The 115,343-nt window shown below is 56.7% G+C and carries 98 protein-coding genes, 3 pseudogenes and 1 riboswitch (2 of these 102 only partly in view); of the genes and pseudogenes, 40 read left to right on the forward strand and 61 right to left on the reverse strand.

The genetic code is table 11. The features are described 5' to 3' along the window. The 16 genes from wcaJ to MX657_RS15055 form a co-directional block, all read right to left on the reverse strand. On the reverse strand, positions 1-362 hold the beginning of the coding sequence (wcaJ, locus tag MX657_RS14980; RefSeq protein WP_080329669.1) for an undecaprenyl-phosphate glucose phosphotransferase. The gene continues 1,033 nt to the left of window position 1, outside the view; the window shows 362 of its 1,395 coding nt (coding positions 1-362); the start codon lies at positions 360-362; its stop codon lies off the left edge, out of view. Positions 363-460: 98 nt separating this feature from the next. Continuing rightward, positions 461-1,831: a phosphomannomutase/phosphoglucomutase gene (gene cpsG / locus MX657_RS14985; RefSeq protein ID WP_218726877.1), complete on the reverse strand. Its 1,371-nt coding sequence runs from the start codon at positions 1,829-1,831 to the stop codon at positions 461-463. Positions 1,832-1,940: 109 nt separating this feature from the next. Then, positions 1,941-3,377 carry a mannose-1-phosphate guanyltransferase gene (gene cpsB, locus MX657_RS14990; protein WP_346806080.1) on the reverse strand — a complete coding sequence of 479 codons (1,437 nt, stop codon included), beginning with the start codon at positions 3,375-3,377 and terminating at the stop codon, positions 1,941-1,943. 3 nt (positions 3,378-3,380) lie between these two features. Continuing rightward, a complete protein-coding gene (wcaI, locus tag MX657_RS14995) occupies positions 3,381-4,604 on the reverse strand; it encodes a colanic acid biosynthesis fucosyltransferase WcaI (RefSeq protein ID WP_346806081.1) in 1,224 nt (407 codons plus the stop codon). Next, entirely contained in the window at positions 4,601-5,080 is a 480-nt protein-coding gene (locus MX657_RS15000; RefSeq protein WP_119917000.1) for a GDP-mannose mannosyl hydrolase, read from the reverse strand. Before MX657_RS15000 ends, wcaI begins: the two co-directional genes overlap by 4 nt. Positions 5,081-5,082: 2 nt before the next feature. After that, positions 5,083-6,048 (reverse strand): GDP-L-fucose synthase, encoded by a 966-nt coding sequence (gene fcl / locus MX657_RS15005; protein ID WP_013097874.1) that lies wholly within the window; start codon positions 6,046-6,048, stop codon positions 5,083-5,085. 2 nt (positions 6,049-6,050) lie between these two features. Beyond that, positions 6,051-7,172 (reverse strand): GDP-mannose 4,6-dehydratase, encoded by a 1,122-nt coding sequence (gene gmd / locus MX657_RS15010; RefSeq protein WP_003863514.1) that lies wholly within the window; start codon positions 7,170-7,172, stop codon positions 6,051-6,053. Positions 7,173-7,193: 21 nt separating this feature from the next. Then, the gene (gene wcaF / locus MX657_RS15015) at positions 7,194-7,748 is read right to left on the reverse strand and encodes a colanic acid biosynthesis acetyltransferase WcaF (protein ID WP_119916968.1); all 555 of its coding nucleotides are present in this window, start codon (positions 7,746-7,748) and stop codon (positions 7,194-7,196) included. Positions 7,749-7,763: 15 nt separating this feature from the next. After that, positions 7,764-8,510: a colanic acid biosynthesis glycosyltransferase WcaE gene (gene wcaE, locus MX657_RS15020; protein ID WP_039263104.1), complete on the reverse strand. Its 747-nt coding sequence runs from the start codon at positions 8,508-8,510 to the stop codon at positions 7,764-7,766. 16 nt (positions 8,511-8,526) lie between these two features. Continuing rightward, positions 8,527-9,747 (reverse strand): colanic acid polymerase WcaD, encoded by a 1,221-nt coding sequence (gene wcaD / locus MX657_RS15025; protein ID WP_029742034.1) that lies wholly within the window; start codon positions 9,745-9,747, stop codon positions 8,527-8,529. Continuing rightward, on the reverse strand, positions 9,722-10,939 hold the full coding sequence (wcaC, locus tag MX657_RS15030) for a colanic acid biosynthesis glycosyltransferase WcaC (RefSeq protein ID WP_346806082.1): 1,218 nt from the start codon (positions 10,937-10,939) through the stop codon (positions 9,722-9,724). The genes wcaD and wcaC overlap by 26 nt, the downstream gene beginning before the upstream one ends. Further along, the gene (gene wcaB, locus MX657_RS15035) at positions 10,936-11,427 is read right to left on the reverse strand and encodes a colanic acid biosynthesis acetyltransferase WcaB (protein ID WP_080329677.1); all 492 of its coding nucleotides are present in this window, start codon (positions 11,425-11,427) and stop codon (positions 10,936-10,938) included. Before wcaB ends, wcaC begins: the two co-directional genes overlap by 4 nt. Then, a complete protein-coding gene (gene wcaA / locus MX657_RS15040) occupies positions 11,427-12,269 on the reverse strand; it encodes a colanic acid biosynthesis glycosyltransferase WcaA (RefSeq protein ID WP_045908626.1) in 843 nt (280 codons plus the stop codon). The genes wcaB and wcaA overlap by 1 nt, the downstream gene beginning before the upstream one ends. 66 nt (positions 12,270-12,335) lie before the next feature. Next, a complete protein-coding gene (gene wzc / locus MX657_RS15045) occupies positions 12,336-14,498 on the reverse strand; it encodes a tyrosine-protein kinase Wzc (RefSeq protein WP_346806083.1) in 2,163 nt (720 codons plus the stop codon). Positions 14,499-14,500: 2 nt separating this feature from the next. Continuing rightward, complete coding sequence (gene wzb, locus MX657_RS15050) at positions 14,501-14,944, reverse strand: low molecular weight protein-tyrosine-phosphatase Wzb (protein ID WP_061097666.1); 444 nt, start codon at positions 14,942-14,944, stop codon at positions 14,501-14,503. Positions 14,945-14,950: 6 nt separating this feature from the next. Next, complete coding sequence (locus tag MX657_RS15055) at positions 14,951-16,090, reverse strand: polysaccharide export protein (RefSeq protein ID WP_014170829.1); 1,140 nt, start codon at positions 16,088-16,090, stop codon at positions 14,951-14,953. 692 nt (positions 16,091-16,782) lie between these two features. On the opposite strand from MX657_RS15055, the gene MX657_RS15060 reads away from it, so the two are divergent. After that, positions 16,783-18,366: a TerC family protein gene (locus MX657_RS15060; protein ID WP_080329680.1), complete on the forward strand. Its 1,584-nt coding sequence runs from the start codon at positions 16,783-16,785 to the stop codon at positions 18,364-18,366. A gap of 55 nt (positions 18,367-18,421) precedes the next feature. Here MX657_RS15060 and asmA read toward each other — a convergent pair whose 3' ends face one another. The 3 genes from asmA to udk all read right to left on the reverse strand — a co-directional run bounded on the left by asmA (position 18,422) and on the right by udk (position 21,609). After that, the gene (asmA, locus tag MX657_RS15065) at positions 18,422-20,272 is read right to left on the reverse strand and encodes an outer membrane assembly protein AsmA (protein WP_346806084.1); all 1,851 of its coding nucleotides are present in this window, start codon (positions 20,270-20,272) and stop codon (positions 18,422-18,424) included. Positions 20,273-20,294: 22 nt separating this feature from the next. After that, the gene (dcd, locus tag MX657_RS15070) at positions 20,295-20,876 is read right to left on the reverse strand and encodes a dCTP deaminase (protein ID WP_020883257.1); all 582 of its coding nucleotides are present in this window, start codon (positions 20,874-20,876) and stop codon (positions 20,295-20,297) included. A 91-nt stretch (positions 20,877-20,967) separates the two neighbouring features. Further along, on the reverse strand, positions 20,968-21,609 hold the full coding sequence (gene udk / locus MX657_RS15075; RefSeq protein ID WP_008500855.1) for a uridine kinase: 642 nt from the start codon (positions 21,607-21,609) through the stop codon (positions 20,968-20,970). 343 nt (positions 21,610-21,952) lie between these two features. Between udk and MX657_RS15080 the strand changes: the two genes are divergently transcribed. Continuing rightward, positions 21,953-25,282 carry a diguanylate cyclase gene (locus tag MX657_RS15080; protein ID WP_346806085.1) on the forward strand — a complete coding sequence of 1,110 codons (3,330 nt, stop codon included), beginning with the start codon at positions 21,953-21,955 and terminating at the stop codon, positions 25,280-25,282. On the opposite strand, the gene alkA is transcribed toward MX657_RS15080, so the two are convergent. Beyond that, positions 25,247-26,119 (reverse strand): DNA-3-methyladenine glycosylase 2, encoded by an 873-nt coding sequence (gene alkA / locus MX657_RS15085; RefSeq protein ID WP_119916962.1) that lies wholly within the window; start codon positions 26,117-26,119, stop codon positions 25,247-25,249. The genes MX657_RS15080 and alkA overlap by 36 nt on opposite strands. Before the next feature lie 130 nt (positions 26,120-26,249). On the opposite strand from alkA, the gene yegD reads away from it, so the two are divergent. The 8 genes from yegD to yegQ all read left to right on the forward strand — a co-directional run bounded on the left by yegD (position 26,250) and on the right by yegQ (position 40,271). Next, the gene (gene yegD / locus MX657_RS15090) at positions 26,250-27,602 is read left to right on the forward strand and encodes a molecular chaperone (RefSeq protein ID WP_119916961.1); all 1,353 of its coding nucleotides are present in this window, start codon (positions 26,250-26,252) and stop codon (positions 27,600-27,602) included. A gap of 160 nt (positions 27,603-27,762) precedes the next feature. After that, entirely contained in the window at positions 27,763-28,965 is a 1,203-nt protein-coding gene (locus MX657_RS15095) for an MdtA/MuxA family multidrug efflux RND transporter periplasmic adaptor subunit (protein WP_119916960.1), read from the forward strand. Next, positions 28,965-32,087 (forward strand): MdtB/MuxB family multidrug efflux RND transporter permease subunit, encoded by a 3,123-nt coding sequence (locus tag MX657_RS15100; protein WP_346806086.1) that lies wholly within the window; start codon positions 28,965-28,967, stop codon positions 32,085-32,087. The genes MX657_RS15095 and MX657_RS15100 overlap by 1 nt, the downstream gene beginning before the upstream one ends. Continuing rightward, positions 32,088-35,165 (forward strand): multidrug efflux RND transporter permease subunit MdtC, encoded by a 3,078-nt coding sequence (gene mdtC, locus MX657_RS15105; RefSeq protein WP_346806087.1) that lies wholly within the window; start codon positions 32,088-32,090, stop codon positions 35,163-35,165. Then, positions 35,166-36,581 carry an MFS transporter gene (locus tag MX657_RS15110; protein ID WP_080329688.1) on the forward strand — a complete coding sequence of 472 codons (1,416 nt, stop codon included), beginning with the start codon at positions 35,166-35,168 and terminating at the stop codon, positions 36,579-36,581. Next, the gene (gene baeS, locus MX657_RS15115; protein ID WP_346806088.1) at positions 36,578-37,981 is read left to right on the forward strand and encodes a two-component system sensor histidine kinase BaeS; all 1,404 of its coding nucleotides are present in this window, start codon (positions 36,578-36,580) and stop codon (positions 37,979-37,981) included. Before MX657_RS15110 ends, baeS begins: the two co-directional genes overlap by 4 nt. Beyond that, entirely contained in the window at positions 37,978-38,700 is a 723-nt protein-coding gene (gene baeR, locus MX657_RS15120; protein ID WP_346806089.1) for a two-component system response regulator BaeR, read from the forward strand. The genes baeS and baeR overlap by 4 nt, the downstream gene beginning before the upstream one ends. A gap of 209 nt (positions 38,701-38,909) precedes the next feature. Beyond that, entirely contained in the window at positions 38,910-40,271 is a 1,362-nt protein-coding gene (yegQ, locus tag MX657_RS15125; RefSeq protein ID WP_032652696.1) for a tRNA 5-hydroxyuridine modification protein YegQ, read from the forward strand. 161 nt (positions 40,272-40,432) lie between these two features. Here the strand turns inward: yegQ and MX657_RS15130 are convergent, their stop codons facing one another. Further along, positions 40,433-40,933 carry a DUF523 domain-containing protein gene (locus tag MX657_RS15130; protein WP_119916955.1) on the reverse strand — a complete coding sequence of 167 codons (501 nt, stop codon included), beginning with the start codon at positions 40,931-40,933 and terminating at the stop codon, positions 40,433-40,435. 141 nt (positions 40,934-41,074) lie between these two features. Here MX657_RS15130 and yegS point away from each other — a divergent pair, with 141 nt between their 5' ends. Next, positions 41,075-41,974 carry a lipid kinase YegS gene (gene yegS, locus MX657_RS15135; RefSeq protein WP_346806090.1) on the forward strand — a complete coding sequence of 300 codons (900 nt, stop codon included), beginning with the start codon at positions 41,075-41,077 and terminating at the stop codon, positions 41,972-41,974. Between the two features lie 68 nt (positions 41,975-42,042). Here yegS and fbaB read toward each other — a convergent pair whose 3' ends face one another. Further along, entirely contained in the window at positions 42,043-43,095 is a 1,053-nt protein-coding gene (gene fbaB, locus MX657_RS15140) for a class I fructose-bisphosphate aldolase (protein WP_346806091.1), read from the reverse strand. 250 nt (positions 43,096-43,345) lie between these two features. On the opposite strand from fbaB, the gene MX657_RS15145 reads away from it, so the two are divergent. The 3 genes from MX657_RS15145 to MX657_RS15155 are packed head-to-tail and all read left to right on the forward strand — an operon-like array spanning position 43,346 to position 46,574. Continuing rightward, positions 43,346-44,623 (forward strand): nucleoside permease, encoded by a 1,278-nt coding sequence (locus MX657_RS15145; RefSeq protein ID WP_346806092.1) that lies wholly within the window; start codon positions 43,346-43,348, stop codon positions 44,621-44,623. Continuing rightward, a complete protein-coding gene (locus MX657_RS15150) occupies positions 44,620-45,624 on the forward strand; it encodes an ADP-ribosylglycohydrolase family protein (RefSeq protein WP_346806093.1) in 1,005 nt (334 codons plus the stop codon). The genes MX657_RS15145 and MX657_RS15150 overlap by 4 nt, the downstream gene beginning before the upstream one ends. After that, positions 45,621-46,574, forward strand: a complete 954-nt coding sequence (locus tag MX657_RS15155; RefSeq protein WP_346806094.1) for a PfkB family carbohydrate kinase — start codon at positions 45,621-45,623, stop codon at positions 46,572-46,574. The genes MX657_RS15150 and MX657_RS15155 overlap by 4 nt, the downstream gene beginning before the upstream one ends. On the opposite strand, the gene MX657_RS15160 is transcribed toward MX657_RS15155, so the two are convergent. The 3 genes from MX657_RS15160 to thiM are packed head-to-tail and all read right to left on the reverse strand — an operon-like array spanning position 46,548 to position 48,904. Further along, complete coding sequence (locus tag MX657_RS15160) at positions 46,548-47,294, reverse strand: GntR family transcriptional regulator (protein WP_119916950.1); 747 nt, start codon at positions 47,292-47,294, stop codon at positions 46,548-46,550. The genes MX657_RS15155 and MX657_RS15160 overlap by 27 nt on opposite strands. A gap of 42 nt (positions 47,295-47,336) precedes the next feature. Then, positions 47,337-48,137 (reverse strand): bifunctional hydroxymethylpyrimidine kinase/phosphomethylpyrimidine kinase, encoded by an 801-nt coding sequence (gene thiD / locus MX657_RS15165; protein ID WP_346806095.1) that lies wholly within the window; start codon positions 48,135-48,137, stop codon positions 47,337-47,339. Then, on the reverse strand, positions 48,134-48,904 hold the full coding sequence (gene thiM / locus MX657_RS15170; RefSeq protein WP_346806096.1) for a hydroxyethylthiazole kinase: 771 nt from the start codon (positions 48,902-48,904) through the stop codon (positions 48,134-48,136). The genes thiD and thiM overlap by 4 nt, the downstream gene beginning before the upstream one ends. A gap of 35 nt (positions 48,905-48,939) precedes the next feature. After that, positions 48,940-49,036, reverse strand: a riboswitch (TPP riboswitch). A gap of 645 nt (positions 49,037-49,681) precedes the next feature. On the opposite strand from thiM, the gene MX657_RS15175 reads away from it, so the two are divergent. Next, complete coding sequence (locus tag MX657_RS15175) at positions 49,682-50,701, forward strand: YadA C-terminal domain-containing protein (protein WP_346806097.1); 1,020 nt, start codon at positions 49,682-49,684, stop codon at positions 50,699-50,701. 157 nt (positions 50,702-50,858) lie between these two features. Beyond that, a complete protein-coding gene (locus MX657_RS15180; RefSeq protein ID WP_346806098.1) occupies positions 50,859-51,329 on the forward strand; it encodes a hypothetical protein in 471 nt (156 codons plus the stop codon). 49 nt (positions 51,330-51,378) lie between these two features. Here MX657_RS15180 and MX657_RS15185 read toward each other — a convergent pair whose 3' ends face one another. Both MX657_RS15185 and MX657_RS15190 read right to left on the reverse strand, forming a co-directional pair. After that, complete coding sequence (locus MX657_RS15185) at positions 51,379-52,812, reverse strand: glycoside hydrolase family 32 protein (protein ID WP_346806099.1); 1,434 nt, start codon at positions 52,810-52,812, stop codon at positions 51,379-51,381. Between the two features lie 17 nt (positions 52,813-52,829). Next, entirely contained in the window at positions 52,830-54,071 is a 1,242-nt protein-coding gene (locus MX657_RS15190) for an MFS transporter (RefSeq protein WP_119915512.1), read from the reverse strand. A gap of 236 nt (positions 54,072-54,307) precedes the next feature. Between MX657_RS15190 and MX657_RS15195 the strand changes: the two genes are divergently transcribed. The 3 genes from MX657_RS15195 (at position 54,308) to MX657_RS15205 (ending at position 58,521) form a co-directional block, all read left to right on the forward strand. After that, a complete protein-coding gene (locus MX657_RS15195; RefSeq protein ID WP_080328642.1) occupies positions 54,308-55,315 on the forward strand; it encodes a LacI family DNA-binding transcriptional regulator in 1,008 nt (335 codons plus the stop codon). Between the two features lie 344 nt (positions 55,316-55,659). Beyond that, entirely contained in the window at positions 55,660-57,036 is a 1,377-nt protein-coding gene (locus MX657_RS15200) for a diaminobutyrate--2-oxoglutarate transaminase (protein ID WP_014884533.1), read from the forward strand. A gap of 18 nt (positions 57,037-57,054) precedes the next feature. Next, positions 57,055-58,521 carry a pyridoxal phosphate-dependent decarboxylase family protein gene (locus tag MX657_RS15205; protein ID WP_080328641.1) on the forward strand — a complete coding sequence of 489 codons (1,467 nt, stop codon included), beginning with the start codon at positions 57,055-57,057 and terminating at the stop codon, positions 58,519-58,521. A gap of 36 nt (positions 58,522-58,557) precedes the next feature. Here the strand turns inward: MX657_RS15205 and MX657_RS15210 are convergent, their stop codons facing one another. From MX657_RS15210 to MX657_RS15230, 6 genes and pseudogenes are all read right to left on the reverse strand, one after another. Continuing rightward, entirely contained in the window at positions 58,558-59,073 is a 516-nt protein-coding gene (locus tag MX657_RS15210) for a protein disulfide oxidoreductase (protein ID WP_119915509.1), read from the reverse strand. A 76-nt stretch (positions 59,074-59,149) separates the two neighbouring features. Then, positions 59,150-59,350, reverse strand: a complete 201-nt coding sequence (locus MX657_RS15215) for a hypothetical protein (protein WP_133300903.1) — start codon at positions 59,348-59,350, stop codon at positions 59,150-59,152. Beyond that, complete coding sequence (locus MX657_RS15220) at positions 59,304-59,564, reverse strand: hypothetical protein (RefSeq protein ID WP_346806100.1); 261 nt, start codon at positions 59,562-59,564, stop codon at positions 59,304-59,306. The genes MX657_RS15215 and MX657_RS15220 overlap by 47 nt, the downstream gene beginning before the upstream one ends. A 192-nt stretch (positions 59,565-59,756) precedes the next feature. Next, a pseudogene (locus tag MX657_RS23720) lies at positions 59,757-59,990 on the reverse strand (protein-tyrosine kinase); the annotation flags it as partial. 73 nt (positions 59,991-60,063) lie between these two features. Then, positions 60,064-60,512, reverse strand: a pseudogene (locus tag MX657_RS15225) (protein tyrosine phosphatase). Then, positions 60,512-61,509: pseudogene (locus MX657_RS15230) on the reverse strand (polysaccharide biosynthesis/export family protein). Before MX657_RS15230 ends, MX657_RS15225 begins: the two co-directional pseudogenes overlap by 1 nt. A gap of 485 nt (positions 61,510-61,994) precedes the next feature. Here MX657_RS15230 and MX657_RS15235 point away from each other — a divergent pair. After that, positions 61,995-62,327 (forward strand): RcnB family protein, encoded by a 333-nt coding sequence (locus MX657_RS15235; RefSeq protein ID WP_008500887.1) that lies wholly within the window; start codon positions 61,995-61,997, stop codon positions 62,325-62,327. Further along, positions 62,278-62,757, forward strand: a complete 480-nt coding sequence (locus tag MX657_RS15240) for a GNAT family N-acetyltransferase (RefSeq protein ID WP_217479010.1) — start codon at positions 62,278-62,280, stop codon at positions 62,755-62,757. Before MX657_RS15235 ends, MX657_RS15240 begins: the two co-directional genes overlap by 50 nt. Positions 62,758-62,850: 93 nt before the next feature. On the opposite strand, the gene apbC is transcribed toward MX657_RS15240, so the two are convergent. Next, positions 62,851-63,960 (reverse strand): iron-sulfur cluster carrier protein ApbC, encoded by a 1,110-nt coding sequence (gene apbC / locus MX657_RS15245; protein ID WP_346806101.1) that lies wholly within the window; start codon positions 63,958-63,960, stop codon positions 62,851-62,853. A gap of 137 nt (positions 63,961-64,097) precedes the next feature. Here apbC and metG point away from each other — a divergent pair, with 137 nt between their 5' ends. Further along, positions 64,098-66,131: a methionine--tRNA ligase gene (gene metG, locus MX657_RS15250; RefSeq protein WP_346806102.1), complete on the forward strand. Its 2,034-nt coding sequence runs from the start codon at positions 64,098-64,100 to the stop codon at positions 66,129-66,131. Between the two features lie 141 nt (positions 66,132-66,272). Beyond that, the gene (locus tag MX657_RS15255; protein WP_429844099.1) at positions 66,273-67,415 is read left to right on the forward strand and encodes an IS481 family transposase; all 1,143 of its coding nucleotides are present in this window, start codon (positions 66,273-66,275) and stop codon (positions 67,413-67,415) included. A 100-nt stretch (positions 67,416-67,515) separates the two neighbouring features. Here the strand turns inward: MX657_RS15255 and MX657_RS15260 are convergent, their stop codons facing one another. Genes MX657_RS15260 through MX657_RS15270 form a run of 3 tightly spaced genes read right to left on the reverse strand, consistent with a single transcriptional unit; the run spans position 67,516 to position 70,431 of the window. Further along, positions 67,516-67,986 (reverse strand): DUF1456 family protein, encoded by a 471-nt coding sequence (locus tag MX657_RS15260; RefSeq protein WP_080328633.1) that lies wholly within the window; start codon positions 67,984-67,986, stop codon positions 67,516-67,518. A 46-nt stretch (positions 67,987-68,032) separates the two neighbouring features. Continuing rightward, positions 68,033-68,752, reverse strand: coding sequence for a two-component system response regulator BtsR (btsR, locus tag MX657_RS15265; protein WP_024908144.1), 720 nt, complete (start codon positions 68,750-68,752; stop codon positions 68,033-68,035). Then, positions 68,746-70,431: a sensor histidine kinase gene (locus tag MX657_RS15270; RefSeq protein ID WP_119915505.1), complete on the reverse strand. Its 1,686-nt coding sequence runs from the start codon at positions 70,429-70,431 to the stop codon at positions 68,746-68,748. Before MX657_RS15270 ends, btsR begins: the two co-directional genes overlap by 7 nt. Positions 70,432-70,648: 217 nt before the next feature. On the opposite strand from MX657_RS15270, the gene mlrA reads away from it, so the two are divergent. Then, positions 70,649-71,389, forward strand: coding sequence for an HTH-type transcriptional regulator MlrA (gene mlrA, locus MX657_RS15275; RefSeq protein ID WP_217479013.1), 741 nt, complete (start codon positions 70,649-70,651; stop codon positions 71,387-71,389). 69 nt (positions 71,390-71,458) lie between these two features. Continuing rightward, positions 71,459-71,572, forward strand: a complete 114-nt coding sequence (locus MX657_RS15280; protein WP_008500895.1) for a protein YohO — start codon at positions 71,459-71,461, stop codon at positions 71,570-71,572. Here MX657_RS15280 and MX657_RS15285 read toward each other — a convergent pair. The 5 genes from MX657_RS15285 to bglX form a co-directional block, all read right to left on the reverse strand. Continuing rightward, a complete protein-coding gene (locus tag MX657_RS15285; RefSeq protein ID WP_080328630.1) occupies positions 71,547-72,284 on the reverse strand; it encodes an ABC transporter permease in 738 nt (245 codons plus the stop codon). The genes MX657_RS15280 and MX657_RS15285 overlap by 26 nt on opposite strands. Further along, positions 72,268-73,218 (reverse strand): ABC transporter ATP-binding protein, encoded by a 951-nt coding sequence (locus tag MX657_RS15290; RefSeq protein ID WP_346806103.1) that lies wholly within the window; start codon positions 73,216-73,218, stop codon positions 72,268-72,270. Before MX657_RS15290 ends, MX657_RS15285 begins: the two co-directional genes overlap by 17 nt. Beyond that, positions 73,211-74,368 (reverse strand): ABC transporter permease, encoded by a 1,158-nt coding sequence (locus MX657_RS15295; RefSeq protein WP_346806104.1) that lies wholly within the window; start codon positions 74,366-74,368, stop codon positions 73,211-73,213. Before MX657_RS15295 ends, MX657_RS15290 begins: the two co-directional genes overlap by 8 nt. A 12-nt stretch (positions 74,369-74,380) precedes the next feature. Beyond that, positions 74,381-75,298, reverse strand: coding sequence for a glycine betaine ABC transporter substrate-binding protein OsmF (osmF, locus tag MX657_RS15300; RefSeq protein ID WP_080328627.1), 918 nt, complete (start codon positions 75,296-75,298; stop codon positions 74,381-74,383). 146 nt (positions 75,299-75,444) lie between these two features. Next, positions 75,445-77,742: a beta-glucosidase BglX gene (bglX, locus tag MX657_RS15305; RefSeq protein ID WP_252002036.1), complete on the reverse strand. Its 2,298-nt coding sequence runs from the start codon at positions 77,740-77,742 to the stop codon at positions 75,445-75,447. A 189-nt stretch (positions 77,743-77,931) separates the two neighbouring features. Here bglX and dld point away from each other — a divergent pair, with 189 nt between their 5' ends. Further along, positions 77,932-79,680 (forward strand): D-lactate dehydrogenase, encoded by a 1,749-nt coding sequence (dld, locus tag MX657_RS15310; protein WP_346806105.1) that lies wholly within the window; start codon positions 77,932-77,934, stop codon positions 79,678-79,680. Between the two features lie 112 nt (positions 79,681-79,792). Beyond that, entirely contained in the window at positions 79,793-80,347 is a 555-nt protein-coding gene (locus MX657_RS15315; RefSeq protein WP_119915498.1) for a GNAT family N-acetyltransferase, read from the forward strand. Between the two features lie 93 nt (positions 80,348-80,440). On the opposite strand, the gene pbpG is transcribed toward MX657_RS15315, so the two are convergent. Together pbpG and MX657_RS15325 are read right to left on the reverse strand one after the other, a co-directional pair. After that, positions 80,441-81,364, reverse strand: coding sequence for a D-alanyl-D-alanine endopeptidase (gene pbpG, locus MX657_RS15320; protein WP_080328623.1), 924 nt, complete (start codon positions 81,362-81,364; stop codon positions 80,441-80,443). A 167-nt stretch (positions 81,365-81,531) separates the two neighbouring features. Next, complete coding sequence (locus MX657_RS15325; RefSeq protein WP_080328622.1) at positions 81,532-82,119, reverse strand: Yip1 family protein; 588 nt, start codon at positions 82,117-82,119, stop codon at positions 81,532-81,534. A gap of 157 nt (positions 82,120-82,276) precedes the next feature. Between MX657_RS15325 and MX657_RS15330 the strand changes: the two genes are divergently transcribed. Continuing rightward, positions 82,277-82,849, forward strand: coding sequence for a DedA family protein (locus MX657_RS15330; RefSeq protein ID WP_119915496.1), 573 nt, complete (start codon positions 82,277-82,279; stop codon positions 82,847-82,849). A gap of 54 nt (positions 82,850-82,903) precedes the next feature. On the opposite strand, the gene MX657_RS15335 is transcribed toward MX657_RS15330, so the two are convergent. The 3 genes from MX657_RS15335 to dusC all read right to left on the reverse strand — a co-directional run bounded on the left by MX657_RS15335 (position 82,904) and on the right by dusC (position 86,222). Further along, a complete protein-coding gene (locus tag MX657_RS15335; RefSeq protein ID WP_346806106.1) occupies positions 82,904-83,668 on the reverse strand; it encodes an SDR family oxidoreductase in 765 nt (254 codons plus the stop codon). A gap of 50 nt (positions 83,669-83,718) precedes the next feature. Further along, positions 83,719-85,137 carry a multidrug resistance outer membrane protein MdtQ gene (mdtQ, locus tag MX657_RS15340; RefSeq protein ID WP_346806107.1) on the reverse strand — a complete coding sequence of 473 codons (1,419 nt, stop codon included), beginning with the start codon at positions 85,135-85,137 and terminating at the stop codon, positions 83,719-83,721. Positions 85,138-85,289: 152 nt separating this feature from the next. Next, the gene (gene dusC / locus MX657_RS15345; protein WP_346806108.1) at positions 85,290-86,222 is read right to left on the reverse strand and encodes a tRNA dihydrouridine(16) synthase DusC; all 933 of its coding nucleotides are present in this window, start codon (positions 86,220-86,222) and stop codon (positions 85,290-85,292) included. A 168-nt stretch (positions 86,223-86,390) separates the two neighbouring features. On the opposite strand from dusC, the gene MX657_RS15350 reads away from it, so the two are divergent. The 4 genes from MX657_RS15350 (at position 86,391) to sanA (ending at position 89,329) form a co-directional block, all read left to right on the forward strand. Further along, positions 86,391-86,786 (forward strand): CidA/LrgA family protein, encoded by a 396-nt coding sequence (locus MX657_RS15350; protein WP_346806109.1) that lies wholly within the window; start codon positions 86,391-86,393, stop codon positions 86,784-86,786. After that, positions 86,783-87,478, forward strand: a complete 696-nt coding sequence (locus tag MX657_RS15355; RefSeq protein WP_041909023.1) for a CidB/LrgB family autolysis modulator — start codon at positions 86,783-86,785, stop codon at positions 87,476-87,478. Before MX657_RS15350 ends, MX657_RS15355 begins: the two co-directional genes overlap by 4 nt. A gap of 129 nt (positions 87,479-87,607) precedes the next feature. Continuing rightward, positions 87,608-88,492, forward strand: a complete 885-nt coding sequence (cdd, locus tag MX657_RS15360) for a cytidine deaminase (RefSeq protein ID WP_346806110.1) — start codon at positions 87,608-87,610, stop codon at positions 88,490-88,492. 126 nt (positions 88,493-88,618) lie between these two features. Beyond that, positions 88,619-89,329 carry an outer membrane permeability protein SanA gene (sanA, locus tag MX657_RS15365; protein WP_080328614.1) on the forward strand — a complete coding sequence of 237 codons (711 nt, stop codon included), beginning with the start codon at positions 88,619-88,621 and terminating at the stop codon, positions 89,327-89,329. Positions 89,330-89,452: 123 nt separating this feature from the next. Here sanA and mglC read toward each other — a convergent pair whose 3' ends face one another. The 7 genes from mglC to MX657_RS15400 all read right to left on the reverse strand — a co-directional run bounded on the left by mglC (position 89,453) and on the right by MX657_RS15400 (position 97,645). After that, positions 89,453-90,463 (reverse strand): galactose/methyl galactoside ABC transporter permease MglC, encoded by a 1,011-nt coding sequence (gene mglC, locus MX657_RS15370; protein ID WP_013097952.1) that lies wholly within the window; start codon positions 90,461-90,463, stop codon positions 89,453-89,455. A gap of 15 nt (positions 90,464-90,478) precedes the next feature. Beyond that, positions 90,479-91,999, reverse strand: coding sequence for a galactose/methyl galactoside ABC transporter ATP-binding protein MglA (gene mglA, locus MX657_RS15375; RefSeq protein WP_119915489.1), 1,521 nt, complete (start codon positions 91,997-91,999; stop codon positions 90,479-90,481). A 79-nt stretch (positions 92,000-92,078) separates the two neighbouring features. Next, on the reverse strand, positions 92,079-93,077 hold the full coding sequence (mglB, locus tag MX657_RS15380; protein WP_014884564.1) for a galactose/glucose ABC transporter substrate-binding protein MglB: 999 nt from the start codon (positions 93,075-93,077) through the stop codon (positions 92,079-92,081). A gap of 294 nt (positions 93,078-93,371) precedes the next feature. Continuing rightward, entirely contained in the window at positions 93,372-94,394 is a 1,023-nt protein-coding gene (galS, locus tag MX657_RS15385) for an HTH-type transcriptional regulator GalS (protein ID WP_346806111.1), read from the reverse strand. Positions 94,395-94,549: 155 nt separating this feature from the next. Beyond that, the gene (gene yeiB, locus MX657_RS15390; RefSeq protein WP_346806112.1) at positions 94,550-95,707 is read right to left on the reverse strand and encodes a DUF418 domain-containing protein YeiB; all 1,158 of its coding nucleotides are present in this window, start codon (positions 95,705-95,707) and stop codon (positions 94,550-94,552) included. Positions 95,708-95,725: 18 nt separating this feature from the next. After that, positions 95,726-96,394: a GTP cyclohydrolase I FolE gene (gene folE, locus MX657_RS15395; protein WP_023330924.1), complete on the reverse strand. Its 669-nt coding sequence runs from the start codon at positions 96,392-96,394 to the stop codon at positions 95,726-95,728. Positions 96,395-96,496: 102 nt separating this feature from the next. Continuing rightward, entirely contained in the window at positions 96,497-97,645 is a 1,149-nt protein-coding gene (locus MX657_RS15400; protein ID WP_080328610.1) for a YbfB/YjiJ family MFS transporter, read from the reverse strand. Positions 97,646-97,783: 138 nt separating this feature from the next. Here MX657_RS15400 and fghA point away from each other — a divergent pair, with 138 nt between their 5' ends. Both fghA and MX657_RS15410 read left to right on the forward strand, forming a co-directional pair. Beyond that, positions 97,784-98,611, forward strand: coding sequence for an S-formylglutathione hydrolase (gene fghA, locus MX657_RS15405; RefSeq protein WP_217479028.1), 828 nt, complete (start codon positions 97,784-97,786; stop codon positions 98,609-98,611). Between the two features lie 269 nt (positions 98,612-98,880). Next, entirely contained in the window at positions 98,881-100,866 is a 1,986-nt protein-coding gene (locus MX657_RS15410) for a ligand-gated channel protein (protein ID WP_346806113.1), read from the forward strand. A 54-nt stretch (positions 100,867-100,920) separates the two neighbouring features. Here the strand turns inward: MX657_RS15410 and MX657_RS15415 are convergent, their stop codons facing one another. Both MX657_RS15415 and yieE read right to left on the reverse strand, forming a co-directional pair. Beyond that, positions 100,921-102,390, reverse strand: a complete 1,470-nt coding sequence (locus MX657_RS15415) for an amino acid permease (RefSeq protein ID WP_061097614.1) — start codon at positions 102,388-102,390, stop codon at positions 100,921-100,923. 156 nt (positions 102,391-102,546) lie between these two features. Beyond that, the gene (gene yieE, locus MX657_RS15420; protein WP_219366285.1) at positions 102,547-103,413 is read right to left on the reverse strand and encodes a DNA-binding transcriptional regulator YeiE; all 867 of its coding nucleotides are present in this window, start codon (positions 103,411-103,413) and stop codon (positions 102,547-102,549) included. Positions 103,414-103,510: 97 nt separating this feature from the next. On the opposite strand from yieE, the gene MX657_RS15425 reads away from it, so the two are divergent. Both MX657_RS15425 and nfo read left to right on the forward strand, forming a co-directional pair. Then, positions 103,511-104,557 (forward strand): YeiH family protein, encoded by a 1,047-nt coding sequence (locus tag MX657_RS15425; protein ID WP_346806114.1) that lies wholly within the window; start codon positions 103,511-103,513, stop codon positions 104,555-104,557. 64 nt (positions 104,558-104,621) lie between these two features. Beyond that, entirely contained in the window at positions 104,622-105,479 is an 858-nt protein-coding gene (nfo, locus tag MX657_RS15430; RefSeq protein ID WP_080328605.1) for a deoxyribonuclease IV, read from the forward strand. A 46-nt stretch (positions 105,480-105,525) separates the two neighbouring features. Here the strand turns inward: nfo and fruA are convergent, their stop codons facing one another. From fruA to fruB, 3 genes are read right to left on the reverse strand one after another with little or no spacing between them, the layout of a single operon-like run. Beyond that, complete coding sequence (gene fruA, locus MX657_RS15435; protein ID WP_028013869.1) at positions 105,526-107,211, reverse strand: PTS fructose transporter subunit IIBC; 1,686 nt, start codon at positions 107,209-107,211, stop codon at positions 105,526-105,528. Between the two features lie 16 nt (positions 107,212-107,227). Next, a complete protein-coding gene (gene fruK, locus MX657_RS15440) occupies positions 107,228-108,166 on the reverse strand; it encodes a 1-phosphofructokinase (protein WP_010433510.1) in 939 nt (312 codons plus the stop codon). After that, positions 108,166-109,296, reverse strand: coding sequence for a fused PTS fructose transporter subunit IIA/HPr protein (fruB, locus tag MX657_RS15445; protein WP_346806115.1), 1,131 nt, complete (start codon positions 109,294-109,296; stop codon positions 108,166-108,168). The genes fruK and fruB overlap by 1 nt, the downstream gene beginning before the upstream one ends. A gap of 361 nt (positions 109,297-109,657) precedes the next feature. Here fruB and setB point away from each other — a divergent pair, with 361 nt between their 5' ends. After that, positions 109,658-110,839 (forward strand): sugar efflux transporter SetB, encoded by a 1,182-nt coding sequence (gene setB, locus MX657_RS15450; protein ID WP_346806116.1) that lies wholly within the window; start codon positions 109,658-109,660, stop codon positions 110,837-110,839. Here setB and MX657_RS15455 read toward each other — a convergent pair. After that, positions 110,836-111,090, reverse strand: a complete 255-nt coding sequence (locus tag MX657_RS15455; protein WP_080328602.1) for a YkgJ family cysteine cluster protein — start codon at positions 111,088-111,090, stop codon at positions 110,836-110,838. The genes setB and MX657_RS15455 overlap by 4 nt on opposite strands. Positions 111,091-111,252: 162 nt before the next feature. Between MX657_RS15455 and yeiP the strand changes: the two genes are divergently transcribed. Further along, positions 111,253-111,825 (forward strand): elongation factor P-like protein YeiP, encoded by a 573-nt coding sequence (gene yeiP / locus MX657_RS15460; RefSeq protein ID WP_008500940.1) that lies wholly within the window; start codon positions 111,253-111,255, stop codon positions 111,823-111,825. A 117-nt stretch (positions 111,826-111,942) separates the two neighbouring features. On the opposite strand, the gene uxuA is transcribed toward yeiP, so the two are convergent. Continuing rightward, positions 111,943-113,133: a mannonate dehydratase gene (gene uxuA, locus MX657_RS15465; RefSeq protein WP_346806117.1), complete on the reverse strand. Its 1,191-nt coding sequence runs from the start codon at positions 113,131-113,133 to the stop codon at positions 111,943-111,945. A gap of 205 nt (positions 113,134-113,338) precedes the next feature. Between uxuA and MX657_RS15470 the strand changes: the two genes are divergently transcribed. Together MX657_RS15470 and MX657_RS15475 are read left to right on the forward strand one after the other, a co-directional pair. After that, the gene (locus MX657_RS15470; RefSeq protein WP_346806118.1) at positions 113,339-114,805 is read left to right on the forward strand and encodes a mannitol dehydrogenase family protein; all 1,467 of its coding nucleotides are present in this window, start codon (positions 113,339-113,341) and stop codon (positions 114,803-114,805) included. A gap of 123 nt (positions 114,806-114,928) precedes the next feature. Then, positions 114,929-115,343, forward strand: partial view of a CobW family GTP-binding protein gene (locus MX657_RS15475; RefSeq protein ID WP_346806119.1) — the start only. 572 nt of this gene lie beyond the right edge of the window; only the first 415 of its 987 coding nucleotides appear in the window; its start codon is at positions 114,929-114,931; the stop codon falls past the right edge of the window.

Consider the following 115,343-nt stretch of genomic DNA (forward strand, 5'->3'; position numbering starts at 1 on the left):
ACGCTGGTTAACAGGTACCAGCAGAGATAAGTCACGAAGCGGTTGTCAAAATCATGGCTGAACGCCACCAGGCCTGCGCTGAAGATCAGGCTCAGGGTCCAGTTCTGTAGCAGCAGCATCAGTTCGGTGGTCATTTTCACGCCGCGCCACGAGCGGTAGAAATCGGTCATCCCGCCGATCATCTGAAACACGACCAGCGCAATCAGTGCCATCAGCAGATGCATGTATAAGAACGGCAGCCCGCTGATCCGACACACCGCCCACAATCCACCGACCATGATGGTGATATCAGAAAAACGCTGCACCATAGAGATTAACGATGCATTCGTTCTCGCTCGTTCGCGTTTTTTTAGATTCGTCATCGTTGTTCCTTTATTCAACCAAAACCTTACCCCTCACCCTAACTCTCTCCCCCTCTGGGGAGAGGGCCGGGGTGAGGGGCAGACTTCAGGTTTTCGTATTACTGATTCAACAGCGCCAGAATGTCCTTCGTTCGGGCTTCCATCAGCGCCGTGTCGGCGCGGGATTCCACGTTCAGGCGCACCACCGGCTCGGTGTTGGACGAGCGCAGGTTAAAGCGCCACTGCGGGAACGCCATGCTGATGCCGTCGGTACGGTCAATTTCCAGCGCGTGAATGGCAAAGTGCTGCTCCACGCGGGCAATGGCCTCGGCCGGCTGCGCCAGCTTGCTGTTGATCTCCCCGCTCGCCGGGAATGCCGCCATGCGGTCGCGCACCAGCTCGCCCAGGGTCTGCCCCTTCAGGCACAGCAGCTCGGTGACCAGCAGCCACGGGATCATCCCGCTGTCGCAGTAGGCAAAATCGCGGAAGTAGTGGTGGGCGCTCATCTCACCGCCGTAAATGGCGTCTTCTTCGCGCATGCGCTCTTTGATGAAGGCGTGGCCGGTTTTGGACATCACCGGCGTGCCGCCCGCCGCGGACACTACGTCAACCGTGTTCCAGGAAAGGCGCGGGTCGTGAATAATCTTCGCGCCCGGGTTTTTCTCGAGGAATGCTTCCGCCAGCAGGCCGACGATGTAGTACCCCTCGATGAACTGCCCTTTCTCGTCGAACAGGAAGCAGCGGTCGAAATCGCCATCAAAGGCGATGCCCATATCGGCACCGTGCTCAATCACCGCGTTGCGGGTGTCGTCGCGGCACTCCGGCAGCAGCGGGTTAGGAATACCGTTCGGGAAGTTGCCGTCCGGGGTGTTGTGTACTTTGATGAAGGTCACCGGCACGTTCAGCGCCTTAAAGCGCGCTTCAAGGGCATCAACAACCGGGCCAGCGGCGCCGTTACCGGAGTTAATTACCAGCTTCAGCGGCTTGAGGTTCGCCACGTTGATGTAGCCCAGCAGGTGGTCGATGTACTCTTTTTGAAGGTTGATCTGCTTATAGCTGCCGCGCTTCGCCTCGTTCACCGGCGGGAAGTCGTTGGCTTCCGCGAGGCGTTGCACGTCGCGCAGGCCGGTGTCGCCGCTGATCGGACGGGCACCCTTGCGCACCAGCTTCATGCCGTTGTAGTCCATCGGGTTATGGCTGGCGGTGACTTCGATACCGCCGTCCACGCCGAGGTGGAAGGTGGCAAAATAGATCTCTTCGGTCCCGGACAGGCCGATATCCAGCACGTCCACGCCCGCGTCCTGCAGCCCTTTTGCCAGCGCCAGCTTCAGGGACTCGCTGGTCAGACGCACGTCGCCGCCCAGCACGATAGTCTTAGGTTTTAAATATTCGCCGTACGCGCGGCCAATACGCCACGCGATGTCTTCATTCAGCTCTTCGCCCAGCTTGCCGCGAATATCGTAGGCTTTAAAACAGGTTAACTTTTCCATGATGACCCCTTTTTCAGGCAACAGTTGGCCCTGACCACTTAATGGCCAAATTTATTTTTGTCATTCGTAGGCCCGGTAAGCGCAGCGCCACCGGGCATGAAGCAAAGGTTTACACTCGCCCGTAACGGTCCTGGAAGCGGATAATGTCATCCTCTTCCAGATACGAGCCGGAGCGCACCTCAATTAAATCGAGCGGAATTTTCCCCGGGTTTTCCAGACAATGTGTGGCGCCCAGCGGAATATAAATGGACTCGTTTTCTCCGAGCAGTTTGACTTCACCGTCGATAGTGACTTTAGCGGTACCCGCCACCACCACCCAGTGTTCGGCGCGGTGATGGTGCATCTGTACCGACAGCCCCTCGCCCGGCTTCACGGTGATGCGTTTCACCTGATAGCGGTCACCGGAGTCAATGGAGTCATATTTCCCCCACGGACGGTAGACTTCGCGGTGAATATGGTGCTCGTGGCGACCGTCCGCCTTGATCTTCTCCACCACTTTTTTAACGTCCTGCACGGCATTACGGTCGGCAATCAGCACCGCGTCTTTGGTCTGGACAACCACCAGATCCTTCACCCCGACGGTGGTCACCAGGCCGGACTCGGCGTAAACGTAGCTGTTTTCCGTTTTGTGACTAATCACATCGCCGTGATGGACGTTACCCTCCGGGGTATGGGCGCTGATCTCCCACAGGGAGGACCAGGAGCCCACATCGCTCCAGCCCGCATCCATCGGTACCACGACGGCATCTGCCGTACGTTCCATCACCGCGTAGTCAATGGACTCTTCCGGGCAGGCGAGGAACGCCTCTTCATCCACGCGGATGAAGTCGAGATCCGGGTCCACCACCGCCATCGCTTTTTCGCAGGCGTTAAGAATATCCGGGCGGTATTTGCGCAGCTCTTCAAGATAGCGTCCGGCGCGGAACAGGAACATCCCGCTGTTCCAGTAATATTCACCGCTGGCAACGTAGGCCTGCGCGGTTTCGAGATTCGGTTTTTCAACAAACTGCGCCACGTCAAACGCCACGCTGTCGCCTTCACCCGGCGTCACGCTGCCGCGCCGGATGTAGCCATAGCCAGTTTCCGGCAGATCCGGCACGATGCCGAAGGTCACCAACTTGCCGATCTCGGCGTAAGGAATGGCCGCACGCACCGCGTCGCGGAACGCGTCTTCCTGCTGGATAACGTGGTCTGCCGCCAGGACCAGCATCAGCGGGTCACAGTCAGGGCTGCTGCGTTTTGCCGCCAGCGCCGCCAGGGCGATCGCAGGCGCGGTATTACGGCCGGCAGGTTCCAGGATGATGTTTTCGGTGAGTTTGTTCAGCTGGCGCAGCTGCTCGGCAACGATAAATCGGTGCTGTTCGTTACAAATCACCACCGGGCTTTCACACTCCACGCCGTGCAGACGGTTTACCGTCGTCTGCAGCATGGTGAGATCCCCTTTCAGGCAGAGGAACTGTTTTGGATAGAGCACGCGGGACAGCGGCCACAACCGGCTACCAGAGCCACCAGCCATCACAACCGGATACAAAGTGGTTTGACTCATGATTTATCCCCGTATATCTGCAATAAATTGGCTCAGCACGTTCTCTTTCTCGAGCGTGCGTTCGGCATATTCACGTGCCACCGTGTTCACTTTTGGCATGGCTAGCGCCTGTTCAATGCCGGTGACCAGCGCCGGGACCGATTCCGGCTCCACGCACACTGCAATCCCCGGATAGCTGTCACACAGCTGGCCTAATTCTGTTTCGGCTTCTGCCGTAATCACCGCGTTACCGCCCACTGCCAGAATGTTGGTCAGCTTGGACGGCAGCACCGCATCCGCCGCGCCGCGCTTTTGCACCACAAGATGGCAGTCGCCCATCTTCAGCAGCGCAGGCAGCGCGTCGTAAGACTGCAGCGGGAAAAACTTCACGTTGGTCAGGCCGCGTTCGCTTGCCATCTTCTCCAGCCGCGCTTTTCCCCCTCCCTGCCCGACAATCACAAACGTCCACGGCTGTTCTCTCAGCTGCTGGGCCGCTTCAATCACGCTCTCCAGCCCCTGCTTTTCGCCGATGTTGCCTGAGTAAAGAATGATTTTTTGGTCTTCAGGCAAACCAAGCTGGTCGCGGAGCGTCTGAGCGTCTTGCTCTGTCACATCGCGAAAACGCGCCACTTCGGACCAGTTCGGGAAGAAAATGACTTTCTCCGCCGGGACGCCCTTCTCCTGCGCCTTGTTCATCATCGAGCGCGAGATGGTCGAAACGTAATCCACGTTATGCAGGCCACTGCGCTCAAAGGCGCTGGCGAGCTTCGCCACTTTGCCGCCCTTGCCTTTGCCTGCCATCCCCAGGCCCAGCATCGCGTCGACTTCGTAATCCTGAATGTGCAGCAACGTGCGCGCGCCGGAGAGTTTGCCCAGCAGGCGCATGCCCGGCGTGCAGAACAGCGTCGGCACCACGCCGATGATGCGATCCGGCTTCCAGCGACGCTGCGCCATCAGCGGGAAAAAACTGCTCAGGGCAAAGCTGCCCAGATGAAGTAAGCGTTTCAGCGTCGAGGGCTGCTTAGGGACATACAGCGGGCAGCGCCAGACGGTCGCTGTACCCTCTTCGCGACGGTAGCGCCAGCTTGAGTAGCGCTCCCCGACTTTCCACTCCGGGTAGTACGGCGGCGCTGTAATGACCCGCACGTCATGTCCCTGGCTCGCCATCCACTCCACCATCTCGCCGGTGTATTTCCCGATGCCGGTTAGCTCCGGCGAGTAGTTAATTCCGTATACGAGGATCTTCATAAGCCCGGCACCCCGGCCTGACGATCGGCCAGGAAATAGGCACGGCTGTTGTCGTGCACATTGTCGCTGGCCAGCAACGCCTCTGGCGTCTGCCAGCGGTAGTCGTCATGCTGAGAATCAGGCAGACGCAGGTCTGCCTCACTCACCTTCAGGCGGAACCCCAGCACGATGTAGTGTGTGGAGAACCCGGTACCTGAAAAGTTATCGTCATAGAAGTGCTGCCAGACCCCGTAAAACTGGCCTGCTGCCATTGGCAGCTGCAGACCCAGTTCCGCCAGAGTGAGACGCTCAAACGCATCATGAAGCGTCTCATCCTTCTGCACGCGCCCGCCGGGCACGAACCAGAAGCCCTGTGCAGGACGGTTGGTTCGTTTCCCCAGCAAGAACTCGCCGCGTTCGTTCTCCACGATCAAATCAATTGAGATGAGCGGAGTGGAACGCACTACCGTGGCAAAATCTTCCTGACTTAAAAACATCATTACCCCCGGAAGCGGTGCTGGTTTTCCAGGAACCACTGATAGGTGCTGGCGAGCCCCTGCTCCAGTGACACCTCGTGATACCAACCCAGCTGATGCAGACGGGTCACGTCCAGCAGCTTGCGCGGCGTGCCGTCCGGTTTAGTCGCGTCAAACACCACGCGGCCCTTGTAGCCCACCACCTGCGCGATGGTTTGCGCCAGCTCGCGAATGGTGCAGTCCACGCCGGTCCCGACGTTGATGTGCGACAGCATCGGCTCGGTGTTCTCCTGCCACACCTCGCGATCCAGCTCCATCACGTGAATGCTGGCGGCAGCCATGTCGTCCACGTGCAGGAACTCGCGCATCGGCGTCCCGCTGCCCCACACCACCACGTCCGGCGCGTTCTCGGCGGTTGCCTCGTGGAAGCGACGCAGCAGCGCCGGGATCACGTGCGAATTGCTCGGGTGGAAGTTGTCGTGCGGTCCGTACAGGTTGGTCGGCATCACCGAGCGATAGTCGCGGTTATACTGACGGTTGTAGGACTCGCACAGCTTGATCCCGGCAATCTTGGCAATCGCGTACGGCTCGTTGGTGGCTTCAAGCGTGCCCTGCAGCAGCTCGCTCTCGGCGATCGGCTGCTTCGCCATTTTCGGGTAGATACAGGATGAACCGAGGAACAGCAGCTTGTTCACGTTGTGCAGATGTGCCGCGTGAATGATGTTGCTCTCGATCATCATGTTCTCGTAGATGAAATCCGCCGGGTAGGTGTTGTTAGCGACAATGCCGCCCACCTTCGCCGCCGCCAGATACACCTGGTCAATGCGTTCGTTCGCAAAGAAGTCCTGTACCGCACGGCTGTCGAGCAGGTTCAGCTCGTCGCGGGTGCGGACAACCACCTCAACGTCACCGCGCTGTTCGAGCTGGCGAACAATCGCGGAACCCACCATTCCGCGATGGCCGGCGACAAAAATACGTTGTTTTGTCATTCTCAGGACTCCAGCGCGATGGCAACCTCGTAGCCATGAGACTTGAGCAGGGAGTGTTTTTTCGCTGCTTCAAGATCTTTGGCCACCATCTCGGAAACCATCTCCTGCAGAGTGGTCTCTGGTTTCCAGCCCAGCTTCTCGTGCGCTTTGGTTGGGTCGCCCAGCAGGGTTTCCACTTCAGCAGGACGGAAGTAGCGCGGGTCAACCTGCACAATTACGTCGCCTGGCTTGACGCCCGGCGCGTCGTGGCCGGTCACGGAAACAACGATACCCTTCTCTTCCACGCCGGTGCCTTCAAAGCGCAGTTTGATGCCCAGCTGCGCCGCAGCCATTTCAACGAACTGACGAACGGAGTACTGCACGCCGGTCGCGATCACGAAGTCTTCTGGCTGTTCCTGCTGCAGCATCATCCACTGCATTTTCACGTAGTCTTTCGCATGGCCCCAGTCACGCAGGGAGTCCATGTTGCCGAGGTGCAGGCAAGATTCCAGACCCTGAGCAATGTTGGCGATAGCGCGGGTAATTTTGCGGGTCACGAAGGTTTCGCCGCGGCGCGGGGATTCGTGGTTGAACAGAATGCCGTTACAGGCGTACATGCCATAGGATTCACGGTAGTTAACGGTGATCCAGTAGGCGTACAGTTTTGCTACCGCATACGGAGAACGCGGGTAGAACGGCGTGGTCTCTTTCTGTGGAATTTCCTGCACCAGGCCGTACAGCTCGGAGGTCGATGCCTGGTAGAAGCGGGTTTTCTTCTCAAGACCGAGGAAGCGAATCGCTTCCAGCAGACGCAGGGTACCCATGGCGTCAACGTCAGCGGTGTATTCCGGGGACTCGAAGGAGACCGCTACGTGGCTCATCGCGCCCAGGTTGTACACTTCATCCGGCTGCACTTCCTGCAGGATACGTGTCAGGTTGGAGGTATCGGTCAGGTCGCCGTAGTGCAGGTGGAATTTCGGGTTCGCGGCATGGGGATCCTGATAGATATGGTCCACACGTTCGGTGTTGAATGAAGAGGCACGACGTTTAATACCGTGAACTTCATAACCTTTTTCCAGCAGCAATTCTGCCAGGTAAGAACCATCCTGTCCGGTAACGCCGGTGATGAGAGCGACTTTAGACATGTTTATATTCCTCTGTACTTATCAAAGTTTTTCAGTTTCAACGCGTTCGCGTATCACCACTGCGGGATTGCCACGGCAAATTTTATTTGCCGGTAGCGATTTAAAAACGCTGCTGCGGGCACCGACTACCGTGCCATCGCCAACAGAAACACCAGGTGCAACAAAAACATCCGTTGCCAGCCAGCATTTTTCGCCGATCACAATTGGCGAAGCGGTAATATCAAAATGCTGACTCATAAAATCGTGGCTGCCGGTGCACAAATAACACTTCTGTGAAACTACCGAATTTGCGCCTATCGTAATCTCGCCCAGGGTATATAACACCGCGTCATCCCCTACCCAGGCGTAATCCCCGAGGGTTAATTTCCAGGGGTAGGTAATTTTTACCGACGGACGAATAACTACGTTTTTTCCGATTTTTGCGCCAAACAGGCGCAATAAAAAGGCACGCCAGCGGTACAATATTTGCGGTGACCAGGCAAATAATGTTGCCTGAACCGCCCACCATAACTGCACCTTAATACCACTCCCGCCCCGAAAACCTTTCGGCACGGAGAAACCGTTCAGATCCTGCATTGCGTTTCCTTATATTCAGGCTTTGTTATATAAGGTTTTCGTTTTACCTGTGGTACGCAGGCGTAATAAATAAGATAATTCCGCCCAGAACCCCGGCACGCGTAATATTTTACGCTGCACGTTTTTGGCATCCTGACACAATTCCAGATTATTCGACGTTGACACACCGCCCATCGAGAATTCCGATACCAGTCCTTTAATTCGACGGAACGGGTAGCCAGATTTATACAGGCTGGCGGCCAGCGCATAATCCGAAGACACTTTATACTGCAAATCGTAAGGCTGTTTTTTCAGACCCTTTACCGGGAAGAAAATGGCCTGATGGCTGGCCGGCAGGCTGTGGTAGATATACCAGCCCGGTTTCGCGCTGCGGCACACTTTATGTCCGTCGCCAAAATCGAGCAGCGCATCGCCAATATACATGGCATCCTCTTTCTGGCGCGCCAGCTGACGGGCAAACAGCGCCACGTCATCGTGGAAAATATCACCGGAATTGAGGAAGATGGCATAACGGCCCTGGGCCATATTAATGCCCTTGTTCATCGCATCGTAGATGCCTTTATCTTTCTCGCTGATGTAGCGTAAGTTGAACTCACCGTTGAGTTTTTCCAGAAACTCCGCCGTGCCATCGTTCGAGCCGCCGTCGACCACAATCCACTCAAAGGTGAGGCTTGGATCGCGCGCCAGGTTGCGCAGCGAGCGCCAGGTTTTTACCACCCCTTCGTAATTACGAAAAGCGACAGTAATGACGCTAAGAAACATAAATCACCTCATTTCGTCATACGTTCGTAATATTAAGCGCCTTGCGCAAAATAAACGGACAGACAATCAAGAAAGCATATTCCGGGCTAAATATTGACCCGGTAAAAAACAGCGACACCGGCGTAAAAAGATAAAGCTGCACGCGAAAGTTCTGGTTATCACCAAACGCGTTGATCATCATTTTGAATACTTTAAACAGATACCACAGCGTCAACAGTACGGCGAACCATGAAAAATAAATAATTAACAGATACAGACCATTGTCTATGGTTTTACCGACATCCGCACCGTTAAAGATTCCGAATGATGCAACATATTCGTAAAGTGAGCCGAATCTTACTACACCATCAATATGGGTTAAGGAATAACCCACCATCACCAGCGGACCAATGATGCGATAATAGGACGATGACCCTTCCGTTCCCAAATCACCCAGACGTTCTGAGATGTACGGGAAGGCAAATATCACGCCGACCATAAATACCGTCAGGGAGATAATCGCCAGCGGCAGTTTTTTCTTAATCGCATCTTTGTTCAGGTACTGGAACGCCCACTCCAGCAGGTAAAACAGGATAAATGTCATTACCCCTGAGAACGACCCGGACAGAACAATTCCTGCAAGAATCATAGCATCGGTCTTAGGCGTTTTGATACCAAACTGTTTGATGCTGAGCCAAATTGAGATTAACGCCAGAGCGAAAAACGCCGGTTCAAAATAGAGCGCCGTGGTACGCTTCCCGCCAAACTTAATGAAGTTCAGTACATAGCTGTTGCTGTATATGAGATATTTCGAAATTATCTCCATCAAGCTACTGCCACCGGTCAAAATAATTTGCGCCATTTCCAGTGCGGCAAGCATAACAATTAACGCAACGGCAATATAAAAGAACCTGAGGATTTTCCGATAATTGTGCGGAGATATTGTTTTAAAGCGAATACTCCAGACCATTCCGATAATAATGACAATATAAACAAACAGCATGGTTGACGTGACGTATTTACTGGCATCCAGCGACTGGCCAAAGATGTAGTTAAACAGCGTCAGGCCCGTGCCCAGCCCCAGGGCAATCATCAGCTTCTTCAGGTTGATTTTATCGACATACAGCAGAAGCAGAACGGGCAGAAAAGTCACGATGGTTATCGGGAAGCTTTCGCCAAGCTGGGCAATTTTGACGTTGACCAGCAGGTAGATTAGCGGCAGCAGCAGATAACTACAGATTCTGATAGAACGAGACATACTCCTCCAGCATCTGTTGTCCACTGTAGGCCTTGCGGCTGCGGTTGCGGAACGATTCCAGGTCAGTGCCAAAAACGGCCTCGGCGATCTGCGCCTTCGGCAGCTGCACCAGCGGCAGAACCTCCTGCTCCACGAAGGTTTTCCCGCCGGATTTTTCCAGCACCTCATGTGCCGCATCGCTGTGGGTGGCAATCACCGGCACGCCGATGGAGAGCGCTTCGCAGAGGATTAGCGGGTAGTTATCCACGCGGGAGCTGAACACCAGCGCGTCCATACCGTTCAGGGCGCTCATCAGCTTGCGCTTGTCGGTTTCAAACCCGTGGTTCACCACGTTGGCCCCTTCGAACGGGGAAAACTTGCCGAAGGTGTGAAGCTCAATCTTGTCACCCAGCGCCATCATGTCGCGCACCAGCTGCTGGTTGGTTTTTCCGTCGTAGCGAAGGTCATGCGCAACGATGGCGATTTTCGGTTTGCCCGCGGTTTCCGCCACCGGCGTCAGTTCGGCCAGAATGGCTTCCGTCGCCACGTCGATACCGTTGTTGATAATCTGACAGCGCCCTGCCCCATACAGGCTGTTAAAGGCATCGGCCACGTGCTGGCTCGGGGAGATAAACGTGCAGCCGAGCGAGAGCATGTCGCGGAACAACTGGCGTTTGCCGTCTACCAGCTGATGCGCGCGATCCACCTTCACCGGCGGGTAGTTGCTTAACGTCGGGCATTTCTGGCAGTTATCTTTCCAGCCTTCGCAGCCGTCGGTAAAGGCGCAGCGTCCGGTCACGCTCCAGTGGTCATGCAGCGTCCAGACGAAACGGGTGTCGGGCTTGTGGGCCTGCACCTTCTGACAAAACGCCACCACCTCTTCCAGGTTCAGCCAGTAGCTGTGCAGCACGTGAAAATGCAGCACAACCGGGCCGGTCGTGCGGGTCACGGTGCGATAAAGATTGTTCAGGTTGCCAAACAGATCGCGGTTAAACAGGCGGAACAGCGCAATGTTGGCAATCGAGGTCAGACGCGGCGTGTGCTTGTGCACCTGCGGGAAGTTATCGTGGCTAACGCTTTTCTTGCCGCCTTTGCCGTAGCCGTAAATAAAACGAGACTGGAGTCCTTTTTGCAGCGCGCGCTGGTGCAAATCCAGCGCTACGCCTGCCGCTCCGCCTTCTGCGAGGCGTACGTTAAATTGCAGAATGTTCATTTAATCACCTTCACGCGGGCTTTTTCTCCCACCACCAGCGCGTTATCGGGAACGCTGTCCAGCACCACGCTGCCCGCCCCGATCGTCACGTTGTTACCGATCGTGATGTCACCGATGACCACCACGTTGGCGCCCAGCTCGACGTTATTGCCGATGACCGGGCAGGCCAGGCTGTCAGGCCCGCGGTTGCCAATGGTGACCGCGTGGCGGATGGTGAAATCATCACCCGCGACCACGAACTTGTTGATCACCACCGCATAGCCGTGATGGATGGTGAAGCGGCGGCCAATGGTGGCAGCGGCCTGAATCTCATAACCAAAAAAGCATTCGGTGATGATGCGGTACAGCACCAGCACGGGTGCCGCCCAGATATTGTTCAGTACGTTTTTCTTGCGCCACACCGAGCAAAAGTGCGCGATGCGGTACGCCAGAACCATGCAGCACGGGCGCAGGCTCCAGCTGTTTGCGCGGCAATCTTCCAGAAACATTATTTCCCCCGAAGCCCGTCAGCCAGACGTTTGCCGTTACGCACGGACAGCAGCGTCAGCAGGGTGCGCCAGTTCATGCGCTTGTTGCGGATCTGATACAGGGTAAAGAGCTGATACTTCCGGCTGGCACGGTCAAACTTGTCCTTGTGCTTGCGGTAAAAATGGAAATAGCCCGAGAACTTCTTCGGAGAGGAGGTGATCTGCATCTCCCCGTGGTTGATGTGCAGGATCTGCGTGGCCTCTTCCACTTTCCACGGCTCGCCGTACTCCACCACCATCCGCAGGAAGATGTCGTAATCCTGCGCGGCCTTCAGTTCGGTATCGAACAGGCACTCCTTAAAGCGCCACGCCCAGGTAAAGACCTGATTACCAATAATATTGCGCTTGTAGAACAGGCGACGGGAGTACGGTGATTTCGGGTACAGCGGCAGGCTGGCAGGCTGCGAATACACCTCGCCCTGGCAGACATAGTCGTTGGCATAGAGAAACGCGTGCGTGACCAGCTGCTCTTTATGCGACAGGAAGACGGACAGGCGGTTCGGCGTCCATTCGTCATCGTCGTCGATGCCGGTCAGATACTGCCCTTTGGCCTGCATAATCGCCTGATTACGTACTGCACACGCCCCGGAGTTAATCGCGTTATGCGTATAGACCACCCGCGGGTCGTTGAGGTCAGTCACAAACTTTTGCAGCTGTTCATACGAGGAAGAACAGTCATCCACGATGATCAGTTCCCAGTTATCGTAATCCTGACGTAAGACCGACTTAATTGCGCGGATCGCCAGCTGCTGACGGTTCCATGTCGGCATATAGATAGAAATCAAAGGGCGTTGTGTGGTCATATTTTCCCCTCACCCCTCACCCCGGCCCTCTCCCCGAGGGGAGAGGGTTAGGGTGAGAGATCTTTTTTATTTAGAGTCAGATTTGTATTCGTACTCGTAGTAACCGTAATCCTGGTACCCGGTCGCGCGGCGGAAGATGGAGTTCAGAATGACCCCCTTCACCTCAATACCGTTCTGCTCGAAGCGGCTCAGGCTGGTTTCCACCTCTTTCAGCGTGTTCACCGCATAGCGCGCGACCATCAGGGTGGTGCCCGCATGGCGGCCCACTACGGCGGCGTCGGTCACGGCCAGAATCGGCGGCGTATCGATCAGCACCAGGTCATAGTGTTTGCTCGCCCATTCGATCAGCTGGGTGAAGCGCTCGCTCATCAGCAGTTCAGACGGGTTCGGCGGCACCTGACCACGCGGGATCAGGTCAAACTGTGGAATCGAGGTCGGCTTGGCGCTCTCGCTGATTTCCCCTTTACCCAGCAGGATTTCCGACAGACCGTTCACGTTGTTGGTTCCCAGCAGTTCGTGGGTGTAACCCTTACGCATATCGCAGTCGATCAGCAGCACGCGCTTGTTGGTCTGGCTCACCACCGCCGCCAGGTTGGCACAGACGAAGGTCTTACCGATTGACGGGCTGACGCCGGTTAACATCAGGACGTTGTTTTTGGCCTGCATCATGGCGAAGTGCAGGCTGGTACGCAGGCTGCGGATGGCTTCAATCGCCAGGTCGGTTGGGTTACCCACGGCCAGCAGCTGGCTCTGTTTGTAACGCTTAACGCCCTTGATGGTCTTGACACTGTCACGGGATTTTTGCCACTCAGACAGCGGGATGCTGGCATAGACGTTAATACCACTCTCTTCCAGCACCTGCGGGCTTTCGATGCCGCGGTTGAACAGCGAACGCAGCAGCACGCCGACGATGGAGAGCATCAGGCCAAGAATAATGCTGCCGAGAATAATCAGCGCTTTCTTCGGCTTCAGCACGCCGGGCTGAGTAATGGCCGGGTCGACGATGCGCACATCACCCACGGTGCTGGCCTCGGTGATTTTCAGCTCCTGCTGCTTGTTCAGCAGCTGCATGTAAACCTGCTGTCCGGACTCCACGTCACGGGTCAGACGCACGATCTCCTGCTGCGTTTTCGGCATCGCGGTCACGCGGTCGTTCAGCTTCGCCTTCTCCTCTTCGAGGGTGCGGCGTTTTTCCAGCAGCGTGCGGTAGGCCGGGTGGCGTTTGGTGTAAAGCTTGGAAATCTCCGCCTCTTTGAAGGTCAGCTCGTTGAGCTGCGCATCAATATTCACCATCGAGTCGAGAACCGATTTGGCCTCCAGCGGCAGGTCAACGGAGTCTTTATCCTGACGGAAGGCGTTCAGCTTGTTCTCGGCATCGTCCAGACGGGCACGCACTTCCGGGAGTTGTTTAGAGAGGAACGCCAGGCTTTTCGCCGCTTCCGCCGACTTGCGCTCGACGTTCTGCTCAAGGTAGTTGCGGGTAATGCTGTTCAGGATGTCGCGGATTTGATCCTTATCTTCACCGGTAAAGGTCATGCTCAGCACGCCGGTGTCCTTACCGTTTTCGGTGACAGTCAGGTTGTTCTGCAGATTGTTGATCATTCCCAGCGTGGAGAATTTGGTCACGGTGAATTCACCGCCCTCCTGGGCGTGAATCGCGCTAACCATCATGCTGACGCCGTCTTTGTTCAGCATCTGCCCCACTTCGCCGCGTGCGCTAAAGCCCGCATCACTGGTCAGCTGGTACTGTTTCAGACCCAGCACCGTCAGGGTAAAGGTTTGATCCCCCGCCCCTTTCGGCAGCACAAAGTCAGTGACCTTGACGGTGTCATTGCTGCGCCCCATCAGACGGTCCCAGCCCGCACCGAAGATTGGGAACGTATTTTTGGTAACGGAGATGTCGAGGCCGAGATCGTGAACCGTTTTACCCAGCACCAGACGCGACTGGATCAGCTGAATTTCAGCGTCGGATGCCGGCGGCTTGTTCGCCAGCGCCGAGCCGATATCCTGCACCAGCGAGTTACCGGTATTCTGTTCAATCTGCACCAGCGCGTCGGCGCTGTAGATAGGCGTGGCGAACAGCGTATACACGACGGCCGCCGCGGCGAACACGGCGGTAATGCCAACTACCCACCACTTTGCTTCGATAACTGTGCCGACCAGGCGACCAATATCAATTTCATCACTGCCCGAAGTCGGGGCGGCAGAAGGTTTTGTTTTTTCTGTCATTGTTATCCCTGCTGAGCTTTCAGTGCCTGCGCCCACTGTTGGGCAGACTGGTCAAGTAAGGTGTAAACCGCCTCGAAGGCCTCATGGCTTTTGCGATACGGATCGGGGATTTCGCGCTCGTTGTCCCAGTGACCAAACAGCATCACCTTGCCGCGCATCTCCGGTGCGATATCGCACAGCGCATGAATATGACGTTTTTCCATTGCCAGAATCAGGTCATACTCCCGGCACATGCGGCCGGTAACCTGGCGGGCGATATGCCCGTCAAGAGAGAGGTTGTGATCGCGGGCCACGCTCGTTGCGCGCTCATCGGCACTTTTACCCACCAGCGCGCCCAGCCCTGCGGACTCGACCGTTAACTCGGGCTGGTACTGTTTCAACAGCCGTTCAGCCGTGGGGGAACGGCAAATGTTCCCCACGCATACCACCAGAATTTTGTTAAACATCGCGAATTACCAGGTATGAATGTCGCGCGCCGTATCCGTCATGTAGCGAACGCCACTGATGGTTGGCAGCAACTGATTGATCAGACGGTTCCAGCGGGCAACCGGCGCGGTGGTGACATACACCACATCGTATGGCTGGAGACGGAACTCCGTCGCCATCACCAGAGATGTCGCATCGGACATATCCAGCTGGTAGATGTTGGCAATCTTGCCTTTCGCACTGCCTTCACCTTTCAGCGGACGGATGACGAAGATACCGGTCGCGTTGGAGGTGGTCAGATCGATACCTTCAGCATTGCCCAGCGCTTCGGTCAGGGTCATGCCGCTGAAGTCCATTTTGAGGGTGCTCTGTTTCTTCACTTCACCCATCACGAAGACTTTCAGATCGTCGTTGCGCGGCACGTAGAGAATATCGCCCGGATAGAGCAGACGGTTCTGGGTCAGGTCGCCGTTTTGCATCAGCGCCTGCAGCGAAATGCGCTGCTCTTTGCCGTTGTGGGTCAACACGACGTTGCGCCAGTCGGCGCCGTCGGTTAAGCCTCCTGCGGCGTTAATGGCATCCAGAACGGTGAGCGGAACGTTGGTGATGGCCTGCTGGCCGGATTTGTTCACCTGGCCGGAGATATAGGCTTTTTGCGAGCGGAATGCGGCGATATTAACGTCCACCTGCGGGTCGGCGATGTACTGCGCTAAGCGGCCGGTAATATCACTACGGATCTCGGCAAGCGTTTTCCCGGCAACATGGACTTTACCAATGTACGGATAGAACATGGTGCCGTCTGACTGCACCCAGTTCCCGGTGTCGCTTGAGCTACGGTACTGGCCCGCTGGGGTGGTCAGTTCAGGGTGATCCCAGACGGTCACGTTAATCACGTCACCCGGTCCCACGCGATACTGGTAGGAGGCAATTTCCTGGTCCAGAGACATATTCGGCTGGGCAACATTTGGGCGTGGACGTAATTGTTCGACCAGACGTGGCGTAAGTGGATAAACATTCACCATTTTGTCGAGATCAAAATCGGCATCCTGTTGCTTGATCACATCCTTACCCATTGTTGACATATTGCTGCCGGGAAAGACCGTACAACCACTCATCAAGGTCACAGACACCAATAATGGCATCAATTTCATTTTGGATTTCATCATTGATTATTTATCACTTTGGCAGAGTAATTATCCTGTGCAATTTAAATAAGCTTGAGACGTATTGGGTTTCAGCATGCAGTTAATCAAATAGAAATATAACTGGCATCAGTCCTAAAAAAAGCTTATTCATCCATTGGCTATTGACAGAATAATCGAGGCTGATTCACACGCTTTCAGGCACGCTACCGCCCTTGGCTTTCAGTTACCAATCCACTGACTAAACAATGTGTTATGGATAGACACCCTCTTGAACAAGGTCTTCTGGAAATATATCAGCCGTTTGCAACACCCAACGGATAATGAATAACCATCCCGAAGACCAAAACAATAATAGCAACAACAAGATTTAACATTTGATGCTGGGAGAATTGTTGCAGCTAACCTAATAGCAGGCAAGGAGACAACTGTCCTAATATCTGTTTTTAAGATTAATATTAAGAGCAAAGTTTTACCCTTTTAGGATTTTCTTTATATTGACAAAGAGAGAGTAAAAACCATTATCTGCGATATATCCTAAAGTGCCCGCCTTGTAATTAAATATACGTATTTCGCTTATTTACACCCTTTTGAGAATGCTCTCTTTTTTACGCGTTGTATTAAGAGAAATCTCAGCCCGACATTGCATTTTTCCCCGGTTTTATCCATGATCGAAGTGTGACATTCGTCATATAACAGAAGGTATTGCTATTACTATGGAATGGATTGCCGATCCATCAATCTGGGCCGGGCTGGTGACGCTGGTGGTCATTGAGCTCGTGCTCGGGATTGATAATCTGGTGTTTATCGCCATCCTCGCTGAAAAACTGCCCCCTTCCCAGCGCGACCGCGCGCGCGTGACGGGCCTGCTGCTGGCGATGGTGATGCGGTTACTGCTGCTGGCCTCTATCTCCTGGATGGTCACGCTGACTCAGCCTCTGTTCACCGTTCACGGTCTGAGTTTTAGCGCCCGCGATCTCATCATGCTCTTCGGCGGGTTGTTCCTGTTGTTCAAAGCCACGGTGGAGCTTAACGAAAGGCTCGAAGGAAAAGACAGCGAAAACCCGACCCAGCGCCGCGGGGCGAAATTCTGGCCGGTGGTGGCGCAAATTGTGGTTCTGGATGCGGTCTTCTCCCTTGATTCAGTCATCACCGCCGTCGGGATGGTGGACCACCTTGCGGTGATGATGGCCGCGGTGATCATCGCCATCACGCTGATGGTGATGGCAAGCAAGGCGCTGACCCGCTTTGTGAACAGCCACCCGACCATCGTGATCCTGTGCCTGAGCTTCCTGCTGATGATTGGCTTTAGCCTGGTTGCCGATGGTTTCGGCTTCCACATTCCGAAGGGCTATCTGTACGCTGCCATCGGCTTCTCCGTCATGATTGAAGCGCTTAACCAGCTGGCAATATTTAACCGCCGCCGGTTTCTCTCCGCTAATCAGACGCTGCGCCAGCGCACGGCAGACACCGTCATGCGCCTGCTGAGCGGCAGGAAAGAGGATGCCGAGCTGGACGCCGAATCCTCTGCCCTGCTGGCCGATCACAGCGACGGGCAGATCTTTAACCCGCAGGAGCGGCTGATGATCGAGCGCGTGCTCAACCTGAATCAGCGCACGGTCAGCAGCATCATGACCTCGCGGCACGATATTGAGCATATTGACCTCACGGCACCGGAAGAGCAGATCCGCGCCCTGCTGGATAAAAACCAGCATACCCGCGTGGTGGTCACCGGCGGCGACGAAGAAGAGGAACTCCTGGGCGTAGTGCACGTAATTGACCTGCTCCAGCAGCAGCTGCACGGCGAGGCGCTCAACCTGCGCGCGCTGGTGCGTCAGCCGCTGGTCTTCCCGGAAGCGCTTCCGCTGCTCTCCGCGCTGGAGCAGTTCCGCAACGCGCGCACCCACTTTGCCTTCGTAGTGGATGAGTTTGGTTCGGTGGAAGGGCTGGTCACGCTCAGCGACGTGATGGAAACCATCGCAGGTAATTTGCCTAACGAGGTGGATGAGATTGATGCCCGCCACGACATCCAGAAAAACGCAGACGGTTCGTGGACGGCTAACGGCCATATGCCGCTTGAAGACCTGGTGCAATTTGTGCCACTGCCGCTGGATGAAAAGCGGGAATACCATACCATCGCCGGTCTGCTGATGGAGTATTTGCAGCGCATCCCGCAGCCGGGAGAAGAGGTTCAGGTGGGAGACTATCTGCTAAAAACGCTGCAGATTGAAAACCATCGCGTGCAGAAAGTGCAGCTTATTCCATTGAAGGATGAGGAAGAGCTGGATTTTGAGGTGTAAAAAGCCTGACACCGTAGGCCGGGTAAGGCGAAGCCGCCACCCGGCACTACGACCGTCAAAGCTTATCCAGCAGCTTCTTCACATCCTTGCCGTTCTGGGAATCTTTATTACGATCCGCCCAGCTGTTGAGCCGACGTTTCGCTTCATCCTGCAGATGCTTACGCAGGATCTGATCCACCTGAAGGCTGTAATTCAGCGCCTGCCATTTGCCATATACGCTAAGCGGAACGGGCGTCTCTTTCAGGAAATCAATCAGCTTGCTTTCGCCCTGCCAGCCGGAAAGTACCCGGACGTTAAAGCGCGTGTCCGCCGTCTCTTTGACCAGATCCAGCGAGCCTTCCCCGGTTAACGACAGCATGGATGAGGTTCCCTGCATCCCGGCCAGCGTCAGTACCCCGTTATCCAGCGTCAGGTCAGTGGTGAAGCTGTCGAGGCGCGTTGCGCTGTCGTAGTTTTCCTGGGCTTTAACATCGCTGCTGCGCTCCACCGCCTGCTGAACCAGCTGCTGGAAGTTAAGCCCTTCCATACGCGAATCTTTCAGGTCAACATGCGCCTCGCCCTGCCACTCTCGGCGGAAAGCGTCGGCATCAATTTTGGTGCCTGAAAAATCCCCCGCCAGCGTCAACTGCCCCGTCAGGGATATCGGATAGTTAAAGGCTTTCAGGATGCTGCCAATCTCAACGTTGTCGAGACGCGGCTGGAATTCGGCGCTGGCAATGTCCTTACGCACGTCCAGCGTGCCTGGCAGCGAAAGATGCCCTGCCCCCATTTTGCCGCTCAACTCAGAGATCGCCAGCAACCCGTTATGGTTGAACAGCTTGCTGCTCACGTCGGTAAAATCAATGCCGCGCCAGCGCACACTGTTGGCTTTCAGCGCAACATCCGCCGTGAAGCCGCGCAAAACGTTATAGTCAGGCTGGTCAAGGTTGGACGAAATGACCGGGCGCGACACCGGAGACTGGCTTTGCCCGGTCTGGGTCGCATCGCTGTCCGTTGCGCTAGCCGGCAGCGGTGGCAGGAGGTTTTCCAGGTTGAGCTTGTCAAACTGCAGGTTCAAAACCCACTTCGGTTTCTCTTCGAGCGTGACGCTCGCCTGCCCTTTCAGGCTGCTGTCGTTGGCCTGCAGATTGAGGTTATCCAGCGCCAGCTGTTTTTGTTCTTCGCGCCATACGGCCTGCAGCGTTCCCTGCCCGGTTATCCCCTGGGTAGGGAGATCCGCCCCCGTCAGCTGCCAGTTAAGCTGCTGGATGTCGGCCGTGAGCTGGTGCGGGTAGTCCGAGGCATTCACGCCGGCGTTCAGCGACAGCGTCAGATCGCGCTGATCGCGATTTACCCGTCCGCTAAACTCCAGCGACGCAAGATGGTGTTCATCCTGCTCCATCTGCAGGTTGATGTTGCGGACGGTGACCTGCTCTGCATCCTCATGCTGGAACACCAGCACGCTATCAGCAACTTTCAGTTTGCCAATATCAAATGACCAGCCCGTATCGGACGGTTCATCCGGTAAGGTATTCTCGCGCGGCGCGACAGGCGCATTCGCGTCGCGCACGGCTTCGGTTTGCGGGGTAAGCTGAATGACCGCGCCTTTCAGCATCACCTGATTAACCTGCAGCTGATGGGAGATAAGCGGGATCAGCGCCACATCGAGACGCATGTTGTCCGCAGAGACCAGCGGCTGTGCCGCGCCCGGTGCGGTTAACGACATGCGGCCAGAGAGAATGCTGAGCTGCGGCCAGACGTGCCAGCGCAGCGGCCCGTCAAGCTTCAGTTGGTAACCACTGCGTGCCTCGACCTGCCGCACCATGTAAGCGCGGAAATCATTCGGGTTAACCAGCAGAACCAACGCCGAAAGGCCAGCAACCAGCACCACCAGCAAAATCATCAGCGTTGTCAGAACTCTTCTCATGGCATCCTCAATGGACTAACGATCAGTCTTTATCAATACGGCTGGCAACCGCACCCTGCTGGTCGCGGTATTTTGCGTCCTGACGGCGGTTATAAGGCCTGTCTGCCGGGCCGGTGAGTGGTTCAAAGCTTAACGCACCGATCATCATTCCCGGACGCAGCGCCAGCGGCAGTTTACCGGCATTGAAAAACTCCAGCACAATCCGGCCCGACCAGCCAGGGTCGATACGGTGCGCGGTCACGTGAACCATCAGCCCCAGACGCGCCAGAGAAGAACGGCCATCGAGCCAGCCTACGAGGTCCGCAGGCAGAGTCACGGATTCATACGTCACCGCCAGCGCCAGTTCACCCGGATGCAAATAAAACGCTTCGCCTTCGTCAATGACGATTTCGTCACTCATCACGCGATCGAGCGCGGCGCTGACTTCATCCTTCGGCCCGCTGAGGTCGATGAACGGCGCAGTATGACCGCTAAAGGTACGGAATTTATTCCCCAACCGTACATCAACGGTCACCCCATTGATACGCTCCACGGGAGGACGTGGGGTAATAGACAAGCGGCCTTCATCCAGCCAGGCTTCAATATCACGATCGCAAAGACGCATGGCACTTTCTCCTTTCATGCATCGTACCCTGAGCCGTTGAACGCTCAGGGTAAAACCAGGTTATCTCTGAACGGTACACAATTCGCGCGGCTTATTCAAAAAACTGGCTGATTTTCGCTTTTAAGATATCAATAGCAATGCGGTTTTTGCCCCCGCGCGGCACGATGATATCGGCGTATTGTTTGGAAGGTTCAATAAATTGCAGGAACATCGGGCGGACCGTTTTCTGGTACTGCGCCATGACCGAGTCCATCGAACGGCCGCGCTCGTTAACGTCACGCTTGATGCGGCGCATCAGGCAGATATCCAGCGGGGTATCAACGAAAATGGAGAAGTTCATGGATTCACGCAGGCGAGCGTCGGTCAGAAGCAGGATGCCTTCAAGGATAATCACCTTCTTCGGCTCAATGCGGATCGTTTCCTGAGTGCGGGTGTGTTCTACGTAACTGTAAACGGGCAGTTCGATCGCCTGACCGCTCTTAAGCGCTTCTAAATGCTGGAACAGGAGACTGTGATCCATTGCATTCGGGTGGTCATAGTTGGTTTTTACACGCTCTTCCATCGACAGATGGGATTGATCTTTGTAATAACTGTCTTCGGGAATGACGCCGATATGCTCATCACCTACCTGTTCACGCAGTTCGCGATAAAGCGTACTGGCAATTAGACTTTTACCTGAAGCCGATGCGCCGGCGATGCCTATAATGACGCACTGATGAGACTTATCAGTCATAAATTTAGCGACCTGATTAACCTGGATGTGAAGGAAGGACGACGCCGGAGCGTCAAACGCGGCAATTATAGGGATTTCGCGGGCGTGATACCAGTCGAATGCGCAGGTTATGCGAGACAGCCTGAAAAGTGACGCATTGTTCCCTGAGTGAAATTTTAATGGCCGTTTTTTCAGCGCTAAACATGAATTTTTTAGCGAGTAACTATTTAATAAGTCTATGATGTCAAATTATGAGCAGTCGCCATATGAATTGTAAATTGTTTGTACTAGCATAAACCAAATTATCAAATTCACTCGTGCGGACTTCTCTCCTGACGGCATGGCGTCTCTGGATAAAGCGGTAATGAATAAACAATACCAGCGGGTTTTGGTTACTACCCCACATCCTTTATTGCGACTTGTCTGTCTGGGCCTGGTCACCTTTATCTTTACCTTATTTTCGCTGGAGCTCACCCGCTTCGGCACCCTGCTGGCCCCGCTCTGGTTCCCCACCGCGATTATGATGGTGGCGTTTTACCGCCATGCCGGGAAAATGTGGCCCGGTATTGCCCTGGCCTGTTCGTTCGGCAATATTCTGGCCTCGTGGATGCTGTTCTCCTGGGGGGAGATAAGCCTCGCCTTTACCTCAATAAACGTTATTGAGGCCTTCATTGGTGCAGTGTTACTGCGTAAGCTGCTCCCGTGGTATAACCCGCTGCAAAATTTAAATGACTGGATCCGCCTCGCCATTGGCAGCGCGCTGGTACCGCCGCTGGTGGGCGGCGTTCTGGTCTATTTGCTGGTCCCCGCTCCCGAACCGCTGCGTAATTTTATCGTCTGGGTGCTCTCTGAATCCATCGGCGCGCTGGCCCTGGTGCCGCTGGGATTGCTGTTCAAACCTCACTATCTGCTGCGCCACCGTGACCCGAGACTACTGCTGGAAACGCTGGTCACCATGGCCGTCACGCTGGCTCTTAGCTGGGCCTCCATTACCTGGCTGCCGTGGCCCTTTACCTGCGTGATCGTTCTGCTGATGTGGAGCGCCGTGCGCCTGCCGCGAATGGAAGCCTTCATGGTATTTCTGGTCACTGTTATGGTCGTGTCATTGATGATTGCCCGGAACCCGGCGGCGCTGACCACCCAACATGTGGGACCCATGCTGAACGCGCCGTGGCTGCCGTTCCTGATGCTGCTTCTCCCCGCTAACGTGATGACCATGGTGATGTATGCCTTCCGCGCCGAACGCAAACACATCACCGAAAGCGAAGAGCGTTTTCGCAATGCGATGGAGTATTCCGCCATCGGCATGGCACTGGTCAGCATTGAGGGCCAGTGGCTTCAGGCCAACAAGGCATTGTGCAATTTCCTCGGTTACAGCCAGACGGAACTGCAGTTGCTCACCTTCCAGCAGCTCACCTGGCCGGAAGATCTGCATACCGATCTGGAACAGCTGGAGCAGCTGGTTAACGGCGACATTAACACCTACACCCTTGAGAAGCGCTACTACACACGCAACGGCGAGGTCGTCTGGGCGCTTCTGGCCGTGTCCGTCGTGCGCCATGCCGACGGCTCACCGCTCTATTTCATCGCCCAGATTGAAGATATTAACGACCTGAAGCAGACCGAGTGGGTCAACAAACGCCTGATGGAGCGCATTACGCTGGCCAACGAAGCCGGCGGCATCGGCATCTGGGAGTGGGATCTGGAGCCAGACATCATCAGCTGGGATAAGCGGATGTTCGAGCTGTATGAAATCCCGCCGCACATTAAGCCCACCTGGCAGCTCTGGCACGACGCCATGCTGCCGGAAGATCGCGCGCATGCTGAAAAAGTGCTGCGAGATTCCCTGGTTTCCCGTCTGCCGTTTAAGCTGGAATTCCGTATCCGCGTGAAGGAAGGCGTGCGCCATATTCGCTCCCTGGCAAACCGGGTGCTGAATAAAGAGGGTGAAGTCGAACGCTTGCTCGGCATCAATATGGACATGACCGAGGTGAAGCAGCTTAACGAGGCGCTGTTCCAGGAAAAAGAGCGTCTGCACATCACCCTCGACTCCATCGGCGAAGCGGTGCTCTGTACCGATATTGATATGAACGTCACCTTTATGAACCCGGTCGCCGAGAAGATGAGCGGCTGGCTGCAGACCGAGGCCATCGGCCAGCCGATCCTGAAGGTGTTACATATCACCTTTGGTGAGCAAGGTCCGCTGATGGAAAACATTCACAGTGGTGATATGTCCCGTTCGGATATCGACCAGGACGTGGTGCTGAACTGCCGCACCGGGGGATCGTTCGATATCCATTACAGCATTACGCCGCTCAGCACGCTCGAGGGGAAAAGTATTGGCTCGGTTATCGTTATTCAGGATGTTACTGAATCGCGCAAAATGCTGCGCCAGCTGAGCTATAGCGCCTCACACGATGCCCTGACCCACCTGGCAAACCGCGTCAGCTTTGAAAACCATCTCAAACGGCTTCTGCAAACCGTACGTGAGACGCGTCAGCGTCATGCGCTGGTCTTTATCGATCTGGACCGCTTCAAAGCCGTCAACGATAGCGCTGGCCATGCGGCGGGGGATGCCCTGTTGCGGGAACTCTCTTCCATGATGTTAACCCTGCTCCGCTCCAGCGACGTGCTGGCGCGTCTGGGCGGAGACGAGTTCGGGCTGCTGCTGCCGGACTGCAATATTGAGAGCGCGCGCTATATCACCGGTCGCCTGATCCACACCATTAATGACTATCACTTTATGTGGGAAGGCCGCCTGCACAGGATTGGTGCCAGCGCAGGGATCACGTTGATTGATGAAAATAACTACCAGGCGTCAGACGTGATGTCGCAGGCGGATATTGCCTGTTATGCCTCGAAAAACAGCGGGCGCGGCATCGTGACGGTTTACGAACCCCAGCAGGAGCGGGACCGCAGCACGCGCAGCATGCTGTCGCTGGACGAGCAGTGGCACATGATCAAAGACAATCATTTGTTGATGATAGCCCGCAGCGTCGCCTCCCCACGCATACCGGAGAGCTGTAACTTCTGGCTGATTTCGCTGCGCCTGTGGACCAGCCAGGGCGAGGTGCAGGAGGAACATGCTTTCCGCGCGGGTCTGGCGGAGCCTGAGCTGCTGCATGCCCTTGACAGACGCATCTTCAGCGAGTTTTTCCGTAACTACGCGGCCCAGGTTGCCAGCAAGGGGATGGGCGTGGCGCTGCCGCTTTCTGCGGCCGGTTTAGCCAGCGTGACGCTGGTGGATGAACTGCTCGATCTTCTGGATAACAGCTCCCTGCCGGGCCGTCTGCTGCATCTGGTTATCACCGCCGACGTGGTGTGTCACCCGGATGAGAATCTGCAGCGGGGTTTGCAAAAGCTTCGTCAGGCGGGCTGCCGCGTGATCTTCAGCCAGACAGGACGCGACATGAACGTCTTCACCCACCTGAGCCCGAACATGGCCGATTATCTGATGCTGGATGCAGAAGTGGTGAGCAACGTATATGGCAATCTGATGGACGAGATGATGGTGACCATCGTCCAGGGCCACGCCCAGCGTCTGGGGATGAAGACCATCGCGGGTCCGTGTAATCAGCCCATCATGATGGATACGCTGTCCGGCATTGGCATCGATTTTATTTATGGCGATACCATCGCTGAACCGCAGCCGCTTGATCTACTGCTTAACACCAGTTATTTCGCCATCAACTGACGGTGCCCAGCCGTCGGTATACCAGATGTGCAGCAGCGCGTAAGAACGCCACGGCTGCCAGCGCTCGGCGTAACGACGAATCTGCGCGGGCGTCATCCCGGCAAAGCGTTGCTTAATCAGATAATCATCCGGCAGGAACACATCTTTCGCCTGCCAGCCGCGCAGGGCCAGGTAGTTTGCCGTCCAGCGTCCGATCCCTGGCCGCTGCTGTAGCGCCTTCATGCCCGCCTCAACGTCTTCAGGCGGCGTCAGCGGAAAGGTTCCGTCGACGACCGACTGCGCCAGATGAATCAGCGACTCCGCGCGTTTTACCGGCATCCCGAGCGCCTTGAGCGCCAGCGGATCGGCAACCGCCAGCGCTTGCGGGGAGGGAAAGCAGACATAACCCGGTGCATCTTTTACCGGCTCTCCGCACAGGGCGACAACGCGGGAAGCCAGTTTCGCCGCCATCGCCACGCTGACCAGCTGGCCGAGAATGGCCCGGACGCCCTGCTCGTACGCATCCATCGCCCCCGGCAAACGCAGGCCGGGCCGGGTAGCGCCGAGATCCCCCAGGGTATCCGCGATGTGCTGCGGGTTGCAGGCGAGATCGAACAGGCGCGCGATGCGTTCAAGACACGTCTGCGCAACCGGAATTAATCCCGGGCTGAGGGTCACATTCAGCGTATGGGTGGCGATATCCGGCGTTACGCGAAAAATCCCCTGATGGCCCTCGCAGGCAAAGCTGCGCTCGTAATAATCGCTCGTGACGGTTTCAATGCCCGTCACCGCACGGGCGCCGAGAAAGCCAAACATCCACTGCCAGTCGTAAGGGGGTTGCCACGTCAGGGTATACATCGCTGCTCCTTTTTTATTCCTCTCAGGATAAACGGAAAAGCGGTGTTTCGCCTTGCTTTCATATTCCTGTTGTCGCCATGCAGACATTTCGTTAAAGTCTCGCCCCTTCTCACCGGCATGGGGATTCATTGTGTTTATCGGATTTGACTACGGTACGGCAAACTGCTCGGTTGCGATCATGCAAAACGGACAACCGCAGCTTCTTAAAATGGAAAAAGAGAGCACGCTGCTGCCGTCAATGCTCTGCGCGCCTACGCGTGAAGCGGTGAGCGAGTGGCTGTTCCGCCACCATCAGGTTCCGGCTACCGCAGCGGAAACCCAGGCGCTGCTGCGCCGTGCGGTCAGCTTTAACCGCGAGGAAGACATCGACGTTACCCCGTCCAGCGTGCAGTTCGGCCTCTCTTCGCTCGGGCACTACATTGAAGACCCGGAAGAGGTTTACTTTGTTAAGTCACCGAAGTCCTTCCTCGGTGCCAGCGGCCTGAAGCCGCAGCAGGTGGCGATGTTTGAAGACCTGGTGTGCGCGATGATGCTGCATATCCGTAATCAGGCGCAGACGCAGGTCTCTGAGGAGATTACCCAGGCGGTGATTGGCCGCCCGATCAACTTCCAGGGGCTGGGCGGCGACGAGGCCAACCAGCAGGCGCAGGGGATCCTTGAACGCGCCGCACATCGCGCAGGCTTCCGCGACGTGGTGTTTCAGTACGAGCCGGTTGCGGCGGGGCTGGATTTTGAAGCCACGCTGACGGAAGAGAAGCGCGTGCTGGTCGTCGACATCGGGGGCGGTACAACGGACTGCTCCCTGCTGCTGATGGGCCCGCAGTGGCATAGCCGTCGCGACCGCGAAAACAGCCTGCTCGGGCACAGCGGCTGCCGCGTAGGCGGTAACGATCTCGATATCGCCCTGGCATTCAAGAGCCTGATGCCGCTGCTGGGCATGGGTGGGCAAACGGAAAAAGGCATCGCTCTGCCGATCCTGCCGTGGTGGAACGCCATTGCCATCAACGACGTTCCGGCGCAGAGTGATTTTTACAGCACCGCGAACGGGCGCTTCCTCAACGATCTGGTGCGCGATGCGCAGGACGCCGAGAAGGTCGCCCTGCTGTATAAAGTGTGGCGTCAGCGCCTGAGCTACCGCGTGGTGCGCACCGCCGAAGAGAGCAAAATTGCGCTGTCGGATCGTCCTGAACATGCGGTTTCGCTGCCCTTCATCAGCGACGATCTGGCCACGGCGATCTCTCAGGAGGGGCTGGAGACGGCGCTTGCTCAGCCGCTGCAGCGTATTCTGGAGCAGGTGCAGCTGGCGCTGGAGAACGGTAAAGAGAAGCCGGATGTGATCTATCTGACCGGCGGTAGCGCCCGTTCGCCGCTGATCAAGAAAGCGCTGGCGGAACAGCTGCCGGGCATTCCCATTGCCGGTGGAGATGACTTTGGCTCCGTTACAGCAGGGCTGGCGCGCTGGGCGCAGGTGATGTTTAGCTAATGCGGTTGTGCCGGGTGGCGGCTTCGCCTTACCCGGCTAAAACGATCGCCACACTCAGACCATTCCTGACAGTCTTCCATATTTCCTCCATTTTTCCGCTGTGTTAGCTGACTAAACTAGTATCATTCCCCGAAGTGTTTCAGGATGAGAACGTATAACGATGAAAGGCAGTAACAAATCCCGCTGGGCAATCGCCGCTGGCATCATTGTGGTGGCCGTTGCCGCCGCCTGGTACTGGCACAGCCAATCCGCAAATTCCGCAGCCCCCGCTGGTGCCAATAACGCATCGCAGCGCCCGGCAGGCGGTGGCCGTCACGGCATGCGTGGCGGCGCGCTGGCACCGGTACAGGCTGCCACGGCGATGAGTAAAGCCGTTCCGCGTTATCTGACCGGTCTCGGCACGATTACCGCCGCGAACACCGCGACGGTGCGCAGCCGCGTTGACGGCCAGCTCATCGCGATCCACTTCCAGGAAGGGCAGCAGGTCAAAGCCGGCGATCTGCTGGCCGAAATCGACCCGAGCCAGTTTAAGGTCGCCCTCGCCCAGGCGCAGGGGCAGCTCGCGAAAGACAAAGCCACCCTCGCCAACGCCCGTCGCGATTTAGCGCGCTACCAGCAGCTGGTGAAAACCAACCTCGTGTCACGTCAGGAGCTGGACACCCAGCAGTCGCTGGTCAGCGAAACGCAGGGCACCATCAAAGCCGACGAAGCTGCCGTAGCAAGCGCACAGCTGCAGCTGGACTGGAGCCGCATCACCGCGCCGATTGACGGGCGCGTCGGCCTGAAGCAGGTCGATATCGGCAACCAGATCTCCAGCGGCGACACCACGGGCATCGTGGTGATCACCCAAACCCACCCGATTAATTTAGTCTTCACCCTGCCGGAAAGCGATATCGCAACCGTCATGCAGGCGCAGAAAGCCGGTAAAGGCCTGGTGGTGGAAGCCTGGGACCGCACCAACAAGCAGAAGCTGAGCGAGGGTACTCTGCTCAGCCTGGACAACCAGATCGACACCACCACCGGCACCATCAAGCTGAAGGCGCGCTTTGATAACCAGGACGATGCCCTTTTCCCGAACCAGTTCGTCAATGCGCGAATGCTGGTTGCGACCGAAGATAACGCTGTGGTGATCCCAACGGCTGCGCTGCAGATGGGTAACGAAGGTAGCTTCGTCTGGGTACTTAACAGCGACAATAAGGTCAGCAAGCACCTGGTGAAAACCGGGATTCAGGACAGCCAGACGGTGGTCATCGCCGCCGGCCTTTCCGCGGGCGACCGCGTAGTCACCGACGGCATTGACCGTCTGACCGAAGGGGCCAAAGTGGAAGTGGTTGAACCTGCGAAACAGGGAGAGAAATCCTGATGCAGGTCATGCCGCCAGGCTCTACAGGTGGGCCGTCACGCCTGTTTATCCTCCGTCCTGTCGCCACCACGCTGCTGATGGTGGCGATCCTGCTCGCCGGGATTATCGGCTATCGCTTCCTGCCCGTGTCGGCGCTGCCGGAGGTGGATTACCCCACCATTCAGGTGGTGACGCTCTACCCTGGCGCCAGTCCGGACGTGGTGACGTCCGCCATTACCGCTCCGCTGGAGCGCCAGTTCGGCCAGATGTCCGGGTTAAAACAGATGTCCTCCCAGAGTTCCGGGGGGGCATCCGTCGTGACGCTGCAGTTCCAGCTGACGCTGTCGCTGGACGTCGCCGAGCAGGAGGTGCAGGCCGCCATCAACGCCGCCACCAACCTGCTGCCGTCGGACCTGCCTAACCCACCGGTCTACAGCAAGGTGAACCCGGCGGATCCGCCGATCATGACCCTCGCCGTCACCTCCTCCGCCATGCCGATGACGCAGGTGGAAGACATGGTCGAAACCCGCGTGGCGCAGAAAATTTCTCAGGTCTCCGGCGTCGGCCTCGTCACCCTGGCGGGCGGCCAGCGTCCGGCGGTACGCGTGAAGCTGAACGCGCAGGCCATCGCCGCGCTGGGCCTGACCAGCGAAACCATCCGCAGCGCCATCAGCAATGCTAACGTCAACTCGGCAAAAGGCTCGCTGGACGGCCCGACCCGCGCGGTCACCCTCTCGGCGAACGACCAGATGCAGTCCGCCGACGAATACCGTCAGCTGATTGTGGCCTACCAGAACGGCGCGCCGATCCGCCTGGGCGACATCGCCACCGTGGAACAAGGCGCGGAAAACAGCTGGCTCGGCGCGTGGGCCAACAAGCAGCAGGCGATCGTGATGAACGTGCAGCGTCAACCGGGCGCCAACATCATCGAAACCGCCGACAGCATCCGCACCATGCTCCCGCAGCTGATTGAAAGCCTGCCAAAATCGGTCAGCGTGAAGGTGCTTTCTGACCGCACCACCAACATTCGCGCGTCGGTCACCGACACCCAGTTTGAGCTGATGCTGGCGATTGCGCTGGTGGTGATGATCATCTACCTGTTCCTGCGCAACGTCCCGGCAACCATTATCCCCGCCGTCGCCGTACCGCTCTCGCTGGTCGGCACCTTCGCGGTGATGGTGTTCCTCGATTTTTCGATTAATAACCTGACGCTGATGGCGCTGACCATCGCCACCGGGTTCGTGGTGGATGACGCCATCGTCGTTATTGAGAACATTTCGCGCTATATCGAGAAAGGCGAAAAACCGCTGGCCGCCGCGCTGAAGGGCGCGGGGGAAATCGGCTTTACCATTATCTCACTCACCTTCTCGCTGATTGCGGTGCTGATCCCGCTGCTGTTTATGGGCGATATTGTCGGGCGGCTGTTCCGCGAGTTTGCCGTGACGCTGGCGGTCGCCATTTTGATCTCCGCCGTGGTGTCGCTGACCCTGACCCCGATGATGTGCGCCCGCATGCTGAGCCACGAGTCCCTGCGCAAGCAAAACCGCTTCTCCCGCGCCTCCGAGCGAATGTTCGAGCGGATTATTGCCGCCTACGGTCGCGTGCTGGCGAAAGTGCTGAACCATCCGTGGGCCACGCTCGGCGTGGCGCTGGGAACCCTGGCGCTCAGCGTGATGCTGTGGATTTTTATTCCGAAAGGTTTCTTCCCCATTCAGGACAACGGCATTATTCAGGGCACGCTTCAGGCTCCGCAGTCGGTCTCCTTCGCGAACATGGCCCAGCGCCAGCAGCAGGTGTCTGACATCATCATGAAGGATCCTGCGGTGGAGAGCCTGACCTCCTACGTGGGCGTCGACGGCACTAACCCGTCGCTCAACAGCGCGCGTCTGCAGATCAACCTCAAGCCGCTGGACGAACGCGACGATCGCGTCAACGCCGTCATTGAGCGTCTGCAAAACGCCGTCGCGCGCGTGCCGGGCGTTGAGCTTTACCTGCAGCCGATTCAGGATTTGACCATTGATACCCAGGTCAGCCGCACGCAGTACCAGTTCACGCTGCAGGCCACGTCGCTTGACGCCCTCAGCACCTGGGTGCCGCAGCTGGTGGAAAAACTTAACACCCTGCCGCAGCTCGCCGACGTCAGCAGCGACTGGCAGGACAAAGGGCTGGCGGCCTACGTGAACGTCAACCGCGATACCGCCAGCCGTCTGGGCATTACCATGGCAGACGTGGATAATGCCCTGTACAACGCCTTCGGTCAGCGCCTTATCTCCACCATCTACACCCAGGCAAACCAGTATCGCGTGGTGCTGGAGCACAACACGGAAAACACGCCCGGCCTGGCCGCGCTGGATTCGGTGCGCCTGACCAGTAAAGACGGCGGTATTGTGCCGCTGAGCGCTATCGCCACGGTGGAAGAGCGCTATACCCCGCTGTCGATTAACCATCTGGATCAGTTCCCGTCCACCACCATTTCATTTAACGTGCCGGACGGTTACTCGCTGGGCGAAGCGGTGGAGGCCATTCAGAGCGCTGAAAAAGCGGTAAGCTTCCCGTCCGATATTCAGACCCAGTTCCAGGGCAGCACGCTGGCGTTTCAGGCCGCGCTGGGCAACACCGTCTGGCTGATCGTCGCGGCGGTCGTGGCGATGTACATCGTGCTTGGCGTGCTGTACGAAAGCTTTATCCACCCGATCACCATCCTCTCTACCCTGCCGACGGCGGGCGTGGGGGCGCTGCTGGCATTGATGCTGGCGGGCAGCGAGCTGGACGTCATAGCCATCATCGGCATTATCCTGCTTATCGGGATCGTGAAGAAAAACGCCATCATGATGATCGATTTTGCCCTGGCCGCCGAGCGCGAGCAGGGCATGTCGCCGCGCGATGCCATCTTCCAGGCCTGCCTGCTGCGTTTCCGCCCGATCCTGATGACCACGCTGGCCGCCCTGCTGGGGGCGCTGCCGCTGATGCTCAGCACCGGCGTCGGCGCGGAGCTGCGCCGCCCGCTGGGTATCGGTATGGTCGGGGGCCTGCTGGTGAGCCAGGTGCTGACCCTGTTTACCACGCCGGTGATCTATCTGCTGTTTGACCGTCTGGCGCTGTGGGCCAAAAGCCGCTTCCCGAAACGTGAAGAGGAGGCGTAAGTGAAGTTTTTCGCCCTCTTCATTTACCGTCCGGTGGCGACGATTTTACTCTCCGTCGCCATCACCCTTTGCGGCGTTCTGGGCTTCCGGCTGCTGCCCGTCGCCCCGCTGCCGCAGGTGGATTTCCCGGTGATCATGGTCAGCGCCTCGCTGCCGGGTGCGTCGCCGGAAACCATGGCGTCGTCGGTCGCCACGCCGCTGGAGCGTTCCCTTGGGCGGATTGCGGGGGTCAACGAGATGACCTCCAGCAGCTCGCTGGGCAGTACGCGCATCATTCTGGAATTTAGCTTTGACCGGGATATTAACGGCGCGGCGCGCGACGTGCAGGCGGCGATCAACGCCGCGCAAAGCCTGCTGCCGAGCGGGATGCCGAGCCGTCCGACCTACCGCAAGGCCAACCCGTCCGATGCGCCGATCATGATCCTGACGCTGACCTCGGACACCTATTCTCAGGGGCAGCTCTACGACTTTGCGTCGACCCAGCTGGCGCAGACGATCTCACAAATCAACGGCGTGGGCGACGTGAGCGTCGGCGGCAGTTCCCTGCCCGCCGTGCGCGTGGGGCTGAACCCGCAGGCGCTGTTTAACCAGGGCGTGTCGCTGGACGACGTGCGATCCGCCATCAGCAACGCCAACGTGCGTAAACCGCAGGGGGCGATTGAGGACGGCAGCCATCGCTGGCAGATCCACACCAATGACGAGCTAAAAACCGCCGCGGAATACCAGCCGCTGATTATTCACTACAACAACGGCGCGGCGGTACGCCTGAGCGACGTTGCCAGCGTCACCGACTCGGTGCAGGACGTTCGCAACGCCGGGATGACCAACGCCAAACCGGCCATCCTGCTGATGATCCGCAAGCTGCCGGAGGCGAACATTATTGAGACGGTGAACAGCATTCGCGCCCGCCTCCCGGAACTACAGGAGACCATCCCGGCGGCAATCGATCTGCAGATTGCCCAGGATCGCTCCCCAACCATTCGCGCCTCGCTTGAGGAGGTGGAGCAGACGCTGATTATCTCCGTCGCGCTGGTGATCCTGGTGGTGTTCCTGTTCCTGCGCTCCGGCCGCGCGACGCTGATCCCTGCGGTGGCCGTGCCGGTGTCGCTGATTGGGACCTTTGCCGCCATGTACCTGTGCGGCTTTAGCCTTAACAACCTGTCGCTGATGGCCCTGACGATCGCCACGGGCTTCGTGGTGGATGACGCCATCGTGGTGCTGGAGAACATTTCCCGCCACCTTGAAGCGGGCGTGAAGCCGCTGCAGGCCGCGCTGCAGGGCACGCGCGAGGTGGGCTTTACGGTGCTCTCCATGAGCCTGTCGCTGGTGGCGGTGTTCCTGCCGCTGCTGCTGATGGGCGGGCTGCCGGGGCGGCTGCTGAGGGAATTTGCCGTCACCCTTTCCGTCGCTATCGGGATTTCGCTGGTGATTTCCCTGACGCTCACGCCGATGATGTGCGGCTGGATGCTCAAGCGCAGCAAACCCCATTCGCAGCCGCGCCGCAAAGGCTTTGGTCGTTTTCTGATGGCGATGCAGGAAGGCTACGGCAAATCGCTGAAGTGGGTGCTGAACCATACGCGGCTGGTCGGCCTGGTGCTGATCGCCACCATTGGGCTCAACGTCTGGATGTATATCACCATCCCGAAAACCTTCTTCCCGGAGCAGGACACCGGCGTGCTGATGGGCGGTATTCAGGCGGACCAGAGCATTTCATTCCAGGCTATGCGCGGCAAGCTGCAGGACTTTATGAAGATCATTCGTGAAGACAACGCCGTGGATAACGTGACCGGCTTTACCGGCGGGTCGCGCGTTAACAGCGGGATGATGTTTATTACCCTGAAACCGCGCGGCGAGCGCAACGAAACCGCCCAGCAGGTGATTGACCGCCTGAGGGTGAAGCTCGCCAAAGAGCCGGGCGCAAACCTGTTTTTGATGGCCGTTCAGGATATCCGCGTCGGCGGACGACAGGCGAACGCCAGTTACCAGTACACGTTGCTCTCGGACGATTTAGCCGCCCTGCGCGAGTGGGAGCCGAAGATCCGCAAGGCGCTGGCCGCCCTGCCCCAGCTGGCGGACGTGAACTCCGATCAGCAGGACAACGGTGCGGAGATGGCGCTCACCTACGACCGCGAAACCATGTCGCGGCTGGGCATTAACGTTGAAGCCGCCAATAGCCTGCTGAACAACGCCTTCGGCCAGCGCGAGATCTCCACCATCTATCAGCCGATGAACCAGTACAAGGTGGTGATGGAGGTGGATCCGCGCTACACCCAGGACATCAGCGCGCTGGATAAAATGTTTGTGATTAACAGCGACGGCAAGGCGATACCGCTCTCCTACTTTGCCAGCTGGCGGCCGGCCAACGCGCCGCTGTCGGTAAACCATCAGGGGCTGTCGGCGGCGTCGACCATCTCCTTTAACCTGCCCGCCGGTTCGTCGCTTTCCGAGGCCAGCGACGCGATCAACCGCGCGATGACGCAGCTTGGCGTGCCGTCCACCGTGCGCGGCAGCTTTGCCGGGACCGCGCAGGTGTTCCAGGAGACGATGAACTCGCAGGTGATTTTGATTCTGGCGGCGATTGCCACGGTTTATATTGTGCTGGGCGTGCTGTACGAAAGTTACGTTCACCCGCTGACCATTCTCTCGACGCTGCCGTCGGCGGGCGTGGGGGCGCTGCTGGCGCTGGAGCTGTTCGGCGCGCCGTTCAGCCTGATCGCGCTTATCGGGATCATGCTATTAATCGGCATCGTGAAGAAAAACGCCATCATGATGGTGGACTTCGCCCTGGACGCCCAGCGCAACGGCAACCTGACGCCGGAGGAGGCGATCTTCCAGGCCTGCCTGCTGCGTTTTCGTCCGATCATGATGACCACCCTGGCGGCGCTCTTTGGCGCGCTGCCGCTGGTGATTTCCGGCGGCGACGGCTCAGAGCTGCGCCAGCCGCTGGGGATCACCATTGTCGGCGGTCTGGTGATGAGCCAGCTGCTGACGCTGTACACCACGCCGGTGGTCTATCTGTTCTTTGACCGCCTGCGGCTGCGCTTTTCGCGTAAAAACAGAACCACGGTGACCGGGTAAATGACTGAACTTCCCAGCAACGTTCGCTGGCAATTGTGGATAGTCGCCTTCGGCTTCTTTATGCAGTCGCTGGATACGACCATCGTCAACACCGCCCTCCCTTCGATGGCGAAAAGTCTGGGGGAGAGCCCGCTACATATGCATATGGTGATTGTCGCCTACGTGCTGACGGTTGCTGTGATGTTGCCTGCCAGCGGCTGGCTGGCGGATAAAGTAGGCGTGCGGAATATCTTCTTTACCGCCATCGTGCTGTTTACCACCGGCTCGCTGTTTTGCGCCCAGGCCAACACCCTCGACCAGCTGGTGATGGCGCGCGTGCTGCAGGGCGTCGGCGGGGCGATGATGGTGCCCGTCGGGCGGCTAACGGTGATGAAGATTGTGCCGCGCGAGCAATACATGGCGGCGATGACCTTCGTCACCCTGCCCGGTCAGGTGGGGCCGCTGCTGGGCCCGGCGCTGGGCGGCATTCTGGTGGAGTACGCCTCCTGGCACTGGATCTTCTTAATCAATCTTCCTGTTGGCATCATCGGCGCTATTGCCACCCTGACGCTGATGCCGAATTACAAAATGCAGACGCGGCGCTTTGATTTCTTTGGTTTTATTCTGCTGGCGGCGGGCATGGCGACGCTGACCCTGGCGCTCGACGGGCAAAAGGGGCTGGGCATTTCGTCCCTGACGCTGGGCGTTCTGGTTGCCCTCGGCCTTACCGCCATTGGATGGTATTTGCGGCACGCTCGCGGTAATGACAAGGCGCTGTTCAGCCTGAACTTGTTTAAAAACCCCACCTACCGTCTTGGCCTGTTCGGCAGCTTCGCCGGACGTATCGGCAGCGGCATGTTGCCGTTTATGACGCCCGTGTTTCTGCAAATTGGGATGGGATTTTCGCCGTTTCATGCGGGCCTGATGATGATCCCGATGGTGCTCGGCAGCATGGGAATGAAGCGCATCGTGGTGCAGGTGGTGAACCGCTTTGGCTACCGTCACGTGCTGGTGACCGCCACGCTGGGGCTGGCGCTGGTGAGCCTGCTGTTTATGGCCGTGGCGCTGATGGGCTGGTACTACGTCCTGCCGCTGGTGCTGTTCTGCCAGGGGATCGTCAACTCCATGCGCTTCTCGTCGATGAATACCCTGACGCTGAAGGATCTCCCGGACGAGCTGGCGAGCAGCGGCAACAGCCTGCTGTCGATGATCATGCAGCTCTCCATGAGCGTCGGCGTGACCATTGCCGGTTTACTGCTCGGCATGTACGGCCAGCACCATCTCAGCGTCGACACGCCCGTGGCGCATCAGGTCTTTTTATACACTTATCTCAGCATGGCGGTGATTATCGCCCTGCCCGCCGTCATCTTCGCCCGAGTGCCGGATGATACCAGCAAGAACGTCGTGATCGGGCGCGGCAAAAGGAGTGGCTCATGAAATTCTGGCGTCCGGGCATTACCGGCAAGCTCTTCGTGGCGATATTTGCCACCTGTATCGTCCTGCTGATCACCATGCACTGGGCGGTGCGGGTCAGCTTTGAGCGCGGCTTTATTGACTACATCAAGCATGGCAACGAGCAGCGCTTGCAGGGCTTAAGCGATGCGCTGAGTGAACAGTATGCCCAGCACGGCAACTGGCGTTTTCTGCGCAACAACGACCGCTTTATTTTCCAGATCCTGCGCTCGCTGGAGCACGACACCGGTGACGATCGCCCGGGGCCGGGCATGCCGCCGCACGGCTGGCGCACCCAGTTCTGGGTGATCGACCAGGACATGCGCACGCTGGTTGGCCCGCGCGCGCCGATACCACCGGACGGCACCCGCCAGGCGATTAAGGTGAATAACGCGACCGTCGGCTGGGTGATCGCCTCGCCGGTGGAGCGTCTGACGCGCAACACCGACATTAACTTTGACCGCCAGCAGCGCCGGACCAGCTGGCTGATTGTCGCCCTCTCCACGCTGCTCGCCGCGCTCGCCACCTTCCCGCTGGCGCGCGGTCTGCTCGCCCCGGTGAAACGGCTGGTGGAAGGCACGCACAAGCTCGCCGCCGGGGATTTCACCACCCGCGTCGATACCCGCAGCCAGGACGAACTGGGCAAGCTGGCGCAGGACTTTAACCAGCTTGCCAGCACGCTGGAGAAAAACCAGCAGATGCGCCGCGACTTTATGGCCGACATTTCTCACGAGCTGCGCACCCCGCTGGCGGTGCTGCGCGGCGAACTGGAGGCGATTCAGGACGGCGTGCGCCAGTTTACGCCGGAATCGGTGGCCTCTCTGCAGGCGGAGGTGGGCACGCTCACCAAGCTGGTGGACGATCTCCACCAGCTCTCTATGTCCGACGAAGGCGCGCTGGCCTACCAGAAGGCGCCCGTTGATGTCATTAACGTACTGGAGGTGGCGAGCGGCGCCTTCCGCGAGCGCTTTGCCAGCCGCAACCTGAAAATTGACCTCTCCCTGCCGGACAGCGCGGTGGTGTTTGGCGATAAAGACCGGCTGATGCAGCTGTTCAACAACCTGCTGGAGAACAGCCTGCGCTACACCGACAGCGGCGGCGGGCTGCATATCTCCGGCAGGCAGGACAACGGGCGCTTTGCCCTCACCTTCGCCGATTCCGCTCCCGGCGTGCAGGACGCGCAGCTGGAAAAACTGTTTGAACGTTTCTACCGCACCGAAGGCTCCCGCAACCGCGCCAGCGGCGGTTCCGGCCTGGGGCTGGCGATTTGCGTTAACATCGTCGAGGCGCATAATGGCACCATTCGCGCCGCCCATTCGCCTTTTGGCGGGGTTAGCATTACAGTAGAGTTACCTCTGGAACGGGATTTATCGAGGGAAGCATGACCGAGTTACCGATTGACGAAAACACGCCGCGCATTTTGATTGTCGAAGACGAACCCAAGCTGGGGCAGCTGCTTATCGACTATTTACGCGCGGCCAGCTACGCCCCTTCGCTGATCAGCCACGGCGACCAGGTGCTGCCGTACGTGCGCCAGAGGCCGCCGGACCTGATCCTGCTGGATCTGATGCTCCCCGGCACCGACGGCCTGACCCTGTGCCGGGAGATTCGTCGCTTCTCCGACGTGCCGATCGTCATGGTCACCGCCAAAATTGAAGAGATTGACCGCCTGCTGGGGCTCGAAATTGGCGCAGACGATTACATCTGCAAGCCCTACAGCCCGCGTGAAGTGGTCGCCCGCGTGAAAACCATTCTGCGCCGCTGCAGGCCGCAGCGCGAGCTTCAGGTGTTGGACGCTGAAAGCCCGCTGATTGTTGATGAGAGCCGTTTCCAGGCGAGCTGGCGCAGCAAGCTGCTGGACCTGACGCCTGCGGAGTTCCGCCTGCTGAAAACCCTCTCCCACGAGCCGGGAAAAGTCTTCTCCCGCGAGCAGCTGCTGAACCACCTGTATGACGATTACCGCGTGGTGACCGACCGCACCATCGACAGCCACATCAAAAACCTGCGCCGCAAGCTGGAGGCGCTGGACACCGAGCAGTCGTTTATCCGCGCGGTGTATGGCGTGGGGTATCGGTGGGAAGCGGATGCGTGCAGGATTGCGTGACAAAATTTCCCCCTCACCCCGGCCCTCTCCCCAGAGGGGCGAGGGTGTAAAAGTCCCCTCTCCCCTTTGGGGAAAGGGTTAGTGTGAGGGGCAAAGCTTTACCTCCCTCCCCCGCAGCGCTACAATGCCCGCCCTTAAAGTAGGGGATCTCCCCTTACCGCTGCACCAGGTGCACGCGGATCTGACCTGTCATCAGAACGAGAACAAACATGTTTAAACCGGAACTCCTTTCCCCGGCGGGAACGCTGCAAAATATGCGTTACGCTTTCGCCTATGGTGCCGACGCCGTGTATGCGGGCCAGCCGCGCTACTCGCTGCGCGTGCGTAACAACGAATTCAACCACGAGAACCTGCAGCTCGGCATCAACGAAGCGCATGCCCTGGGCAAAAAATTCTACGTGGTGGTCAACATCGCGCCGCACAACGCCAAGCTGAAAACGTTCATCCGAGACCTGAAACCGGTGGTGGATATGGGGCCGGACGCGCTGATCATGTCGGACCCGGGTTTAATCATGCTGGTTCGGGAGAACTTCCCGGAGATGGATATTCACCTCTCCGTACAGGCTAACGCCGTCAACTGGGCGACGGTTAAATTCTGGAAGCAGATGGGGCTGACCCGCGTCATTTTGTCTCGCGAACTGTCTCTGGAAGAGATCGAAGAGATCCGCACTCAGGTGCCGGATATGGAAATCGAAATCTTCGTTCACGGCGCGCTGTGCATGGCCTACTCCGGTCGCTGCCTGCTCTCCGGCTATATCAACAAGCGCGACCCGAACCAGGGCACCTGCACCAACGCCTGCCGCTGGGAATATAACGTCCAGGAAGGCAAAGAGGATGATATCGGCAACATCGTCCACAAGCACGAGCCGATCCCGGTGACCAACGTTGAGCCTACGCTGGGCATCGGCGCGCCAACCGATAGCGTGTTTATGATTGAAGAAGCCAAACGTCCGGGCGAGTACATGACCGCCTTTGAAGACGAGCATGGCACCTACATCATGAACTCGAAAGACCTGCGCGCCATCGCCCACGTTGAGCGTCTGACCCAGATGGGCGTACACTCCCTGAAGATCGAAGGCCGCACCAAATCCTATTACTACTGCGCGCGTACCGCACAGGTGTACCGCAAGGCCATCGACGATGCGGCAGCCGGTAAACCGTTCGATACCAGCCTTCTGGAAACGCTGGAAGGGCTGGCGCACCGTGGCTACACTGAAGGCTTCCTGCGCCGTCATACCCACGACGACTACCAGAACTACGAGCACGGCTACTCGGTTTCCGAGCGCCAGCAGTTTGTCGGCGACTTCACCGGCGAGCGCAAAGGCGCGCTGGCGGCCGTCGCGGTGAAAAACAAGTTCACCAAAGGCGACAGCCTGGAGCTGATGACCCCGCAGGGCAACATGAACTTTACGCTGGAGCATCTGGAAAACGGCAAAGGCGAAGCGATTGACGTGGCGCCGGGTGACGGTCATACCGTCTGGCTGCCGGTGCCTGAAGAGGTGGAGCTGAAGTTCGCGCTGCTGATGCGTAACTTCAACGGTGAAAGCACCCGAAACCCACACGGCAAATAGTTAAGCAGGGAAATTTTTTCGCGCTGGGATAATTCTTAGAATCGGATCACATACCGCTTCGTTCAATACGGGTATTATCCCCCCGCTGAAAAACATAACCCATAAATGCTAGCTGTACCAGGAACCACCTCCTTAGCCTGCGTAATCTCCCTTACGCGGGCTTATTTTTTGCCTTCTCTCTCCTCAACCCAGGCAATGAGTTCGTCGATTTGCTTCTCTGAGAACACGGCGATCCCATTCTCAGCGAGCAATGATGCAGCAACCCCTCTCCCCGCTTTCTGTATACCGCGAAACGATCCGTCATAAATAAACTGACTGCCGCACGTTGGGCTGCCATCGGTTAACAATGCAGCGCTACAACCCGACGCCTGAGCAGCGCGTAGCGCGAGCCAGGCTGCAAGCTGATAATGTTCAGTCACATCCTGCCCTGTATTTTCAATAATTCTGGCTTGTCCGTGCATCACGTCTTTGCCATCAGCGGACATAATCTCTGCCGGAGGACGAGGTATAGGCAGCCCGGCCGCAAGTTCAGGGCAGTGGATAACCAGACGTTGTTCCTGGTGCCAGCGAGCGAGTTGCCCATTCATTCGCGCTTTTTCACTTCCGTTATAACGGACCCTGAAGCCCATCAGGCAAGCGCTTACCAAAATTTTATTCATCATCACTTTCCTGTGATTACATTAATCTCATCGCTGAAGTGTAACGCGCTTTCGTGCCTGTTTTGTTCCTTTCATCCTGTTCTTACCCGCTTTTTTCCTCTCTGCTATACACTCTTACTAACGCTAAAAAAGGGAGCAGCGCGGATGGCAACCTATCCAGACAGTTTATTGATTCTCAATGGCAAAAGTGCAGGTAACGATCCGCTGCGTCAGGCGATTATGGGTTTGCGTGACGACGGCGCGCGCATCCACGTACGCGTGACGTGGGAAAAAGGCGACGCGGCACGCTATATCAACGAAGGGTTAACGTTAGGTATCAGCACCATTATTTCCGGCGGCGGCGACGGCACCATCAATGAGATCGCCTCTGCGCTGATCGACCTGCCCACGGCAGACCGCCCTGTGATGGGCATTTTACCCCTTGGCACCGCCAATGATTTTGCCACCAGCGCCGGGATCCCGGAAGATTTAGAGAAGGCGCTCCAGCTGGCGATCCTCGGCAAAGCCACCGCCGTGGATATTGCCCAGGTGAATGACAAAACCTGCTTTATCAATATGGCAACGGGCGGATTCGGCACGCGCATTACCAGCGAAACGCCGGAAAAACTGAAGGCGGCGCTGGGCGGCGTGTCATACCTGATCCACGGTTTGATGCGCATGGACACCCTCAAGCCCGACCGCTGCGAAATTCGCGGCGAAGATTTTCAGTGGCAGGGAGATGCGCTGGTGATTGGGATTGGCAATGGACGTCAGGCCGGCGGCGGGCAGCAGCTCTGCCCGGAGGCGCTGATTAATGACGGTCAGCTACAGCTGCGTATTTTCACGGGCGATGGCCTGTTGCCCGCGCTGTTTACCACGCTGACGCAGCCGGAAGAGAGCCCGAATATCATTGACGGTAAATCGGCGTGGTTTGAGGTGAATGCCCCGCACGGGATGACGTTTAACCTCGACGGGGAGCCGCTGAGCGGGACGCAGTTCCGCATTGAAGTGTTGCCCGGCGCGCTGCAGTGCAGGCTGCCGCCGGACTGTGTGCTTTTGCGCTGATGTTTCACATAGTGCGCGATGATTCCCTCACCCCAGCCCTCTCCCACGGGGAGAGGGCGTTAAAGGGATCAGGCTATCGTCACTTTGCTGTCCAGATAGACATCCTGAACCGCATTAATCAGCTTCACGCCGTCGGCCATCGATTTCTTGAACGCCTTACGGCCAAGGATCAGCCCCATGCCGCCCGCGCGTTTGTTGATAACCGCCGTACGTACCGCGTCTGAGAGGTCGGTATCTCCGCCCGCCGCGCCACCGGAGTTAATCAGCCCCGCACGGCCCATATAGCAGTTCGCCAGCTGGTAACGGACCAGGTCGATCGGGTTATCGCTGGTCAGCTTGCTGTAAACGCGATCGTCGGTGTAGCCAAAGTTCACCGTCTTATAACCGCCGTTATTCTCAGCCATTTTCTGCTTCACAATATCCGCGCCGATGGTGGCCGCCAGGTGGTTTGCCTGCCCGGTCAGGTCGGCGGACACGTGGTAATCAACGCCGTCTTTTTTGAACGCCGAGTTACGCAGGTAGGCCCACAGCACGGTCACCATACCCAGCTCGTGCGCGCGCTCAAACGCCGCGGAGATCTCTTCAATCTGACGACGGGATTGCTCAGAGCCAAAGTAAATCGTCGCCCCGACGGCCACCGCCCCCATATTGAACGCCTGCTCGACGCTGGCGTAGAGGGTCTGGTCATATTCGGTAGGGTAGCTGAGGGTTTCGTTGTGGTTCAGCTTCACGAGGAACGGAATGCGGTGGGCGTAGCGACGCGACACCGAGGCCAGCACGCCGTAGGTGGACGCCACGCAGTTACAGCCCGCTTCAATCGCCAGCTCTACGATGTTCTTCGGATCAAAATAGAGCGGGTTCGCCGCAAAGGAGGCGCCCGCCGAATGCTCAACGCCCTGGTCTACCGGCAGAATCGAGAGATACCCGGAGCCGCCGAGCCGCCCGGTGTTGTAGAGCGTCTGCATGTTTCGCAGAACCGCAGGCGGACGGTTGTTATCCACCATCACACGGTCAACGTAGTCGTGACCAGGCAGATACAGCTGGTCGGCTGGAATGGTCATACAACGATGCTGTAAAAGGCTGTCGGCGTCTTTGCCAAGCAACTGCGCAATATCAGTCATGTGATACTCCCGTAAGTCCGACGTCGTGTCGGTGTGTGTTTATCCAGTCCCATCTTTTATGGGCAGACTAAGCCTGGTACCGACTTAACAGATTTTCCACCATTTGCATTTTTTTTCAGCACAATCTGCTGGCTCGATTCGTGTACAACAAAACTGTTACATTGATCAAACAATCGCCACAAAGGTATTTAAAAGGTATTATTGAATGGTATTTTAAAGGCGTACCTTATCTGACATGCAGGATTCAAAAATGAAAACGAAAGTCCAACTGTCATTCATGATGTTTGTTGAATGGTTTATCTGGGGCGCGTGGTTTGTGCCGCTGTGGCTGTGGCTGAGTAAAAGCGGGTTTACCGCCGGGGAAATCGGCTGGTCTTACGCCTGTACCGCGATTGCCGCTATCCTTTCCCCGATTTTGGTCGGCTCGCTGACGGACCGCTTCTTCGCCGCGCAGAAAGTGCTGTCGGTGCTGATGTTCGCCGGTGCCATTCTGATGTACTTCGCCGCCCAGCAAACCCAGTTCAGTACCTTCTTCCCGCTGCTGCTGGTCTATTCTCTGACCTATATGCCAACCATCGCGCTGACCAACAGTATTGCCTTCGCCAACGTGGACGACGTCGAGGCCGATTTCCCGCGCATTCGCGTGATGGGCACCATCGGCTGGATCGCCTCCGGTCTGGCGTGCGGGTTCCTGCCGCAGATGATGGGCTACAGCGACATCTCCGATACCAATATCCCGCTGCTGATGACCGCAGCCAGCTCCGCCCTGCTCGGCGTCTTTGCTCTGTTCCTGCCGAACACGCCGCCGAAAAGTACCGGCAAGCTGGATTTCAAAGTCATGCTGGGGCTGGATGCGCTGGTCCTGCTGCGCGACAAAAACTTCCTGGTATTCTTCTTCTGCTCGTTCCTGTTCGCTATGCCGCTGGCCTTCTACTACATCTTCGCCAACGGCTATCTCACCGAAGTGGGGATGAAAAATGCCACCGGCTGGATGACGCTCGGCCAGTTCTCTGAAATCTTCTTTATGCTCGCCCTGCCGTTCTTTACCAAACGCTTTGGTATTAAGAAGGTCTTACTGCTGGGCCTGATAACCGCCGCCATCCGCTATGGCTTCTTCGTTTACGGCGGTGCGGAGCAGTACTTTACCTATGCCCTGCCGTTCCTCGGCATTCTGCTGCACGGCGTGAGCTACGACTTTTACTACGTCACCGCGTACATCTACGTGGATAAAAAAGCGCCGGTGCACATGCGCACCGCCGCGCAAGGCCTGATTACGCTGTGCTGTCAGGGGTTTGGTAGCCTGCTGGGTTACCGCCTGGGCGGCGTGATGATGGAAAAAATGTTCGCCTACAAAGAGCCGGTGAATGGGCTGACCTTCAACTGGGCCGGAATGTGGACATTTGGTGCAATCATGATTGCCGTGATTGCCGTGCTGTTTATGCTGTTTTTCCGCGAATCGGATAAAGAGATCACCGCAATTGAGGTGGTTGATGGCGATACCGCGCTGACACAAGGGGAAGTTAAATGAAACAAGACCGTATTCTCGGGGCCCTCTACGGCCAGGCGTTAGGGGATGCGATGGGCATGCCGTCGGAGCTGTGGCCGAGAAAGCGCGTCAAGGCGCACTTCGGCTGGATCGACCGCTTTTTACCCGGCCCGGCAGAGAATAACGCGGCCTGCTATTTCAAACAGGCAGAGTTCACCGACGATACCTCAATGGCGCTGTGCCTGGCAGATGCGATCGTGGAGTGCGACGGGGAGATTAACGCGGACGTTATCGGCAAGCATATCCTGAACTGGGCGCTCGACTTCGACGCGTTTAACAAAAACGTGCTCGGCCCGACCTCGAAAATCGCGCTTAACGCGATCCGTGACGGGAAGCCGGTCAGCGAGCTGGACAACAACGGCGTGACCAACGGGGCGGCGATGCGCGCCTCCCCGCTGGGCTGTCTGCTGCCAGCGACGCGGCTGGAACACTTTGTTGAGCAGGTCGCGCTGGCCTCCAGCCCGACCCATAAATCCGATCTTGCCATTGCCGGCGCGGTGGTGATTGCCTGGGCGATTTCCCGCGCCGTCGACGGGGAACGCTGGCAGAACATCGTCGATGCCCTGCCGGGAATTGCCCGTTTTGCGCAGGAGGCAAAAACCACCACCTTCAGCGCGTCGCTGGCGGCGCGCATTGAGCTGGCGCTTAAGACCGTGCGGGAAGCCAACGGTATCGACTCCGCCAGCGAGCAGATTTATCAGCTTGTCGGCGCAGGAACCAGCACCATTGAGTCCGTTCCGGCGGCCATCGCGATGGTGGAACTGGCGGGAACCGACCCAAACCGCTGCGCCATTTTATGCGCCAATCTGGGCGGTGATACCGACACCATTGGCGCCATGGCGACGGCCATCTGCGGCGCGCTCCACGGCGTGCAGGCCATTGACCCGGCTCTGAAGGCCGAGCTCGACGCCGTTAATCAACTTGATTTTGGCCACTATTGCGTGAAACTGCTGCACTTCAGGGAGCAAAGGGAGGGCGTATGAATTCGTTTGCCCAACGTCTCGACACCCTGCACGCCACGCGTCCGGTGACGGTGCTGGGCGCGGCGGTGATTGACGTCATCGCCGACGCCTACGCCCTGCCCTGGCGCGGGTGCGATATCGAGCTTAAACAGCAGGGCGTGAATATCGGCGGCTGCGCGCTGAATATCGCCATCGCCCTGAAACGGCTCGGCATTACGGCGCAAAACGCCCTGCCCGTCGGCCACGGCGTGTGGGCGGATATCATCCGCAACGCCATGGCGAAGCAGGATCTGCATAGCGCCGTGGAGGCCGAAACCGGCGACAACGGCTGGTGCCTGGCGCTCGTTGAGCCTGACGGCGAGCGCACCTTTATGTCCTTTAGCGGCGTCGAGAACCAGTGGCAGCAGCGCTGGCTTGACGGACTTCGGGTTCCGCAAAACAGCCTGGTTTATCTCTCCGGCTACCAGCTGGCCTCACCGTGTGGCGAGCTGCTGACGGGCTGGCTTGAAGGGTTGCGGCACGTGACGGCCTTTATTGATTTTGGCCCACGCATTGCCGATATTGCCGACGCGCTGATGGCGCGCATAATGGCCTGCAGGCCGATTGTGTCACTCAATCGTCAGGAAGCGGAGCTTGCCGCTGAGAGACTGGGAATGGAAGTGGAAACCCTCGGCGCGCAGTGGCAGCAGCGCTTCAGCGCCGCGCTGATTGTGCGCCATGATAAAGACGGTGCTACGTGGTATGACGGTGACGTCTCGGGCGTTGTTCCCGCGTTTCCCGCCACGGTCGTAGACACCATCGGCGCAGGCGACAGCCACGCGGGCGGCACGCTTGCCGGGCTGGCGGCGGGATGGTCGCTGGCCGATGCGGTTCTGCTGGGAAATGCCGTGGCGTCGTGGGTGGTCAGCCACCGGGGCGGCGACAGCGCCCCGACTCGCGACGAATTACTCCTCGCACACAAAGACGTATAGGTCGCTGCGACAGTAGCTGATGCTGTACTCTATCGGCCGGTGCTGCTGGTCAAGCGCAACCTGCTTAATCACCAGCACCGGTATTTTGTCATCCATTTTGATGTGCGCCTGAAATTCCTTGTCCGGCATGCGGGCGCTGACCCGTGAACGGGTGCGCTGCGGGAAGATATTCTGGCTGCGGAAATAGTCGTACAGCGAAATGCCAATCGCATCCGGATCGGGAATGAGCCCGACCGGCACCCAGGACTCTTCAATAGATACCGCGTCGTCGTCAACGTAGCGAATGCGTTTGAGCAGGAAAACCTCGCTCTCCGGGGGAATTGAAAGGTGATTGGCCACCTCATCCGGGCACTTCACCACCCGTTTGTTGACCCACAGCGTATTGGGCTTTTGGCCGCGCAGCACTACCTGCTGTGAGAACCCGCGCGCCGCCTTGAGCGAATACTCAAAGATGTTGTTGATTTGCGTCCCGTAGCCCCGGGCCCGCGTCACCACGCCCTCAGCCTCCAGCGCCTGCATCGCTTTACGCACGGTAATGCGCGACACCCCGGTTAACTGGCTTAAATCGCGCTCGCCGGGGAGAATATTCCCGTGCTCCAGCACGCCGCTGCGCACCGCGTTTTTAACCGTTTCGGCAAATTTCAGGTACAGCGGCGTGTTGTCCGGCGCGGCGATCCGTTCATTCAGTTGAGCGATTAACCGGGTATGCGCTTGTTCCATCTCTGTTTTTCTCAGGCGTGGTGTTTCTTGCCAGTATAAGGCTTACCACCATTCATGAAAATGGTGAACCGGCCCAATACCGTGACCCACCTCCAGAGTATCGGCTTTGGCAAGTGCGGCCGAGAGCCAGGTTTTCGCTTCACGCACCGTATCGGCCCAGCTGTCATGCCGGGGACGCAGCGCCGCCAGCGCGGAAGAGAGAGTGCACCCCGTGCCGTGGGTGTTTTTGGTCTGTACGCGCGGGGTCGTAAAACGCTGTTCGCCGTCACGGGTGAAAAGCCAGTCCGGACTTTCGGCATCATCCAGATGCCCGCCTTTCATCAGCACCGCCCCGCACCCCATCGCCAGCAGCGCTTTCCCCTGCTCTTTCATCTCACGTTCTGTTTTTGCGTGCGAGGTGCCTAACAGCGCGGCGGCTTCCGGCAGATTGGGCGTGATGAGCGCCACCTGCGGCAGCAACTTACTGCGCAGCGTCTCAACGGCGGAGACGGAGAGCAGCGGATCGCCGCTTTTTGCCAGCATAACGGTATCCAGCACCACGTTTTGCACCTGATAGCGTATAAGCCGCTCGGCTACCGCTTCCACAATATCCGTTTCGGCCAGCATGCCAATTTTGGTGGTATCAATGCGCACGTCGCTGAATACCGAATCCAACTGCGCGGCGACAAAATCCGGCTCGATACGGTAGACCGACTGCACCCCGCGCGTGTTTTGCGCCACCAGCGCGGTAATCACCGAGCAGCCATAGGCACCCAGCGCGGAGAAGGTTTTCAGGTCAGCCTGGATACCTGCGCCGCCGCTGGGGTCGGTACCGGCGATAGTGAGGGCGTTAATCCGTTTCATGCCTGCTCCTCCAGCGTATAGAGCGCATCCAGGAACGCGCTGGCAAAACTGCCTGGCCCATGTGACTGCGCAACGGCTTGCGTTCCGGCACGCTTCATCCATCCGCAGGCGGCGGCAACGTTATCCAGCCGGTCGCCCGGCAGCGAGCAGCTCGCCGCCACAACGGCAGAAAGCGCGCACCCGGTTCCCACCACGCGGGTCATTAACGGGTCTCCGCCCGTGACCGTTCGGGTCCGCTCTCCGTCAGTGATGTAATCCACCTCGCCGGTGACGACCACAATGGCATGGGTCTGACGGGCCAGCGCCTGAGCGGCAGGCAACGCGCTGGCGGCAGTGTCGGTGGTATCAACGCCGCGCCCGCCCGCGCTCATTCCGGCAAGGGCCAGGATTTCGGAGGCGTTGCCGCGAATGGCGGCCGGTTTCAGGGCCAGGATTTGATGGCAAAAGCGGGTGCGGAACGTCAGGGCACCCACCGCAACCGGGTCCAGCGTCCAGGGTTTACCTGCCGCCACCGCGCTTTCAATCGCCCGACGCATCGACTGCGCTCGCGGAGAGGTCAGCGTGCCGACGTTAATCAGCAGCGCATCGGCGATGGCGGCGAACTGTTCAGCCTCTTCGGCCTCAATCACCATCGCGGGGGATGCACCCAGCGCCAGCAAAACGTTAGCCGTAAAGGTCTGTACGACGTCGTTGGTCATACAGTGGGTCAGTGGAGAACGGGTTCGGAAGTGGTGTAAAACGTGTAAATCGAGCAGGTCAGGCTGCATGGTTTCGCTCCTGCCTTGCGTGAAGAAGCGATGACCGGGAAGGCATCTGACTTCCCTACGCTGGCATTATCCAGATCAGGTAATACGGGTATTTCTCAGCCTTCACAAAGAAGGGCACCCCGAGTCATTTGGTAAGAATTGACTTACTTTTTGCCAGATTAGGGGAAGTTTCATGCTGACGCAAGCGCCCTTTCGAGGTTCGCTTTCTTCATGCAGCGGTGGTGCGAAAGAAAAGGCTAGCAGCGATAATTACAGGACTATTATGCCCCTCCTTTGAATCAACACCATTTTCTATAACAATTACATTACGTCCAAGAAACACTCACTTTTTTCAGCGTTTAAGAAATAGCTCTACCAACATAATTTTTTTCCGCTTTCAGTTAGTCTATTTTATGTTTCATAAAGCATTAAATCTTATTTCGAATGAAATATAAAGTGAACCCCAAACCGTTTAACCCCGCTAAATATTTAGCCTCTCAATCAAGGGGTTAACACGAAACGTGCATCTGGCCACGCACCTTATAAGTTAATGTAAACATTGAGATATTTTGCGACACCCCTTAAAAACTCACTTTGGCTATTCATGCCATTTATGATTTAGATCAATATCCAAAAACTCGCATTAATTGATAGTTACTGCACGTTACGAATTAAGTGATTTATTCAAAATTCTACGTAACCCCGTTATTTTAATCAGGCGTAACCAGACGTTACATCAACACGCCAGGATAGCTAGCCTTACCCATTTTTACTTTTTAAATGATGAGTGCTTTTAAAATGAAACTTGCTAAAAATGCCGTTGCATTTTTTGTATCCGGCGTTATTTTGACTGGTTCTATAAATGTAACTAAAGCTGCAGATGTAAACGTAAACCTTAACGATAACGTATCCAACGCAGGTACTTTTATTCAGATTCAGGGCACTGATAATACCGCTTATAATCTGGATAATATGAAAGCTGAAAACGTAACGCAAGACGGGCAGATCTATAACTTGCAAGGCGATCGTGAACGAATGCAAGACGAGATCAACGTAAGTAAAAATAATATCAGCACGAACACCGCTGATATCTCCTCTCTTCAAACGACTGTTTCTCACGTAGATCAGGAAGCTAAATTAGCAGGCGCTCTTGCCGACACCGCTAATACAAAAGGTGATGTGGCGTTAAAAGGCGTGCTTACTAACGGAACTGCAATTACTGATATTGAAACTGTTAATGCTGTGCAAGATAGCCGCCTGTTAGCTCTTGAGAATACACCAAAACCCACTAACGGCGTAGATGGAAAAGATGGCGCTAAAGGCGATAAAGGCGATACCGGTTCTACGGGCGCACAAGGCGTTGCTGGAGTTAACGGACGTGATGGAGCGAATGGTAAAGATGGCGTGATGACCACCGTGACACGAACGCAGGTAGACACGGCAACACAAGCTAAAGTCACAACTAATAGTCAGGCTATTACTGCCAAAGCACAGGAACTGCAGGCTACCAAACAGACATTACAGGCTCTGAATAACAACACCAACCAGCAATTTAGATCGCTGCGTGAGGAAGTCGATAATAACAAGAAAGAAGCAAACGCGGGTATCAGTGGCGCGATGGCGATGGCCGGTTTACCACAGGTGCAAACGAATCAGCGCGTGATGTTCTCGGCTGGCGGTGCGACTTACAACGGTGAAAGCGCTTTAGCGGTTGGGGCGTCGGTTAACTTTAACGAACATATGGTTGGTAAAGTGAGCTTCTCTGATGATACAGCAAATAACATGGGAGCTTCAGTCGGCGTAGGAATCGGCTTTTAATAAATAACCAGCATGACAAAATACATTGTTATCTCTGTAATATTGTACCTGATGCTTATTATCGTTGGCGCATGGTTAGGTATTATGTATCAGACTTATTATATTTGCGGCTATTAAACCTCCTTCTATCGAATATTTCATCTAAGGTATCATCATAATGATAAAGTCACTCTCAGCGGTACTAATAGCTAGTGCTGCCATCCTGATTTCTGCATGTACTTCACCTGCTCAGCGCATGGCCGAATGTGAGCGCCAGGGTATTAGCAAAGATACCTGCTACCTGGCTGAGCAAAATCGCCAGAATGTTTACAATGAAGCCGCACAAAATGCAGCATGGGCGAACGCACGTGATGCCGCTGCGGGTACGGGTATCTGGGCTAAAAAAAATGCGAAGCAACATGCACAGGCAGCTAAAGCGGTTCACACCTTTAAATGGGAAGGAATGAAGATCACGATTAAAGGCGAGATCCTAAATGTCGATGGCGTATTGGGCGCGCTGGATGAAAACGAGCCTCAGGCAAAAGTTTATTCACAAGGGCTATACACCTTCATTTACTATCCCGCTAAAGGCAAATTAGCGGTGAGTAAAGAGGGAAAGTTTGAAGGTTACGCAACAAAGATTAAATAGAAAACAGAGGCGACACCTGTCGCCTTTTTAATTTGCAGGCCTTAACGTATTACTCTAGCTGCCACGCCCCGGCATTAATAAGCGATGCCGTTCCCGTCCAGGCAAACAATGCCAGTTCGTGCGCCCCTTCATCAGGGTAAATGCGGCTGCTGAGGCACGCCTCACCTTCATTGACAAACACTTCCACAGACGAGCTGTCAACGAACAGGCGCAGGCTTAGCGTGTCGTTCAGGTTAAGCGCGACGCTTCGGGTGCCGCACAGGCCATACTGCGGATAATAGCGCTCCAGCACCAGGCGCTGCATCTGCGCATCGACGTAGAGACGTAATCCGTCACCAAGGCGAATGCCGTACTGCTCCGCGCTGCTGTTGACGCAATCCCACTGCAGTATGACCTCCATCGCATCACAGCTTTCCACCTGAACGATCTGCTGATTGTTGAGCGTGCTCACCGGCCAGGGGAACCATGCCACCCGCAGGCATTCGACTTCTCGGGCTGGCCGCATCTGCAGGCGGTTATCCGCACTTAGCGTCAGTTCGCGCGGCAAAGAGAGCATGCCAGCCCACCCATCCTGCTGTTCCGGAAGGGGGGATTCCCACATATCCAGCCAGCCGATAACGATGCGGCGTCCGTCAGGCGTCAGGAAGCTTTGCGGCGCATAGAAATCATGCCCGCAGTCCATCTCCACAAACTCACCTTCACGCACGAAAGGTTGGCCGGGCTGCCACTCCCCCAGCAGGTAGCCGCTCTGGAAAAGATTGCGATTGTTGAATCCCTCCGCAGCCAGCCCCTGAGGTGAAAACATCAGCACGCGTTTACCGTTGAGGGTGAAAAAGTCCGGGCATTCCCACATGTAACCCATCTCTTTTTCAGCCACCGCCAGCACGCCCATATCCTGCCATTCGCGCAGATCGTCAGAACGGTAAACGCGCACCTGGCCCGTCTCGCCATCCCGTGCACCGACAACCATGTACCAGCGCTCCCCTTCCCGCCACACTTTCGGATCGCGGAAATGATGCAGCCCAGGCGGCGTATCAACGATCGTTCCTTGTCGCGAAAAATGGACGCCATCACGGCTGGTTGCCAGGCACTGTACCTGATAAAGGTTAGCCTCGTCACCCGGATCGCCGTGGAATTTGTGTCCGGTATAAATCAGCGCCAGCGTATCGCCATCCACCACCGCCGAGCCGGAAAAACAGCCGTCCTTGTCTTCTGGCCCTTCCGGTGCCAGCGCCACCGGGAGATGTTCCCAGCGAACTAAATCCTTGCTGCGCGCATGGCCCCAGTGCATCGGCCCCCACTGGGTCGAGTACGGATGATGCTGGTAAAACGCGTGATACCAGCCGTCAAACCACACCAGGCCATTCGGGTCGTTCATCCAGCCGGCGCGCGCGGCGAGGTGGTAACGCGGATACCAGCGCAGGTTAAGATCGCCGCGTTTGGCCTGTAAGGCCTGTTCAGCTTTGGCTATGGAATACATCATTTATTCACTCTTTTCAGTCAGATAGTGGAGGGTTGCGGCATGAGCGGGTCAGAAGAAGACTTACCCGAGCGCAACAGGAAGATGGAGATGAGCGTGGTGCTGAAAACTAATAGCCCCATAATGAGATAGGATTGGGCAAAGCCGTATTTCTCATAGCTGTAACCCGCCAGCGGCGACAGAACCGAAGCAATCACCGAGCTTGTACAGGCAAAGCCCACCAGATAGAGGGTGGAAGAGAGCCGTTTATCAAAATGCAGGCTGTTGTATTTAAAGATTGAGACCAGCAATACGGGCAGTTCAACCGCGTGCAGCAGCTTGGTAATGGAGATGAGCACCGGCCCCTCAACCAGACCGGATGCCACCATACGCATTGCCATCACCATGCCCGCGAATATCAGGCCGTTTTTCGCGCCGAGGCGGTTTACCAGCCACGGGGCACAAAACATGCCCGCCGCCTCAAGAAAAACCTGGAAGGAGTTGAGATAGCCGTACATGGCGTTTCCTTCCTGCAACGTCGGGAACTGTGACGAGAAATAGACCGGGAACTGCTGATCGTAAACGCCGTAAATGCAGGTGCCGATAACGAAAAACACCAGCGCCCAAAAACGCGGCAGCGTCAGCAGGCGTAATGCGTCCTCCAGCGTGACCTTGCCACCGGACACCGCTTCCTGCATGGCGTGCGGGGCGGAAGAGACCCTGAGGCGCGCGAGCAAAACAAAAAACACCAGCCCGGCACAGCTCGCGACAGCGAAATTCAGCTTCGGATTAATGTTAAACAGGAGCCCCGCAAAAAAGGTTGCCACCGCCCAGCCAAGCGATCCCCACATTCTCGCCTTGCCAAACTCAAACTGGCTCTGACGGGCTACGCGTTCGGTATAGGATTCCAGCACCCCAATCCCACCGTTAAACGTCAGGCCGATATAAATCCCACCAAAAATACTGCCCAGCAATACGTTAATCTGCAGCAGATAGCCAAACAGCAAAAAGGCCGGGCCGGAAAGAATCAGCAGACTGGTCAGAAACCAGAGCAGGTGTTTGCGCAGGCCAAGTTTGTCCTGAATAAATCCATAACAGATTTGTGCAAACAGCGCGGATACGGAAAGCACGGCATAGATAATGCCCGTATCCCCCGCTTTTAAGCCCACTTCCTGATGGAGCCAGATAGAGAGCAACGAACCGGAAGATGACCAGGTGACAAAAAAGAAAAACAGTAATGCGCTCAGTAAGGGATAGCTGTGAGAGTGATGCGTTTTCATCATGACATTCTCATGTTGGAGTAATGACACAATGGTAACGTTAACATTTATGCTTTCTCATGCAGCTTGAGTGATATTTAAGATGTTAATCACGAAAGTTAACGTTAACATCAAGAGAATGAGATCGCGATCAAAAATTCATAAGTGAGGTAAGCGAGACTTAACCTGGTCATCAGCCTTCCTTTTACATCAGCGACTTAGTTGTATACCCTCTCACAGAGCATTAATGGAGTAAGAAAATGGCTTCCCTGAAGGACGTCGCAAAGCTGGCTAACGTATCGCTGATGACGGTTTCCCGCGCGCTTAACAGCCCGGAGCGTCTTAAACCGGAAACGCTGGCGCGCGTGCAGTGGGCTATCGAGCAGACCAGCTACGTTCCCGATCTGTCCGCCAAGAAAATACGCGGCGCAAACGCTTCACCTAAAACCATTGGCGTGCTGGCGCTCGATACGGTCACGACTCCGTTCTCGGTGGAGATTACGCTGTCTATTGAAGAGACGGCCAGGCTGCACGGCTGGAATAGCTTCGTCATGAATATGTTTGCTGACGACAACCCGGATGCCATCGTCGATCTTCTGCTCTCCCACCGGCCAGACGGGATTATCTACACCACGATGGGGCTACGTCAGGTTCCTTTTCCTGCCAAGCTGCTCACCCTCCCCTGCGTACTGGCCAACTGTGAAAGTGTCGGTGAAAAGGTCGCCAGCTATATTCCGGATGATGAACAGGGGCAGTACGCCGCCGTCAGGGCGTTACTCGCTGAGGGCTATCGGCAGCCCCTGTGTCTGCATTTACCGGTGGGCCATCTGGCCACAACCCGACGCCGTCAGGGGCTTGAACGTGCCTGCCGTGAAGCCGGGCTCGACCCGGACAGCCTGGAGCACAGCTATATGGCGCCCGGAGACGAGCATTATCGTGACATTCCGTCCGCATTGCTGGCGCGCATCCAGAATGGCATCCCCCGGTTTGACTCCGTTATCTGCGGCAACGATCGTATCGCGTTTATGGTGTATCAGACGCTGCTGGCGCAGGGGATTCGCATTCCTGAAGATGTCGCGGTTATCGGCTACGACAATATGGTGGGCATTGGAGAATTGTTCCAGCCCCCTCTTTCAACGGTTCAGTTGCCCCACTATGAAATTGGCCGCCTGAGCGCCCTTCACATTATTCATGGTGAACAGCACCGGGAAACGACGCGCGTTGAAAGTCCATTTTTAATGCGTGATTCCATTGCGCACGCCATGTGACCACCGCTTTTTGCCGGTGATGGAAAAATAAGGGGGTATCAAGGCAGCATACCTCCTTTTTTTCTCAGTCAATGGCACGATTTGTCACACTCTTTTCTTTCATTTAACAGCCCGTCCAAACCTCACGTAACCAACTGTTTTTGCTCGCCATAAAGTGCAATCTTCTTTTTAAAAAGGGTGATATCGCCTCTCCTGTGCCCCATGTCACAAAACAGTAAACAAATTAACCATTGAGCCCCGTGACAAAAGGCTCTATATTGGCGGCGTTTTTTTCAGGCCCCCATCTGTTTTTTAACTTTTTATTCAATCGTGGCTCATAACGAAGCGGCGGTTGTAGGAGTGATATGATGACGGATAAAGTCCGTATTGACACCGTAGATGCCCACAAAAGCAACGAAACCTATCTGGCCCGTCAGGCCGAGTTTGAATCTAACGTCAGGAGTTATCCGCGCAAACTGCCTTTAGCGATCACTAAAGCAGAAGGCGTGTGGATCACCGATGCAGATAATAAAGAATACCTTGACTGTTTAGCAGGCGCAGGCACCCTTGCGCTTGGCCATAACCATCCTGATGTGCTGAAAAGCATCCAAAATGTCATTACCAGCGGCTTGCCGTTACACACTCTGGATCTGACTACGCCTCTGAAAGACGCGTTTTCTGAATACCTGCTCTCTCTGCTGCCTGGTCAGGGCAAAGAGTACTGCCTGCAGTTCACCGGTCCATCCGGTGCCGACGCCGTAGAAGCGGCGCTGAAGCTGGCGAAAAAAGTGACCGGTCGTAGCGGTATCATCAGCTTCTCTGGCGGTTACCACGGTATGACTCACGGCGCGCTGTCCGTGACCGGCAACCTGTCTCCGAAAGAAGCAGTAGACGGTATGATGCCAGAAGTGCAGTTCATGCCTTACCCGCACGAGTACCGCTGCCCGCTGGGTATCGGTGGTGAAGCGGGCGTGAAAGCGCTGACTTACTACTTCGATAACCTGATTAACGACGTTGAAAGCGGCGTGCGCAAACCTGCTGCGGTGATCCTGGAAGCCGTTCAGGGCGAAGGCGGCGTTAACCCGGCTCCGGCCGAGTGGCTGCAGCGCATCCGTAAAGTGACTCAGGAACACGGCATTCTGCTGATCCTCGACGAAGTTCAGGCTGGCTTTGCCCGTACCGGTAAATTCTTCGCCTTCGAACACGCTGGCATTGAGCCAGACATCATCGTGATGTCTAAAGCCGTCGGTGGCGGTCTGCCGCTGGCCGTGCTCGGTATCAAAAAGCAGTTCGACGCATGGGCGCCAGGCCACCATACCGGCACCTTCCGCGGCAACCAGCTGGCGATGGCAACCGGTCTGACGACGCTGAAAATCCTGAAAGATCAGAACATCGCTGGCAAAGTGGCTGCACAGGGCGAATGGCTGAAAGGCCAGCTGAAAGAGATGGCGAAACGTTATCCGGTCATCGGCCACGTTCGCGGTCTGGGCATGATGATCGGTATTGAGATCGTTAAGCCGCACGAAGCCGCTGACCACATGGGCTGCTTCCCGGGCGACGGCGAACTGTCTGCGCTGATTCAGAAGAAGTGCTTCGAAGCCGGTCTGATTCTGGAGCGTGGCGGCCGTAACGGTATCGTTCTGCGCCTGCTGCCGTCTCTGCTGATCAGCGACGAAGAGCTGAAAATCTTCCTGGATAAATTTGAGCAGGCACTGCTTGCTGCGGGCGTTCGCCCGGCGTAACCGGAGTTATTGATTACGATGTCTGATTCAAACCCAATTTTGTTCTCCTCTGCGCAGAGCATTGAAGCTTACCAGCAGGCGATTGAACAAAGCACTCAGGCTGTGATGCAGTGGCTGAAACAGCCTGAGATGTACCAGGGCAAAACGGTCGCGGAGCTGCGCGACCGTATTAAGCTGGATTTCAACCCGAAAGGGCTGGGAAACGAAGCGGCGATTGAACGCGCCGTCGAGTTCTTCCTGAAAGACAGCTTGTCCGTTCATCACCCGCAGTGCGTGGCGCACCTGCACTGCCCAAGCCTGGTGGTAAGCCAGGCGGCGGAAGTGCTGATCAACGCCACTAACCAGAGTATGGACTCCTGGGATCAAAGCCCGTCCGCAACCATTATTGAGATCAAACTGATCGAATGGCTGCGTACCCGCGTGGGTTATCAGGCTGGCGACGCGGGTGTCTTCACCAGCGGCGGTACCCAGAGCAACCTGATGGGCCTGATGCTGGCTCGCGATGCGTTCTTCGCGCGTCAGGGTCACTCCGTTCAGCAGGACGGCCTGGTGGGCGATCTGCGCAAAATTCGCGTGCTGTGCTCCGAAAACGCGCACTTCTCCGTGCAGAAAAACATGGCGCTGATGGGCCTGGGCTATCAGTCCGTGGTGCAGGTGAAAACCGACGAGTTCTCCCGCATGGATCTGACCGATCTGGCGGCGAAAATCGAACAGTGCAACGCGAACGGCGAGCAGATTCTGGCCATCGTCGCGACGGCAGGTACTACCGATGCCGGTGCTATCGATCCGCTGCGCGCGATCGCTGAACTGGCCGCGAAACAGAACATCTGGGTACACGTTGATGCGGCCTGGGGCGGCGCGCTGCTGATGTCTGAGCAGTATCGTCACTACCTGGACGGCATCGAGCTGGTGGATTCCGTCACCCTGGACTTCCACAAGCAGTTCTTCCAGACCATCAGCTGCGGCGCGTTCCTGCTGAAAGAAGCGCGTCACTATGAGCTGATGCGCTATCAGGCGGCTTACCTGAACTCTGAGTTCGACGAAGAAGCGGGCGTGCCTAACCTTGTGTCCAAATCTCTGCAGACCACCCGTCGTTTCGACGCACTGAAGCTGTGGATGAGCCTGGAAGCGCTGGGTCAGGAGCAATACGCGGCGATCATCGATCACGGCGTGACGCTGGCACAGCAGGTTGCGGCCTACGTGAAAGCGCAGCCTGCTCTGGAACTGGTCATGCAGCCACAGCTGGCAAGCGTGCTGTTCCGCTTCCGCGGACAGGTGCAGATGGACGACGCGGGCATCGCCCTGCTGAACCAGAAAATTGGTGATGCGCTGCTGGAATCTGGCCGCGCTAACGTCGGCGTGACCGAGCATAACGGCGTGACCTGCCTGAAGCTGACGCTGCTGAATCCAACCGTGACGCTGGAGGATATTAAAGTCCTGCTGTCTCTGGTTGAGCGCACCGCGCAGGAAGTTCTGGCTAAGTAATACAAAACCCCTCTTCCGCCGGGAGAGGGGTTATCTTTATACGCCTGCCCACCACATCCTTAATTTTAATCCCCAGTAGCTCGTCCAGCCCGTTGTGGTGCTGACCACATCACCCTTCGAGACAATCACCAGCGTCGGCGTCACGCTCACCTGCCACTGCTGCGACAAGGCACCGTTTGCATCGTTAATTACCGGCATCCTCAGGCTTTTCTTTTCTGCCCAGCGGGCAAGCTTTGCATCATCACCGGATCGCATGGCAATGCTCACGACGTTACCGCCCTCTTCTGCCAGCTTATCGACCGCAGGTGTCGTATAACGACAGATGCTGCACCAGGTTGCCCAGACGTAGATCAGCAGCGGGCGCTCCTGGCTGAGCGCCGTGATATCGTGGATCTTACCGTCGATACTCTGCATCGGGGTTGCGCTAAAACTGGCAGGCAGAGTCGGTTTTCGGTACTGATCCACGCCCCACATGACGGCCAGCGCCATCACAAAAAGTATGGCGCCTTCCCGCGCCCAGCGACCCAGGCGACTGAATTTGCGGTTATCCATTATGACCTCTCGATTCAACGGAGGTCATCTTAACGGGCTATTGGCCGTCATGCTGTAAAGAAGTGTCGCGCCACGTTTATTCCGGGGTATAACCATAGTCGTAATGGCTATATCCCGAGCTGTAATAGAGCGCGGCGGATTTCACGATGTCATTGAGGATCGCGCCATTCACCTTTACCCCCATCTGCTGCAGACGCTTCAGGCTGTTCTCGATCTCTTTAACGCTGGTTTTACCAAAGCGGGCCACCAGCAGGTTCGTTAAGCTGGTTTTCAACATTCACAACCTGGTCGAGGATCGTCTTCGCCTCAAGGGATAAATCAACAGAATCGCACTGCTCCCTGTAGGCGTTCAGCCGTGTTTCGGCTTCATCCAGTTCGCGGCGGATTTTAGGCAGTTGATCCTGCAAAAATGTCAGGCTGCGGGTGTCTTCCGCTTCCTGACGTTCAATATTCTGGCTGAGATAACTTTCAGCAATGGTATTGAGTACCACGGCAATTTTGTCAGCATCTTCGCCCGTCAGCGTTAAGGTAATAATTCCGCTCTGTTTCGCCGGCTCCGCGACGGTAAACCGGCGCTGGAGGGCGTTAATTGCTTCAAGCCTGGTGAGAGTTTTGAGGTCAAATTGGGCGCTCAGTGACGTTACCAGCAGCGTCCCCCCGTTTTTAACAAGCGTTTTCCCGACAACGCCATCAGCCTCCAGGTTTTTGCCCTCAAGTCGATATCGGCCCTGCTCCTGAACGGTCAGTAAAAGTTCCTGCGGCTTGTCTTCCTGAAGGGGAAGAGTCAGCGTGCCAATGGTCAGTTCACCGGCTTTACGTTCGCGTTCCAGCAGCGCCCCGATGACCGGGAACAGGTGCCGTTTGGCGCTGTATGTGAGACCTGACTTGTCAACGGCCTCCCCAAAATCATCCGCGATTTGAGCAGCAAAAGTTCAGGGGCGGCATCGGGAGAAACATCGGCACCAAACTTGTCTGATTTATGAGACGACATTACTGCTTCATTCCTTGTTGACGCAAACGACGAGCCCATTCCTGGCTGGATTTTCCCAACTGTTCGAAAACATATTCGAAGGCTTCCCGACTTTTGCAATGCGGGTCGGGAATGTCCTTTGTCTCAAGCCACTGACCAAACAACAGCGATTTCCCCCGAATCTCCGGGGCTACAGAGGCAATAAAGCGGAGATGCTCCGGCTCCATCACCAGAATCAAATCGGATTTTTGTAACAGACTACGTGTGACCTTACGCGCCACGTGACCTTCCAGCGAAACACCGTGGCGCGAGGCGATTTCTTTTGCTGCCGCATCCCCGGGCGTCCTTCGAGCCCAAATATACCTGCCGAGGTCATCTGCTTGCAGGGTAATAACTGACGTAACAGCCGCTCGCCAATCGGTGAACGGCAAATATTGCCGGTGCAAACCACTAAAATGGAATTGAACATTATTGCGGCCACGATCTGATGTAACGGACGGTTTCGGTCAGGTCATGTACGCCACTGATGGTCGGTACCAGCTGGATGATCGCGCGGTTCCAGCGTGAAAGCGGGGCTGTAGAGACATAGACAATGTCGTACGGCTCCAGCTGGAATTCCGTACTCAGCACCATGGCGGAGGCATCTTCTGCATTGAGCTGATAGATATTAGCGATTTTGTCCTTCTCGCCTTTCTGAGACGTCAGGCGAATAACAAAAATCCCGGTTGCATCGGCCATATCCTGGTTTAAGCCGCCGCATTCCCCAGAGCTTCGGCCAGCGTCATGCCGCTGCGATCCATCTTAAGCGTGCTCTGTTTAACCACCTCGCCCATCACAAACACTTTCAGGGCATTGTTACGGGCAACAAACAGGATGTCGCCAGGATAAAGCAGCTTATTTTGGGTCAGATCGCCATGCTGCATCAGGGCAGAGAGAGAAAGACGCGAGTCCTTGCCATCATGCGTCAAGGAGGCAATGCTGACGCCCACCTGCGGGCTCTCAATGACCTTATCCAGCCGCGCGGTGATCTCCTGGCGCACCTGCGTCACCGTTTTTCCTGCCACGTGCAGCTTTCCAACGTAGGGATAAAAGAGCGTACCATCGGCATTGACCCAGTTGCCGGCGTCGCTCGCGCTGCGGTATTGCCCCGCGGGCGTCGTTAATTCAGGGTGATCCCAGACGGTCGCCGTCAGAATGTCCCCCGGACCAATACGGTATTCCCAGTTTTTGAGCTGCTCATCCAGATTAGGATTTGCCTGAGATTTAGACATGGGTGGACGCAATTTTTCAATTAAAGCCGGGGTCAAAGGAAAAATCTCCACGCGTTTGTCCAGCTGATAATTAACGTCTTCAGCTGGCGTAACCTTTTTCCCGGACAGACTTAAATTTTGACCCGGTGAAAATACACACCCTGTTAACTGGCTGATCGTGAAAAATAAGAGTGAAAGTGCAATTGTATTTTTCATTTATATTAAATGTTGATTAATCGTTGCGTCTGGCGTTAAGCTCGCAAAAGAACTCCAGCTAACACCATGAAATATAATTATATTAATAATTTCGTGACATCTAAAAACCATAAAGCGCAAGCCCGCTGATTTATAAAAAAGTTAACGTCAGCGCACAATTGCGCAAGAAACAGAAACGAATGTCACTTTATACGGTGGCGCATATTAAATGTTATCCCTCGTGAAAGCATTCGCTTAACAGTCCAATTTTGACGGCGAGAGTTATTTTCAGAATAGATTAATAAAATAATAAAAATAATAAATAACTAACACAGCGAGCATTCACTGTAATGATGAACATCGCCGTAATCGACTACCCAAAACCCTCCACTTTTGTTACATTTTTTATCAAACACACCATGCTTTGATACTTAAAATGGACTGTCTGCCTCGTCATGTGCGCCCCGCAGACAAAAAGCATCTGTAACGATATCACTGGAGAAAAAATGGCTAAGCGTAAACTGCTGCTTCTGGGTGTATTACTGTCTCTGGCGGGCTCCGCGTTCTCTGCCCCGCAAACCGCCGCTGCGCCATCGGGCATTAAGGCCTACGAAGAACAAGAATTCATCGCGGATTTCACAAAGTTCAAAATCGGCGACACCGCACCCGCGCAGTATCAAACGCCGGAGTACACCATCAAACAGTACCAGTTGCGTAACCTTCCGGCGCCGGATGCCGGTACCCACTGGACCTACATGGGTGAAAACTACGTTCTGATTGGCGATGCCGATGGCAAAATCTACAAAGCCTACAATGGAGATATCTTCTATCATCGCTGATACGATCGTAATCCGTCCGTGGCAGGAGAGCGATCGCCCTTTCCTGCGCACGCTCTTCCTCCACGCCCGGCGTGAAGCCTGGCCGTGGCTGGACAGTTCTGCGTGGCAGCTTGAAGATTTTGACGCGGCAACCCTGGACGAAGAGATTTGGGTGGCGGAACAGGATGGGCACCGACTTGGCTTCGCCTCAGTCTGGACGAACGATAATTTTCTGCACAACCTATTTGTCGATCCGCAGTATCAGAGCCTGGGCGTCGGACATGTGTTGCTTGAACACGTACAGAAGACGTTTACCAGCACGGGGTCACTCAAGTGTCTGGTGAAGAATGCGCGGGCTATTGCGTTTTACCAGCGGCACGGCTGGCACATTGAGGCGACGGGGAATTCTCCTGAGGGAGAGTACTATCTGATGCATTATCGGCTTGGGTAACGTCAGGTGGCGCTTCGCTTACCTGACCTACAAAACCGTATTTCGTAGGCCGGGCAAGGCGAAGCCGCCACCCGGCACTAAAGCGCAGAGGAATTACACCGCGCGGAAGGCGATTTCACCCGGGATCACTTCACCCTGCCAGTAGAGCTGGGCTGCAACGCGCCCCGCCAGCTGGCGATACATCTCCGCGAACTCGCTTTCCGGACGGCTGACCACCGTTGGTTTACCGCTGTCCAGATCTTCACGCAGGGAAATATGCAGCGGCATCTGCCCCAGTAGCTGGGTGTGATACTGCGCCGCCAGCTTCTCCGCACCGCCGGTACCGAAGATAGGTTCATGGTGTCCACAGTTGCTGCAGATGTGCATGCTCATGTTCTCGACGATACCCAGCACCGGCACTTCCACTTTCTCGAACATCACGATGCCTTTTTTGGCGTCGATCAGCGCGATATCCTGCGGCGTGGTGACCACAACGGCACCCGTTACCGGAATGTTTTGCGCCAGCGTCAGCTGAATGTCACCGGTGCCTGGCGGCATATCCAGCACCAGATAATCCAGATCCGGCCACATTGTCTCCTGCAGCATCTGCAGCAGCGCCTTGCTGGCCATCGGGCCGCGCCAGACCATAGCGTTATCGTCGGTCACCAGGTAACCGATAGAGTTAGTCGCCAGGCCGTGCGCCACGATCGGCGCCATATGCGTGCCGTCCGGCGAGGTTGGACGCTGGTTTTCCGCACCCAGCATGTTTGGAATGGACGGACCGTAGATATCGGCATCCAGAATACCGACCTTTGCCCCTTCCGCCGCCAGCGCCAGCGCCAGGTTAACGGCAGTAGAGGATTTCCCCACCCCGCCCTTGCCCGAACTGACGGCAATGATGTTTTTCACCCCGTTGACGCCAGGCTGGTTTTTCACGCGCTTCAGCGTGGCGATGCTGTGGCTCAGCTTCCAGTCAATCGCTTTTGCGCCGGTAATGCGCAGCAGCTCAGCGCTGGTCTGCTCTTTCAGCGCGTCAAAGGCGCTGGTCCAGACGAACGGCATTTGCAGCTCAATGTGCAGCGTGTCGTCCAGCCATGCGACATGGTGTAACGCTTTCAGCGTAGTGAGATTGTGCTTCAGGGTTGGATGCTGAAAGTTAGCCAGCGTCCCGGCGACCATTGCTCGTAAGGCTTCCGGTGATTTGGCCTGGGATTGAGAACTCATCCCGACTCCTTTGTTCTTGTGAATAAGACCTTAGACAAACAAGTTTACCTGAAAGGCCGTGGTTTGTGCTTACTTAATAATGCCCCTTTTGGTAATATCAAAAACCCTTTTCACAGTTAAAAGAAGTAATGCCTACTATGACTCAAGTCGCGAAAAAAATTCTGGTAACGTGCGCCCTGCCGTACGCCAACGGCTCAATCCACCTCGGCCACATGCTGGAGCATATCCAGGCTGATGTCTGGGTCCGTTACCAGCGAATGCGCGGCCACGAGGTTAACTTCATCTGTGCGGACGATGCCCACGGCACCCCGATCATGCTGAAAGCGCAGCAGCTGGGGATTTCCCCGGAGCAGATGATTGCCGAAATGAGTCAGGAGCATCAGACCGATTTTGCTGGCTTTGACATCAGCTATGACAACTATCACTCCACGCACAGCGACGAAAACCGCGAGCTGTCGGAGCTGATCTACACCCGTCTGAAAGAGAACGGTTTTATCAAAAACCGCACCATCTCTCAGCTGTACGATCCGGAAAAAGGCATGTTCCTGCCGGACCGTTTTGTCAAAGGCACCTGTCCAAAATGTAAATCCCCGGATCAATACGGCGATAACTGCGAAGTCTGCGGCGCGACCTACAGCCCGACCGAACTGATTGAGCCGAAATCCGTGGTATCCGGCGCCACGCCTGTGATGCGTGATTCCGAGCACTTCTTCTTCGACCTGCCATCCTTCAGCGAAATGCTGCAGGCGTGGACCCGCAGCGGCGCGCTGCAGGAGCAGGTGGCGAACAAGATGCAGGAGTGGTTCGAATCCGGCCTGCAGCAGTGGGATATCTCCCGCGATGCGCCGTACTTCGGCTTCGAAATCCCGAACGCGCCGGGCAAATATTTCTACGTCTGGCTGGACGCGCCAATCGGCTACATGGGCTCCTTCAAGAACCTGTGTGACAAGCGTGGCGACGCCACCAGCTTCGACGAATACTGGAAGAAAGACTCTACCGCCGAGCTGTACCACTTCATCGGTAAAGACATCGTTTACTTCCACAGCCTGTTCTGGCCGGCCATGCTGGAAGGCAGCAACTTCCGCAAGCCGACCAACCTGTTCGTTCACGGCTACGTGACGGTAAACGGCGCGAAGATGTCCAAATCTCGCGGCACATTTATCAAGGCCAGCACCTGGCTGAACCACTTCGACGCGGACAGCCTGCGCTACTACTACACCGCGAAGCTCTCTTCCCGCATCGACGATATCGACCTGAACCTGGAAGATTTCGTGCAGCGCGTGAACGCGGACATCGTGAACAAGGTGGTGAACCTGGCCTCCCGTAACGCGGGCTTTATCGCCAAACGCTTTGACGGCGTAATGGCCGCTGAACTGGTGGACCCTGCCCTGTACCAAACCTTTACCGACGCGGCGGCGACCATTGGCGAAGCCTGGGAAACGCGCGAGTTCGGTAAAGCGGTGCGTGAAATCATGGCGCTGGCTGACCTGGCTAACCGCTATGTGGACGAGCAGGCACCGTGGGTTGTCGCTAAACAGGAAGGTCGCGATGCCGATCTGCAGGCCATCTGCTCCATGGGCATCAACCTGTTCCGCGTGCTGATGACCTATCTGAAGCCGGTTCTGCCACAGCTGGCAGCCCGCGCTGAAGCGTTCCTGAACACTGAACTGACCTGGGATGCAATGGCGCAGCCGCTGCTCGGCCACAAGGTGAACACCTTCAAGGCACTGTACAACCGCATCGAGATGAAGCAGGTTGAAGCCCTGGTGGAAGCATCCAAAGAAGAAGTGAAGGCAGCTGCGGCACCGGTGACCGGCCCGCTGGCGGACGATCCGATTCAGGAAACCATCACCTTTGATGATTTCGCCAAAGTCGACCTGCGCGTGGCGCTGATTGAAAACGCAGAATTCGTGGAAGGCTCTGACAAGCTGCTGCGCCTGACGCTGGATCTCGGCGGCGAGAAGCGCAATGTCTTCTCCGGCATCCGTTCAGCCTACCCGGACCCGCAGGTACTGATCGGTCGTCAGACCGTGATGGTCGCTAACCTGGCGCCGCGCAAAATGCGCTTCGGCATCTCAGAGGGGATGGTGATGGCCGCAGGCCCTGGCGGGAAAGATATTTTCCTGTTAAGCCCTGACGAAGGCGCGAAGCCGGGTCAGCAGGTGAAATAACAAAAAAGCCGGAGATAATCTCCGGCTTTTTTGTTCTCCCTCTCCCTGTGGGTGTACGGTCCGGGGACATAGTGAACACTTGTTCGGGGACATGGTAGACACTTACAACTGATGCATAAGAACCCGTTTATGGAGTCGCTTATGCCCTGGGATGCGAGAGATACCATGTCATTACGTACCGAGTTTGTTTTGTTCGCCTCGCAGGACGGGGCGAACATCCGTTTCCTCTGCCGTCAGTACGGCATTTCTCCTGCCACCGGCTACAAGTGGCTTCAGCGCTGGGTTCAGGAAGGCGTATCCGGCCTTCAGGACCGCTCCCGCGCACCTCATCACTCCCCGAACCGCTCGTCAGACGACACCACGGCCCTGCTGCGCATGGCGCATGACCGTCATGAACGCTGGGGCGCACGCAAGATTAAGCGCTGGCTCGAGGACCAGGGGCACACCATGCCCGCCTTCAGCACCGTCCATCACCTGATGGCCCGTCATGGCCTGCTGCCGGGCGTTTCACCGGGCATTCCGGCCACGGGACGCTTCGAACACGACGCGCCGAACCGCCTCTGGCAGATGGATTTTAAGGGCCACTTTCCCTTTGGCGGTGGCCGCTGCCATCCGCTCACCCTGCTGGACGACCACTCCCGTTTTTCCCTGTGCCTGGCGCCCTGTACCGATGAACGGCGTGAGACCGTGCAGCAGCAGCTGGTCAGCGTGTTTGAACGCTACGGCCTGCCGGACCGGATGACGATGGACAACGGCTCACCGTGGGGCGACACCACCGGTACCTGGACGGCGCTGGAGCTGTGGCTGATGCGCCACGGTATCCGGGTGGGGCATTCCCGGCCTTACCATCCGCAGACGCAGGGCAAGCTGGAGCGTTTTCACCGCAGCCTGAAGTCGGAAGTGCTGCAGGGAAAATGGTTCGCGGACAGCGGAGAGCTGCAGCGCGCCTTCGACCACTGGCGGACGGTCTACAACCTTGAACGCCCGCATGAGGGGCTGGATATGGCGGTACCGGCCTCGCGGTATCAGCCGTCTGCCCGGCAGTACAGCGGGAGCGTAACGCCGCCGGAATATGATGAAGGCGTGATGGTCAGGAAAGTGGATATCAGCGGAAAGCTGAGCGTGAAAGGGGTAAGCCTGAGTGCAGGCAAGGCGTTCAGGGGAGAACGGGTGGGGCTGAAGGAGACGCAGGAAGACGGCAGCTATGAAGTGTGGTGGTACAGCACGAAAGTGGGGGTGATCGACCTGAAGAAAAAGTCGATCACCATGGGTAAAGGATGTTAAAAAGTGTTCACCATGTCCCCGAACACCTGTCTACCATGTCCCCGGACCGTACAGTGGGAGAGGGCCGGGGTGAGGGCATCATGCCGCACCCATGCCGCATTTACGCCTTCGGGTGATGCACCCGGTGGGTCAGCCCGCGCAGGAAATTACGCAGAAACTGGTCGCCGCACTCGCGGTAATTTTTATGGTCCTGCGCGCGCATCATGGCGGTCACTTCCGGCACGGACACGCGGTATTTTTGCTCGGTCATGATCGCCACAATATCGTCCGTTTTCAGCGAGAACGCGATGCGCAGCTTTTTCAGCACCGTGTTGTTATTCACCCGACGCTCCAGCGCCAGCTCTGGCGCGGCCGGATCTTTGCCACGCTTGTCGTAAATCAGGCCGTTCAGGAAACCCGACAGAATGATGTCCGGGCAACGAACGAAGCCCTCTTCATCTTCTTTGGTCATCCAGGTGTCGAAACCTGCCGACGTGGCTTCCATATCGGCCAGCGCAAGAATGCGCACCATGTCGTTGTTATTTGCTTTCAGGGTGTAGCGCAGGCTACGAAGAATATCGTTACTTAGCATAGAGCCTTCGAATGTCGATGATGCAATGGCGCGCAGTGTACCAGTTTTACAGGCCAATCGCCTCTTTCAAACTCTTCAGGTAGCGGCGGCTAACCGGGACGGTTTGCCCGGCGCGCAGCACCAGCTCGGCCTGGCCGTTATCTTCCAGACGGATCTCTTTCAGGTGCGCCATGTTCACCAGATACTGGCGGTGGCAGCGAATCAGCGGCGTGCGGCTCTCCAGCGTGCGCAGGGTCAGTTCGGTAAACCCTTCGTTCCCTTCCGCGCTGGTGACAAACACCCCGCTCAGGCGGCTGCTGACAAACGCTACATCGTCCATCTGCAGAAGATAGATCCGGCTGTGCCCGGTGCAGGGGATAAACTTCAGCGGCTGCTGGTTCTCCGGCAGCAACGTAACGTCCTGGACGGTTCGCTCCTGGCGTAAACGGGTGAGCGTTTTTTCCAGCCGCTTCTCTTCAATCGGCTTGAGTAAATAATCAAACGCGTGCTCCTCAAAAGCCTTAACGGCATATTCATCAAATGCCGTCAGAAACACGATGTAGGGGCGATGCTCCGGGTCAAGCATGCCGACCATCTCCAGTCCGCTGATGCGCGGCATTTGAATGTCGAGGAACAGCACGTCCGGGCGCAGCTTGTGCACCGCACCGATGGCCTCAATGGCGTTAGCGCACTCCCCCACAATTTCAATATCAGGCTGCTCCTGCAGCAGAACGCGCAGGTTTTCCCGTGCCAGCGGCTCGTCATCCACAATCAGCACTCTTAACATGCGTTTTCCTCCAGCGGCAGTCGAACGGTAATACGGGTAAAGCGGTCAGGCTCGCAGGCGACGGTAATGCCACAGTCGTCGCCAAAGTGGGCGCGCAGGCGTTTATCCACCAGGCTCATGCCTAATCCGCCTGAGGTGGAAGGCTGGTAAAGCCCCGCGTTATCTTCGATATCCAGCACCAGATGATGGTTAAAACGGCTGGCGGCGATGGTTATCTCCCCTGTCCCCAGAAGCTGCGAAGTACCATGCTTGATGGCGTTCTCCACAATAGGCTGCAGGGTAAAGGCCGGAAGATGCTGATACGCCAGCTCATCCGGAACGGAGAGCGACACCTGCAGGCGCGACTGAAAACGCGCCTGCTCAATCTGCAGATAGGCATTCACGTGCTCAATCTCGTCGGCCAAAGTCACGATCTCTGACGGCCGTTTCAGGTTTTTACGGAAAAAGGTCGACAGAAACTGCACCAGCTGCGCGGCCTGATCGCTGTCGCGGCGGATCACCGCCTTCAACGTATTAAGCGCATTAAACAGGAAATGCGGATTAACCTGGGCGTGCAGCAGCTTAATTTCAGACTGCGTCAGCAGCGCTTTCTGCCGCTCATATTGCCCCGCCAGAATCTGCGCAGAAAGCAGCTGGGCGATGCCCTCCCCCAGCGTGCGGTTGATAGAGCTAAACAGACGGTTTTTCGCCTCATACAGTTTGATGGTGCCCATCACCCGCTGATTTTCCCCGCGCAGCGGAATCACCAGCGTGGAACCCAGCTTGCACTGCGGGTGCAGCGAACAGCGATATGGCACTTCGTTACCGTCGGCATAGACCACTTCGCCGGTTTCAATGGCGCGTAGCGTGTAGGTCGACGAGATCGGTTTGCCTGGCAGATGGTGATCGTCCCCGGTGCCGGTAAAGGCCAGCAGCTTTTCGCGATCGGTAATGGCCACAGCACCGATATCCAGCTCTTTATACAGCACCTGAGCCACCTTCATGCTGTTCTCTTCGTTAAACCCCTGGCGCAGGATCCCTTCGGTCGAGGCGGCGACCTTCAGCGCCGTGGCGGAAAAGGCCGAGGTGTACTTCTCAAACATGGCGCGCTTGTCGAGCAGAATACGCATAAACAGCGCCGCGCCGACGGTGTTGGTCACCATCATCGGGGCGGCAATATTGCTGACCAGGTGCAGCGCATCCTCAAACGGGCGGGCGATCAGCAGAATGATCGCCATCTGCGCCATTTCGGCCACAAAAGTAATGGCTCCGGCGGTAAGCGGGCTAAACACCTTGTCCGGGCGACCGCGCTTGATCATGTAGCTGTGCACCAGCCCGCCGAGAAGCCCTTCGACGATAGTCGAGATCATGCAGCTGAGCGCCGTCATCCCGCCCATGGAATAGCGGTGCAGCCCCCCGGTTAAACCTACAAGGCCACCGACGACCGGACCACCCAGCAGCCCGCCCATCACCGCACCGATGGCGCGCGTATTGGCAATAGAGTCTTCGATGTGGAGGCCGAAGTAGGTCCCCATGATGCAAAAAATAGAGAAGGTGACGTAGCAGAGCAGCTTGTGCGGCAGGCGTACGGTAACTTGCATCAGCGGGATGAAAAGACGCGTTTTACTCATCAGCCAGGCAATGACAAGAAACACGCACATCTGCTGAAGCAACAGCAGCACCAGATTAAACTCGTACATACTCAAAACCGCACACGCTAAAAACGCGTAACATACACGGATGTTGGTTAACTTTCTTTGAAGCACCCCAAAAAAGCGCAAAATCGTGTCCGTTATCACACCTTTTTCTGCACATCGCGCAGACTTCGCATTATTTGTTTAAAAATTAATCAGCTCTTCCTGGTTCGGCAAAGTGGGTCTACAGTTAAGCTGGGGACGCGTAAGCCAGGGGGCAAATATGGCGCTTTACACAATCGGTGAAGTGGCACTCCTTTGTGATATCAATCCCGTTACCCTACGGGCGTGGCAGCGGCGGTATGGATTGCTCAAACCGCAGAGAACGGACGGCGGGCATCGTCTGTTCAACGATGCCGATATCGACCGGATCCGCGAAATCAAAAGCTGGATCGACAACGGGGTGCAGGTCGGCAAAGTGAAGTCCCTGCTGAGCCACGACGATGCCGACACGCAACACCTCTGGCGTGAACAGCAGGAAACCCTGCTGCGGCTTCTACAGGCCGGTAACCTGCAGCGCGTGCGCGCCTGGATCAAAGAGCAGGGGCGCGATCACCCGGCACAATCGCTCATCACCCACCTTTTCATTCCGCTCCGTCGACGCCTGCAGTGCCAGCAGTCCACCCTGCAGGCGCTGCTCAGTATGCTCGACGGCGTGCTGATCAACTACATTGCCGTCTGCCTTGCCTCGGCGAAGAACAAAGCCGGAAAAGATGCGCTGGTGGTCGGCTGGAACGTGCACGATACCACCCGCCTGTGGCTGGAAGCGTGGATTGCCACCCAAAAAGGCTGGCGCGTGGATGTCCTGGCGCACTCGCTGGCCCAGCTTAAGCCTGAATTTTTCGACGGTCAGACCCTGCTGGTCTGGTGTGGCGAAGTGCCCACCGCCACGCAGCAACAGCTGCTGACGCAATGGCGTGAAAATGGTTATCCGGTTTACTCCCTTGGCCCCGATGAGCCATAACGGCATTTAATGGTTCATTAACAGCTGCGCTTCACCGTATAATTGTTCCGTTAACAACAGGAGCACATGATGAAGGCAACCAAACTGGCCATTATTACCCTTTTTGTCCTGATGGCCGTGAGCGGTATCGGCGGCGTGATGCTGGCCGGATATTCGTTTATTGTTCGTGGCGGTGTCGGCTGAGGTACAGCGCCAGCCGCTCAAAAAGGCGATCGACGACGATGGCCGCCAGCGCGACCAGCACCGCCCCCTGCACGATATAAGCCGTATTAAACCCGCTTAAGCCGATGATGATCGGCGTTCCCAGCGTACTGGCGCCGACCGTAGACGCAATGGTCGCCGTCCCGATGTTAATAATCACCGACGTGCGGATCCCGGCAATAATAACCGGTGCCGCAAGCGGCAACTCGACTTTGCGTAGCCGCTGCCAGCGACTCATCCCCATCCCTTCTGCCACGCTTAAAACAGACGCCGGTACCGCCGCAATACCCGCCAGCGTGCCCTGCAGAACGGGCAATACGCCGTATAAAATCAGCGCAATAATCGCGGGCTGCTGACCAAACCCCATCACCGGCACCGCTATCGCCAGCACCGCAACAGGCGGAAACGTCTGCCCGATGGCCGCAACCGTCTCCACCAGCGGACGAAACTCCTTGCCCGCAGGCCGCGTGACCGCGATGCCTGCCCCTACCCCCAGCACCACCGCGATGACGCTTGAGAGCGCCACCAGCCAGAGATGCGCCAGGGCGAGATTGATAAAGCTCTCCTGCTGATACACTGGCCGCGGCAGCCCGGGAAAAAGGGTATGAAACAGCGCCGCGCTGTGGGGCATCAGATACAGTAAGGCGACAAAGAGCGCTACCAGCCAGAGGAGCGGATCACGCAGTGCCTTCACGCGTCACCTCCCCGGCCAGCAGATCGCGAAAATGTAAGGTCCCGCACGGCGTCCCCCGGTCATCCGAAACGGGCAGTACCTCACACTGCCGCGCGACAAACGCGGAGAGGGCATCCCGCAGGCTCATCTGCGCCTGGAGCGGCTCCCCGGCGAGCGACGTATCCTGTCGGCGCATATAGTCGCCGACCGTCCGCAGAGAGAGCAGCCTCACACCCAGCTCGCTGCGGCCAAAAAATTCGCGCACAAAGTCGTTCTTCGGACGCGTCAGCAACGCGAGCGGCGAACCCTGCTGCACCACTTCGCCATGATCCATTAGCACCAGATGGTCGGCCAGGCGCAGGGCTTCATCAATATCGTGCGTCACGAGGACGATGGTTCGACCAAGAATGCGGTGAATGCGGGTCATCTCCGTTTGCAGCGCCCCGCGCGTAACCGGATCCAGCGCGCCGAAAGGTTCATCCATCAGCAGCACCTGCGGGTTAGCCGCCAGCGCGCGCGCCACGCCCACACGTTGCTGCTGCCCCCCGGAGAGCTGGTGCGGATAGCGGTCGCGCAGCGCGGGCTCCAGCCCCAGCAGAGACATCAGTTCATCAACGCGGTCAGCGATTTTAGCCCGCGACCATTTCTCCAGCTGCGGCACGGTGGCGATGTTCTGCGCCACCGTCCAGTGCGGAAACAGGCCGATAGACTGAATGGCATAGCCCATCCGACGGCGCAGCTCCAGCACCGGCAGGCTGCGGATCTCTTCCCCGGCAAAGCGGATCAGCCCGCTGTCATGCTCCACCAGCCGGTTGATCATCTTCAGGGTGGTGGATTTTCCCGAGCCCGAGGTGCCAATCAGCACGGAAAACGCCCCCTCGGCAAAGTTCAGGTTCAGGTGGCTCGCCGCCGGGCGGCCGGCAAAGGTTTTACTGACATCGTGAAATTCAATCATTGGCTCTTCTCCTGAGCAGCGCGAGCCATAAGGCAAACAGCGCGTCGACGACGACCGCCAGCGCAATGGTGGGAACAACGCCCAACAACACCAGATCGAGGGCGCTGCTCAGCAGCCCCTGGAATACCAGCGCGCCAAAGCCGCCCGCGCCAATCAACGCCGCAATCACCGCCATGCCGACGGTCTGGACCGCCACCACCCGCAGGCTACGCAGCAGCAGAGGCAGCGCCAGCGGAAGTTGTATCTTCCAGAAACACTGTCGCGCGCTCATCCCCATCGCATGGGCGCTTTCCAGCACATCCGGCGCGACCTGGCTTAACCCCGCGACCACGCCGCGCACCAGCGGCAGCAGCGCGTACAGCACCAGCGCAATCAGCGCGGGCGTTAATCCCGTTCCGGCGATACCCACCGAGCCCAGCGCGGGAAACGACTTCACCAGCCCGGCCAGGGGGGCAATCAGCAGACCAAACAGCGCAACGGAGGGAATGGTCTGGATAACGTTGAGCACGGCAAAAATACCGCCCTGACGTGAAGGATGACGATAACACCACATACCGAGAGGTATCCCGATCAGCAGCGCCGGGATCAGCGTGCCAAAAAGGATCGTCAGATGTTGCGCCAGCGCATCATCAAACACCTCCTGACGGTTGGCATACTCTTTTAACAGCGAGAGGTTGTTCAGTTCGCCGCTGAACAGCAGGAGCAATGGAATACACCATATCTGCGCATTGAGCACCCAGCGCCAGACAGAGCTGGCGATGAGACGACGAATCGCATCGCTGCTGGCCAGCAAGCACAGCGCCAGCCACAGCCACAGGCCGCTGCCAATCGTGGTTCGCGCCAGCGGGCTTTCCGCCGAGGCCATGTGCGTTGCCGCCAGCCCCGCACTCCAGAACAGCACGATGAAGAGCCCTTCCGAGAGCAGCAGCGTCAGCCACTGCGCCGTGCGCCCTTGCCAGAGCGACAGTGCAACCCACGCGGCCAGCGCAGCCGCCAGCCACCACGGCATGAACGGCCAGATTTGCCACAGCGCGCGCCCTTCCCCCGACATCAGGCGGTTAGGCGCGACGTTCACAAACGGTAACGCGACCGCCGCAATGGCCACGCAGGCCAACAGCAGCAGTACGCGGTTATGACATTTTATTGGCACAGCCCTTTCCCGTTACTTCACAAGCCCTTGTTGTTTCAGGAAGTCGGCGGCCACTTTTTTGGCATCCAGCCCCTCGACGGCAATGCTGGCATTCAACTGTTGCAGCGTTTTTTCATCCAGCTTTTCGAAGACCGGTTTGAGCCATTCCGCAATATCCGGATAGGCTTTCAGCACTGCCTCACGCACGACCGGGGTCGGGGCGTAAATCGGCTGTACGCCTTTAGGATCGGTCAGGGTTTGCAGGCCCAGCGCCGCGACCGGGCCGTCGGTGCCGTAGGCCATCGCCGCGTTAACGCCGGAGGTTTGCTGCGCCGCCGCCTTGATGGTGACCGCCGTATCCCCGCCCGCCAGCGAGAGCAGCTGCGCCTGGTCGAGTTTGAAATCGTACGCTTTTTCGAATGCCGGAAGCGCATCAGGGCGCTCGATAAACTCAGCAGACGCCGCAAGCTTGAAGTCGCCCTTCTCTTTCAGATAGCGGCTGAGATCCGCAAGCGTAGTCAGCTTACCTTTCTCCGCCACATCCTTACGCACGGCGATAGTCCAGGTATTATTGGCCGGGGCCGGGGTCAGCCAGACCAGCTTGTTCTGTTCCGCGTCGAGTTTTTTGACTTTTTCATAGCCAGCTTTGGCGTTTTTCCATGCCGGATCGTTCTCTTCTTTAAAGAAGAACGCGCCGTTGCCGGTGTATTCGGGATAGATATCCAGCTCGCCGGAGGTAATCGCCCCACGCACGACGGGCGTGGTGCCCAGCTGAACTTTATTGACGGTTTTCACGCCGTGGCTTTCCAGCACCTGCAAAATAATATTGCCGAGCAGCGCGCCTTCGGTATCGATCTTCGAGCCCACTTTTACCGGCTCCGCCGCCTGTAGCGGCAGGCTTAGCGCCGCGAGTAGCGCCGCAGAAACTGCCATCCCCGTTTTAATCGTCATTCCGCTGTCCTCATTTTTTTATCGCCTTTTTCAGAGGCTTGAGAGAAAAGCGTAGCTTAAAACGACGGATTTACCCGGCAAAATGCCTTTTTAGCATAAGGTAAGACGCATCCCCCGGAAATCGGGGGATGCAAAGGAAGGAAACGTTACAGCAGCTCGAACTCACCCTTATTCACGCGGGCGGAATCTACCCCGATAAAGACGTTAAACTTGCCCGGTTCCGCATCATATTTCATCTGCTGGTTCCAGAACTTCAGCGCGTCCACGTCAATCGGGAAGCTGATGGTTTGAGTTTCGCCAGGCTTCAGGTTGACCTTCTCGAAGCCGCGCAGCTGCTTCACAGGGCGGCTCATCGAGGCGGTGACATCCTGAACGTACATCTGAATCACCGTTGCCCCTTCGCGCTTGCCAGTGTTGGTCACCTCCACGCTGGCGGTAACTTTGCCGTCACGCTTCAGGCTCAGCGCCGACATTTTCACGTCAGACACCTTGAAGGTGGTATAGCTCAGGCCGTAACCAAACGGATACAGCGGGCCGTTAGCTTCGTCGAAGTAACGAGACGTGTACTTGTTCGGCTTGTCGGCGTTGTACGGACGACCGGTGTTCAGGTGGCTGTAGTAGACCGGGATCTGCCCGACGGAGCGCGGGAAGGACATCGGCAGCTTGCCCGACGGGTTGTAATCACCAAACAGCACGTCGGCGATGGCGTTACCGCCTTCGGTACCGGCGAACCAGGTTTCCAGAATGGCGTCAGCCTGCTGGTCTTCTTTCACCAGCGCCAGCGGACGACCGTTCATCAGCACCAGCACCAGCGGCTTGCCGGTCGCTTTCAGGGCGGCGATCATATCGCGCTGGCTCTGCGGAATGGTGATGTCGGTACGGCTGGAGGCTTCATGCGCCATCCCCTGCGCTTCACCCACGACCGCAACAACGACGTCAGACTGCTTCGCCGCGTTGACCGCTTCGTCGATCATCTCCTTCGGCGTGCGTGGATCGACCTTCACCGCTTCCTCATACTGATTGAGGAAGGTGACGATGTCTTTATCGTTGGTGACGTTCGCCCCTTTGGCGTACACCACTTTGGCGTTTTCACCCACGGCGCTCTTGATGCCGGTCAGAACGGTCACAGACTGATCGGCCACCCCTGCCGCAGACCAGCTGCCCATCACGTCGCGCTTGCTGTCGGCCAGCGGGCCCACCACGGCGATGGTGCCGGATTTTTTCAGCGGCAGCGTGTCGAGGCGGTTCTTCAGCAGCACCAGGCTTTCGCGCGCCACGTCACGCGCTTCTTTACGGTGCAGGCGGCTTTCGGCGTTGGTGTCTGCCGGGTCTGAATCTTTCGGCCCCAGGTGGCTGTACGGATCGTTAAACAGACCCATGTCATATTTGACGTTCAGCACGTGGCGCGCGGCATCGTCCAGCTCCGCCATCGTTACCTTGCCGCTCTTCACCAGCCCCGGCAGGTATTTGCTGTAGTACTCGTCGCTCATGCTCATGTTGATGCCGGACTTGAGCGCCACGCGCACCGCGTCTTCCGGGTCGGAGGCGGTGCCGTGTTTGATCAGCTCTTTAATCGCGCCGTGGTCGGAAACGGTGATGCCCTTAAAGCCCCACTGGTCGCGCAGCACGTCTTTCAGCAGCCAGGAATCGGAGGTCGCAGGCGTACCGTTCAGCGAGTTCAGCGCCACCATCACCGCGCCGCTGCCCGCGTCCAGACCAGCCTTGTACGGCGGCATGTAATCGTTGAACAGGCGCTGCGGGCTCATGTCGACGGTGTTGTACTCTTTACCGCCTTCCACCGCGCCGTAGGCCGCGAAGTGTTTGACGCTGGTCATCACCGAGTAGCGGTCCGCCGGGCTTTTGCCCTGCATCGCTTCCACCATGGTTTTACCCATCGTGGCCGTTAAAAAGGTATCTTCACCGAAGCCTTCCGAGGCGCGGCCCCAGCGCGGGTCGCGCGAAACGTCAACCATCGGCGCCCAGGTCATGTTCAGGCCGTCATCCGCCGCTTCATAGGCGGACACGCGTCCGACGGTTTTCACCGCGTCGAGGTTAAACGAGGAGGCTAAGCCGAGGCTAATCGGGAAGACGGTACGCTGGCCGTGCACCACGTCATAGGCGAAGAACAGTGGGATTTTCAGGCGGCTAAGTTCCATCACCTGATCCTGCATTTTGCGGATATCCTGGCGGGTAACGGTATTAAAGATGGCCCCGACCTGCCCGTCTTTGATCATCTCGCGGATGGCCTCTTTCGGGTTATCCGGACCGACGCTGATAAGACGCAGCTGGCCAATTTTCTCATCAACCGTCATTTTCTTGAGCAACGCCGTGACAAATGCGTCGCGGGCTTCAGGCGTGAGCGGGTGATTACCAAACAAATCCTCTGCCAGCGCAGGTTGCAGCGCCAGGCTGACGGCAACACCTACAGAACATAGCCATTTCATGTTGTTATTCTCTCTCATCAATAACCGTGGGAAGCACCCGGCCAGACCGTGCGAAAAGCGCAGTGTGCCACAAACCCTCTGAACGTTGCAGGGTTATTCTCTGATTTTTCTCATGAATACCCGACCGCTGAACAGTTAATCGCGCTATGCTTTACAGCGAGAAATTTGCCCCACCACAAGGAGTGGAAGATGACTTCTGTTCGAACTGACGATAACAATACTTTTATTAACGAACTGTCGCGCCTGGTTGGCTCCTCTCACCTGCTTACCGACCCGGCCAAAACCGCCCGCTACCGTAAGGGCTTCCGCTCCGGTCAGGGCGAGGCGCTGGCGGTGGTGTTCCCCGGCACGCTGCTGGAGCTGTGGCGCGTGCTGAGCGCCTGCGTCGCCGCCGACAAGATTATTTTAATGCAGGCCGCCAACACCGGCCTGACCGAAGGCTCCACGCCAAACGGCAACGATTACGATCGCGACATCGTGATTATCAGCACCCTGCGTCTCGACAAGCTGCACCTGCTGGACAAAGGCGAGCAGGTGCTTGCGTTCCCGGGCACCACGCTCTACTCGCTGGAAAAAGCGCTGAAGCCGCTGGGCCGCGAGCCGCACTCGGTGATCGGCTCCTCCTGCATTGGCGCCTCAGTGGTCGGTGGGATCTGCAATAACTCCGGCGGCTCGCTGGTACAGCGCGGCCCGGCCTACACAGAGATGTCGCTGTTTGCCCGCATCGACGAAAACGGCAAGCTGACGCTGGTGAACCACCTGGGTATCGATCTCGGCGTCACGCCGGAACAGATCCTCAGCAAGCTCGATGACGATCGCGTGAGGGACGAAGACGTTCAGCACGATGGGCGTCACGCGCACGATCACGATTACGTCACCCGCGTGCGGGATATCGACGCTGACACCCCGGCGCGCTATAACGCCGACCCGGACCGCCTGTTTGAATCCTCTGGCTGCGCGGGCAAGCTGGCCGTGTTTGCCGTGCGCCTCGACACCTTCCCGGCAGAAAAAAAACAGCAGGTATTTTACATCGGCACCAATCAGCCTGAGGTTTTGACCGAAATTCGTCGCCATATTCTGGGCGAATTCACCCACCTGCCGGTGGCGGGCGAGTATATGCACCGGGATATTTACGACATCGCCGAGCGCTACGGGAAAGATACCTTCCTGATGATCGACAAGCTCGGCACCGACAAAATGCCGTTCTTCTTCACCATGAAGGGGCGCACGGATGCAATGCTCGATAAGGTGTCGCTGTTCAAGCCCCACTTTACCGACCGCTTTATGCAGAAGCTGGGCAACGTTTTCCCGGCGCACCTGCCGGAGCGAATGAAAACCTGGCGCGATAAGTACGAACATCACCTGCTGCTGAAAATGGCCGGGGACGGGATTGCCGAAGCGCAGAGCTGGCTTACCGGGTTCTTCAAAACCGCCGAAGGCGATTTCTTTGCCTGCACGCCGGAAGAAGGCAGCAAAGCGTTCCTGCACCGCTTCGCCGCGGCGGGCGCCGCTATCCGTTACCAGGCGGTACATTCCGAAGAGGTGGAGGATATCCTGGCGCTGGATATCGCCCTGCGACGCAACGATACCGAATGGTTTGAGCATCTGCCGCCGGAGATCGACAGCAAGCTGGTGCATAAGCTCTATTACGGTCACTTTATGTGCTATGTCTTCCATCAGGACTACATCGCCAAAAAAGGCGTTGATGCGCACGAGCTGAAGGAGCAGATGCTCGCCCTGCTGCGCGAGCGTGGCGCACAATATCCTGCGGAACACAACGTCGGACATCTTTATAAAGCTCCTGAGGCACTTAAGCAGTTTTATCGCGAGAATGACCCTACAAACAGCATGAACCCCGGCATCGGCAAAACAACGCGGAAGAAATACTGGAAAGAGAGCGCAGACGCGGAGCAGCCCATAACGCAAACGTCTGATTAAACCCTACAGCCAAATTTGAGAGATTGTTTAGCGCGCCTTAATCGTAATAGAGTAGCGACCTGTCGCCGGAGAAACGTTTCTCCGGCATGTTACGATGAGGAGCAGACACATCATGTCGGCTGTTGATGTTTTATCCGAAACCGAGCTGGAAGTGCGCGACGCCCTTCCCGATGATGTGCATGCCATCGCCGCCATCTATGCCTGGCATGTGCTTCATGGCCGCGCGTCATTCGAAGAAGTTCCCCCTACCGTAGACGAAATGCGTAAGCGTCTGAAAAACGTTACCGACGGCGGTTTGCCGTGGCTGGTCGCGCTGTATCGCGGTATCGTCGTGGGCTATTGCTATGCCACCCCGTATCGTCCGCGACAGGCTTATCGCTACACGCTCGAAGAATCAATCTATGTGGATGCCAGCACCACGGGCCGTGGATTTGGCTCAACGTTGCTAAGCGCGCTGATCGCACGCTGCGAGCAGGGCCCGTGGCGGCAGATGATCGCCGTTGTGGGTGACGGGAATAACAACTCGGGTTCGCTGCGCTTACATAAAAAGCACGGTTTTGATGTCGTGGGTCAATTGCGAAGCGTTGGGTATAAGAAAGGCGACTGGCGGGATACGTTGATAATGCAACGCCCGCTCAACGACGGTGACTGGACGCTGCCGGAATAAACGTAAAACGGTAACCTGGGTTACCGTTTTTAGTGTTTTCTCCCTCTCCCGTGGGAGAGGGTCGGGGTGAGGGCACCAACGCGCAGAGGGGAATTAGTCGTTCTGCGCCGTCGCCATCTGTTCCGCTTTTTGCTTTTTATACGTCAATGCGGCGGCCGGAACGGGCTGCACTTTCCCGGTCTCAATCCATGTCCGCAGGCGGCTCGCATCCGCAAAGTGGGTATATTTGCCGAAGGCATCCATCACCACCAGCGCCACCGGCTTACCGTTGAATACGGTACGCATCACCAGACAGTGGCCTGCTGCATTGGTAAACCCGGTTTTGGTTAACTGAATATTCCAGTTCTCGCGATATACCAGATGGTTAGTGTTGCGGAACGGCAGAGTGTAAGACGGATTCGAGAATGTCGCCATGTCCTCGCGCGTGGTGCTGAGCTGGCCGAGCAGCGGGTATTGCTTCGTGGCAATCAGCATCTTCGTCAGGTCACGCGCCGTTGAGACGTTATGAATCGACAGCCCGGTCGGCTCCACATAGCGGGTATTGGTCATCCCCAGCGCTTTGGCTTTGGCATTCATCGCGCGGATAAACGCGTCATAACCGCCAGGATAGTGGTGCGCCAGGCTGGCCGCCGCACGGTTCTCGGACGACATCAGCGCCAGCAGCAGCATATCTTTACGGCTGATTTCACTGTTCAGGCGCACGCGAGAGTAAATCCCTTTCATTTCCGGCGTGTGGCTGATATCGACTTTCAGTTTTTCGTCCAGCGGCAGATGTGCATCAAGCACGACCATCGCGGTCATTAATTTGGTTATGGAAGCAATCGGGCGCACCAGATCCGGGTGGCTGGCGTAAATCACCTTATTGGTGTTGAGATCAACAATCATCGCGCTACCGGACGCAATTTGCGGCTGGGCAGCAGCGGTGGTCACCGCGGGCGTTTTGGCGACGGCTGGCACGGCAGCGGACGCGCCCAGCAACAGCGCCAGGCTAAGTAATGAGACTCGGAATTTCAGCATGGTGAGACTTCTGATAATTATTCACGCACGTTATGACGTACGCCGCCTGCGTCGACGGATAAACACAGGCTGGCTTCGGCATCATAGCGGTCACCGTGCTTTGTCGCCAGTGGATAATCGTGAAGAAATGCTGCATTGCTGGCATTTACGCCAGCAATGCAGCGAGCTTAGAAGAGACGGTATCCATAACCCCAAAGAATAACCGTCAGCGCCAGTAACGCCTCCAGTACCAGCACCCCAATGGCAAGCGTGGAGCTGGAGAAGCTCAGGCCCTCTTCTTTATTGATGTTCAGGAAGGTAGGAACGCCCAGATACAGTAGATAACCGGTGTAAAAGAGCGCAACAGTACCGATCAGCGCGCACAGCCAGACCAGTGGATAGAGCGCGACAATACCGCTTAAGAACAGCGGGGTCGCGACGTATCCGGCAAAGACCATACAATGTGCCAGCGATGGGCGCTGCGGGTAGTTACGCGCCATCCAGTGAATGACGCGCCCCATGACCGCCACCCCCGCCAGCATCAGACCATAAAAAAGAATGGCCATATAAAGCCCGGTAAACCAGGAGAGCTGAACCACGGTACCGTCACCGAAGTTCCAGCCGATTTGTGTTGTGCCAATAAACGCGCATATTACCGGTACCGCGGCCATCAGCAGCACGTGGTGCGTGTAATGATGCGAGACCGTTTCGTTCTCACTTTTGATGACATGCATCTCACGATCGGGATGGGAGAAAAGTCCCCAGACATGGTTCATAGCGCCCCCTTATTGTCGGCCCGTCAGCGATACCTTAAGTATAATGCAGGCTTTAGATTATTTTATGTACAGTGGGAAATTTCCGTTGATTGCCGCACGGTTGATGCAGGGGGTATATGATTAAACGAGGTACACAGAGGGAGAAAACCGTTACGTAATGGATATTAACGCACTCATTGAACACTATGGATATGCCGCACTGGTCATCGGCAGCGTGGCTGAAGGTGAAACCATCACGCTGTTAGGCGGCGTTGCCGCGCATCAGGGCTTATTGAAATTCCCGCTGGTTGTCGCTGCGGTCGCGCTGGGCGGTATGATTGGCGATCAACTACTCTACTTCCTGGGGCTGCGCTTTGGCCCGACGCTGCTCAAGCGATTCGCTAAACACAAAAAGAAAATCAACCGCGCACAGCGCCTGATCCAGCGTCACCCTTACCTTTTCGTGATTGGCACCCGCTTTATGTACGGCTTCAGGATTATCGGGCCGATACTGATTGGCGCCAGCCGCCTGCCGCCCAAAATTTTCCTGCCGCTGAATATTGTTGGCGCGATAGCCTGGGCGCTGATCTTCACGACGCTTGGTTACGTTGGCGGTGAGGTGATTGGCCCGTGGCTGCATAACCTTGACCAACACCTGAAGCACTGGGCGTGGTTGATTCTGGTGGTTGTGGCGGTGATTGGGGTCAGGCTGTGGATGCGGCAACGGGAAAAGAGGCGAGATGAAGAGTGAGTGCGGTCTACTCCCCCTCACCCCAAAGGGGAGAGGGGTAGGGTGAGGGGAAACTTACCCCTCCGGCTTAAACTGCGGGTTCGCCAGCATAAAGCCCCCGTCGACGATAAACGATTGTCCTGTCGTATAGCTGGCGTCGCTGTCGCACAGCCATGCCACCAGGCTGGCGATTTCTTTGGTGTGGCCCGGCCTTGCCAGTGGGATTTCCGGCATTGACCCTTCCCTCACTTCGCTGTCGTCCATATCGTTCATCGGCGTGGCAATGGCACCCGGCGCGAGGGCGTTTACCAGAATCTTATGCTTCACCAGCTCCATCGCCATCGATTTGGTTAAGCCGCCGAGCGCATGTTTCGCGGCGGTATAGGCGCTGGCTTCCGGCAGCGGCGTGTGCTCATGCACCGAGGTGATGTTCACAATCCGCCCCCCTTCCCCCTGCTTCACCATTTGTCGGGCAGCAATCTGCGAGCAGAGAAACGCGCCGTCAACGTCGACGGTGAAAATGTTCCGCCAGTCGTCAAAAGGCATCTCAAGGAAGGGCGCTTTGGTCATCGCTCCGGCATTGTTAACCAGAACGTCCAGCCGGCCGAAACGCGCAATCAGCGTTTCAATAGCGTCGGCACCTTCCGGGAGCGTGCTTAAATCAAGATGGATAGCCTCTGCGCGCTGCCCATGGGCTTCGACTTCCCGACAGGTTTCCAGCGCCCCTTTTTCATCAGAATGCCAGGTGACGCCAATATCGAACCCGCGCTCTGCCAGCATCAGCGCCGTGGTTTTACCAATCCCGGAATCCGATGCGGTTACAATTGCTACTCTGGTCATACTCACCTCCTGAAAAACTGCAAAGAGGTAAGTATAGATAATGACCCTTTTTAGCCATGATGATAGCCGCCGCCCAGCGCCGACGTGAGTTGCAGCGTGGCGTCGATATACTGGCCTTTCAGCATCACGCCTTCGAGATGTTCTTCAAGCGCCGGGATTCTGGCTTCGCTGACCCGCGAGCCGGCAATAATACCTGCGCTAAAACGCGCCTGCGCCAGCGCCACCACGCGCGCCGCGTCTTTTTCAACCTGCTGCTGGTGACGATTTTTTGCCGTCAGGGTTTCAACTTCACTTGCCGTACGCGCCACCTGACTGACCGCTTCCACCACCGCTTTGTTGTAATTGGCGACCGAGAGATTATTCTGCGCCTGGGCAATATCCAGGTTGGCATTCAGCCTGCCGCTGTCGAAAATAGGCAGCGTCAGCCCGGCGGTAACACCCATCTGCTGCGCGGAAGAGCGGAACAGATCGCTCAGGTGAAGGGCGTCCTGCTGTAAGAATGCCATCAGGTTCACATCAGGGTAGAACGCCGCTCTGGCGGCTTCCACCTCGCTCATGGAGGCTTCAATATACCAGTGCGCTTCCTGTAGATCCGGACGGCGAGCCAGCAGTTCATATCCCAGCGTTGACGGTAGCGAGGCTTCGGTTGCAGGTAACGCATGGCGCGTAAGCTGAATTGCAGATGTACCGGTCAGCGCATCCAGACGCGCTTCAATGGCCTTCATTTTTCCCTTCACGTCAGCTAACTGCTCGTCAGTCTTACTGGCATGAATATCGGTTTCGACGCCTTCCACCGAGGAGGTAATACCGTGCTGATACAGTTCACGATCGGCGTCGATAATATTTTCCTGCTCCTGTTTGATCCGGACAAGTACATCCCCTGCTTCGGCCTGGGTCTGCCACGCCCAGTAAAGACGCGCAACGCTGGTTGAAAGCAGCTGGCGGGTCTGCTCCAGCTCCGCTTTTTGCGCATTCACCTTACCGATACGCGCTGCAATCCGGGCGCGGTTTTTTCCCCAAAGATCGAGATCCCAGCCCGCCGTCAGGCCAAAGGTGCCGTTGGTGTACCAGGGTCCGGTGGTGCCCGCCGCCGGGTCGGTCAGGGCAAATGGCCCCATCAGCCCTTCCGCCGACATCTTTTGCCGTTCAACATCCGCAGAAAAATCCATCTGTGGGCCATCGGCTGCGATAGCGGCTCTGGCCTGCGCTTCGGCAAGCGTAATGCGCTGCCGGGCAATTTGCATATCGGGCGCATCCGCTATTGCTTTGGCAATAAGCGAATTTAACTGCGGGTCGTTATATTCTTTCCACCATTCGTTTTTCGGCCAGTCTGCATGGCTCAGTCGGGTATTAACGGACGCGGCTGTCGTTTGCGTTTGAATTGGCGACACCGTGGAATGTTCCGGTGCGCAGCCAGCCAGCATAAAAACAAGGGGAGCACTCAGAGATAAAATAAGAAAACGTTTCATTACGCCATGCACTCAAAAAAATAAAGGCGCAACTTACGCTTGATGACGCGCTATTTTTTAGTAACGCGTGGCAATCCGCAAATTGTCATACATTTACATACTCGGCAAAGTATTCACTGAATGAATTATTAAAATTCAAATATTTTTGCGGGTTATTTTGACTGGATGGCCCGGGCAATATCAGCAGAAGTTTGTAGCGTACGGATCTCCTGAAACAGCCCCAGCGCTTCGCTGTACTCTTTGCGTAAATAACTCAGCCACTGCTTAATACGCGCGACGTGATACAAACCGGTGTCGCCCTGCTTTTCCAGGCGGCTGTATTTTTGCAGCAGCGTAACAACTTCTGCCCACGGCATCCGCGGCGCGTTATATTTCACCACCCGGCTGAGGTTCGGCACGTTCAGCGCGCCGCGACCGATCATCACCGCATCACAGCCGGTGGCTTTCAGGCACGCCTGCGCGCTCTCATAATCCCAGATTTCACCGTTGGCGATCACCGGAATGGTGAGTCGCTTGCGGATCTCACCAATCGCCTGCCAGTTAATGCGCTCGGCTTTGTAGCCATCTTCTTTGGTGCGGCCATGCACCACCAGCTCGGTAGCGCCCGCCTGCTGCACCGCATCGGCAATTTCAAACTGTCGGGCGTCGCTGTCCCAGCCCAGGCGGACCTTTACCGTTACCGGCAGGTGCGAGGGCACGGCCTCACGCATGGCTTTTGCGCCGCGGTAAATCAGCTCAGGATCTTTCAGCAACGTCGCTCCGCCGCCGCTGCCGTTGACCAGCTTTGACGGACAGCCGCAGTTGAGATCGACGCCGTAAGAACCCAGCTCAACCGCGCGGGCGGCGTTTTCCGCCAGCCATTCAGGATACTGGCCGAGCAGCTGAACACGGACCAGCGTGCCGGAAGGGGTCCGGCTCTGACGATGCAGTTCAGGGCAGAGACGATAGAATGACTTTTCTGGCAGCAACATATCGACCACGCGCAAAAACTCCGTCACGCAGAGATCGTAATCGTTCACCTCGGTAAGCAGCTCGCGCACGAGAGAGTCGAGCACGCCTTCCATCGGAGCCAGTAAAACACGCATTCTGAGTACCTGTGAAAAAAGACGCGCTATAGTAGCTGCTCTGTATGTATGTGGAAAGCCCGACGTTCCATTCTGGAATGTCTGGTATGCTCAAAATTCATGATGTGATCCGTGGCACATTTTCGGGTTTAATTGTATGATGAATGCGTTTCATCAAGGACTATTACCATGAGCAAATCATTGAACATTATCTGGCAATATCTGCGCGCATTCGTCCTGATTTACGCCTGCCTGTATGCCGGCATTTTCATCGCGTCGCTGCTGCCTATCACCATCCCCGGCAGCATTATCGGTATGCTAATCCTCTTTGTTTTACTGGCGCTGCAAATTCTGCCTGCAAAGTGGGTCAACCCTGGCTGCTTCGTCCTTATCCGCTACATGGCGCTGCTGTTCGTGCCTATCGGCGTGGGCGTCATGCAGTATTTTGATTTGCTCAAGGCGCAGTTCGGCCCGATTGTGGTCTCATGCGCGGTCAGTACGCTGGTGGTTTTTCTGGTGGTGAGCTGGAGTTCGCATCTGGTACATGGCGAACGTAAAATGGTCGGGGAGAAAACAAAAAAATGATGGCTAATATCTGGTGGTCACTGCCGTTAACCCTGCTGGTATTCTTCGCCGCGCGCAAACTTGCCGCACGATTTAAAATGCCCTTGCTGAACCCCCTGCTGGTGGCGATGGTGGTGATTATTCCCTTCCTTCTGCTCACCGGCATTCCTTATGAGCGCTACTTTGCGGGCAGCAAAATTTTAAACGACCTGCTGCAGCCCGCCGTTGTCGCGCTTGCCTTTCCTTTATATGAGCAGCTGCACCAGATCCGCGCCCGCTGGAAGTCCATCATTACTATCTGTTTTGTGGGAAGCCTGGTGGCGATGATCACCGGCACGTCGGTGGCGCTGCTGATGGGGGCCTCCCCGCAAATTGCCGCCTCTATCCTGCCTAAATCAGTGACCACGCCTATCGCGATGGCGGTGGGCGGCAGCCTCGGCGGTATTCCGGCCATCAGCGCGATGTGCGTGATTTTCGTCGGTATTCTCGGCGCGGTGTTTGGCCACACCCTGCTGAACGGGATGCGTATTCACACCAAAGCGGCGCGCGGGCTGTCGATGGGCACCGCCTCGCACGCGCTGGGCACAGCACGCTGCGCGGAGCTGGACTATCAGGAAGGGGCGTTTAGCTCGCTGGCGCTGGTGATATGCGGGATTATCACCTCCCTGCTCGCCCCGTTCATATTTCCGCTGATTCTGGCGGTGATGGGCTAAAATTTGCGATGCGTCGCGCAAATTTCATTTTGATTTCATAAGTTGCATACATAATGAGAAGTGGATCACATATAAAGCCCTGACGGCTCCGTAAACTACCGATCCATTAACCTTTATGAGGCAAACGCCATGCACCCACGTTTTCAAGCTGCCTTCGCTCAGCTTGCAGAGAATTTGCAGTCAGCCCTGGCTCCCGTTCTGGCAGATGCACATTTCCCCGCCCTGCTGACGGCGGAGCAGGTCACGGTGCTGAAACAGGCAACGGGGCTGGATGAAGACGCGCTGGCTTTCGCACTGCTGCCCCTGGCTGCCGCCTGCGCCCGGGCCGATCTTTCCCACTTCAACGTCGGTGCCATTGCGCGCGGCGTCAGCGGAACCTGGTACTTCGGCGGGAATATGGAGTTCCTCGGGGCAACCATGCAGCAGACCGTTCACGCCGAGCAGAGCGCCATCAGCCACGCCTGGCTGCGCGGTGAGAGAGCCCTGAGCGCCATCACCGTTAACTACACTCCGTGCGGCCACTGCCGTCAGTTTATGAATGAGCTGAACAGCGGGCTGCAGCTGCGCATCAACCTGCCAGGTCGCGCGCCGCACACGCTGGGGGATTACCTGCCGGACGCCTTCGGCCCGAAAGATCTGGAAATTAAAACGCTGCTGATGGACGAGCAGGATCACGGTTACGTCCTGTCCGGCGATGACCTGAGCCAGGCGGCCATTCGCGCGGCGAACAAGAGCCACACCCCGTACAGCAAATCCCCAAGCGGCGTGGCGCTGCAGTGCCGCGATGGCCGGATCTTCACCGGCAGCTATGCGGAAAACGCCGCGTTTAACCCAACGCTGCCGCCGCTGCAGGGCGCGCTTAACCTGCTGAGCCTGAACGGCTACGATTATCCGGACATTCAGCGCGCCATTCTGGCAGAAAAAGCCGATGCGCCGCTGATTCAGTGGGACGCCACCGCCGCGACGCTCAAGGCGTTAGGCTGCACGACGATCGACCGCGTCCTGCTGGCATAAACCTTCCGGCGGACAGAAATGTCCGCCACGTTGCTGAAAAACCCCTCAGTTGAGTCGCTGTTTCTTGCGCTAACCAGGCGGGTAAAGTAGCCTGAGTTAAATTTCATCCACGAACGAGCCATCTCCATGTTAAAGCGCGTTTTTTACAGCCTGTCTGTCCTGGTCGGCATACTGCTGTTTATCGTGCTGGGTCTCGACCGCTGGATGAGCTGGAAAACCGCCCCCTACATCTTTGATGACCTGCAGGATCTGCCCTATCGCCAGGTGGGCGTGGTGCTTGGCACCGCCAAATATTACCGCACCGGGGTGATCAACCAGTATTATCGCTACCGCATTCAGGGCGCGCTGAACGCCTATAACAGCGGCAAGGTGAACTATCTGCTGCTGAGCGGCGATAACGCCCTGCAAAGCTATAACGAACCGGTGACGATGCGGAAGGATTTGATTGCCGCAGGCGTCGATCCGGCCGACATCGTGCTCGACTACGCGGGCTTCCGCACCCTGGATTCCATCGTGCGCACGCGTAAAGTCTTCGACACCAACGACTTCATCATCATCACCCAGCGCTTCCACTGCGAACGCGCGCTGTTTATTGCACTCCATATGGGCATTCAGGCGCAGTGCTACGCCGTACCGTCGCCTAAGGATATGCTGAGCGTGCGCGTGCGCGAGTTTGGTGCGCGTTTTGGCGCCCTGGCAGACCTCTACATTTTCAAACGTGAACCGCGCTTCTTAGGCCCGCTGGTCCCGATTCCCGCGATGCATGAAGTGCCGGAAGACGCGCAGGGTTACCCGGCAGTGACGCCGGAGCAGCTACTTGAGATACAGAAGAAGTAATAACGTTTGTCGGGTGGCGGCTTCGCCCGACCTACGATCGCGATTTTGTAGGCCCGGTAAGCGTCGCGCCACCGGGCAAAAAAAGGCCCGCTACGTGAGCGGGCCTTTTCATTGTGAATGAACTTACTTCTTACGCGCGTACTTCAGTGAATCCAGCGCCACCGCGAAGATAATGATCGCGCCCTTGATGATGTACTGCCAGTACGGGTTCACGCCGATGTAGGTCAAACCATAGTTGATCACGGTAAAGATGATCACACCGGTGACCACGCCCAGCACGGTCCCTACCCCGCCGCTGAAGGAGACGCCGCCGACCACGCAGGCCGCAATCGCATCCAGCTCGTACATGAAGCCAAGGTTGTTGGTTGCTGAGCCGATACGGCCTGCTTCCAGCATCCCGCCGAAGGCGTAGAACACACCGGACAGCGCGTAAATCATCAGCAGGTTAAGGGCAACGTTTACCCCGGACACTTTCGCCGCTTCCGGGTTACCGCCGATAGCGAAGATGTTTTTACCGAAGCGCGTTTTGTTCCACAGGATCCAGACAAAAGCCACCGCAATCAGCGCATAGAAGGTGATGTACGACAGGCGGAAGCTGCCCAACGCGATAAACCCTTGCGTAAAGGTGGAGAAGCCGCTGTCAAAGCCCGAAATCGGCGACGCGCCCACGAAGTCGTAATACAGGGAGTTGATACCGTAAACGATGATCATCGTACCCAGCGTGGTGATAAACGGCGTCACGTTGAGGTAAGCGATGATAATACCGTTGATCAGGCCAATCACCGCCCCGATGGCGCAGACAATCAAGATCACCACGAAAATCGGCATGGTGGCCATTTCCGGGAACACCTTGTTGGCGTTTTCCATCGACTGCAGCAGGGTCGCCGCGATAACCGCCGCCAGGCCGACCTGTCGACCGGCAGAAAGGTCTGTCCCCTGGGTGACGATGAGCCCCGCCACGCCCAGCGCAATGATAATACGCACGGAGGACTGGGTCAGAATGTTACTCAGGTTCAGCAGGCTTAAGAACGTAGGGTCCTGGAAAATAATGATGGCCAGCAGGACTAAAAGAACAACGTAAATACCGCCTTCTTTCAGGTAAGTGAGAAAACTTTTTTTATTTAACGCACTCATGAGGAGCCCCTGATCTTAAAGGTGCAAAGACGCAAGACGCAAAATTTCGTTTTGCGTTGTCGTTTTGGTGTCAACAATACCGGCAACGAGACCATTGCTCATAACCAGAATACGGTCCGTGATCCCTAACAGTTCCGGCATTTCGGAAGAAATAATAATGATCCCTTTATTCTTTTTCGCCAGCTCGGCAATCAGCTGATAAATTTCAAACTTCGCACCGACGTCAATACCGCGGGTGGGTTCATCCAGCATCAGAATTTCAGGCTGGGTTAACAACCAACGGCCGATAATCACTTTCTGCTGGTTACCACCGGAAAGCGAACCAATTTGTGTGCGGTGGCCAGGCGTTTTCACGCGCATGGAGTCAATTACCCATTGGGTATCGCTCTTCATGCGGGAGTTATCCAGCAGTCCGACTTTGTTTTTGTAGTTACGAATATTAGAGATTAACGAGTTAAAGTTAATATCCAGATAAGCATAAATACCGGTCGAACGACGCTCTTCCGTCACCAGCGCAAAACCGTTATTAATGGCTTCGTTGGCGTTGTGGTTATTAATTTTCTTCCCGTGCAGAGTAATAGTGCCTTCGGCCTTCTCGCGGATGCCAAACAGGGTTTCCACGATATCGGTGCGCTTAGCGCCCACCAGCCCTGCGATGCCAAGAATTTCGCCTTTGTGAAGGTCGAAAGAAACATCACGGATGGACGGCTGACGCAGCGAGGTCAGATTGCGCACCTCAAGGATCACTTCACCCGGCTTGTTCTCTTTGTCCGGGAAGCGCTGGTTCAGGGAACGACCGACCATCATAGCGATGATCTTGTCCATGTCCAGCCCTTCCAGCGGCTGCGTGGCAATCCACTGCCCGTCGCGCAGGATGGTAATTTCATCGCACAGCTGGAAGATCTCTTCCATTTTGTGCGAGATATAGACGATGCCGCAGCCGCGATCTTTCAGCTTACGAATAATGGTAAAAAGGTGATTAACCTCTTTTTCCGTTAATGACGAGGTGGGCTCGTCCATGATGACGATTTTCGCGTCATAGGAGAACGCTTTGGCAATTTCGATCATCTGCATCTGGGAAACGGATAATGTCCCCACGCGGGCGCGCGGGTCGATATCAATATCCAGCTCATCGAAAATCGCCTTGGTGTCGCGATACATTTTATCCTGATCGACAAACACACCTTTGGTTGGGTAACGTCCCAACCACATGTTATCCATTACCGAGCGTTGCAGTACCAGGTTTAATTCCTGGTGAACCATTGAGATACCGTTTTCCAGTGCTTCTTTCGCTGAATGGAAATCGATCTCTTTCCCCTGAAAAAGAATGCTGCCAGAATCTTTTTGATAGATCCCAAAAAGACATTTTAATAATGTTGATTTACCCGCACCGTTCTCCCCCATTAATGCATGAATAGAGTGAGGACGAACTTTTAAATTAACATTATCGAGTGCCTTAACACCGGGGAAGGACTTGTTGACGCCTGTCATTTCCAACAAGTATTCACCGGACGACTGAGTAGTTGTGCTGACCATAATTATACCTTGTTGGCCTCGCATATCGCGTTATAAAAGGGCGCAACGAATTGCGCCCAGTGAAGACAAAACAAAGATCTTATTTACCGATAAACTCAGCCAGGTTGGACTGGTCTACGCCCACGTAAGGTACGCGAACGATTTTGTTGTCAATTTTCCAGCTGGTGCCATCTGCCGCGCCTTTACCGTCGGCGAGGTTTTTCGCCAGATCAAAGGTCGCTTTCGCCTGGTTGTTGGCATCGTTCAGAACGGTACCGGCCATCGCGCCAGATTTAACCAGCGCCAGCGCTTCTGGCAGGGCATCCACACCAAATACCGGGATGGACGATTTATTGTGGGCTTTCAGCGCTTCAACCGCACCCATTGCCATCGCATCGTTGTTGGCAATGACCACTTCGATTTTGTTCGCGTTCGGGCCAGACAGCCACGCGTCCATCTTATCTTTCGCCTGAGCGGTGTCCCACATCGCCGTATCTAACGCCAGCTGCTGGGTTTTCAGACCTTTATCGTTCAGCTCTTTGATAACATAGGTGGTACGCGCTTCAGCATCCGGATGGCCTGGTTCGCCTTTCAGCAGCACGAACTGGATCTGGCCGTCTTTGTTCAGATCCCAGTTCGGGTTAGCCGCCCAGTGTTTCGCGATCAGATCGCCCTGAATAATGCCGGACTCTTTGGAGTCAGTACCGACGTAATACGCTTTGTCATAGCTGTCCAGCGCCTTACGGGAAGGTTCTTTGTTGAAGAAGACGATTGGCACGTTCTGGCCACGCGCTTTCTCGATAACCGTGCCTGCTGCAGCCGGGTCAACCAGGTTGATTGCCAGGGCTTTCACGCCTTTCGCCAGCAGAACGTCGATCTGGTCGTTCTGTTTGGACTGGTCGTTCTGGGAGTCATTCATCAGCAGCTGTACGTCTGGCGCTGCTTTCGCATCTTTCTCAATGGCTTTACGCACAACAGACATGAAGTTGTCGTCGTATTTATAGATGGTCACACCAATACGGGTATCCGCAGCATGCGCTGCTGCACCAAAAAGCATGCTTGCCATTACAGCAGACAGGGTCAACACCTTCTTATTCATGGTATCTCCGGTTTTTTTATGCAGGGTAGTTCTTGTGAATAACGATCGGCAGGCAGGTGTTAATAAAACGTTACTGATAGCCGACGTTCACTTATAAAATTTCTATCTTCCGTGGTCGGTAACGCTCCAGAAATCCGTTTTATTCGTTGTTTGCGGCACATTGGCTATGGTGAAAGTGAATAATCACTGTTACATAGCGTTTCAGCCCCTAAAACGCTGACATCATAGTCAGCGCCTTGTTAAGATACTGTGAATTTACTCACAGATTGAAAACGGTTACATCACCTGATTTAATCAGTTAGTGATCGGAACCACAATTTGCCGGGCGGCGACGGAATGACGACGAACCAGCGTCGGCATGAAGCAGTGCGTGGCCCCTGGATCCAACAGCCCTGCCGCTCCCTGTAGCGCCAGCTCGGTCGCCAGTTTTGCCATAGAAGCAATGGGATAGCGCACCGTGGTCAGCTGCGGGTCGGTATAACGGGCAATCGGAATATCATCGAAACCAATCAATGACAAATGCTGTGGCACCGCAATGCCGTTATCCTTCAACGCAGTCAGTGCGCCCGCCGCCATACTGTCGTTGTACGCAAACACCGCAGAAAGCTGCAGGTTGCGACCCAGCAGTTCCACCATTGCCGCCTCACCGCCCTGCATATCCGGCGTGCCGGTGCCAATCCAGCTTTCTGATGGCGTAATACCGTGCTCTTTCAGGGCGTTTTGCCACCCCTCACGCCGCAGCTCGTCATCTTCAATGTGATGGCTGGAGGCCAGATAGCCGATCCGCTGATGGCCGTTATTGATGAGCATTTTGGTCGCCATCATCGCGCCGCTGACGTTATCCAGCCCGACACAGCGGTGGGCATAGCCCGGGACGATGCGGTTGATCAGCACCATGCCCGGGATCTGCTCCATAAACCCGGCCAGCTCTTCATCGCTTAAGGCTTTTGAGTGGACAATCAGCGCGTTACAGCGCTGGCGAATCAGCACTTCAATGGCATGACGCTCTTTCTCCGCCTCGTGATAGCTGTTGCCAATCAGCAGGTATTTCTGGTGCTGCTGGGCGACCACATCGACCGCTTTCACCAGCGCACCGAAAAAGGCGTCCGAGACATCCATGACCACCACGCCGATGGTATCGCTGACCTGCGTTGCAAGCGCCTGTGCGTTGGCATTTGGCCGGTACCCCAGCTGAGTCACGGCTTTCATTACGGTTTCACGGGTTTCAGGGCTGACCAGCGCGCTGTTGTTCAGCACGCGAGAGACGGTGGCCACAGAAACGCCCGCCAGACGGGCGACGTCACGAATGGTGATCATATTCACCATCCTTAATAGGATTGCAGCAACTCACAGACACCCCCTGTGTTTAGCAAGGTGGCTATTTTGGCAGCGAGAGAAAGGGGACTACGTGAAGAAGCTCACACTCATGAAAACGCTTACATCCGTTTTGTTAATGATTGTGATCCAGATCGTTATCTGGATGTATTTTTCAATGATATCCCTGAAGCATGTGCGGTTAACTGACGCCACACCCACTCCAGCGGTCCCTGGCGGAAATAGCGCAGCCAGATAACAGAAAACGCCAGGTTTACCCCCCAAACCGGGATAACAAACGCCAGCAGTCCGAGGCGGTCGAATTTCATAAACAGGCCAAAGCGATAGAAAAGCGTGGTGCAGAGAAGCGTTTGCAGAAGGTAATTGCTTAACGCCATGCGGCCCACGCAGGCCACGGCGCTGACGATCCACAGACGAGATAGCTGCGGCCAGAAGCCATAAATGAGCGCCGCATAGCCGATAGTCTGGAACGGTGCGCTGAGCTCGCGCGGCACCTGGAGCAGGAACGCGCACCAGCGGTAATCCCAGTGAAGGTGCCACTGCGCAATCACCGACGGGAGGTTAATCAGCACGCCGAGCAGAACCAGTCCTGCCCCGGTGCGGCGGTAGTGGCGCAGGCTGAACTCTCCTTTCAGCCAGCCGGTGCGCATCAGTGACGCGCCCATCAGCATCATGCCCGCCAGCTGCCAGCCGTACTGCGCGCCCAGAGCAAGGAGGTTATCCCCCAGCATATCCGCACGGTTGCTTATCGCCTCCGTACCGCCCTTCAGCTTCCAGTACTGTTCGTACTGCAGGTTAGCAGCATCCGGGATCCATGAACGGTTTGTCGCGTCGCCGGAGATCAGCCCCAGCAAAAGCAGCACGCCGAGCCCCATGACATAGAGCATCACGCCGGTGTTAAACAGACTTTTTACGCTGTGGGCGTCGCGAATCAGCCGCCAGCAGATTAGCCCGACTAACCCATAAGCGAGAAGAATATCACCGTCCCAGAAGAACAGGCCGTGGATAAACCCGAGGATGACCAGCAGCGTTAAACGCGACTGGATCCAGCGCGTGCCGCGTTTGAGCAGAAGCTGCAGGCCCGCGCCGAACAGCAGCGCAAACAGCGTGAGAAATTTAACCTGGGCAAACAGGTCGAGGAACGCCCACGTCCAGGCATCGCTTCGGGTGATGTCACCGTACCAGGCGGGATTAAGATAAGCGGCCTTCGGCAGACCGAAGGCGCTGATATTCAGCAGCAGGATACCCAGTATGGCGACGCCGCGAACAAAATCGAGCGTGACGTTTCGCTCCATGGTTCCTGCCCTGTCAGATTAGTTGTGGTGACGCACGGCGCGCAGGAACTCCTGGCGAGTGTTCTGGCTCGATTTAAACAGGCCGCCCAGCGAGGTGGTGGTGGTCGCACTGGTCGCATCACGCACGCCGCGCGCTTTCACGCAGTAGTGCACCGCATCGATGGAGACCGCCACGTTATTGGTGCCCAGCAGCGTTTGCAGCGCGATCAGGATCTGCTGCGTCAGACGCTCCTGCACCTGAGGGCGCTGCGCGAAGAACTGCACAATACGGTTGATCTTCGACAGACCAATCACCGTGTCTTTCGGGATATACGCCACGGTCGCTTTACCGTCGATGGTCACGAAATGGTGCTCGCAGGTGCTGGTCAACGTAATGTCACGGACCGTCACCATCTCATCCACCTTCATCTTGTTTTCGATAACGGTAATTTTCGGGAAGTTGGCGTAATCCAGGCCGGAGAAAATCTCGTCGACGTACATTTTTGCGATGCGCTTGGGCGTCTCCATCAGGCTGTCATCGCTCAGATCGAGATTCAGCAGTTGCATGATCTCGGTCATATGCCCGGAAATCAAACTTTTACGGGTTTCATTGTCCATATCCTGAACGGGCGGACGCAGTGGCGTTTCAAGACCGCGCGCGAGCAGGGCTTCGTGGACCAGGGCAGCTTCTTTACTGAGTGATGACATTTTGTTCTCCTGCAGGTGTGGCGTCTTTTGCCCTCGTTGTGGCAAAAGTATGCGCTCATTGTGCGTGAGGCGACGCACATAATCCAGTATTCACGACGATAATTATTGCAATTGCTGTTGCCTTTCAGCGTGACGGTTCCAGACCAGGGCACCCGCAACAAACAGCGCAACGCCAGCCAGCCCCAGCGCAGGCTCCAGCCGGTGGGTTAGCCAGGTTGATAACGCAGAGGTCACCGGCCCTATCAGCTGCCCGATGGCATACCCGGTCGTGAGCAGCCCCGCCATATAGCGCGTGTGGTTCGGTGCCAGCTCGCGACCGTATAAAAGCGAGAGCTGCACCGCGCAGAGGAACCCTCCGCCGACCAGCAGCCCACCCGTCAGCAAGCCGCCAATGCCCGGCAACAGCCAGGCCGCCAGCACGCCTGCTCCCTGTAACCAGAGCACGATAGCCAACCTGCGGTTAGCCGTTGAGGTGTGGCGCAAAAGAATACTGAGCGCAATGCCCACCACGGCGGCGGCACCAAAAATGGGCCAGACAAACTGGGCAAACAGGCTGCCGGGGAAACGCACCGCCGCCATTTGTGACAGGAAAGTCGCCGGGAGGATATAGCCAAATCCCGCCAGGCTGTAGCTCCACACCAGGCGCTTGAGATCCGACGTCAGCAACAGCGGCTCAGGCGCCGTACCGGGGCGATGAAGCTGTCCGGAACGCGGCAGATAGCGCGCCACCAGCGCAACCAATACCAGCGCCAGCACGCCGTAGATCTGCCACGCCGCACCGGCCGAAAGGGATTTCGCCTGAATATAGACCGCGAGCAGGCCGCTCAGGGCGATACCTGCCCCTGGCCCGGCAAACACGGCGGCACTGAGCCCTGGTTTACCCAGCTGCCCCAGCCGTTCGTTGGTCCAGGCGGCAATCAGCACCATTGACCAGCCGCTCATGCAGCCAATCACAAAGCGCAGCAGGCCGTGCACAACGGCGTTATCCGCGGCGGCAGAGAGCAGGGTCAGTGCTACCGCGCCAGTGATGCCAAGCCAGAGTCGCATTTCAACAAAGCGGTGCGCACGCATGGCATCCCACGCCCCCACCAGATAGCCCAGATAATTCATCGCCGCCACCAGACCTGCGCTGGTAAGCGTGAGTTGCCCGGCGGCAATCATCAGCGGCACCTGAGGCGTAAAAGCAAAGCGCCCTATCCCCATCGCCACCACCAGCACGACAAACCCACTGAGCGCAATACGCAACGCCATGACCGCTCCAATTGTTAAAAAAAAGTAAATTTATGATGCAGCATCTTGCGGTTCCGCGAAAGTGAAAGTTGCTCACAGGTAAATGAAAACGCTGTATTATGGGTCTAATGAATAGCTATTCTCATTAAGGAGCCCTGCATGGAACTGCTCGAAGAGCACCGTTGTTTTGAAGGTCGACAGCAGCGCTGGCGGCACGACTCCACCACGCTGAACTGCGCCATGACGTTTAGCATTTTCCTGCCACCGACAGAGAATCCGCCGGTTCTGTTCTGGCTTTCAGGCCTGACCTGCAACGACGAAAACTTCACTACCAAAGCGGGCGCCCAGCGTATTGCGGCCGAACTGGGCATTGCGCTGGTGATGCCTGACACCAGCCCGCGCGGGGATGATGTGGCGGACGATGCCGGGTACGATTTAGGTAAAGGCGCCGGATTTTATCTCAACGCAACCGAGCAGCCGTGGGCGAGCCATTACCGCATGTATGACTACATTCGCGACGAGCTGCCAGCGCTGATCCAGGCTGAATTCGCAGTGAACGATCGCTGCGCCATCAGCGGGCACTCCATGGGTGGGCACGGGGCGTTAATCATGGCGCTTAAAAACCCGGGGAAATACACCAGCGTCTCTGCGTTCGCGCCGATTGTGAACCCAACGCAGGTGCCGTGGGGGCAAAAAGCTTTCACAAACTATCTGGGTAAAGACGCAGAGAAATGGCAGGAATGGGACAGCTGCGCGCTGATGCTGGCAAGCGATTCGGCGAATGCGATCCCGATGCTTATCGATCAGGGTGATGCGGATCAGTTCCTCGCCGGACAGCTACAGCCTGCGGTGTTTGCTGAGGCGGCACGCCAGAAGAACTGGCCGCTGACGCTGCGCATTCAGCCGGGTTACGATCACAGCTATTACTTTATGGCGTCTTTTATTGAGGATCATCTCCGCTTCCATGCGGAGCATTTGTTCAGGTAAGTTCCGCCTTTTGCCCGGTAGCGCCTCCTGCCTACCGGGTCTTTCCCCTCCCCCCTCTTTACATACTTCTATCCGCTTGAATCCAGCCTGTTTTCTGTCGTCCTCACTCAAACACAAATGATTTCAATTATCATTTGTGTTTACAATTCTACATTCTTTTGTACAATTCCAGGCTCTTCTCCATCTCAAAGAGTTCTTACAAGACAAAAACATACAGTTCTCAGGGTTATCCCGATGGAGTTTTATTCATTTTTATACGGAATGTACAAATGACAATACCACGTATTAAGCTCCTGGCTGTCGCCATTGGCGCTGCCACATGTTCCCCCTTCGTTCACGCAGCCGATCAGGACACCGTTGTCGTCACCGCGACGGGTTTTGAACAAAAAATCCAGAATGCCCCCGCCTCCATCTCAGTGATTTCAAAACAGCAGATTGAAGATAAAGCCTACCGTGATGTTACCGATGCCCTGAGAGATGTCCCGGGCGTTGTCGTCACTGGCGGCGGGAGCAGCAGTGATATCAGTATTCGTGGCATGGCCTCTCAGTACACCCTGTTCCTGGTGAACGGCAAACGCGTCAGTACGCGAAGCACCCGCCCCAACAGCGACAACTCGGGTATTGAACAAGGTTGGCTGCCGCCGCTGGAGTCCATTGAGCGCATCGAGGTCATCCGCGGCCCGATGTCCTCACTTTACGGCTCCGATGCTATGGGTGGCGTAATTAACGTCATTACCAAAAAAGTCTCGAACACCAAAGACTGGACCGGTTCGTTGCATGGCGATGCAACCTTCCAGGAAAACCATGATTCCGGCGATATCTTCCAGACCAACGCCTACGCTTCTGGTCCCCTGATCGACGGACTGCTGGGCGCAAAAGTGACGGGACTGTTGTCACGCCGCGCAGAAGATAAAATCGTGAACGGCTATAACGAGCAGAAAATGCGTAACGGTGGCATTACGCTGAACTTCACGCCGGACGAGAAGAACGATTTCGACCTCGACTTTGCTCGCGAGCTTCAGGACAGAAACAGCACCCCGGGGATGTCGAAAGCGGCTGAAACCTGCCGGGGAACAACCTGTACGCCAAATACCAAAAGCGACTCGCGCTATGAGCACACTACCTACTCGTTAACCCACAGCGGTTATTACGACGACTTCAATACCACCAGCTATATCCAGCAGGAAGAGACCAATAATCCAGGTCGCGAAATGCGCTCCTATAACACCACCTTCAACAACCAGAACCAGATTTTCCTCGGCGATCATACGTTGACCCTCGGCGGGCAGTATCGCTATGAGAAACTGCGCGACAACGGTAATCAGCTGGAGGCTGCTGACGGCCTGAACAAACTGACGCGCTGGAGCTGGGCCCTGTTTGCCGAAGATGAATGGTCAATGACCGAAAGCTTTACGTTGACCGGCGGCCTGCGTATGGACAAAGACCAAAACTACGGTACTAACTGGACGCCGCGCGGTTACGGCGTATGGCACCTGGCCGATCAGTGGACGTTAAAAGGCGGGGTTTCTGCTGGCTATCGTGCGCCGGATCTGCGTCAGTCGTCTGCCAGCTGGGGCCAGGTGACAGGTGGCGGCCGTCTTGACGGTATCATCGTCGGCAACCCGGATCTGAAACCAGAGAAGAGCCTGAGCGAAGAGCTCGCCCTGCTCTGGGATAATAACGATAACCTTAATGCCGGTGTGACGCTGTTTAATACCGACTTCAAGGACAAGATTACGGAAGTTCGCCGCTGTAACAGCAGCGCCGATCCCGCCTGTACGATTGGCGATCACAGCTATGATTTCGTCAGCGATCGCGTCAACGTGGACAAAGCCAACATGCGCGGTGTGGAGTCCTCCTTCGGGTGGAAGATCACGCGTGATGTGAACTGGACTGCAAACTACACCTATACAGAGTCCGAGCAGAAGAGCGGCCAGTTCTCCGGCAAGCCACTGAATAAAATGCCAAAACACATGTTCAACACCACCCTGGACTGGCAGGCGACGCCCGACGTCGGATTCTGGAGCCGTCTGAACCTGCGCGGTAAAACGTCTGAGTACCTGAGCCGCACGTCAATGTCCCAGGGTACGCCGTCCTACACTCAGGTTGATGTCGGTATGCGCTACAACGCCAACAAAAACCTGCTGGTTACTGCCGGTGTGTATAACGTGCTCGATAAGCAGATTGATTACGATACGTATGACACCGTGCTGGATGGCCGTCGCTATACCGTCGGCATGACCTACAGCTTCTGATCTGCTCATAAAAAAGCCCGCTCAACTGAGCGGGCTGAAAGAGAGGAAGTGCGGTTATTGTTTGAATCGTTCCGGGAAATCCATTTCACTGTAGCGAACGAAGCGGGTTCCTTTCGTCAGTTTGTAGCCAAACCAGATGACCAGGAACAGCGGAATACCAATGTAGGTGGCCGTAACGGCACCCCAGTCAATGGTGTCCGCAAGGAAGGCTTCATAGTTCTGTCCCAGAGTAATAATCAGGCACAGAATGAAGGCAAAAATCGGCCCCAGCGGGAAGAAGCCAGAACGGTACGGCAGGTTATTGAGATCGTGACCCTGCATAACGTAGCCGCGACGGAAACGGTAGTGGCTGATGGCGATGCCCAGCCAGGCGATAAAGCCCGTCATCCCGGAGGTGTTCAGCAGCCACAGGTAGACCGTCTGGTTGCCGAACATGGAGGTCAGGAAGCACAGGCCCGCAATGACCGTGGTCGCATACAGCGCGTTGCGCGGTACGCCGCCGCGGGACAGTTTCGAGAAAATGCGCGGCGCTTTGCCATCGCAGGCCAGGGTGTAGAGCATACGGGTGGACGCGTACATCCCGGAGTTACCCGCAGACAGTACCGCCGTCAGGATCACCGCGTTCATCACCGCCGCCGCAGAGAGCAGCCCCGCGTGCTGGAAGACCAGGGTGAACGGGCTGACGCTGATGTCTTTCACGTCATTACGCAGCAGGCTTGGATCGGTATACGGAATGATCAGGCTGATAATCAGGATCGCGAACACATAGAACAGCAGGATACGCCAGAAGACCTGACGCACCGCGCGCGGAATGTTCTTCTCCGGGTTTTCGGATTCACCGGCCGCGATACCAATCAGCTCGGTGCCCTGGAAGGAGAAGCCGACAATCATCGCCACGCCAATCATCGCCGAGAAGCCCCCGGCAAACGGCGCATCGCCTATCGTCCAGTTGCTCCAGCCCGCAGGTTCAGCGCCTTTGAAAATACCAACGATCATCGCCACACCGACGACGATAAAGATGATGACGGTTGCCACTTTGATCAAAGAGAACCAGTATTCCGCTTCGCCGAAACCGCGCACAGAGATGTAGTTCAGCAGGAAGATGACAGCGAGGAACAGGGCGCTCCAGATCCAGCCCGGCGTGTCCGGGAACCACCAAGTCATCACCAGCTGTGCGGCAACGAGGTCAACAGCGATGGTCACCGCCCAGTTGTACCAGTAGTTCCAGCCCAGCGCGAAGCCAAAGCCTTCCTCAACGTATTTTTGTCCGTAGGTCGAAAACGAGCCTGAGACCGGCATGTATGCCGCCAGTTCGCCCAGACTGGTCATCAGGAAGTAAACCATCAGGCCAATCAGGATATAAGAGAAGAGTGCCCCACCCGGGCCGGCTGCCGAAATCGTTGCGCCAGAGGCAACGAAAAGACCTGTACCGATTGAGCCGCCAATGGCGATCATCGTCAGGTGACGCGCCTTGAGTTCACGACGTAGCGTGGGCGCTTCTGTGGTTTTAGTTTCTGAAACCATGTGAAAATGCTGTCCATTCAATAAATGAGGCGCGATTGTAGCAGACGATCTGCGTTCCTTCCGGCAGAAATACTCAGTTATAAGAGAGCTTCATGACTTGGCCAGGATTATAAGTAAAGCATAATTTTTCCCCTCACCCAGGGGAGAGGGGCGCTTTTACATCTCGCAGTAGCGCAGAAAACGCTGCAGCGAACTGGACAGGTGTTTCTGACGATGGTGAATGCACCAAAGCGTGCGCACCAGCTTCGGCAGCGGAACGGGGATTTCTACCAGCGATCCGGTCTCCAGCTGTTCGGCAATCACCCGCCGGGAAAGACAGCTGATGCCCAGGCCATGACGCACCGCGTGCTTAATCGCCTCTGAGTTCCCCAGCTCCATTCCCAGCTGAAAATGCGGCAGATGCGAGAGCAGCAGGTAGTCGACAATCTCACGCGTGCCGGAACCCTGCTCGCGGAGGATCCACTGCGCCTGCGCCAGCCGCTCCAGCGTCACCTCGCCCTGCAATAACGACGAGGCCGGAGACGCAAACACCACCAGCTCATCCTCCAGCCAGGGCTCGGCAATGATATCGACGTTGTGGCAAGGCCCTTCGATAAGACCGATATCCACGCGGAAATCGATCACCGCGTTGATCACGTCCTGGCTGTTGCCCACGCTCATCTCCAGCGGCAGGGTCGGGAAATCCCGGCGGTAGCGGGCAATGACTTCCGGCAGGATGTAGTTACCGATGGTGCTGCTGGCAAACACGCGGATCGCGCCGTTGTCCTCGCGGAACAGCTGTTCTATTTCAACGGCCTGCTCCAGCAGCGCCAGCGCGCGCGGGTACAGCAGGCGGCCATGTTCGTTGACCACCAGCCGCTTCCCTACCCTGTCGAAAAGCTGAACGCCCAGCTGGCCTTCGAGATCGGTCAACGCCGCGCTGACGGCGGACTGCGAGAGCGCCAGCATTTGTGACGCCTGGGTCGTCGAGCCGCTTTTCAGCACCTCGGCGAACACTTCCAGCTGACGCAATGTAATGTGCATGGTTGCTTACCACTTATATAGATTAATTATAAGTATATAATCAATTTTATTTTTAAGCCAGAGCACCGTAACCTTTAGCCAGACAAAGGAGAAGGTTATGTCAGAAATCACCTTACAACATCATCGTACAGTGTGGCACTTCATGCCGGGTCTCGCGCTCAGCGCCGTGGTCACCGGCGTGGCCTTATGGGGCGGCAGCATCCCGGCTATCGCAGGCGCAGGTTTTAGCGCATTAACCCTGGCCATTTTGCTGGGCATGGTCGTGGGAAATACCGTTTACCCACATATCTGGAAATCCTGCGACGGCGGGGTAATCTTTGCTAAACAGCATTTGCTGCGCCTCGGGATTATTCTTTACGGTTTCCGTCTCACCTTTTCGCAGATTGCTGACGTGGGCGTGAGCGGAATTGCCATCGACGTCCTGACCCTGACCAGCACCTTTATACTGGCCTGTTTTATCGGCCAGAAAGTGTTTGGTCTGGACAAGCAAACCAGCTGGTTAATCGGCGCAGGCAGCAGCATCTGCGGCGCGGCTGCGGTGCTGGCAACTGAACCCGTCGTTAAAGCCGAAGCCAGTAAAGTGACGGTAGCGGTCGCGACGGTAGTCATTTTCGGTACGCTGGCGATCTTCCTCTATCCGGCCATGTATCCGCTGGTGGCGCACTGGTTTAGCCCTGAAACCTACGGCATCTATATTGGCTCGACTATGCATGAAGTGGCGCAGGTGGTGGCGGCAGGTCACGCCATTAACCCGGAAGCCGAAAACGCGGCGGTCATTGCCAAAATGCTGCGCGTGATGATGCTGGCACCGTTCCTGATTTTCCTGGCGGCCCGCGTTAAACAGCTGGCTCCGGCTGGCGGCAGCGAGAAGAGCAAAATCACCATTCCATGGTTTGCGATCCTGTTCATCGTGGTCGCTATCTTTAACTCCTTCCACCTGCTGCCGAAAGCGGTAGTGGATATGCTGGTGACGCTGGATACCATACTGCTGGCGATGGCGATGGCGGCGCTGGGGGTGACCACGCACGTCAGCGCGCTGAAAAAAGCCGGTGCGAAGCCGCTGCTGATGGCGCTGGTGCTCTTCATCTGGCTGATTGTCGGCGGTGGCGCGATTAACCTCGCCGTACATAGCCTGATGGCATAAACCATCTCGTCCTTCTCCTGTTAACCCGCTATGATAAGCGTTTCGGGTTAACAGGAGTTTTTTTATGAAATACGTTGGAGCGCACGTCAGCGCTGCCGGTGGCCTTGCGAATGCCGCCATTCGCGCCGCCGAAATCGAGGCGACCGCTTTCGCCCTGTTCACCAAGAACCAGCGCCAGTGGCGCGCCGCCCCGCTCACCACCGACGTGATTGACGATTTCAAAGCCGCCTGTGAAAAATACCATTACGGGCCGGGCCAAATCCTTCCCCACGACAGCTATCTGATTAACCTGGGGCATCCGGTTCAGGAAGCGCTGGAGAAATCCCGCGAGGCGTTTCTTGATGAAGTGCAGCGCTGCGAACAGCTCGGGCTGACGCTGCTGAACTTCCATCCGGGTAGTCATCTGATGCAGATTGACGAAGATGCCTGTCTGGGGCGCATTGCCGAATCCATCAACATGACGCTGGATAAGACCAAAGGCGTCACCGCGGTGATTGAAAACACCGCCGGTCAGGGCAGCAACCTCGGCTTTAAGTTCGAACATCTGGCGGCAATTATTGACGGCGTGGAAGATAAGTCTCGCGTAGGCGTGTGTATTGATACCTGCCACGCGTTTGCGGCCGGGTACGATCTGCGCACTACCGAGGCGACGAAAAACACGTTTGATGAGTTTGAGCGAATTGTCGGCTTTAAGTACCTGCGCGGAATGCACCTGAACGATGCGAAAAGCGCGTTCGGCAGTCGCGTTGACCGCCACCACAGCCTGGGCGAAGGCAATATTGGTCACGATGCCTTCCGCTTTATTATGCAGGATGCCCGCTTCGACGGCATTCCGATGGTGCTTGAAACCATCAATCCGGATATCTGGGCGGAAGAAATTGCCTGGCTGAAGGCGCAGCAAACCGCTGAACAGGCGGCATAAAAAAAGCCGGGTTGCATTAGCACCCGGCTTTTTTATTGCTTACTGCTTACGCCGCTTTTGCCACAACTTCCGCTTCCGGACGTTTCAGTACCGCGTAAGACAGGCCCGCCACCAGCGTACCAGCAACAATCGCCAGCAGATAACCCAGTACCGGGGTGATGGCGCCAGGGATCAGCAGGACGAACAGACCGCCGTGTGGCGCCATAAGCTTCGCGCCAATCGCCATGGAGATGGCGCCCGTTACCGCGCCGCCGACAATACAGCACGGCAGAACACGCATTGGGTCACGCGCCGCGAACGGAATCGCACCTTCGGTAATGAAGCACAGGCCCAGCACCAGCGCCGCTTTACCGCCTTCCTGCTGCGCTTTGTCGAACTTACGACGGGCAATAATCGTCGCCAGGCCGAGCGCCAGCGGTGGCACCATACCGGCCGCCATGATCGCCGCCATCGGCGCATAAGTCTGGGTACTCAGCAGGCCAACGCCAAACGCGTATGCCGCTTTGTTCACCGGACCACCCATGTCGGTACACATCATGCCGCCGAGGATTGCGCCGAGCAGCACCGCGTTCGCCGTGCCCATGGTTTGCAGCCAGTGGGTCAGGCCCGCCAGGATGCCCGCAACCGGCTTACCAATCAGGTAAATCATCGCCAGACCGACCACCAGGCTGGAGATCAGCGGAATGATCAGGATTGGCTTCAGCGCTTCCATACTCTGCGGCAGCTTCAGCTTCGAGCTAATCAGCTTCGCGACGTAACCGGCGAGGAAACCGGCGATGATACCGCCGATAAAGCCGGAGCCGGTGCTCACCGCCAGCATACCGCCGATGAGGCCTGGGGTCAGACCCGGACGGTCAGCAATGGAGAAGGCGATAAAGCCCGCCAGCACCGGCACCATCAGCGCGAACGCTGAACCGCCGCCGATCTGCATCAGCGCAGCAGCCAGAGTACCTTCTTCTTTAAATGCCGTAATACCAAACGCGAACGACAGTGCGATACACAGACCGCCCGCTACCACCATCGGCAGCATGTAGGACACGCCGGTCAGCAGGTGACGGTATGCGCCCGCAGATTCTTTTTTCCCTTCGGTCGGGGTTTTCGCTGCGCCGGTGGCCTGATACGGTTTGGCTTCTGCCAGGGCCTTATCAAACTCCTGCGCGGTTTTTTTCAGTGCCAGGCCGGTAGAGGTGCGGTACATCGGTTTGCCGGCAAATTTCGCCAGATCCACTTCGATATCTGCCGCCACAATCACCAGATCGGCCTCAGCGACCTCTTCCGGCGTAATGGCATTGCCCGCACCCACGGAGCCACGGGTTTCAACTTTCACCCACCAGCCGCGTTTTTTCGCTTCGGTTTCGATGGCTTCAGCCGCCATAAAGGTGTGCGCCACGCCCGTCGGGCAGGCCGTAACCGCGACAACGCGTTTCGGACCAGAGGCCGCAGCCGGGGCCGCAGCGACAGGTGCGCTGTAAACGGTCGCGTGACCTTTCGCTTCGCTCAGGAACAGTTCCGGATGTGCCACCGCGCGATTAATATCGCCCAGCCACACTTTTTTGCCGTTCAGCGCGCTGTCAGCCGGGATTTTATCGCCCAGGACAATCGCCAGCTCGGCATCGCCTGGGTTATCAATGATATCCAGGTGTGCTTTTTGTGCCGCCGCGCCCAGCAGGGTCTTCGCCATGTAGGCGCGAGCCTGTCCGAGACCGGAGTCAATGATCAGCAGCGTTTTCATTATTCCTCTCCTGCTGTTAGTTAAAAGGTTTTAAGTCAACGCGCGCCATCATCGCGGCTAACTGGGTACGATCGGTAATACCGACATTGCTCTGGCTCACGGCCAGGGCTGCAACGGCGGTGGCAAGACGTAACGTATGTTCACTGGATTCACGCATCAGCAGGCCGTAAATCAGGCCGCCAACCATAGAATCCCCTGCGCCAACGGTGCTCACCACTTCCATTGACGGCGGTTTGGCAATCCATTCACCTGAAGCGTTAACCCACAACGCCCCTTCTGCACCCAGCGAAATCACCACGTGAGCAATACCCTGCTCGCGCAGCGCATGGGCGGCCTCAATCACATCTTTTAATTCCGGCAGCTTACGGCCTGCCCAGATCTCCAGCTCGCGGCGGTTTGGCTTCACCAGCCACGGAGAGGCTTTCAGTCCCGCCACCAGCGCATCGCGGCTGCTGTCGAAGATAATGCAAGGGCACTGGCTGCGCAGGCGCGTCATCCAGTCGGTGAAGGCTTCCGGGCTGACGCCGGACGGCAGGCTGCCGCTGACACACACCATATCGAACTGGCCCAGCCAGGTCAGGGAGTCGGTCACAAAGCGTTCCCAGTCAGCAGGTGTCACTTCGAAACCGGAGAAGTTAAGATCGGTCACTTCGCCGTCTTTCTCGGTCAGCTTAACGTTGATGCGGGTACGGCCCTGCACAACCTGAAAACGGTTGGCAATGCCCAGCTCGCTGAACAGCTGCTGGAAGCCATCCTGGTTATCTTTACCGAGGAACCCGCCGACGGTGACGTCGATGCCGAGATCCTTAAGCACTTTCGCGACGTTAATCCCTTTACCCGCGGCATGCAGGCCAGTGGTACGCACGAGGTTGACTTCGCCGCGCTCAATTTCCGGGCAAAAACCCACGAGATCGTAAGCCGGGTTCAGCGTAATGGTGGCAACACGTCTGCTCATTATGCGCCCTCCCCCAGACCCGCCGCGATGGCGTCGCCAATCGCTTTCAGCGCCTGTTCAGCATCTGCGCCCTGCGCGGTGAAGCGCAGGCGATGGCCTTTCTTCACGCCCAGCGCGACGACTTTCATCAGGCTACGGCCGTTGGCCGGTTTGCCCGAACCATCCAGGTTGGTCACGGTAATCTCGCTTTCAAATTGTTTAATGGTGTTCACCAGCATGGTGCCCGGACGGGCATGCAGGCCGTGTTCGTTACGCACCACGAATTCAGCATTCAGCACATCATCCGTTAGCGCGTCGTCGCTGGTCAGCAGCGCCAGCACGGTCGCCGCATCGGCGTTCAGCAGTTTTTCAGCTTTATTGTTCAGCAGCAGATCGCCCAGACGCTTCAGCACCGAAACCGGCTGCTCATCGTTCATCGCCACGGTCACCAGCATGGCTGCTGTCTCGCCCTCAACGTCGAACGCGGTGGCGGCGCGGCTCACGGCAATCGCGCTGCGCAGGTTGCCTTCAGCGCTGTCGTTCAGCCAGATGCCCTGGCCGAGGTTCAGCGGTTTATCGTTAATCACGCGCGTCACAAAGGTGGCATCAGCAGCGCCCGCTTCTTTCAGGCGACCTGCGTTCAGCGCCTGCAGAGTCACGAGATCGGTCGCGACAACGTCCAGCGTCAGGGTTTCATTATCCAGTTTCAACGCTTCGCTCTGCTTTTCACCCATCAGCAGGGCGCGCAGCTCTTCAGCGGTTGTTGCAGACTTCAGCTGTTCCGCCACGGAGTCATCGCTCAGAACGTGCGTCAACTGACGCAGCAGGCCTAAGTGTTCGTCGCTGCTGGCCGCGATGCCGATAGCCACATAGGCTACCTGACCGTCGCCCCAGAGCACGCCCTGCGGGAACTGATAAACCTTCACGCCAGTTTTCAGTACCTGGTCGCGGGTATCCGTTGTACCGTGCGGAATGGCAATGCCATTGCCGAGGAAGGTGGATGTCTGCTGCTCGCGCGCCAGCATACCGTTTACGTAGCCGTCCGCGACGTTACCCGCCTGCACAAGGGCAGCGGCAACCTGACGAATGGCCTCTTCTTTATCCCCGGCCTGAGCGCCCGGGTGAATATCCTGAACAGATAACTGGAACATGGTTCTCCTCTCCTGCTGAAATTGAATCGTTTCAGCTTACATGAGAAAAAATACGCTAGCCTGCTCCGTTTGTTAAAACAAGATAGCGCTGAAACGTTTCAAAAAGTCTTGCGCTTTCTGCAATGGCTTGCAAGAAAAGTCGTATTTCCGATATCAGAATTTAGAGATACTGCACATTTCTTCCGCGTTCAGCTGAATTTTGCTGAAGTTCAGCAAACCAGTTTCAGCTAAGTTCAGCCATGAGGATTACAAGTTGAAATGCCATTTTGATTTTTCGTGGCGTAATTGATTTTACCCACTGTTTATTTTTTAGCTGACGGCGTAAACTCCGCCCCTCTCTGTTACTCGCTAATTATAAAACATGCATAACACCCCTGCGGCCACCTCGCCGAAGCCCTTTGATTTGACGTCAACGGCGTTCCTGATTGTTGCTTTCTTCACGGGCATCGCCGGTGCGTTACAAACTCCGACGCTGAGCCTGTTCCTGACCAACGAGGTTCACGCCCGTCCGGCGATGGTCGGCTTCTTTTTTACGGGTAGCGCCATCATTGGCATTCTCGTCAGCCAGTTTCTGGCCGGTCGATCCGACCGAAAAGGCGATCGTAAAAGCCTGATCGTATTCTGCTGTCTGCTGGGGGTGTTGGCCTGCGTTCTGTTTGCGTGGAACCGTAACTATTTCGTTCTGCTGTTCATCGGGGTATTTCTGAGCAGCTTTGGCTCAACCGCCAACCCACAGCTGTTTGCCCTCGCCCGCGAGCACGCCGACCATACCGGGCGGGAAGCGGTGATGTTCAGCTCGATATTGCGCGCTCAGGTGTCGCTGGCATGGGTGATTGGCCCGCCGCTGGCCTACGCGCTGGCGATGGGATTTGGCTTTACGGTGATGTACCTGAGCGCGGCGGTGGCGTTTGTGGCGTGCGGCGCGCTGGTGTGGTGCTTTCTGCCATCCATGCGCAAAGAGACCAAAGTGGCGACAGGCGTGCTGGAAGCCCCGCGCCGTAACCGCCGCGACGCCCTGCTGCTGTTTGTTATCTGCACGCTGATGTGGGGCACCAACAGCCTGTATATCATCAATATGCCGCTATTTATTATTGATGAACTGCATCTGCCGGAGAAGCTGGCGGGGATCATGATGGGGACGGCTGCGGGCCTTGAGATCCCGACCATGCTAATCGCGGGCTATTACGCGAAGCGTTTCGGCAAGCGTTTCTTAATGCGCATCGCAGCCGTCGCCGGGCTGCTGTTCTACGTTGGCATGCTGACGGTCCATACGCCAGCCCTGCTTCTAGCTTTACAGCTGCTGAACGCCGTATATATCGGCATCCTGGCGGGGATTGGCATGCTCTACTTCCAGGATCTGATGCCGGGCCAGGCAGGCTCTGCAACCACCCTTTATACTAATACCACCCGCGTGGGCTGGATTATCGCGGGCTCAATGGCCGGTATCGTTGCCGAGATCTGGAACTATCACACGGTGTTCTGGATTGCGCTGGTGATGTGTACGCTGACGATTGGCTGCCTGACGAGGATCAAAGACGTTTAAGGCGCGGTGAGCGCTTCCAGCTCAAGCAACCAGGTTATCGCCTGTGCGCGCGTGCTGCCGCACATTTCAGCCGAGGGCTGAAGCCCTGAGCAGACCTTCGGGCGCAGGGGAGACTCAAAGATCATACACAGGTTGGATTCAGAGAGCTGAACGCAGCGGGTATTGGCGGGCTTGCCCTCCGGCATACCTGGAATGGGGCTTGAAATGGACGGAGCGGTACAGCACGCGCCGCAATCTGGACGACAATCCATACATGCTCTCTCGGTGGCGAATGCCCGTACAGTCGGGCATCGCGCGCACAGTAACACCTTTTGCGTATTGATAGCAAAAGCCACGAATTCCTCTTGCCTGAAAGGCCGCGCGCGAGTAATTTGGCGCGATATTTTTTACCTCCCGTAGACAGGATTACTGCAATGCCAAGAGCGAACGAAATTAAGAAAGGTATGGTACTGAATTACAACGGCAAACTGCTGATTGTGAAAGATATCGACATTCAGGCACCAAGCGCCCGTGGTGCAGCAACGCTGTACAAAATGCGTTTCGCCGATGTGCGTACCGGCCTGAAGGTGGAAGAACGTTTTAAAGGTGACGATATCGTTGATACCGTGACCCTGACCCGTCGCTATGTTGATTTCTCTTACATCGACGGCAACGAGTACGTGTTCATGGATAAAGAAGATTACACGCCGTACATCTTTACCAAAGATCAGATTGAAGAAGAGCTGCTGTTCATTCCTGAAGGCGGAATGCCAGACATGCAGGTGCTGACCTGGGACGGCGTGCTGCTGGCTCTGGAACTGCCGCAGACTGTGGATCTGGAAATCGTGGAAACCGCGCCGGGCATCAAAGGCGCGTCGGCGAGTGCACGCAACAAACCAGCGACCCTGACCACCGGTCTGGTTGTTCAGGTACCGGAATATCTCTCCGCTGGCGAGAAGATCCGCATCCATATCGAAGAAAAACGCTATATGGGTCGTGCTGACTGAGTATGACATTTTTCGGGTGGCGGCTTCGCCTTACCCGACCTACAAAAACACAAAAACCGGCGCTCAGGCCGGTTTTTTTGTAGGCCCGGTAAGCGCAGCGCCACCGGGCAACAGAGCTTACAGAAGCTCCGGATACTTCATCATCTTCAGCGCCAGCTCAACGCCGCGCACTTCCGCCATTCCCTTCAGGCGGCCAATCGCCGAATAGCCCGGGTTGGTTTTCTTACGCAGATCGTCCAGCATCTGATGTCCGTGATCCGGACGGAACGGAATAGGACGCACATCGCCCGCCTGCTTACGACGCACCTCTTCCGCCAGAATGGCGTCTACGACCGCCACCATGTTTACGTCGCCACCCAGGTGCGCCGCCTCGTGGAAGGTTTTCGGGTTCTCTTCACGACAGGTCGCGCGCAGATGCGTGAAGTGAATGCGATCGCCAAAGGTTTCAATCATCCGCACCAGGTCGTTATCCGCGCGCACGCCGTAGGAGCCGGTACACATGGTAAAGCCGTTATAGATGCTGTTTACCGTTTCTTTCAGCCACTGCATATCTTCAAGGGTGGAAACAATACGCGGCAGGCCGAGAATAGGACGCGGTGGATCGTCCGGGTGCACCGCCAGACGCACGCCAGCTTCTTCCGCAACCGGCACAATAGCGCGCAGGAAATACGCCATGTTCTCACGCAGCTGGTTCTTATCAATATCGCCGTATTCCGCCAGACGCGCGCGGAACTGATCCAGCGTGTAGCCCTCTTCCGCACCCGGCAGGCCAGCAATGATATTGCGGGTCAGCTTTTCAATGTCCGCTTCACTGGCGGCATTAAACCATTCAAGCGCCTGATGCTGCTCTTCGGCGGTATAATCCGCTTCGGCACCCGGGCGTTTCAGAATGTGCAGCTCAAACGCCGCAAAGGCAATCTGGTCAAAACGCAGCGCTTTCGAGCCGTCCGGCATCTGATATTCCAGGTCGGTACGCGTCCAGTCCAGAATCGGCATGAAGTTATAGCAGACCGTATCAATACCGCAGGCCGCCAGGTTGCGAATGCTCTGCTGGTAGTTTGCAATCCAGGTCTGGTATTCACCGGTGTGGGTTTTGATATCTTCGTGAACCGGAATGCTTTCCACGACAGACCAGGTTAATCCCTTCTCCGCCAGCAGCGCCTGACGCTGTTGAATTTCCTCAACCGGCCAGACCTGGCCGTTAGGAATGTGATGCAGCGCCGTGACGACACCCGTTGCGCCAGCCTGACGCACATCATCAAGAGAAACCGGATCGTTCGGCCCATACCAACGCCAGGTTTGTTCCATTGCCTCATCCTCTCAAGTTGTTATACCAATATAGGTAACTGCAATGACGACTACCATACATGTTTACCGCAAAGGGTCAACACACCGCCACACATTGATTGATCAAACTCACAGAACGGGGATATTTACGGCTCACCAATTTTATTTGCTGTCATATAACTTTACACTGGCATTGTTAATTAATGGTTAATCAGGTGTGTATTTCATGAAGACAATTGCCTCCACCTCGCTTCCTGCTCATGTTCAGCTCCCTCGTTACGATCGCAAGCAACTGCGCTCCCGCATCGTCCATTTTGGCTTCGGTGCGTTTCACCGCGCGCACCAGGCATTGTTAACAAACCGGGTGCTGAATGAAAAAGGCGGCGACTGGGGGATCTGTGAAATAAGCCTGTTCAGCGGCGACGTGCTGATGAGCCAGCTGCGCGCGCAGGATCATCTGTTCACCGTTCTGGAGAAAGGGGCTGAAGGACATCAGCCGATTATTGTTGGCGCCGTACATGAATGCCTGAATGCAAAGCTGGACTCTCTGCCCGCCATAATTGAGAAGTTTTGCGAACCGCAGGTGGCGATCGTATCGCTCACCATTACGGAGAAAGGCTACTGCATCGATCCCGCCACAGGTAAGCTGGATCTGCAAAACGCCCGGATCCTTCACGACCTCGAAAATCCTTCTGAACCGCACTCCGCCCCGGGGATCCTGGTCGAAGCGCTCAATCGCCGCCGCGAGCGCGGCTTGCCTGCGTTTACCGTGCTTTCCTGTGACAATATCCCGGACAACGGCCACGTGGTGAAAAATGCGGTGCTCGGCATGGCGCACAAGCGCTCCCCGGCGCTGGCGGAGTGGATCGAAGGTCACGTGAGTTTCCCGGGAACGATGGTCGACAGAATTGTTCCCGCCGCGACGGAGGCCTCGCTTGCAGAAATCGCCGATGCGCTCGGCGTTGACGATCCGTGCGCCATCAGCTGTGAGCCGTTTATTCAGTGGGTAGTGGAAGATAATTTCGTCGCCGGGCGTCCGGAGTGGGAAGTGGCGGGCGTTCAGATGGTACAGGACGTTCTGCCGTGGGAGCAGATGAAATTACGCATGCTCAACGGCAGTCACTCTTTCCTGGCGTATCTGGGGTATCTCGCCGGATACGCGCATATTAATGAATGCATGGAGGATACCACCTTCCGCGAAGCCGCCCGGCGGTTAATGCTGGATGAGCAGGCACCCACGCTGCGCATAAAGAATGTCAACCTGACGGCTTACGCCGACAGCCTGATAGAGCGTTTTGCTAACCCGGCGCTGCAGCACCGTACCTGGCAAATCGCGATGGACGGCAGCCAGAAACTGCCGCAGCGGATGCTGGATGGGATCCGCGTTCACCTTGAGCGCAAAACCGCCTGGCCGCTACTGGCGCTGGGCGTCGCCGGCTGGATACGCTACGTCAGCGGATCCGACGAACGTGGCAATGCGATTGACGTTCGCGATCCCCTCAGCGATAAAATCCGCACGATTGTCGACGCCAGCAGCGACACCGACCGCGTTAGCGCGCTACTGGGGCTGAGCGAGGTCTTTGGTCACGATCTCGCGCAACATCGCGTTTTCGTTGAGGCTGTCAGCCAGGCATATCAGCGTATAACCCGCCATGGCGCACGTCAGGCTGTTATTGAAACGTTAAATCTTTAGCGATTATTGCGCTTAATGCGAACGGATATCGCCTCCGTTCGCCCTCCCCCTTCTCATTGCGCCCGTTTTTCGCCAGGATAAGAGCATAGTGTTATAGCATCACAATTCTCTTGCGGAGCGCACGTGACCAAAACCAACCTCATTACCGGTTTTCTCGGCAGCGGTAAAACCACCTCTATTCTTCATCTGCTGGCGAATAAAGACCCCGCCGAGAAATGGGCCGTGCTGGTCAATGAATTCGGCGAAGTGGGCATTGATGGCGCGTTGCTGTCATCCAGCGGCGCGACGATTAAAGAGATCCCCGGCGGATGCATGTGCTGCGTAAATGGCCTGCCGATGCAGGTTGGGCTGAATACGCTACTGCGTCAGGGCAAACCGGACCGCCTGCTGATTGAACCCACCGGTCTTGGTCACCCGAAGCAGATCCTCGATTTACTGACCGCGCCGGTTTACGAGCCGTGGATCGATCTGCGCGCCACGCTATGCCTGCTCGATCCGCGTCAGCTTCTGGATGAAAAAGCGGTGGCCAATGAGAACT

Origin of the sequence: Enterobacter chuandaensis (assembly GCF_039718975.1) — a bacterium.
Classification (GTDB): Bacteria; Pseudomonadota; Gammaproteobacteria; order Enterobacterales; family Enterobacteriaceae; genus Enterobacter; species Enterobacter chuandaensis.

Excerpts from the sequence above, each read along its gene's own strand:
- cpsG (WP_218726877.1), bottom strand. The coding sequence starts at position 1,831 with ATGGAAAAGTTAACCTGTTTTAAAGCCTACGATATTCGCGGCAAGCTG.
- cpsB (WP_346806080.1), bottom strand. The coding sequence starts at position 3,377 with ATGAGTCAAACCACTTTGTATCCGGTTGTGATGGCTGGTGGCTCTGGT.
- wcaI (WP_346806081.1), bottom strand. The coding sequence starts at position 4,604 with ATGAAGATCCTCGTATACGGAATTAACTACTCGCCGGAGCTAACCGGC.
- MX657_RS15000 (WP_119917000.1), bottom strand. The coding sequence starts at position 5,080 with ATGTTTTTAAGTCAGGAAGATTTTGCCACGGTAGTGCGTTCCACTCCG.
- fcl (WP_013097874.1), bottom strand. The coding sequence starts at position 6,048 with ATGACAAAACAACGTATTTTTGTCGCCGGCCATCGCGGAATGGTGGGT.
- gmd (WP_003863514.1), bottom strand. The coding sequence starts at position 7,172 with ATGTCTAAAGTCGCTCTCATCACCGGCGTTACCGGACAGGATGGTTCT.
- wcaF (WP_119916968.1), bottom strand. The coding sequence starts at position 7,748 with ATGCAGGATCTGAACGGTTTCTCCGTGCCGAAAGGTTTTCGGGGCGGG.
- wcaE (WP_039263104.1), bottom strand. The coding sequence starts at position 8,510 with ATGTTTCTTAGCGTCATTACTGTCGCTTTTCGTAATTACGAAGGGGTG.
- wcaD (WP_029742034.1), bottom strand. The coding sequence starts at position 9,747 with ATGTCTCGTTCTATCAGAATCTGTAGTTATCTGCTGCTGCCGCTAATC.
- wcaC (WP_346806082.1), bottom strand. The coding sequence starts at position 10,939 with ATGAACATTCTGCAATTTAACGTACGCCTCGCAGAAGGCGGAGCGGCA.
- wcaB (WP_080329677.1), bottom strand. The coding sequence starts at position 11,427 with ATGTTTCTGGAAGATTGCCGCGCAAACAGCTGGAGCCTGCGCCCGTGC.
- wcaA (WP_045908626.1), bottom strand. The coding sequence starts at position 12,269 with ATGACCACACAACGCCCTTTGATTTCTATCTATATGCCGACATGGAAC.
- wzc (WP_346806083.1), bottom strand. The coding sequence starts at position 14,498 with ATGACAGAAAAAACAAAACCTTCTGCCGCCCCGACTTCGGGCAGTGAT.
- wzb (WP_061097666.1), bottom strand. The coding sequence starts at position 14,944 with ATGTTTAACAAAATTCTGGTGGTATGCGTGGGGAACATTTGCCGTTCC.
- MX657_RS15055 (WP_014170829.1), bottom strand. The coding sequence starts at position 16,090 with ATGATGAAATCCAAAATGAAATTGATGCCATTATTGGTGTCTGTGACC.
- MX657_RS15060 (WP_080329680.1), top strand. The coding sequence starts at position 16,783 with ATGGAATGGATTGCCGATCCATCAATCTGGGCCGGGCTGGTGACGCTG.
- asmA (WP_346806084.1), bottom strand. The coding sequence starts at position 20,272 with ATGAGAAGAGTTCTGACAACGCTGATGATTTTGCTGGTGGTGCTGGTT.
- dcd (WP_020883257.1), bottom strand. The coding sequence starts at position 20,876 with ATGCGTCTTTGCGATCGTGATATTGAAGCCTGGCTGGATGAAGGCCGC.
- udk (WP_008500855.1), bottom strand. The coding sequence starts at position 21,609 with ATGACTGATAAGTCTCATCAGTGCGTCATTATAGGCATCGCCGGCGCA.
- MX657_RS15080 (WP_346806085.1), top strand. The coding sequence starts at position 21,953 with ATGAATAAACAATACCAGCGGGTTTTGGTTACTACCCCACATCCTTTA.
- alkA (WP_119916962.1), bottom strand. The coding sequence starts at position 26,119 with ATGTATACCCTGACGTGGCAACCCCCTTACGACTGGCAGTGGATGTTT.
- MX657_RS15095 (WP_119916960.1), top strand. The coding sequence starts at position 27,763 with ATGAAAGGCAGTAACAAATCCCGCTGGGCAATCGCCGCTGGCATCATT.
- MX657_RS15100 (WP_346806086.1), top strand. The coding sequence starts at position 28,965 with ATGCAGGTCATGCCGCCAGGCTCTACAGGTGGGCCGTCACGCCTGTTT.
- MX657_RS15110 (WP_080329688.1), top strand. The coding sequence starts at position 35,166 with ATGACTGAACTTCCCAGCAACGTTCGCTGGCAATTGTGGATAGTCGCC.
- baeS (WP_346806088.1), top strand. The coding sequence starts at position 36,578 with ATGAAATTCTGGCGTCCGGGCATTACCGGCAAGCTCTTCGTGGCGATA.
- baeR (WP_346806089.1), top strand. The coding sequence starts at position 37,978 with ATGACCGAGTTACCGATTGACGAAAACACGCCGCGCATTTTGATTGTC.
- yegQ (WP_032652696.1), top strand. The coding sequence starts at position 38,910 with ATGTTTAAACCGGAACTCCTTTCCCCGGCGGGAACGCTGCAAAATATG.
- MX657_RS15130 (WP_119916955.1), bottom strand. The coding sequence starts at position 40,933 with ATGATGAATAAAATTTTGGTAAGCGCTTGCCTGATGGGCTTCAGGGTC.
- yegS (WP_346806090.1), top strand. The coding sequence starts at position 41,075 with ATGGCAACCTATCCAGACAGTTTATTGATTCTCAATGGCAAAAGTGCA.
- fbaB (WP_346806091.1), bottom strand. The coding sequence starts at position 43,095 with ATGACTGATATTGCGCAGTTGCTTGGCAAAGACGCCGACAGCCTTTTA.
- MX657_RS15145 (WP_346806092.1), top strand. The coding sequence starts at position 43,346 with ATGAAAACGAAAGTCCAACTGTCATTCATGATGTTTGTTGAATGGTTT.
- MX657_RS15150 (WP_346806093.1), top strand. The coding sequence starts at position 44,620 with ATGAAACAAGACCGTATTCTCGGGGCCCTCTACGGCCAGGCGTTAGGG.
- MX657_RS15155 (WP_346806094.1), top strand. The coding sequence starts at position 45,621 with ATGAATTCGTTTGCCCAACGTCTCGACACCCTGCACGCCACGCGTCCG.
- MX657_RS15160 (WP_119916950.1), bottom strand. The coding sequence starts at position 47,294 with ATGGAACAAGCGCATACCCGGTTAATCGCTCAACTGAATGAACGGATC.
- thiD (WP_346806095.1), bottom strand. The coding sequence starts at position 48,137 with ATGAAACGGATTAACGCCCTCACTATCGCCGGTACCGACCCCAGCGGC.
- thiM (WP_346806096.1), bottom strand. The coding sequence starts at position 48,904 with ATGCAGCCTGACCTGCTCGATTTACACGTTTTACACCACTTCCGAACC.
- MX657_RS15175 (WP_346806097.1), top strand. The coding sequence starts at position 49,682 with ATGAAACTTGCTAAAAATGCCGTTGCATTTTTTGTATCCGGCGTTATT.
- MX657_RS15180 (WP_346806098.1), top strand. The coding sequence starts at position 50,859 with ATGATAAAGTCACTCTCAGCGGTACTAATAGCTAGTGCTGCCATCCTG.
- MX657_RS15185 (WP_346806099.1), bottom strand. The coding sequence starts at position 52,812 with ATGATGTATTCCATAGCCAAAGCTGAACAGGCCTTACAGGCCAAACGC.
- MX657_RS15190 (WP_119915512.1), bottom strand. The coding sequence starts at position 54,071 with ATGATGAAAACGCATCACTCTCACAGCTATCCCTTACTGAGCGCATTA.
- MX657_RS15195 (WP_080328642.1), top strand. The coding sequence starts at position 54,308 with ATGGCTTCCCTGAAGGACGTCGCAAAGCTGGCTAACGTATCGCTGATG.
- MX657_RS15200 (WP_014884533.1), top strand. The coding sequence starts at position 55,660 with ATGATGACGGATAAAGTCCGTATTGACACCGTAGATGCCCACAAAAGC.
- MX657_RS15205 (WP_080328641.1), top strand. The coding sequence starts at position 57,055 with ATGTCTGATTCAAACCCAATTTTGTTCTCCTCTGCGCAGAGCATTGAA.
- MX657_RS15210 (WP_119915509.1), bottom strand. The coding sequence starts at position 59,073 with ATGGATAACCGCAAATTCAGTCGCCTGGGTCGCTGGGCGCGGGAAGGC.
- MX657_RS15215 (WP_133300903.1), bottom strand. The coding sequence starts at position 59,350 with ATGTTGAAAACCAGCTTAACGAACCTGCTGGTGGCCCGCTTTGGTAAA.
- MX657_RS15235 (WP_008500887.1), top strand. The coding sequence starts at position 61,995 with ATGGCTAAGCGTAAACTGCTGCTTCTGGGTGTATTACTGTCTCTGGCG.
- MX657_RS15240 (WP_217479010.1), top strand. The coding sequence starts at position 62,278 with ATGGCAAAATCTACAAAGCCTACAATGGAGATATCTTCTATCATCGCT.
- apbC (WP_346806101.1), bottom strand. The coding sequence starts at position 63,960 with ATGAGTTCTCAATCCCAGGCCAAATCACCGGAAGCCTTACGAGCAATG.
- metG (WP_346806102.1), top strand. The coding sequence starts at position 64,098 with ATGACTCAAGTCGCGAAAAAAATTCTGGTAACGTGCGCCCTGCCGTAC.
- MX657_RS15255 (WP_429844099.1), top strand. The coding sequence starts at position 66,273 with ATGCCCTGGGATGCGAGAGATACCATGTCATTACGTACCGAGTTTGTT.
- MX657_RS15260 (WP_080328633.1), bottom strand. The coding sequence starts at position 67,986 with ATGCTAAGTAACGATATTCTTCGTAGCCTGCGCTACACCCTGAAAGCA.
- btsR (WP_024908144.1), bottom strand. The coding sequence starts at position 68,752 with ATGTTAAGAGTGCTGATTGTGGATGACGAGCCGCTGGCACGGGAAAAC.
- MX657_RS15270 (WP_119915505.1), bottom strand. The coding sequence starts at position 70,431 with ATGTACGAGTTTAATCTGGTGCTGCTGTTGCTTCAGCAGATGTGCGTG.
- mlrA (WP_217479013.1), top strand. The coding sequence starts at position 70,649 with ATGGCGCTTTACACAATCGGTGAAGTGGCACTCCTTTGTGATATCAAT.
- MX657_RS15280 (WP_008500895.1), top strand. The coding sequence starts at position 71,459 with ATGAAGGCAACCAAACTGGCCATTATTACCCTTTTTGTCCTGATGGCC.
- MX657_RS15290 (WP_346806103.1), bottom strand. The coding sequence starts at position 73,218 with ATGATTGAATTTCACGATGTCAGTAAAACCTTTGCCGGCCGCCCGGCG.
- osmF (WP_080328627.1), bottom strand. The coding sequence starts at position 75,298 with ATGACGATTAAAACGGGGATGGCAGTTTCTGCGGCGCTACTCGCGGCG.
- bglX (WP_252002036.1), bottom strand. The coding sequence starts at position 77,742 with ATGAAATGGCTATGTTCTGTAGGTGTTGCCGTCAGCCTGGCGCTGCAA.
- dld (WP_346806105.1), top strand. The coding sequence starts at position 77,932 with ATGACTTCTGTTCGAACTGACGATAACAATACTTTTATTAACGAACTG.
- MX657_RS15315 (WP_119915498.1), top strand. The coding sequence starts at position 79,793 with ATGTCGGCTGTTGATGTTTTATCCGAAACCGAGCTGGAAGTGCGCGAC.
- pbpG (WP_080328623.1), bottom strand. The coding sequence starts at position 81,364 with ATGCTGAAATTCCGAGTCTCATTACTTAGCCTGGCGCTGTTGCTGGGC.
- MX657_RS15325 (WP_080328622.1), bottom strand. The coding sequence starts at position 82,119 with ATGAACCATGTCTGGGGACTTTTCTCCCATCCCGATCGTGAGATGCAT.
- MX657_RS15330 (WP_119915496.1), top strand. The coding sequence starts at position 82,277 with ATGGATATTAACGCACTCATTGAACACTATGGATATGCCGCACTGGTC.
- MX657_RS15335 (WP_346806106.1), bottom strand. The coding sequence starts at position 83,668 with ATGACCAGAGTAGCAATTGTAACCGCATCGGATTCCGGGATTGGTAAA.
- mdtQ (WP_346806107.1), bottom strand. The coding sequence starts at position 85,137 with ATGAAACGTTTTCTTATTTTATCTCTGAGTGCTCCCCTTGTTTTTATG.
- dusC (WP_346806108.1), bottom strand. The coding sequence starts at position 86,222 with ATGCGTGTTTTACTGGCTCCGATGGAAGGCGTGCTCGACTCTCTCGTG.
- MX657_RS15350 (WP_346806109.1), top strand. The coding sequence starts at position 86,391 with ATGAGCAAATCATTGAACATTATCTGGCAATATCTGCGCGCATTCGTC.
- MX657_RS15355 (WP_041909023.1), top strand. The coding sequence starts at position 86,783 with ATGATGGCTAATATCTGGTGGTCACTGCCGTTAACCCTGCTGGTATTC.
- cdd (WP_346806110.1), top strand. The coding sequence starts at position 87,608 with ATGCACCCACGTTTTCAAGCTGCCTTCGCTCAGCTTGCAGAGAATTTG.
- sanA (WP_080328614.1), top strand. The coding sequence starts at position 88,619 with ATGTTAAAGCGCGTTTTTTACAGCCTGTCTGTCCTGGTCGGCATACTG.
- mglC (WP_013097952.1), bottom strand. The coding sequence starts at position 90,463 with ATGAGTGCGTTAAATAAAAAAAGTTTTCTCACTTACCTGAAAGAAGGC.
- mglA (WP_119915489.1), bottom strand. The coding sequence starts at position 91,999 with ATGGTCAGCACAACTACTCAGTCGTCCGGTGAATACTTGTTGGAAATG.
- mglB (WP_014884564.1), bottom strand. The coding sequence starts at position 93,077 with ATGAATAAGAAGGTGTTGACCCTGTCTGCTGTAATGGCAAGCATGCTT.
- galS (WP_346806111.1), bottom strand. The coding sequence starts at position 94,394 with ATGATCACCATTCGTGACGTCGCCCGTCTGGCGGGCGTTTCTGTGGCC.
- yeiB (WP_346806112.1), bottom strand. The coding sequence starts at position 95,707 with ATGGAGCGAAACGTCACGCTCGATTTTGTTCGCGGCGTCGCCATACTG.
- folE (WP_023330924.1), bottom strand. The coding sequence starts at position 96,394 with ATGTCATCACTCAGTAAAGAAGCTGCCCTGGTCCACGAAGCCCTGCTC.
- MX657_RS15400 (WP_080328610.1), bottom strand. The coding sequence starts at position 97,645 with ATGGCGTTGCGTATTGCGCTCAGTGGGTTTGTCGTGCTGGTGGTGGCG.
- fghA (WP_217479028.1), top strand. The coding sequence starts at position 97,784 with ATGGAACTGCTCGAAGAGCACCGTTGTTTTGAAGGTCGACAGCAGCGC.
- MX657_RS15410 (WP_346806113.1), top strand. The coding sequence starts at position 98,881 with ATGACAATACCACGTATTAAGCTCCTGGCTGTCGCCATTGGCGCTGCC.
- MX657_RS15415 (WP_061097614.1), bottom strand. The coding sequence starts at position 102,390 with ATGGTTTCAGAAACTAAAACCACAGAAGCGCCCACGCTACGTCGTGAA.
- yieE (WP_219366285.1), bottom strand. The coding sequence starts at position 103,413 with ATGCACATTACATTGCGTCAGCTGGAAGTGTTCGCCGAGGTGCTGAAA.
- MX657_RS15425 (WP_346806114.1), top strand. The coding sequence starts at position 103,511 with ATGTCAGAAATCACCTTACAACATCATCGTACAGTGTGGCACTTCATG.
- nfo (WP_080328605.1), top strand. The coding sequence starts at position 104,622 with ATGAAATACGTTGGAGCGCACGTCAGCGCTGCCGGTGGCCTTGCGAAT.
- fruA (WP_028013869.1), bottom strand. The coding sequence starts at position 107,211 with ATGAAAACGCTGCTGATCATTGACTCCGGTCTCGGACAGGCTCGCGCC.
- fruK (WP_010433510.1), bottom strand. The coding sequence starts at position 108,166 with ATGAGCAGACGTGTTGCCACCATTACGCTGAACCCGGCTTACGATCTC.
- fruB (WP_346806115.1), bottom strand. The coding sequence starts at position 109,296 with ATGTTCCAGTTATCTGTTCAGGATATTCACCCGGGCGCTCAGGCCGGG.
- setB (WP_346806116.1), top strand. The coding sequence starts at position 109,658 with ATGCATAACACCCCTGCGGCCACCTCGCCGAAGCCCTTTGATTTGACG.
- MX657_RS15455 (WP_080328602.1), bottom strand. The coding sequence starts at position 111,090 with ATGGATTGTCGTCCAGATTGCGGCGCGTGCTGTACCGCTCCGTCCATT.
- yeiP (WP_008500940.1), top strand. The coding sequence starts at position 111,253 with ATGCCAAGAGCGAACGAAATTAAGAAAGGTATGGTACTGAATTACAAC.
- uxuA (WP_346806117.1), bottom strand. The coding sequence starts at position 113,133 with ATGGAACAAACCTGGCGTTGGTATGGGCCGAACGATCCGGTTTCTCTT.
- MX657_RS15470 (WP_346806118.1), top strand. The coding sequence starts at position 113,339 with ATGAAGACAATTGCCTCCACCTCGCTTCCTGCTCATGTTCAGCTCCCT.